This is a genomic window from Mesorhizobium sp. M0018 (genome assembly GCF_040323955.1).
In the GTDB taxonomy this organism is placed as follows: Bacteria; Pseudomonadota; Alphaproteobacteria; order Rhizobiales; family Rhizobiaceae; genus Mesorhizobium.
The window spans coordinates 171,404-282,058 of the sequence record NZ_JAMYVL010000008.1 but is presented as its reverse complement, the minus strand read 5'-3'; the positions used below and the strand labels follow the sequence as shown (position 1 = coordinate 282,058).

At 62.5% G+C, this 110,655-nt stretch carries 113 protein-coding genes and 1 tRNA gene (2 of these 114 only partly in view); 46 read left to right on the top strand and 68 right to left on the bottom strand.

From position 1 onward, the window contains the following. Window positions 1-1,529: the 3' portion of an AMP-binding protein gene (locus NKJ81_RS14355; RefSeq protein ID WP_352540793.1), read on the top strand. Its footprint begins 694 nt before the window's first position; 1,529 of the gene's 2,223 nt are visible here — the last part of the coding sequence; its start codon lies off the left edge, out of view; its stop codon occupies window positions 1,527-1,529. A gap of 121 nt (window positions 1,530-1,650) precedes the next feature. Here the strand turns inward: NKJ81_RS14355 and NKJ81_RS14350 are convergent, their stop codons facing one another. The 3 genes from NKJ81_RS14350 to NKJ81_RS14340 form a co-directional block, all read right to left on the bottom strand. After that, window positions 1,651-1,914, bottom strand: a complete 264-nt coding sequence (locus NKJ81_RS14350) for a hypothetical protein (RefSeq protein WP_352471079.1) — start codon at window positions 1,912-1,914, stop codon at window positions 1,651-1,653. A gap of 224 nt (window positions 1,915-2,138) precedes the next feature. Then, a complete protein-coding gene (locus tag NKJ81_RS14345; protein ID WP_023677728.1) occupies window positions 2,139-2,954 on the bottom strand; it encodes a CDP-alcohol phosphatidyltransferase family protein in 816 nt (271 codons plus the stop codon). A gap of 3 nt (window positions 2,955-2,957) precedes the next feature. Then, entirely contained in the window at window positions 2,958-3,656 is a 699-nt protein-coding gene (locus NKJ81_RS14340; protein WP_352471078.1) for a phosphatidylserine decarboxylase, read from the bottom strand. 263 nt (window positions 3,657-3,919) lie between these two features. Here NKJ81_RS14340 and NKJ81_RS14335 point away from each other — a divergent pair, with 263 nt between their 5' ends. Then, a complete protein-coding gene (locus tag NKJ81_RS14335; RefSeq protein WP_352540792.1) occupies window positions 3,920-4,786 on the top strand; it encodes an SMP-30/gluconolactonase/LRE family protein in 867 nt (288 codons plus the stop codon). A gap of 5 nt (window positions 4,787-4,791) precedes the next feature. Here the strand turns inward: NKJ81_RS14335 and NKJ81_RS14330 are convergent, their stop codons facing one another. The 4 genes from NKJ81_RS14330 to NKJ81_RS14315 all read right to left on the bottom strand — a co-directional run bounded on the left by NKJ81_RS14330 (window position 4,792) and on the right by NKJ81_RS14315 (window position 9,074). Further along, on the bottom strand, window positions 4,792-5,139 hold the full coding sequence (locus NKJ81_RS14330; RefSeq protein WP_352471114.1) for an antibiotic biosynthesis monooxygenase: 348 nt from the start codon (window positions 5,137-5,139) through the stop codon (window positions 4,792-4,794). A gap of 89 nt (window positions 5,140-5,228) precedes the next feature. After that, the gene (locus NKJ81_RS14325; RefSeq protein ID WP_352471076.1) at window positions 5,229-7,115 is read right to left on the bottom strand and encodes an ABCB family ABC transporter ATP-binding protein/permease; all 1,887 of its coding nucleotides are present in this window, start codon (window positions 7,113-7,115) and stop codon (window positions 5,229-5,231) included. A gap of 19 nt (window positions 7,116-7,134) precedes the next feature. Continuing rightward, on the bottom strand, window positions 7,135-7,509 hold the full coding sequence (locus tag NKJ81_RS14320; protein WP_352471075.1) for an ArsR/SmtB family transcription factor: 375 nt from the start codon (window positions 7,507-7,509) through the stop codon (window positions 7,135-7,137). A 59-nt stretch (window positions 7,510-7,568) separates the two neighbouring features. Then, complete coding sequence (locus tag NKJ81_RS14315) at window positions 7,569-9,074, bottom strand: LysM peptidoglycan-binding domain-containing protein (protein ID WP_352540791.1); 1,506 nt, start codon at window positions 9,072-9,074, stop codon at window positions 7,569-7,571. Between the two features lie 114 nt (window positions 9,075-9,188). Here NKJ81_RS14315 and NKJ81_RS14310 point away from each other — a divergent pair, with 114 nt between their 5' ends. Continuing rightward, window positions 9,189-9,800: an LOG family protein gene (locus tag NKJ81_RS14310; protein WP_352471073.1), complete on the top strand. Its 612-nt coding sequence runs from the start codon at window positions 9,189-9,191 to the stop codon at window positions 9,798-9,800. A gap of 94 nt (window positions 9,801-9,894) precedes the next feature. On the opposite strand, the gene NKJ81_RS14305 is transcribed toward NKJ81_RS14310, so the two are convergent. After that, a complete protein-coding gene (locus tag NKJ81_RS14305) occupies window positions 9,895-10,800 on the bottom strand; it encodes a LysR family transcriptional regulator (protein WP_352540790.1) in 906 nt (301 codons plus the stop codon). A gap of 100 nt (window positions 10,801-10,900) precedes the next feature. On the opposite strand from NKJ81_RS14305, the gene NKJ81_RS14300 reads away from it, so the two are divergent. Continuing rightward, window positions 10,901-11,191 (top strand): muconolactone Delta-isomerase family protein, encoded by a 291-nt coding sequence (locus NKJ81_RS14300; protein WP_352540789.1) that lies wholly within the window; start codon window positions 10,901-10,903, stop codon window positions 11,189-11,191. Between the two features lie 56 nt (window positions 11,192-11,247). On the opposite strand, the gene rarD is transcribed toward NKJ81_RS14300, so the two are convergent. From rarD to cysS, 7 genes are all read right to left on the bottom strand, one after another. After that, on the bottom strand, window positions 11,248-12,180 hold the full coding sequence (gene rarD / locus NKJ81_RS14295) for an EamA family transporter RarD (RefSeq protein ID WP_352540788.1): 933 nt from the start codon (window positions 12,178-12,180) through the stop codon (window positions 11,248-11,250). 83 nt (window positions 12,181-12,263) lie between these two features. Further along, on the bottom strand, window positions 12,264-13,886 hold the full coding sequence (gene cimA / locus NKJ81_RS14290; RefSeq protein ID WP_352471068.1) for a citramalate synthase: 1,623 nt from the start codon (window positions 13,884-13,886) through the stop codon (window positions 12,264-12,266). Then, window positions 13,883-14,839: a prolyl aminopeptidase gene (pip, locus tag NKJ81_RS14285; RefSeq protein WP_352540787.1), complete on the bottom strand. Its 957-nt coding sequence runs from the start codon at window positions 14,837-14,839 to the stop codon at window positions 13,883-13,885. The genes cimA and pip overlap by 4 nt, the downstream gene beginning before the upstream one ends. Then, a complete protein-coding gene (locus NKJ81_RS14280) occupies window positions 14,836-15,312 on the bottom strand; it encodes a GFA family protein (RefSeq protein WP_352448982.1) in 477 nt (158 codons plus the stop codon). The genes pip and NKJ81_RS14280 overlap by 4 nt, the downstream gene beginning before the upstream one ends. After that, window positions 15,309-15,800: a GFA family protein gene (locus NKJ81_RS14275; RefSeq protein WP_352471066.1), complete on the bottom strand. Its 492-nt coding sequence runs from the start codon at window positions 15,798-15,800 to the stop codon at window positions 15,309-15,311. Before NKJ81_RS14275 ends, NKJ81_RS14280 begins: the two co-directional genes overlap by 4 nt. 6 nt (window positions 15,801-15,806) lie before the next feature. Further along, window positions 15,807-16,193: a VOC family protein gene (locus tag NKJ81_RS14270; RefSeq protein WP_352540786.1), complete on the bottom strand. Its 387-nt coding sequence runs from the start codon at window positions 16,191-16,193 to the stop codon at window positions 15,807-15,809. Beyond that, window positions 16,190-17,659: a cysteine--tRNA ligase gene (cysS, locus tag NKJ81_RS14265; RefSeq protein WP_352471064.1), complete on the bottom strand. Its 1,470-nt coding sequence runs from the start codon at window positions 17,657-17,659 to the stop codon at window positions 16,190-16,192. The genes NKJ81_RS14270 and cysS overlap by 4 nt, the downstream gene beginning before the upstream one ends. Window positions 17,660-18,071: 412 nt before the next feature. Here cysS and NKJ81_RS14260 point away from each other — a divergent pair, with 412 nt between their 5' ends. After that, window positions 18,072-18,221 carry a hypothetical protein gene (locus NKJ81_RS14260; protein ID WP_023677745.1) on the top strand — a complete coding sequence of 50 codons (150 nt, stop codon included), beginning with the start codon at window positions 18,072-18,074 and terminating at the stop codon, window positions 18,219-18,221. Window positions 18,222-18,277: 56 nt separating this feature from the next. On the opposite strand, the gene NKJ81_RS14255 is transcribed toward NKJ81_RS14260, so the two are convergent. Then, entirely contained in the window at window positions 18,278-19,039 is a 762-nt protein-coding gene (locus NKJ81_RS14255; RefSeq protein ID WP_352540785.1) for an SOS response-associated peptidase, read from the bottom strand. A gap of 123 nt (window positions 19,040-19,162) precedes the next feature. Between NKJ81_RS14255 and NKJ81_RS14250 the strand changes: the two genes are divergently transcribed. The 4 genes from NKJ81_RS14250 to NKJ81_RS14235 all read left to right on the top strand — a co-directional run bounded on the left by NKJ81_RS14250 (window position 19,163) and on the right by NKJ81_RS14235 (window position 21,531). Continuing rightward, window positions 19,163-19,588 (top strand): NUDIX hydrolase, encoded by a 426-nt coding sequence (locus NKJ81_RS14250; RefSeq protein WP_352540784.1) that lies wholly within the window; start codon window positions 19,163-19,165, stop codon window positions 19,586-19,588. A gap of 48 nt (window positions 19,589-19,636) precedes the next feature. Next, entirely contained in the window at window positions 19,637-20,014 is a 378-nt protein-coding gene (locus NKJ81_RS14245; RefSeq protein ID WP_023677748.1) for a TIGR02301 family protein, read from the top strand. A 375-nt stretch (window positions 20,015-20,389) separates the two neighbouring features. After that, window positions 20,390-20,647 (top strand): hypothetical protein, encoded by a 258-nt coding sequence (locus NKJ81_RS14240; RefSeq protein WP_023677749.1) that lies wholly within the window; start codon window positions 20,390-20,392, stop codon window positions 20,645-20,647. An 80-nt stretch (window positions 20,648-20,727) separates the two neighbouring features. After that, window positions 20,728-21,531, top strand: a complete 804-nt coding sequence (locus NKJ81_RS14235; RefSeq protein WP_352540783.1) for a hypothetical protein — start codon at window positions 20,728-20,730, stop codon at window positions 21,529-21,531. On the opposite strand, the gene NKJ81_RS14230 is transcribed toward NKJ81_RS14235, so the two are convergent. Next, a complete protein-coding gene (locus NKJ81_RS14230) occupies window positions 21,528-22,859 on the bottom strand; it encodes a dihydroorotase (RefSeq protein WP_352540781.1) in 1,332 nt (443 codons plus the stop codon). The two genes, NKJ81_RS14235 and NKJ81_RS14230, sit on opposite strands and share 4 nt — an antisense overlap. 83 nt (window positions 22,860-22,942) lie before the next feature. Here NKJ81_RS14230 and ygfZ point away from each other — a divergent pair, with 83 nt between their 5' ends. From ygfZ to NKJ81_RS14215, 3 genes are all read left to right on the top strand, one after another. Then, entirely contained in the window at window positions 22,943-23,803 is an 861-nt protein-coding gene (gene ygfZ / locus NKJ81_RS14225; protein ID WP_352471059.1) for a CAF17-like 4Fe-4S cluster assembly/insertion protein YgfZ, read from the top strand. Further along, window positions 23,803-24,435 carry a YfbR-like 5'-deoxynucleotidase gene (locus NKJ81_RS14220; RefSeq protein WP_023719870.1) on the top strand — a complete coding sequence of 211 codons (633 nt, stop codon included), beginning with the start codon at window positions 23,803-23,805 and terminating at the stop codon, window positions 24,433-24,435. The genes ygfZ and NKJ81_RS14220 overlap by 1 nt, the downstream gene beginning before the upstream one ends. A 64-nt stretch (window positions 24,436-24,499) precedes the next feature. Beyond that, on the top strand, window positions 24,500-26,638 hold the full coding sequence (locus NKJ81_RS14215) for a putative bifunctional diguanylate cyclase/phosphodiesterase (RefSeq protein WP_352540780.1): 2,139 nt from the start codon (window positions 24,500-24,502) through the stop codon (window positions 26,636-26,638). A 129-nt stretch (window positions 26,639-26,767) separates the two neighbouring features. Here the strand turns inward: NKJ81_RS14215 and NKJ81_RS14210 are convergent, their stop codons facing one another. From NKJ81_RS14210 to rpoZ, 19 genes are all read right to left on the bottom strand, one after another. Continuing rightward, entirely contained in the window at window positions 26,768-27,043 is a 276-nt protein-coding gene (locus NKJ81_RS14210; RefSeq protein ID WP_352540779.1) for a DUF3303 domain-containing protein, read from the bottom strand. Window positions 27,044-27,062: 19 nt separating this feature from the next. Then, window positions 27,063-28,526, bottom strand: coding sequence for a RimK family ATP-grasp domain-containing protein (locus tag NKJ81_RS14205; RefSeq protein WP_352471056.1), 1,464 nt, complete (start codon window positions 28,524-28,526; stop codon window positions 27,063-27,065). Continuing rightward, window positions 28,523-29,629 (bottom strand): peptidase C39 family protein, encoded by a 1,107-nt coding sequence (locus NKJ81_RS14200; RefSeq protein WP_352540778.1) that lies wholly within the window; start codon window positions 29,627-29,629, stop codon window positions 28,523-28,525. The genes NKJ81_RS14205 and NKJ81_RS14200 overlap by 4 nt, the downstream gene beginning before the upstream one ends. A 209-nt stretch (window positions 29,630-29,838) precedes the next feature. After that, window positions 29,839-30,630: an anti-sigma factor family protein gene (locus tag NKJ81_RS14195; RefSeq protein ID WP_352540777.1), complete on the bottom strand. Its 792-nt coding sequence runs from the start codon at window positions 30,628-30,630 to the stop codon at window positions 29,839-29,841. Further along, complete coding sequence (locus NKJ81_RS14190) at window positions 30,627-31,145, bottom strand: sigma-70 family RNA polymerase sigma factor (protein WP_023719875.1); 519 nt, start codon at window positions 31,143-31,145, stop codon at window positions 30,627-30,629. Before NKJ81_RS14190 ends, NKJ81_RS14195 begins: the two co-directional genes overlap by 4 nt. A gap of 154 nt (window positions 31,146-31,299) precedes the next feature. After that, window positions 31,300-34,017, bottom strand: a complete 2,718-nt coding sequence (locus tag NKJ81_RS14185; RefSeq protein ID WP_352540776.1) for a DUF2339 domain-containing protein — start codon at window positions 34,015-34,017, stop codon at window positions 31,300-31,302. Between the two features lie 84 nt (window positions 34,018-34,101). Continuing rightward, entirely contained in the window at window positions 34,102-34,377 is a 276-nt protein-coding gene (locus NKJ81_RS14180) for a PaaI family thioesterase (protein ID WP_352540775.1), read from the bottom strand. After that, the gene (gene recO, locus NKJ81_RS14175; protein ID WP_352540774.1) at window positions 34,374-35,162 is read right to left on the bottom strand and encodes a DNA repair protein RecO; all 789 of its coding nucleotides are present in this window, start codon (window positions 35,160-35,162) and stop codon (window positions 34,374-34,376) included. Before recO ends, NKJ81_RS14180 begins: the two co-directional genes overlap by 4 nt. 116 nt (window positions 35,163-35,278) lie before the next feature. Continuing rightward, window positions 35,279-36,367, bottom strand: a complete 1,089-nt coding sequence (locus tag NKJ81_RS14170; RefSeq protein WP_352540773.1) for a porin — start codon at window positions 36,365-36,367, stop codon at window positions 35,279-35,281. Window positions 36,368-36,729: 362 nt separating this feature from the next. After that, a complete protein-coding gene (locus tag NKJ81_RS14165; protein ID WP_352540772.1) occupies window positions 36,730-37,713 on the bottom strand; it encodes an antitoxin Xre/MbcA/ParS-like domain-containing protein in 984 nt (327 codons plus the stop codon). 87 nt (window positions 37,714-37,800) lie between these two features. Then, window positions 37,801-38,727, bottom strand: a complete 927-nt coding sequence (gene era, locus NKJ81_RS14160; RefSeq protein ID WP_352530336.1) for a GTPase Era — start codon at window positions 38,725-38,727, stop codon at window positions 37,801-37,803. Beyond that, the gene (gene rnc, locus NKJ81_RS14155; RefSeq protein WP_352540771.1) at window positions 38,724-39,449 is read right to left on the bottom strand and encodes a ribonuclease III; all 726 of its coding nucleotides are present in this window, start codon (window positions 39,447-39,449) and stop codon (window positions 38,724-38,726) included. The genes era and rnc overlap by 4 nt, the downstream gene beginning before the upstream one ends. A 4-nt stretch (window positions 39,450-39,453) precedes the next feature. Further along, window positions 39,454-40,203, bottom strand: coding sequence for a signal peptidase I (lepB, locus tag NKJ81_RS14150; RefSeq protein WP_352471047.1), 750 nt, complete (start codon window positions 40,201-40,203; stop codon window positions 39,454-39,456). Between the two features lie 77 nt (window positions 40,204-40,280). Then, entirely contained in the window at window positions 40,281-40,694 is a 414-nt protein-coding gene (gene acpS / locus NKJ81_RS14145; protein ID WP_023719885.1) for a holo-ACP synthase, read from the bottom strand. Beyond that, entirely contained in the window at window positions 40,691-41,272 is a 582-nt protein-coding gene (locus NKJ81_RS14140; RefSeq protein ID WP_023677769.1) for a DUF2062 domain-containing protein, read from the bottom strand. Before NKJ81_RS14140 ends, acpS begins: the two co-directional genes overlap by 4 nt. Window positions 41,273-41,502: 230 nt before the next feature. Further along, the gene (locus NKJ81_RS14135; protein WP_352540770.1) at window positions 41,503-41,883 is read right to left on the bottom strand and encodes a VOC family protein; all 381 of its coding nucleotides are present in this window, start codon (window positions 41,881-41,883) and stop codon (window positions 41,503-41,505) included. Window positions 41,884-41,896: 13 nt separating this feature from the next. Continuing rightward, window positions 41,897-42,475, bottom strand: a complete 579-nt coding sequence (gene pyrE, locus NKJ81_RS14130) for an orotate phosphoribosyltransferase (protein WP_352449004.1) — start codon at window positions 42,473-42,475, stop codon at window positions 41,897-41,899. 116 nt (window positions 42,476-42,591) lie between these two features. Beyond that, window positions 42,592-44,820, bottom strand: a complete 2,229-nt coding sequence (locus tag NKJ81_RS14125; RefSeq protein ID WP_352501814.1) for a RelA/SpoT family protein — start codon at window positions 44,818-44,820, stop codon at window positions 42,592-42,594. 111 nt (window positions 44,821-44,931) lie between these two features. Then, window positions 44,932-45,333, bottom strand: coding sequence for a DNA-directed RNA polymerase subunit omega (gene rpoZ, locus NKJ81_RS14120; RefSeq protein ID WP_023677773.1), 402 nt, complete (start codon window positions 45,331-45,333; stop codon window positions 44,932-44,934). Between the two features lie 278 nt (window positions 45,334-45,611). Here rpoZ and NKJ81_RS14115 point away from each other — a divergent pair, with 278 nt between their 5' ends. Beyond that, on the top strand, window positions 45,612-46,193 hold the full coding sequence (locus NKJ81_RS14115; RefSeq protein WP_023677774.1) for a LabA-like NYN domain-containing protein: 582 nt from the start codon (window positions 45,612-45,614) through the stop codon (window positions 46,191-46,193). After that, window positions 46,190-46,867, top strand: a complete 678-nt coding sequence (locus NKJ81_RS14110) for a uracil-DNA glycosylase (protein WP_352540769.1) — start codon at window positions 46,190-46,192, stop codon at window positions 46,865-46,867. Before NKJ81_RS14115 ends, NKJ81_RS14110 begins: the two co-directional genes overlap by 4 nt. A 30-nt stretch (window positions 46,868-46,897) precedes the next feature. Here NKJ81_RS14110 and NKJ81_RS14105 read toward each other — a convergent pair whose 3' ends face one another. The 4 genes from NKJ81_RS14105 to dapA form a co-directional block, all read right to left on the bottom strand. Next, window positions 46,898-47,419, bottom strand: coding sequence for a hypothetical protein (locus NKJ81_RS14105; RefSeq protein ID WP_352471043.1), 522 nt, complete (start codon window positions 47,417-47,419; stop codon window positions 46,898-46,900). Window positions 47,420-47,521: 102 nt separating this feature from the next. Then, window positions 47,522-48,250, bottom strand: coding sequence for a GH25 family lysozyme (locus tag NKJ81_RS14100; protein ID WP_352540768.1), 729 nt, complete (start codon window positions 48,248-48,250; stop codon window positions 47,522-47,524). A 106-nt stretch (window positions 48,251-48,356) separates the two neighbouring features. After that, window positions 48,357-48,836, bottom strand: a complete 480-nt coding sequence (gene smpB / locus NKJ81_RS14095; RefSeq protein WP_023768487.1) for an SsrA-binding protein SmpB — start codon at window positions 48,834-48,836, stop codon at window positions 48,357-48,359. A 25-nt stretch (window positions 48,837-48,861) separates the two neighbouring features. Next, complete coding sequence (gene dapA, locus NKJ81_RS14090) at window positions 48,862-49,743, bottom strand: 4-hydroxy-tetrahydrodipicolinate synthase (protein WP_352540767.1); 882 nt, start codon at window positions 49,741-49,743, stop codon at window positions 48,862-48,864. Window positions 49,744-50,069: 326 nt separating this feature from the next. On the opposite strand from dapA, the gene NKJ81_RS14085 reads away from it, so the two are divergent. Continuing rightward, window positions 50,070-52,109 carry a lytic transglycosylase domain-containing protein gene (locus tag NKJ81_RS14085; protein ID WP_352540804.1) on the top strand — a complete coding sequence of 680 codons (2,040 nt, stop codon included), beginning with the start codon at window positions 50,070-50,072 and terminating at the stop codon, window positions 52,107-52,109. A gap of 663 nt (window positions 52,110-52,772) precedes the next feature. Continuing rightward, window positions 52,773-53,660, top strand: coding sequence for an alpha/beta fold hydrolase (locus tag NKJ81_RS14080; RefSeq protein ID WP_352540766.1), 888 nt, complete (start codon window positions 52,773-52,775; stop codon window positions 53,658-53,660). Window positions 53,661-53,975: 315 nt separating this feature from the next. Here NKJ81_RS14080 and NKJ81_RS14075 read toward each other — a convergent pair whose 3' ends face one another. From NKJ81_RS14075 to NKJ81_RS14060, 4 genes are all read right to left on the bottom strand, one after another. Then, the gene (locus tag NKJ81_RS14075; RefSeq protein WP_352540765.1) at window positions 53,976-55,034 is read right to left on the bottom strand and encodes a tyrosine-type recombinase/integrase; all 1,059 of its coding nucleotides are present in this window, start codon (window positions 55,032-55,034) and stop codon (window positions 53,976-53,978) included. A gap of 238 nt (window positions 55,035-55,272) precedes the next feature. Beyond that, on the bottom strand, window positions 55,273-56,463 hold the full coding sequence (locus tag NKJ81_RS14070) for a porin (RefSeq protein ID WP_352471039.1): 1,191 nt from the start codon (window positions 56,461-56,463) through the stop codon (window positions 55,273-55,275). 97 nt (window positions 56,464-56,560) lie between these two features. Further along, on the bottom strand, window positions 56,561-56,812 hold the full coding sequence (locus tag NKJ81_RS14065; RefSeq protein ID WP_352471038.1) for a GIY-YIG nuclease family protein: 252 nt from the start codon (window positions 56,810-56,812) through the stop codon (window positions 56,561-56,563). Window positions 56,813-56,873: 61 nt separating this feature from the next. After that, window positions 56,874-56,964 (bottom strand) — tRNA-Ser (locus NKJ81_RS14060). A 449-nt stretch (window positions 56,965-57,413) separates the two neighbouring features. Between NKJ81_RS14060 and NKJ81_RS14055 the strand changes: the two genes are divergently transcribed. After that, the gene (locus tag NKJ81_RS14055; RefSeq protein WP_352471037.1) at window positions 57,414-58,565 is read left to right on the top strand and encodes a porin; all 1,152 of its coding nucleotides are present in this window, start codon (window positions 57,414-57,416) and stop codon (window positions 58,563-58,565) included. 263 nt (window positions 58,566-58,828) lie between these two features. Here the strand turns inward: NKJ81_RS14055 and NKJ81_RS14050 are convergent, their stop codons facing one another. Further along, window positions 58,829-60,481, bottom strand: coding sequence for a tetratricopeptide repeat-containing sulfotransferase family protein (locus tag NKJ81_RS14050; protein ID WP_352471036.1), 1,653 nt, complete (start codon window positions 60,479-60,481; stop codon window positions 58,829-58,831). Between the two features lie 122 nt (window positions 60,482-60,603). Here NKJ81_RS14050 and NKJ81_RS14045 point away from each other — a divergent pair, with 122 nt between their 5' ends. The 12 genes from NKJ81_RS14045 to NKJ81_RS13990 all read left to right on the top strand — a co-directional run bounded on the left by NKJ81_RS14045 (window position 60,604) and on the right by NKJ81_RS13990 (window position 70,521). Then, window positions 60,604-61,716 carry a pyridoxal phosphate-dependent aminotransferase gene (locus tag NKJ81_RS14045; protein ID WP_352540764.1) on the top strand — a complete coding sequence of 371 codons (1,113 nt, stop codon included), beginning with the start codon at window positions 60,604-60,606 and terminating at the stop codon, window positions 61,714-61,716. A 90-nt stretch (window positions 61,717-61,806) separates the two neighbouring features. Continuing rightward, window positions 61,807-62,085, top strand: coding sequence for an acylphosphatase (locus tag NKJ81_RS14040; protein ID WP_352471034.1), 279 nt, complete (start codon window positions 61,807-61,809; stop codon window positions 62,083-62,085). Between the two features lie 145 nt (window positions 62,086-62,230). Continuing rightward, window positions 62,231-62,893: a TetR/AcrR family transcriptional regulator gene (locus NKJ81_RS14035; protein WP_352540763.1), complete on the top strand. Its 663-nt coding sequence runs from the start codon at window positions 62,231-62,233 to the stop codon at window positions 62,891-62,893. Window positions 62,894-62,940: 47 nt separating this feature from the next. Further along, window positions 62,941-64,104 carry an isovaleryl-CoA dehydrogenase gene (locus NKJ81_RS14030; RefSeq protein WP_352540762.1) on the top strand — a complete coding sequence of 388 codons (1,164 nt, stop codon included), beginning with the start codon at window positions 62,941-62,943 and terminating at the stop codon, window positions 64,102-64,104. Between the two features lie 82 nt (window positions 64,105-64,186). Further along, a complete protein-coding gene (locus NKJ81_RS14025) occupies window positions 64,187-64,579 on the top strand; it encodes an AbrB/MazE/SpoVT family DNA-binding domain-containing protein (RefSeq protein ID WP_352540761.1) in 393 nt (130 codons plus the stop codon). Further along, entirely contained in the window at window positions 64,576-64,959 is a 384-nt protein-coding gene (locus NKJ81_RS14020) for a type II toxin-antitoxin system VapC family toxin (protein ID WP_023677795.1), read from the top strand. Before NKJ81_RS14025 ends, NKJ81_RS14020 begins: the two co-directional genes overlap by 4 nt. 4 nt (window positions 64,960-64,963) lie before the next feature. Further along, window positions 64,964-66,571 (top strand): carboxyl transferase domain-containing protein, encoded by a 1,608-nt coding sequence (locus tag NKJ81_RS14015; RefSeq protein WP_352540760.1) that lies wholly within the window; start codon window positions 64,964-64,966, stop codon window positions 66,569-66,571. A 1-nt stretch (window position 66,572) separates the two neighbouring features. Beyond that, entirely contained in the window at window positions 66,573-67,103 is a 531-nt protein-coding gene (locus tag NKJ81_RS14010; protein ID WP_352540759.1) for an O-acetyl-ADP-ribose deacetylase, read from the top strand. Between the two features lie 115 nt (window positions 67,104-67,218). Beyond that, window positions 67,219-67,593, top strand: coding sequence for a hypothetical protein (locus NKJ81_RS14005; protein ID WP_352540803.1), 375 nt, complete (start codon window positions 67,219-67,221; stop codon window positions 67,591-67,593). Window positions 67,594-67,622: 29 nt separating this feature from the next. Beyond that, a complete protein-coding gene (locus NKJ81_RS14000) occupies window positions 67,623-68,003 on the top strand; it encodes a hypothetical protein (protein ID WP_352540758.1) in 381 nt (126 codons plus the stop codon). Window positions 68,004-68,046: 43 nt separating this feature from the next. After that, a complete protein-coding gene (locus NKJ81_RS13995; protein ID WP_023677798.1) occupies window positions 68,047-68,421 on the top strand; it encodes a hypothetical protein in 375 nt (124 codons plus the stop codon). A gap of 111 nt (window positions 68,422-68,532) precedes the next feature. Beyond that, on the top strand, window positions 68,533-70,521 hold the full coding sequence (locus NKJ81_RS13990; protein WP_352540757.1) for an acetyl/propionyl/methylcrotonyl-CoA carboxylase subunit alpha: 1,989 nt from the start codon (window positions 68,533-68,535) through the stop codon (window positions 70,519-70,521). Between the two features lie 99 nt (window positions 70,522-70,620). Here the strand turns inward: NKJ81_RS13990 and NKJ81_RS13985 are convergent, their stop codons facing one another. After that, on the bottom strand, window positions 70,621-71,742 hold the full coding sequence (locus NKJ81_RS13985; protein ID WP_352471026.1) for a branched-chain amino acid ABC transporter substrate-binding protein: 1,122 nt from the start codon (window positions 71,740-71,742) through the stop codon (window positions 70,621-70,623). Window positions 71,743-72,132: 390 nt separating this feature from the next. Continuing rightward, complete coding sequence (locus NKJ81_RS13980) at window positions 72,133-72,399, bottom strand: SEL1-like repeat protein (RefSeq protein WP_010915070.1); 267 nt, start codon at window positions 72,397-72,399, stop codon at window positions 72,133-72,135. Window positions 72,400-72,858: 459 nt separating this feature from the next. Between NKJ81_RS13980 and NKJ81_RS13975 the strand changes: the two genes are divergently transcribed. The 5 genes from NKJ81_RS13975 (at window position 72,859) to NKJ81_RS13955 (ending at window position 76,503) form a co-directional block, all read left to right on the top strand. Beyond that, window positions 72,859-73,203 carry a DUF2147 domain-containing protein gene (locus NKJ81_RS13975; RefSeq protein WP_023677801.1) on the top strand — a complete coding sequence of 115 codons (345 nt, stop codon included), beginning with the start codon at window positions 72,859-72,861 and terminating at the stop codon, window positions 73,201-73,203. 210 nt (window positions 73,204-73,413) lie between these two features. Continuing rightward, the gene (locus NKJ81_RS13970; RefSeq protein ID WP_023677802.1) at window positions 73,414-73,566 is read left to right on the top strand and encodes a hypothetical protein; all 153 of its coding nucleotides are present in this window, start codon (window positions 73,414-73,416) and stop codon (window positions 73,564-73,566) included. A 41-nt stretch (window positions 73,567-73,607) separates the two neighbouring features. Further along, a complete protein-coding gene (locus NKJ81_RS13965; protein WP_352454349.1) occupies window positions 73,608-73,802 on the top strand; it encodes a hypothetical protein in 195 nt (64 codons plus the stop codon). A gap of 80 nt (window positions 73,803-73,882) precedes the next feature. Continuing rightward, window positions 73,883-75,385, top strand: a complete 1,503-nt coding sequence (locus NKJ81_RS13960) for an AMP nucleosidase (protein WP_352540756.1) — start codon at window positions 73,883-73,885, stop codon at window positions 75,383-75,385. 98 nt (window positions 75,386-75,483) lie between these two features. Further along, a complete protein-coding gene (locus NKJ81_RS13955; RefSeq protein WP_352540755.1) occupies window positions 75,484-76,503 on the top strand; it encodes an endonuclease/exonuclease/phosphatase family protein in 1,020 nt (339 codons plus the stop codon). Between the two features lie 30 nt (window positions 76,504-76,533). On the opposite strand, the gene NKJ81_RS13950 is transcribed toward NKJ81_RS13955, so the two are convergent. From NKJ81_RS13950 to NKJ81_RS13940, 3 genes are all read right to left on the bottom strand, one after another. Beyond that, window positions 76,534-77,130 (bottom strand): DUF922 domain-containing protein, encoded by a 597-nt coding sequence (locus NKJ81_RS13950; RefSeq protein ID WP_352501795.1) that lies wholly within the window; start codon window positions 77,128-77,130, stop codon window positions 76,534-76,536. Window positions 77,131-77,241: 111 nt separating this feature from the next. Then, window positions 77,242-78,921 carry an electron transfer flavoprotein-ubiquinone oxidoreductase gene (locus tag NKJ81_RS13945; RefSeq protein WP_352540754.1) on the bottom strand — a complete coding sequence of 560 codons (1,680 nt, stop codon included), beginning with the start codon at window positions 78,919-78,921 and terminating at the stop codon, window positions 77,242-77,244. A 105-nt stretch (window positions 78,922-79,026) separates the two neighbouring features. Beyond that, window positions 79,027-79,209 (bottom strand): hypothetical protein, encoded by a 183-nt coding sequence (locus NKJ81_RS13940; protein WP_198023574.1) that lies wholly within the window; start codon window positions 79,207-79,209, stop codon window positions 79,027-79,029. On the opposite strand from NKJ81_RS13940, the gene NKJ81_RS13935 reads away from it, so the two are divergent. The 3 genes from NKJ81_RS13935 to NKJ81_RS13925 all read left to right on the top strand — a co-directional run bounded on the left by NKJ81_RS13935 (window position 79,160) and on the right by NKJ81_RS13925 (window position 81,644). Continuing rightward, on the top strand, window positions 79,160-79,804 hold the full coding sequence (locus NKJ81_RS13935; protein WP_023677808.1) for a hypothetical protein: 645 nt from the start codon (window positions 79,160-79,162) through the stop codon (window positions 79,802-79,804). The genes NKJ81_RS13940 and NKJ81_RS13935 overlap by 50 nt on opposite strands. Window positions 79,805-79,841: 37 nt before the next feature. Beyond that, window positions 79,842-80,723: a uracil-DNA glycosylase gene (locus tag NKJ81_RS13930; protein WP_352501793.1), complete on the top strand. Its 882-nt coding sequence runs from the start codon at window positions 79,842-79,844 to the stop codon at window positions 80,721-80,723. Window positions 80,724-80,828: 105 nt separating this feature from the next. Then, on the top strand, window positions 80,829-81,644 hold the full coding sequence (locus tag NKJ81_RS13925; RefSeq protein ID WP_352540753.1) for a helix-turn-helix domain-containing protein: 816 nt from the start codon (window positions 80,829-80,831) through the stop codon (window positions 81,642-81,644). On the opposite strand, the gene NKJ81_RS13920 is transcribed toward NKJ81_RS13925, so the two are convergent. Together NKJ81_RS13920 and NKJ81_RS13915 are read right to left on the bottom strand one after the other, a co-directional pair. After that, on the bottom strand, window positions 81,645-82,598 hold the full coding sequence (locus NKJ81_RS13920; protein WP_352540752.1) for a DMT family transporter: 954 nt from the start codon (window positions 82,596-82,598) through the stop codon (window positions 81,645-81,647). 20 nt (window positions 82,599-82,618) lie between these two features. Then, window positions 82,619-82,843 (bottom strand): hypothetical protein, encoded by a 225-nt coding sequence (locus tag NKJ81_RS13915; RefSeq protein WP_352540806.1) that lies wholly within the window; start codon window positions 82,841-82,843, stop codon window positions 82,619-82,621. A gap of 154 nt (window positions 82,844-82,997) precedes the next feature. Here NKJ81_RS13915 and pepN point away from each other — a divergent pair, with 154 nt between their 5' ends. Together pepN and NKJ81_RS13905 are read left to right on the top strand one after the other, a co-directional pair. Next, the gene (gene pepN, locus NKJ81_RS13910) at window positions 82,998-85,643 is read left to right on the top strand and encodes an aminopeptidase N (RefSeq protein ID WP_352540751.1); all 2,646 of its coding nucleotides are present in this window, start codon (window positions 82,998-83,000) and stop codon (window positions 85,641-85,643) included. Between the two features lie 188 nt (window positions 85,644-85,831). Further along, window positions 85,832-88,159: a PAS domain-containing sensor histidine kinase gene (locus NKJ81_RS13905; protein WP_352471019.1), complete on the top strand. Its 2,328-nt coding sequence runs from the start codon at window positions 85,832-85,834 to the stop codon at window positions 88,157-88,159. Window positions 88,160-88,209: 50 nt separating this feature from the next. On the opposite strand, the gene NKJ81_RS13900 is transcribed toward NKJ81_RS13905, so the two are convergent. The 14 genes from NKJ81_RS13900 to NKJ81_RS13835 form a co-directional block, all read right to left on the bottom strand. Next, window positions 88,210-88,689 carry an EF-hand domain-containing protein gene (locus tag NKJ81_RS13900; protein ID WP_352540750.1) on the bottom strand — a complete coding sequence of 160 codons (480 nt, stop codon included), beginning with the start codon at window positions 88,687-88,689 and terminating at the stop codon, window positions 88,210-88,212. Window positions 88,690-88,834: 145 nt separating this feature from the next. Continuing rightward, entirely contained in the window at window positions 88,835-91,801 is a 2,967-nt protein-coding gene (locus NKJ81_RS13895; RefSeq protein ID WP_352540749.1) for a bifunctional [glutamine synthetase] adenylyltransferase/[glutamine synthetase]-adenylyl-L-tyrosine phosphorylase, read from the bottom strand. Continuing rightward, window positions 91,801-93,270: a sensor histidine kinase gene (locus NKJ81_RS13890; RefSeq protein ID WP_352471016.1), complete on the bottom strand. Its 1,470-nt coding sequence runs from the start codon at window positions 93,268-93,270 to the stop codon at window positions 91,801-91,803. The genes NKJ81_RS13895 and NKJ81_RS13890 overlap by 1 nt, the downstream gene beginning before the upstream one ends. 6 nt (window positions 93,271-93,276) lie before the next feature. After that, a complete protein-coding gene (locus NKJ81_RS13885) occupies window positions 93,277-93,951 on the bottom strand; it encodes a response regulator transcription factor (RefSeq protein ID WP_254819962.1) in 675 nt (224 codons plus the stop codon). A 399-nt stretch (window positions 93,952-94,350) separates the two neighbouring features. After that, entirely contained in the window at window positions 94,351-95,907 is a 1,557-nt protein-coding gene (locus tag NKJ81_RS13880; protein ID WP_352540748.1) for a Do family serine endopeptidase, read from the bottom strand. A 116-nt stretch (window positions 95,908-96,023) separates the two neighbouring features. Further along, on the bottom strand, window positions 96,024-96,488 hold the full coding sequence (locus NKJ81_RS13875; RefSeq protein ID WP_352471014.1) for a cytochrome c-type biogenesis protein: 465 nt from the start codon (window positions 96,486-96,488) through the stop codon (window positions 96,024-96,026). Beyond that, complete coding sequence (locus NKJ81_RS13870; protein ID WP_352540747.1) at window positions 96,485-98,473, bottom strand: heme lyase CcmF/NrfE family subunit; 1,989 nt, start codon at window positions 98,471-98,473, stop codon at window positions 96,485-96,487. Before NKJ81_RS13870 ends, NKJ81_RS13875 begins: the two co-directional genes overlap by 4 nt. A 14-nt stretch (window positions 98,474-98,487) precedes the next feature. After that, complete coding sequence (gene ccmE / locus NKJ81_RS13865) at window positions 98,488-98,931, bottom strand: cytochrome c maturation protein CcmE (RefSeq protein ID WP_352471012.1); 444 nt, start codon at window positions 98,929-98,931, stop codon at window positions 98,488-98,490. Between the two features lie 3 nt (window positions 98,932-98,934). Beyond that, window positions 98,935-100,071: a c-type cytochrome biogenesis protein CcmI gene (gene ccmI / locus NKJ81_RS13860; protein ID WP_352540746.1), complete on the bottom strand. Its 1,137-nt coding sequence runs from the start codon at window positions 100,069-100,071 to the stop codon at window positions 98,935-98,937. Window positions 100,072-100,347: 276 nt separating this feature from the next. After that, the gene (locus tag NKJ81_RS13855; protein WP_352471010.1) at window positions 100,348-100,782 is read right to left on the bottom strand and encodes an RT0821/Lpp0805 family surface protein; all 435 of its coding nucleotides are present in this window, start codon (window positions 100,780-100,782) and stop codon (window positions 100,348-100,350) included. A 121-nt stretch (window positions 100,783-100,903) separates the two neighbouring features. Next, window positions 100,904-102,331 carry an ATP-binding protein gene (locus NKJ81_RS13850; protein ID WP_352471109.1) on the bottom strand — a complete coding sequence of 476 codons (1,428 nt, stop codon included), beginning with the start codon at window positions 102,329-102,331 and terminating at the stop codon, window positions 100,904-100,906. Between the two features lie 10 nt (window positions 102,332-102,341). Next, window positions 102,342-103,007, bottom strand: a complete 666-nt coding sequence (locus NKJ81_RS13845; RefSeq protein ID WP_023718390.1) for a response regulator transcription factor — start codon at window positions 103,005-103,007, stop codon at window positions 102,342-102,344. Between the two features lie 64 nt (window positions 103,008-103,071). Further along, entirely contained in the window at window positions 103,072-103,371 is a 300-nt protein-coding gene (locus NKJ81_RS13840) for a hypothetical protein (RefSeq protein WP_352471009.1), read from the bottom strand. Window positions 103,372-103,751: 380 nt separating this feature from the next. Continuing rightward, window positions 103,752-104,162 (bottom strand): DUF3168 domain-containing protein, encoded by a 411-nt coding sequence (locus tag NKJ81_RS13835; RefSeq protein WP_352471008.1) that lies wholly within the window; start codon window positions 104,160-104,162, stop codon window positions 103,752-103,754. 276 nt (window positions 104,163-104,438) lie between these two features. On the opposite strand from NKJ81_RS13835, the gene NKJ81_RS13830 reads away from it, so the two are divergent. Continuing rightward, complete coding sequence (locus NKJ81_RS13830; protein WP_352471007.1) at window positions 104,439-104,654, top strand: hypothetical protein; 216 nt, start codon at window positions 104,439-104,441, stop codon at window positions 104,652-104,654. A gap of 43 nt (window positions 104,655-104,697) precedes the next feature. Continuing rightward, on the top strand, window positions 104,698-104,889 hold the full coding sequence (locus NKJ81_RS13825) for a hypothetical protein (protein WP_352471006.1): 192 nt from the start codon (window positions 104,698-104,700) through the stop codon (window positions 104,887-104,889). Between the two features lie 30 nt (window positions 104,890-104,919). On the opposite strand, the gene NKJ81_RS13820 is transcribed toward NKJ81_RS13825, so the two are convergent. Both NKJ81_RS13820 and NKJ81_RS13815 read right to left on the bottom strand, forming a co-directional pair. After that, window positions 104,920-105,186, bottom strand: a complete 267-nt coding sequence (locus NKJ81_RS13820) for a DUF1488 family protein (RefSeq protein ID WP_254819951.1) — start codon at window positions 105,184-105,186, stop codon at window positions 104,920-104,922. Beyond that, on the bottom strand, window positions 105,183-105,455 hold the full coding sequence (locus NKJ81_RS13815) for a hypothetical protein (protein ID WP_352471005.1): 273 nt from the start codon (window positions 105,453-105,455) through the stop codon (window positions 105,183-105,185). Before NKJ81_RS13815 ends, NKJ81_RS13820 begins: the two co-directional genes overlap by 4 nt. 242 nt (window positions 105,456-105,697) lie before the next feature. Here NKJ81_RS13815 and NKJ81_RS13810 point away from each other — a divergent pair, with 242 nt between their 5' ends. The 5 genes from NKJ81_RS13810 to NKJ81_RS13790 all read left to right on the top strand — a co-directional run. Next, window positions 105,698-106,036: a co-chaperone GroES gene (locus tag NKJ81_RS13810; protein WP_352540745.1), complete on the top strand. Its 339-nt coding sequence runs from the start codon at window positions 105,698-105,700 to the stop codon at window positions 106,034-106,036. Between the two features lie 99 nt (window positions 106,037-106,135). Further along, window positions 106,136-107,755, top strand: coding sequence for a chaperonin GroEL (groL, locus tag NKJ81_RS13805; protein WP_352540744.1), 1,620 nt, complete (start codon window positions 106,136-106,138; stop codon window positions 107,753-107,755). Window positions 107,756-107,837: 82 nt separating this feature from the next. Beyond that, window positions 107,838-107,999: a hypothetical protein gene (locus NKJ81_RS13800; protein WP_352501782.1), complete on the top strand. Its 162-nt coding sequence runs from the start codon at window positions 107,838-107,840 to the stop codon at window positions 107,997-107,999. 154 nt (window positions 108,000-108,153) lie between these two features. Further along, window positions 108,154-110,313, top strand: coding sequence for a transglycosylase domain-containing protein (locus NKJ81_RS13795; protein ID WP_352471002.1), 2,160 nt, complete (start codon window positions 108,154-108,156; stop codon window positions 110,311-110,313). Between the two features lie 96 nt (window positions 110,314-110,409). Next, window positions 110,410-110,655: the beginning of a DUF1214 domain-containing protein gene (locus NKJ81_RS13790; protein ID WP_352471001.1), read on the top strand. The gene runs 339 nt beyond the window's last position; only the first 246 of its 585 coding nucleotides appear in the window; the start codon lies at window positions 110,410-110,412; its stop codon lies beyond the right edge, outside the window.

Below are 110,655 nucleotides of genomic sequence, written 5' to 3'. Positions count from 1 at the left end.
TCGACCGAGGGCTGTTCCTCGCCATGCGCGATGCGGCCGATCGTGTTGGCGCTTCGCACCCAATAATCGAGGACGTCATTGGCGGTGCCCTGAGCTACCGGAAAGTGTTCATCGGCGCCAGGGTTTTGGGCCGACGGTTCGAGGCAATAACAGCGCCGGGCGAAGCGGTTGGGCTGCTCCTGCCCAACGCCAATGGCGTCGTGCTGTCGTTCGTCGGACTTCTGTCGGCTGCGCGGGTGGCAGCAATGATCAACTATACCGCCGGCCCGGCCAGCGTCACCGCCGCCGTCCGCACGGCAATGATCCGCACCGTGGTCTCCTCACGCGGCTTTGTCGAAAAGGCCAACCTCGCCGACATCGTCGAGGCGGTGGAAAAGGGCGGGGCGAAACTGCTGTGGCTGGAGGATGTCCGCGCAAGCGTGACCGTGCTGGACAAGGCCGCAGCCGCCTTGCTGTGGCGCCGGCCGTTGCAGCGCCAGGATGCGGCCAAGCCGGCGGTGATCCTGTTCACCTCCGGCTCGGAAGGCACGCCCAAGGCCGTGGTGCTGTCGCACCGGAATCTTCTTGCCAATGCGATGCAGGCGGAAGCCCGCATCACCATCTCGCCGGCCGATATCCTGCTCAACGTGCTGCCGGTGTTCCACTCGTTCGGGCTGACCGGCGGCACCATCCTGCCGCTGGTCACCGGAGTAAAGCTGTTCCTCTACCCGTCACCGCTCCACTACAAACTTATTCCGGAGGTGGCGCGCAAGGTCCGGCCGACGGTGATGTTCGGCACCGACACGTTCCTCGCCAACTATGCCCGCACCGCCAAGGACGGCGATTTTTCCAGCCTGCGCTTCGTCGTGGCCGGTGCCGAGGCGGTGAAGCCGGAGACGCGCCGGGTTTACCGCGAGCGCTTCCAGGCCGAGATCATCGAAGGTTTTGGCTTGACCGAGGCCGCACCAGTGGTTGCCGTCAACACCGCCATCCACGGCCGCGACGGAACGGTCGGGCGGCTGCTGCCGGCCATGCGCATGAAACTCGAACCGGTCGAAGGCATCAGCGACGCCGGCCGGCTGTGGCTCGACGGGCCGAACCTGATGATGGGCTACATGACCGGCGACCGGCCGGGCGAGTTGCAGCCGCTCGAAGGCTGGCACGATACCGGCGATATCGTTTCGGTCGATCGCGAAGGCTTCATCACCATTCGCGGCCGCGCCAAGCGCTTCGCCAAGATAGCCGGCGAGATGGTATCGCTTGGCGCGGTCGAGATGCTGGTGCAGTCGCTGTGGCCGGAAGAGCATCACGCCGTGGTGGCAGTGCCGGACAAGCGGCGCGGCGAGCGCCTCGTTCTGGTCACCACGGCCGACAATGCCGATCCCGACGAATTGCGCGAATTCGGCAAAAAAGCCGGGGCGGCCGAACTGATGGTGCCGAACGACATCGTCAAGGTCGAGGAGATCCCGGTACTGGGCTCCGGCAAGACCGACTATGTCTCGACTAGAAAGCTGGCGCTCGAGAGGCTGGGACTGAGCGCAGCCGCCTGAGGCTTGCTGTCGAAAATTCTAAAGCGCGTCGCGTTCGACCGGCCTTGTGCGACGCGCTTTAGATTCTTGTTTTTATGCATGTCGTTATCGCAAAACCGCTGCACACTTTTGCGCGAATGCATTAGAGGACTACCACCGACAACAGCAGAATGACGCCGACGGCCATCATCAGCAGGCCCGGCCAGTTCTGCGACAGGCCGAGAAAACGGAGCCCGCGTCGTCGCGGCTCCAGAGTCGGACCTGGTGTTGCGAGATTGGGCGTCGGACTGTCCGGCGCGGTGGAGACAGCGGCCGGCTCACTAAGCCGCCCGCGCATGATGGCCGCAATCGCCATATACACGAGGCCGGCGACAGTCAGTAACGCGCCGATGAGGATGACAGCCATTTCTCCTCGTTTTCCGATGGTTCTGCGCCCGATGCGGCAGCTTGCGCTACGTTGACGACGTATCACGAGCAGCCGCTCAGGCGGACCTACCAACACAAACGGTCTAGCCGCCCAGCAAGTTCCGAAAACGGGGTTTTTGAGGTGCGTTCCACAGCGCCGCGTGCTCTGCGAGCCTTTTTGGAATCATGCACTGCCAGGCGCAACGCGAACTGGCACCAAATCCGTCAGCCAATATCCGAGGACGGCACCTTCTCGCCTTCGCGCTTGGCGCGTCTCGAATAGGCCCGCACGCTGAACGGCAAGAAGACCAGATAGCCGGCAACCGAGGCCGTCAGCGTATACCAGGGATAGGTCATCAAAAGCAGGACGTAGAGGACGACTGCGAGGATGATCGGCAGCACCCTGTCGCCCGGTATCCTGACGCTCTTGCCGGAATAGACGGGCAGTCTGCTGACCAGCAGGAACGCCACCAATATTGTAAAGCCGGTGGCAATGAAGGCTGCCAGGCGGCTGGGTTCAAGCCCAAGCCTGAGGAAGAACAGATAGAGCGGCAGCATTACAAGCACCGCACCCGCCGGCGCCGGCACGCCGACGAAATATTCGGTTTGCCACTGCGGACGGTCGAGCTCTTCGTCGAGCACGTTGAAACGGGCAAGCCTCATCCCACAGGCGATGGTGAACAGCAGCGCGGCGATCCAGCCCGGCGAACCTGCCCTGTCGAGCAGAAAGGCATAGAGCACCAGCGCCGGTGCCACGCCGAAATTGACGATATCGGCCAGCGAATCCATCTGGGCGCCGAATTTGGAAGTCGCCTTCAGCATTCGCGCTAGACGGCCGTCGATACCATCGAGGAAGGCGGCGAGCAGCACCATCACCACCGCTGGCTCGAAGCGGCCCTCGAAGCCGAAGCGAATACCGGACAGGCCGGCGCAGATGGCAAGCACCGTGACCAGATTGGGCAGCACCATGCGCATCGGGATTTCGCGAATGCGCGGGCCACCGCCGCCATGCGCCTCGAATTTCTTGAACGGCGGCGCCACCGGTCAGGAGACCCGCACGAGCGGCGTTGCGGCAACGCCGCCGAATTCCGCCAGCACCGTCTCACCGCCAACCGCGGTCTGGCCGACGGCGACACGCGGCGTCGCGGTCGAGGGCAGGAATACATCGACGCGCGAGCCAAAGCGGATCAGCCCGAAGCGCTGGCCGGTGCCGATGGCGCCGCCGGGCTCGGCCCAGCAGACGATGCGCCGCGCCACCAGGCCGGCAATCTGCACCGCGGCGACCGTTCCATTGGGGCTTTCGATGACCAGCCCGTTGCGCTCGTTCTCGGTGCTTGCCTTGTCGAGCTCGGCGTTGAGGAATTTTCCTGGTCGATGCTCGATCCTGGAAATGCGGCCACGCACCGGCGAGCGGTTAACGTGGCAGGAAAAGACGTTCATGAATACCGAGATGCGGGTCATTTCGCCGCCGCCGAGGCCAAGCTCGCGCGGCGGCACGGCCGGGCCAACCGCCGAGACGATGCCGTCGGCCGGGCTGACAACCAGCCGGTCGTCGATCGGCGTGACGCGCTCGGGATCGCGGAAGAAATAGGCGCACCAGGCCGTCAGGATGAGACCGATCCAGAACAGGGTCGAGGAGAAATAGCCAAGAAAGAGCGTCGCCGTGCCGAACGCAGCGATAAAGGGATAACCCTCGCGGTGGATCGGAACGAACGCATTCTTGATCGTGTCAACGAGGCTCATGGGATGAGGGCAACCTTGGTTCCAAGTCCGGCCTCAATAGCGGAAACACCCCGCGGTCGCAACGCGACAATGAGAGCGCTCGGGGGTGGCGGTCACCGCCGTTTCAGGATGCCGTTAGCAGCATCCGGACTGCCGAAGTGATCAACCGGAAATGTTCATTGCGATTGTCGGAACGCAGCACTCTCGCCCGTCCTTGGCAAGACGGCGCCTCTCATCGGCCTTTCGGCCATGACGATTTGCGCAAACCCGGAGGTTCTCGGCCCATGCAGAAATCAGCAGCTAGGCAAGTGCAAGTGGTGATGAACGGCTTGGCCTTCGGCGAGTCACCGCGCTGGCACGACGGCCGGCTGTGGCTCTGCAACTGGGGCACGGGCCAGATCATCGCCGTTGACGCCCTAGGCAACAGCGAGATCGTGCTCACCGTGCCGGCCACCCTGCCCTATTCCATTGACTGGCTGCCGGACGGGCGCCTGCTTGTCGTGTCCGGCCGCGAAGGGCTGATCCTCAGGCAGGAGGCAGACGGGACATTGGTCACCCATGCCGATCTGAGACAACTATCAAAGAGCCCCTGGAACGAGATGGTGGTCGATGGGCGCGGCAACATATACGTCAATGGCGGTGGGCCTGCTCCGGCCCTCGGCCAGCATTTCGGTCCCGGCACCATCGTGCAAGTTGCACCGGATGGCTCGGTTCAGCAGGTGGCTGAGAACCTCGCGTTCGCCAATGGCATGGCGGTGACGCCCGACAACAAGACGCTGGTCGTTGCCGAGTCCCACGCCAACCGGCTGACCGCCTTCGACATCGCTGCCGATGGTGGCCTTTCCAACCGCAGGATCTGGGCCAATCTCGGCAACGGTTTTCCCGACGGCATCTGCCTCGATGCCGAAGGTGCGGCCTGGTATGCCGACGTTCCGAACCGGCATTGCGTGCGGGTGCGCGAGGGCGGCGCGATGCTCGAAAGCGTCGATGTCGACCGCGGCTGCTTTGCCTGCATGCTCGGCGGCAGCGAGGGAAAAACGCTGTTCATCGTCGCCGCCGAATGGCGCGGCTTCGAACATATGATCAGCGATGCCCGTACCGGCCAAGTGCTCAGCGTCGACGCTACTGCGCCGGGCGCCGGCTGGCCGTAGAGAGCTTACATCCCGGGAATCCGCTGATAGTTGGCAATATCGGCCTTGACGCCAAGTCGCGAAATGGTCTCCTGAGGATTGAAGCCGCTGCGCTCATGCGCAGCCTTGATGATCGGCACGACCTTGTCGACGGCGGCCTGCCCTTCCCATTCGACAATGGTCACGAGGTTGAACTCGCCCGGCCCCGAGAATTGCTCGAGCAGGAAATCCTGGACGAACCCTTGCTGCTGGCGCAGCAATTCATGCGTCATCCGGACCTTGGCAAGAATCTCCTCGCGGGCGTTGGCCGGAACGACAAACTTGTCCACCCGGAATACGCTGCCGCCAGTACCTGCCTGATTTATCCCATTCATATCGATTGTCTCCGTTTTTGAACGACGCATTTTGCTGCGATCCAAAACGGCCTACGATCTCAACTTAAGTTGAGGTCAAGCACGAATTTTCAGCTCACCTCCGAGGTGCGGCGGCGGACGACGACGCCGAACTCGTCGCTTTCGCGGGCAATGCGCAGCCGCTCCTCGGCCTCGCTTGCCTCGCGCTGGCGGTCCCACATCGATGCATAAAGGCCGCGCTTGGCTATCAAGGCGACATGGGTGCCGCGCTCGGCGATCTGGCCATCCTGCAGGACGATGATCTCATCGGCCGAAATCACTGTGGACAGCCGATGGGCGATGACGAGGGTGGTGCGGCCCTGGCTGACCAGGTCGAGTGCCGCCTGGATCTCCTGCTCGGTGTGGCTGTCCAGCGCCGAGGTCGCCTCGTCGAGCATCAGGATCGGCGGTGCCTTCAAAATGGTGCGGGCAATCGCCACCCGCTGCTTCTCGCCGCCGGACAGTTTTAATCCGCGCTCGCCGACCATTGAGCGATAGCCGTCGGGCAGCCGCTCGATGAACGGTCCGATCTGGGCCAGTTCTGCCGCCTTGCGCACATCCTCCTCGCTGGCGCCGACGCGGCCGTAGCGGATATTGTAGGCGATGGTGTCGTTAAACAGCACCGTGTCCTGCGGCACCATGCCGATGGCAGCGCGCAAGCTCTCCTGCGTCACGTCGCGAATGTCCTGGCCGTCGATCAGAATCTGGCCGCGCTGGATGTCGTAGAAGCGAAACAAGAGCCGCGAAATGGTCGACTTGCCGGCTCCGGAGGGGCCGACGATGGCCACCGTCTTGCCAGCTGGCACCTCGAAGCTGATGCCCTTCAGGATCTTGCGGTTGGGGTCGTAGGAAAAATGTACGTCGCGGAACTCGACCCTGCCGGCATCGACGACCAGCGGATTGGCGCCCGGCCGATCGACGATCTCACGCTTGACGTCGAGCAGATCGAACATGTTTTCGATGTCGGTCAGGCCCTGGCGAATTTCGCGGTAGATCATGCCGATGAAATTCAGCGGCACCGAAAGCTGCATGAGCATGGCGTTGACGAAGACGAAATCGCCGACGCTCTGTGTGCCCGCCTTCACCTCGAGCGCCGACATCACCATGACGACGGTCATGCCGATACCGAAGATCACACCTTGGCCGAAGTTCAGCCAGCCAAGCGAGGTCCAGGTCCTGGTCGCCGCCAACTCGTAGCGCGCCGTGGACCGGTCGAACCGCTCGGCCTCCATGGTTTCGTTATTGAAATATTTGACTGTTTCGTAGTTGAGCAGCGAGTCGATCGCCTTCGTGCTGGCTTCATTGTCGCTTTCGTTCATCTCACGGCGGATCGAAATACGCCAATCGCTCGCCCTGACGGTGAACCAGACATAGAGCCAGACCGTGACCGCGATCACCAAGACGTATAGCCAGCCATAGGTGACGGCGAAGATGCCGGCGGTGAGCGCGAATTCGACGATTGTCGGCGCCGTCGCCAGCATGGTGAAGCGGACTATCGTCTCGATGCCCTTGGTGCCGCGCTCAATGACGCGCGACAGTCCGCCGGTGCGCCGTTCGAGGTGGAAGCGCAGCGACAGTTCGTGCATGTGCACGAAGGTGCGGAAGGCGAGCCGGCGGACCGCATGCTGGCCGACCCGTGCAAACAGGGCATCGCGTAACTGGTTGAAGCCGAGCTGCACCAGCCGCACCGCATTGTAGGCGACGACCAGCATGACCGGCGCCAGCAGCAGGGCCGGCAGCGGCGGCGGCGATTTGCTATCGCCGGCCAGTGCGTCGGTCGCCCATTTGAAGAAATAGGGTCCGGCCACCAGGGTCAGCTTGGCGACCACCAGCAGTACGGTGGCCCATACCACTCGGGCCCTCAGGTCGGCGCGGTCGGCCGGCCACATATAGGGCCAGAGATTGCGCAACGTTCTGAAGGTCGAGCCGGAATCTGCGGAAACGGTTTTCTCGGCCATTCTTGTTTACCTTATGATTTTAGCGGCCGGAGCAGCAGGAATCGACCAGCGCGGCCAGCGATGCCGAAACATCGGCGAGCGCGGCGCGGTCGAGCTCATAGCGGGAGCGCTGGCGGTCAGGCTCGAAGCGGATCAGCCCGGCCTCGACCAGGATCTTCAAATGCTGGGAAACGGTGGACTGCGCCAGGTCGAGATGCTCGACGACCTCGCGACAGCAGCAGGAACGGCTTGCGGAAAGGTGTTTGAGAATTTCGATCCGCGCTGGATGCGAAAGGGCCGCGAGCCGGACAGCGACAGCGCGGCTATCCGGCATGCAGTTGGCCGGCGTGCAGTTGGCCGGCGGGCGTTCATCTGCCGCGCGGCTTCGGTCCGTTACGAGGGGGGATTCGGTCATCGTCCATCGGCGATAAACGATGACTGGCCCTGCCGCAAGCTATCCTGATGGGCAGAAGGCTATTCGGCCTTGACTGGCGCCGTCGTCATCTGGTCGCCCATTGCCTTGAGATCGGCGGGCTCGCCTTCCTTCGATTTCTCCGGCACCTTGAACACCTGCCCCGGCCAGATGCGGTTCGGATTGCTGATCTGGTCCTGGTTGGCGAGATAGATGGTCGAGTAGCGCATGCCCTGGCCATAGACCCGCCGCGAAATCCGCCACAGCGTGTCATGGCGGCGGATGATGACTGCACCATCGGCATGTTCGAGCTTTGGCGCCACGGTCTCGGGCGTTTCGCCCGGAGGCGTTGCGACAGCCATTTCGGCCGGGGCCTCGGTTGTAGGAGCGGGGGCAGTTGCGGGCGTTTCGGCGGCCGTTGCCGGTGCGGCTTCGGTCGCCGGAGCATTCGGCTCGGCTGGTTTTATCCCGGCAGGCTTCTGCTCGGCCGGCGCCACGGCCGCAACCGCCTCACCAGGCTCGCGCTCGAACGGCACAGCCGCACGGGCAACCACCGTCACGCCGTCGGCATCGAGCGCATCGACGTGGATGGTGTAGGTGCCGACCGGGATGTCGCGTGTCGCTTCGACCAGGAAGTGGCGGTCGGGCGAGGTCTTCGCGTCACCGAGCAGGATATCGTTGGCATACGCACGCACCTTGCGGCCGGGATCGGCGACGCCGGCAACGAAAATCTTGTTGCCGTCGATTTCGACAGCTTCGACGACGATCTTCCGCTCCGCCGCGGAAGTAGCGGGCGCTGCCGGTGTGGCGGGCGCTGCCGGAGCCGGCGCGGCTTCAACAGCGGCCGGCGCGGCAGGAGCAGACGCTGCTGGAACATCAGCCGCCGGGGCGGCTGGCGCCGGCGCTGCGGCAGCCGGCAATTCGGTGCCCGTGGCGGGTGGCTGAACGGCCGCCTGTTCGCCGACAGGCGGCGAGGCGTCAGATTTCGCCTGAGGGGCCGGAACAGTGAGCAGTTCGGACGGCTTGCCCGGCTCCTCGACCATTGCCAGCACCTGGCCGGTGGAATTCTGGGGGATCGAAACGACCGCGGTCTGCGCCGAGGCGGTCACGACATTGCCAGCCGTCGAGCGCAGCGTGATCGTGTAGTCGCCGGGCTTCAGCGGATCGTCGAGAATAATGGCAAAGGCGCCGTCGGGACCGGCGACCGTCGAGCCGAGCACAGCCGAACCGTTGAGAATCTCGACCTTGGCGTTGGGCGCCGCATTGCCGGCGACGACGATCGAGCCGTTGCTTTCGACGCGCACGATGTCGAAGGTCGGCACGATTGCACCTGCTGTGGCCGGCGCGGCGGGCGCTGCCGCATCGGTGGACGCGGCAGACGCAGGCGGCAGCCGGTCCTCGGTCGCCGGAGCGGCCGGTTTCGAAGCCGGCGGCGTCAGCGCCGCGACCTCCGCAGGCCGGGTAGAATTGAGATACGGGTCGAGTGCGCCCGATACATAGGCGGTTCCCGCTGCTGCGACAGAGCCGCCAGCCGCGAACAAAAACGCCTTCAATGGATTAATTGCCATGTTTCCCTGCCCCTTAGCCACCTAATTTCGGTCTAGCCTGTTTTGCCAAAGCCGACAAGAAAAAGCCCGCCCCGGGGCTTGACCATGCCTATAGTCCCTATCACCAATCATAACATGAATACGATTCGATCTGTCTGCGTCTATTGCGGCTCGTCCCCGGGCCGAGATGAGACCTATATCAAGGCCGGACACCTGCTTGGCCGCTCGATCGGCAAGTCCGGCCTGCGTCTGATTTATGGCGGCGGCACTAAAGGGATCATGGGTGCCGTCGCTGAAGGGGCATTAAAGGCCGGTGGCAAGGTAACCGGCATAATTCCACGCTTTCTGATCAACCGGGAGGCGACCGAAACCGCGCTTAACCGGCTCGACGAGCTCGTCATCACCGACAACATGCACGAGCGCAAGCACAGGATGTTTGAGAAATCCGACGCCTTTGTGGCGTTGCCCGGCGGCATCGGCACGGTCGAGGAGATCGTCGAGATCATGACTTGGGCGCAGCTCGGCCATCACCGCAAGCCGATCGTCTTCGGCAACGTCGGAGGATTCTGGGATCCGATGCTGGCGTTGCTCGACCACATGGCAACGGAGGGCTTCATCCACACGGCGCAACGGGTCAAGCCGCTGGTGGTCGAGGATCCGGAAGCAATCGTCGCCGCTATCATGGTGGCGGGATCCTCCGTCGATGCACCGACGGAGGGCGTGCAGTCGGTGATTGATAAGATGTAAAGTGAATGGTGAATGGTGAATGGTGAATGGTGAATGGTGAATGGTGAAGTAGAAGACTTTCCAAACCGGCGCCTGTCTATTCACTATTCACTATTCACTCCTTCCCTACTGCCTTCCTCAAGTCTCCGATGACCGCGCGCTTGTCCCGACGCCGCCAGGCGAGATGGATCGAGACGGTGCGTTCGAACCACGGCAGATCGCGAAACACGGTCTGAGGCGGCGCGGCACTCCGCAGGCTGGCCTGCACCGTCGCCAGCCCAAGCCCGGCGCTGACCAGGCCCAACGACGTCAACGGATCGGTCGTCTCATAGGCAATGTCGGGCAGGAAGCCCGCCTTCGCGCAGGCGGCGAGAAATTGGCTGCGGTTGGTGTCGTCAGGCTGGCGCACCACCGTGATCCAGGTGCGTCCGTCCAGTTGCTGCGGCAGTATCTCCGCGATTTCTGCCAATGGATCGCCTTCCGGCATCGCCAGAACCAGCGGCTCGCGCATAATGAGCATGGCGGCGATGTCGGGATCGTCGGCAGGAGGAGGCGTGTAGACGAGGCCCAGATCGAGCGATCGTTCGCGCAGCGCTTCGATCTGGGCGGCGGAACGCTGACCCTTCAGTTGAAGATGAAATTCGGGCCGGTCGCGGCGAAACTGGCGCAGCATCCGAGCGACAAGCCCGGCATGGACCGCACCTTCCACATAACCGATGGCGAGACGGCCGACCGTACCGCTGGCGAGATTGCGGCCGAGCTCCTCCAGCCGTCTTGCATGGGCCAGCAGCGCACGCGCCTCGGCAAGAAAAGCGCGGCCCTCGGCATTGAGATGAACACGCTGCCTCGCCCTCTCGAACAGTGCGACGCCCAGCTGCTCCTCCAGCTGAATGATCTGACGGCTGAGCGGCGACTGCGAGATGTGCAGCAATTCGGCGGCACGCCCGACGTTGCCGGTTTCGGCCACCGTGATGAAATAGCGAAGCTGGCGCAGGTCGAACATTGTTGCTTCGATGCTCAAGTCCCGTGAGGTCTCAAATTTAGCCTAATCAGTCTTGGACTGTCTGGCCAGCAGAAGCGAATATTTCCGCCATTCCAACGGCCAACATCAGGAGATTCCGATGCAGTTCTTTGCCCTTCTTGCACGCAACACCGAAAAGTTCACCGACCCCGATTTCGCGCCGCTGCTGCCTGGCGAGGCCGAGCAGCGCCGCACGCTCTATGCCGAAGGCGCCGTGCGTCAGGTGTGGAATCGGGGCGACATACCCGGCAGCGGCATGATGTTCGAAGCCGGCAGCGATGCCGACGTGCGCCACCATCTTGCAACTTTGCCGCTGGTCAAGGCCGGCATGATGGATATTGCCGCCGTCGTGCCGCTGCAGCCATATCCCGGCTTCGGGCCGAAGCGCTGAGCGCTCGTGAAAGACGCGGCTGCCGGCATTAAGACCGGGCCAGCCGCCTTTCTTCGTTACGCGGCTCGAACTGATGCGGAAACGGTCTTGCGCGCCGAAGAAAACATCGACCAGGAGTACATCGCCAGTGCCGCCCAGATCAGCCCGAAGGCTATGGCCTGAACACTGCCGAAAGGTTCGCCGAAAATCAGCACCGCGATCAAAAAGACGATCGTCGGCGCGATATATTGCATGATGCCAATGGTGGAGAGGCGCAGCAGCCTGGCGCCGAACGCAAACAATAGCAGCGGCACGGCGGTGACCGGACCGCAGCCGATCAGCAAGGCGGTGTCGTTCAGCGAGCTCGAGACGAAATGATCCTGTCCTGTGGCGATCAGGAAGATGATGTAGCCGAGTGCCGGCACCGACAGCAGCAGCACTTCAAGCAGGAAGCCCTGGCTCGGGCCGATTGGCAGCGTCTTGCGGAAGAAGCCATAGGCGGCAAAGGAAAAGGCTAGCACCAGCGACACCCAGGGCAGTTTGCCGGCGTCGATGGTCAGCACCGCGACCGCGATTGCCGCCAGCACCACCGCCGCGATCTGCAGGCGGTCGAGCCGCTCGCCGAGGAGCAGCGCGCCGACAACGACGCTGACCAGCGGGTTGATGTAGTAGCCGAGCGCGGTCTCGATGGTGCGGTCGACCGCGATCGCCCAGACATAAATACCCCAGTTGACCGAGATCAGCGCCGCCGTCAGCACCGCCATCGAAATGATGCGCGGCGAACGAACTGCCGCTTTGAAATCGGCAGTGCGACCGGCCCAGACCAGGACAGCGGCCGCGATCGGCACTGACCAGACGATGCGGTGGGCGATAACTTCGGCCAGCGGCAGATGCGCGACAGCCTTCATGTAGAAGGGCAGCAGCCCCCAAAGCAGGTAGGCGCCGAGCGCCAGCAGGAAGCCGCGACGAGCTTTGGTGTCGGCCCCGATGTGAAGTGCTTGGGTAGTCATGGCCCAAGGCTATGCGCCAGCGGCTTGCCCAAAACCATCGCAAATTGCTGATGGATCAATGGAGTCTCGCTGATGGTTCAACGCTACTCCGCCGCCGCCAAGCCCGCCATGTCGCGGTTCTTCATCAGCTTATAGACGATCGAATCCATCAGCGCCTGGAAGGAAGCATCGATGATGTTTTCGGAGACGCCGACCGTCCACCAGCGCGCACCGGTGCCGTCATGCGATTCAATCAGCACGCGGGTGATCGCCTCGGTGCCGCCGTTGAGGATACGCACCTTGAAGTCGGCCAGTTCGAGATCGGCGATCTCGCTCTGGAATTTGCCGAGATCCTTGCGCAGCGCAATGTCGAGCGCGTTGACCGGGCCGTGGCCTTCGGCCACCGACATCTTCTCCTCGCCCTCGACCAGCACTTTCACGATCGCCTCCGAGACCGTCTTCAGCTGGCCGTTGGCGTCGAACCGGCGCTCGACCATGCAGCGGAAAGAAGTGACGCGGAAGAATTCCGGCAGGCCGTGCAGCATCTTGCGCGCCAAAAGCTCAAAGCTGGCGTCGGCACCTTCGTAGGCATAGCCCTCGGCCTCGCGCTCCTTGACCACGGCGATCAGCGCGTCGAGGCGATGGTCGTCCCGGGGCATGTCGATGCCACGCCGTTTCAGCTCAGCCAGGAAATTGGCCTTGCCGCCCTGGTCCGAAACCATGACGCGGCGGCGGTTGCCGACGGTCTCTGGCGGCACATGCTCGTAGGTCGCCGGCTCCTTTGCCAGCGCCGAGGCATGGATGCCGGCCTTGGTAGCAAAAGCGGAGGCGCCGACATAGGGCGCCTGCGCTTCGGGCGCACGGTTCAGCAACTCGTCGAAGGCGCGGGACAGGCGCGATATACCGGTCAACGCCTCTGCCGAAATGCCTGTAGCAAAGCGGCCCGAAAAGGCCGGCTTTAACGCCAATGTCGGCACGATCGAGATCAGGTTGGCGTTGCCGCAGCGCTCGCCGATGCCATTCAGCGTGCCCTGGATCTGGCGGACGCCGGCATCCACGGCGGCAAGCGAATTCGCCACCGCCTGGCCGGTGTCATCATGGGCGTGGATGCCGAGATGGTCGCCCGGTATGCCAGCGGCGATCACCTTTTCGACGATGGCGCGCACCTCGGAGGGCTGCGTGCCGCCATTGGTGTCGCACAGCACCACCCAGCGCGCGCCGGCATCGTAGGCCGTCCTGGCGCAGGCCAGCGCATAATCGGGGTTGGCCTTGAAGCCGTCGAAGAAATGCTCGCAGTCGACCATCGCCTCCTTGCCAGCAGTGAGCGCCGCCTCGACCGAGGCCTTGATCGCCTCGAGGTTCTCCTCATTGGTGCAGCCGAGCGCGACGCGGACATGGTAGTCCCAACTCTTGGCGACGAAGCAGATGGCGTCCGACTTCGACTGGACCAGCGCGGCAAGCCCAGGATCGTTCGAGATCGACACTCCTGCCCGTTTGGTCATGCCAAAGGCAACGAACTTGGCATCGGCCGTGCGACGCTCGGCAAAGAAGGCGGTGTCGGTTGGATTGGCGCCGGGGTAGCCACCCTCGACGTAGTCGATGCCGAACTCGTCGAGCAGCTTGGCGATGGCGATCTTGTCCTCGACGGAGAAGTCGATACCCGGCGTCTGCTGGCCATCGCGCAGCGTGGTGTCGAACAGATAAAGGCGCTCGCGAGCCATGGTCATTTCCCGGCAAACATGTCCGTTGCGCGGATCAGCCTGTCGAGGATACCCGGCTCCGAATAAGCGTGGCCGGCGCCTTCGATCAGATGGAAATCCGCTTTCGGCCACGCCTTGTGCAGCGCCCAGGCGTAGCGCGCCGGGCACGGCATGTCGTAGCGGCCGTGAACGATGGTACCCGGGATATCCTTAAGCTTCCATGCATCGCGCAGCAGCTGTCCCTCTTCCAGCCAGCCGGCATGGACGAAATAGTGGTTCTCGATGCGGGCGAAAGCCAGGGCATAATCATCCTGGCCGAAGGGACCGCTGGTTTCCGGTTCCGGCAGCAGCGTGATCGTCTCGCCCTCCCACAGGCTCCAGGCGCGGGCTGCCTCGACCTGCGCCACAGGATCGCTGCCGACCAGCCGTTTGCGGTAGGCGGCCATCATGTCGCCGCGCTCGGCCTCCGGGATCGGCGCCAGAAACCGCTCCCACTTGTCGGGGAACATCTCCGACACGCCGAACTGGTAGTACCATTCGAGTTCGGCGCGGGTCAGCGTGTAGATGCCGCGCACGACCAGTTCGCTGACCCGCTCGGGGTGGGTCTCGGCATAGGCCAGCGCCAGCGTCGAACCCCACGAACCGCCGAACACCAGCCATTTGTCGAAGCCGCACATTTTTCGCAGGCGCTCGATGTCGGCGACCAGGTGCCAGGTGGTGTTGGCTTCAAGCGAGGCATTAGGGGTCGATTTTCCGCAGCCGCGCTGGTCGAACAGGATGACATCGTACAGCTTCGGATCGAACAGCCGCCGGTGCTTTGGCGAAATGGTGCCGCCCGGCCCGCCATGCAGGAAGACAGCCGGCTTGGCCCCTCTGGTGCCGGAGCGCTCCCAATAGACCTGATGGCCATCGCCAACGTCGAGCATGCCGGACTCGAAAGCCTCGATCTCGGGATAGAGGGTACGGAATTCGCTGCTCATAATTTCAGGCCCTGCTGCGGCCAGTTGGCCGTCTCGTGATCGGGATGCTGGAAGGAGATGATGGATTCCTGTCGCGCGTAGAAATCCGGGTCGTCATGGATCGGCGCGTCGAAGATCGTCTCGACCCAAGGCAGCCTGGCGGCGTAGTTAACCTGGATCTGCGGCGCCAGATCGGAACGGTCGTCGAAGGCGCCGATGGCGATCTCCAGCGCGCCGGGCTGGCGGTAGGTCAGCGGTGTGCCGCAACGGGCGCAGAAGCCGCGATCGATGTTGACCGACGACTGAAAGTAACTCGGCTCCTCGCGCACCCATTCGACGCCGTCGCTCGGCACTGTCACCAGCGCGCCGAAAAACGACCCGAACTGTTTCTGGCACATGCGGCAATGACAAATGGACGGGCGGCCGAGCGCCCCGTGGATGCGGAAGCGCACGGCGCCGCACTGGCAGCCGCCGGTACGAACGGTTTCGGTCATGATTTTTCCTCCGGCGGCCATTGTTCGGTGTCGTGGTCGGGATGTTGGTAGGAGACGAGATCGGCGAGATAGGAGGCCGGCGAGACGTCGGCCATCGTTTCCTCACCTGGCAATTCGTGGACGTGATCCACGTACGGGAGCTTGGCTTCGACACCCCATTGGATGGTCGGCGCAATCTCCTCGGGGTGGTCGAATGTGGCGATGGCGAGGGCCACCCCGTCGGGCGCTTCGAAGGTCAGCGGCGTGCCGCATTCGGCACAGAAACCGCGCAAAGCCGCGTTGGACGAGCGGAAGCGTTTGGGCTCACCGCGCGTCCAGTCCAGCCTTGCGCCGCGCACCGAGACCAGCGGCAGGTAGAAATTGCCGCTCGCCTTCTGGCACATACGGCAATGGCATACGGAAGCATCGCCGAGAGCTCCTTCGACGCGGAAGCGCACCGCGCCGCACTGGCAGCCGCCTGTATAGACCGGTCTGTTGTCGAGGCTCATCGCGCACTACTCCGGGGCATGGCAAACCGCCTCGACATTGTTGCCGTCGGGATCGAAAACAAAAGCGCCATAATAGTTCGGATGGTAGTGCGGGCGCAGGCCCGGCCGGCCATTGTCCTTGCCGCCGGCGGCAATCGCCGCGGCGTGAAAGGCATCGACCTCGGCGCGGCTGCGAGCCGTGAAGGCGACATGCTGATGATCCTTCGGCTTGTCCTTGTCGGCATGCAGCCAAAACACTGGCCGGTCGCGGCCGTAGCCGCCGACCTTGGCGCCGCCGGTATATTCCTGCGGCACCATGTAGAGCAGCGAGGCGCCGAGCGGCGCCATCGCCTTGTCGTAAAAAGCCTTCGACGCGTCGAAATCCGAAACGGTGATGCCGAGATGATCGATCATCTTTTTACCTCCCAGGTGGTGATGCGTTCGCCGGTGACGGGGTCCTTGCCGTCCTTCAACTGGATGCCTTGCGTCAGCAACTCGTCGCGGATGCGGTCGGCCTCGGCCCAGTTCTTGGCGGCGATCAACGCGAGGCGTTTGGCGATCGCCTTGGCAATGGCGTCTTCATCCACCTTGGCTGTTGCGATGTCGAAGCCGAGGAACAGAAGCGATGCCTTCAGTGAAGCGGCAGCATCGTTGTCTTCGGCGGCTGCGTTGCCGCTACCTGCGTTGAAATCAACAGCATCACCAGCCAACTGCGTCAGCAACTGGAATGCGGCGTAGGTGGCAAGGTCATCCGACAGCGCTTCGATCACATCCGCCGGCACCGGCTTTGCCGTCGGCGGCGCCAGATCGGCCGCCCGCTTCCATTTGCGCAGCGTATTCTCCGCCTCTTCCAGCTTGCGCACGGAAAAGTCGATCGGCTCGCGATAGTGCGTCATCAGCATCGCCAGCCTGAGCACCTCGCCCGGCCATTTGCGGCCGCCAAAGGTATCCGTCTCCAGCAATTCGGTGATCGAATAGAAATTGCCCAGGCTCTTGGACATCTTCTGGCCCTCGACCTGCAGGAATCCGTTGTGCATCCAAACCTTGGCCATCGTTTCGGTGCCGTGGGCGCAACGCGATTGCGCGATCTCGTTCTCGTGGTGCGGAAAGATCAGGTCGAGACCACCGCCATGGATATCGAACACCTCGCCGAGATAGGCGGCCGACATCGCCGAGCACTCGATGTGCCAGCCCGGCCGACCCCTGCCCCACGGGCTGTCCCAGCCCGGCTCCTCGGGCGAAGACAATTTCCACAGCACGAAATCCTGCGGGTTCTTCTTGTGCTCATCGACGGCGACGCGGGCGCCGGCCTGCTGCTCATCGAGATTGCGCTTCGACAACTGCCCATAATCCGGCATGGAAGCGGTGTCGAACAAGACTTCTCCAGCCGCGACATAGGCATGGCCGCGTTCGATCAAGCGTTGAATCAAGAAGATCATGTCGACCTTGCCGTCGGGCCTGGGCTCGACGAACTCGGTGGCGCGCGGCTCGACCGTCGGTTCCAGGCAACCGAGCGCCGCAACGTCCTTGTGGAACTGACCGGCGGTCTTTTCGGTGACCCGCCTGATCGCTTCGTTCAGCGACAGCTTGCCCGATGCAATTTCGCCGCCGAAATCGCGCAGCGCGCGAGCGTTGATCTTGTCGTCGACGTCCGTAATGTTGCGGACGTAAGTGACGTGCGCTTGCCCGTAGAGATGGCGCAGCAAGCGGAACAGCACGTCGAAGACGATCACCGGCCGCGCATTGCCGATATGGGCGAAGTCATAGACCGTCGGGCCGCAGACATACATGCGCACGTTGCGCGGATCGATCGGGAAGAAATCCTCCTTGCTCCGCGTTAGCGTGTTGTAGAGGCGCAGGCTCTTCGATGCGTCAGACATACGTGCGTTCCCGGTGTGTTACTTTGGCATGACCTTTTGGGATCGTGCCTGGATGGAGTCGGTTACGCCGAGGCGCGAATCGGCTCCAGCCTGCTGGCCGGGGCGTTTGTCCAATCTGGGAGGAGATGAGGCGAAAACGTCCAGGACCAGCGCGAGGCTAGCCAATAATGCAAATGCCACAAATGGCGAAAGACGTTCTCATGGCCGGCTTTATCGCCTTGCCCGGTGTTGCCGTCAAGTCGCTACCTTCGCCAAAAATATCGTTGGCTCACAGGAATTGAGCCACTGAAACATTTTATTAAACAGGTCGGCACTGTGATGAAACATTCGCCGGCTAGATCAGCAAGCGTCACGATTTGGTCGGATTCGGCCAGCAAACGCAGACACGAAGACGTTACCAGGGAAGAGAACAATGCCTAAGCAAGAATCCAACCGCGCCAAGCAACCGGCGCTCGCCAGCCATTACCGGGCGATCGGCCCGGCAGCAATCGTCGCAGCTCTTCTGCACACCGCGAAGAAGAAGAAGCCGGCGCAAAAAATCGTTTCGCCGCGCGCTGCCTGAGAATGCCGTCGGGAAAGATTGAGGCGCTCACGGCGAACCAGTAATAGTAGCTTTTGCTAAAATAAACTCATCTGACTGTCGTTCGCGCCGGACTTCCGGCGCTTGACCTTGTCGGGCTCAAGCTCGACGACGCCCTTCTCCTGAATCTCCGGCCCGGTATTGGCGACCTTGTTGACGAGGTCGGAAATCGGGATCGCTTCGAAGAAATCGAGCTGGGCGGGTCTCAGCAGATCGGCCACGTCGCGCGGCTCGAGCGTGCGGCAATCCAGCCAGCGCGCGAAATCTTCGGGATGGATCACCACCGGCATGCGGTCGTGGATATGGGCAGTGTCGGCATTGGCGTGGGCGGTCAGAATGGCGCCGGTGTCCATTTCCGAGCCGCCCGGCTCAGCATAGGTCTCAATCAGCCCGGCGAAGGCGACAAGCCCGCCATGCCTTGGCCGCACCCAATAGGGCTGCCCTCTTCTGCCACCGGTTTGGTGCCATTCGTAGAATCCCGAAGCCGGTACCAGGGCGCGGCGATGGCGCATGGCAGCGCGAAACGACGCCTTTTCCGAAACCCCCTCAGAACGCGCGTTGAACAGCAGCGGGAAGTTACGCGTATCCTTGACCCAGGCCGGGATCAGGCCCCAGCGCACCAGCATCGAGCGGCGGTCGGGCAGGTTCGAGCCCGGCGCCTGTGGCAATCCGGCGAACGCCATCAGCACCGGCTGCGTCGGCGCGATGTTGTAGCGGGCCGGAAACTCCTCAAGTTCCGCTAGGCTGAGAAAGGCGGCGGTCTGGTCCGGAGTGGCCGTCAAAGCAAAGCGTCCGCACATGAATTCAGCTCTCGAATTGGTGGCATGTGAAAGTGGCCATGGAATCCGCCTTTCGCAACCGCTAAAGCTGTTCGCCGGCGGCCGGTCCACAACGGGCTATGCCAATCGAGCGATCCGAAGCCCATGGAAGCACGCAAGATCATTCCGGCAGTCTCGGTCTGCGTCGTGCGCGAGAACACGGTGCTGCTGGTCAAGCGGGCCAGGCCGCCCTCGCAAGGTCTCCATGCCTTTCCCGGCGGCAAGGTCGAAGCCGGCGAGACGCTGGAACAGGCAGCACGGCGCGAATTGCTGGAAGAGACCGGATTGCAGGCGCGCAGCTACCGGCCGCTGCGGGAAATCCACATCGACGGCAGCGGCGACGGGCATCCGGTCGACTACTGGCTGACGGTGTTTGGGGCCGAGTATGCTGGCGGCGAGGCGGTGGCCAGCGACGATGCCGAGACCGCGGCTTTCTATACGCTGGCCGAAATGACAGCGATGCCGCTCGCCGATGCAGTGTTTGAAATTGCCGACGATCTACTCGGTCCCGACAAAGACGGCGAGATCTGAGCCAAAGAATCGCCTTGCAGGCGACAAATTGTTTCAGCACAAGGACCCATGAGCCGCACGTCTTCGTTTCTCGCCGCATGCCTCGCCGTCAGTGTGGTTGTCGGTGCGCGCCCGGCGATTGCCGCCGAAGCACCGTTCGAGCCCGGGCTGATGCGGCTGGCGGAAGTGCTCGGCTCGCTGCATTTCCTGCGTAATCTGTGTGGCGAGAAGGGCGATCGGTGGCGAGCCGAGATGGAAAAACTGATCGCATCGGAAAATCCGAACCCGGAGCGGCGCGCCCGCTTCATCGCCAGCTTCAACCGCGGTTACCGGTCGTTCGGCGGCACTTATACGCAATGCACCGCCTCGGCGACGGAAGCCATCAGCCGCTACATGAAGGAAGGCGAGACGCTGTCTCGCGACATCGCCTCGCGCTACGGAAACTGACGGCGGCAGCCGCTTTGCGGAAAAGCCGCCGCATCAAGGGTCGGCGCCGTTGCGGCGGACGCGCTCGACGCTTCTCCGCTTGCCTCGAGTGAGGTCTTGGTGCAAACCTGATGTTGCACTTTTGCAACTATGTTAACGAAACGTTAGCGCGCAGATGTGAAATTAACTCAAACTGAAGGTTTCCGTCCCCTTGGCCTGCCTAATCGGCTAAGTTTGAAACGGATCGGACGCAGGTTTGCTGGACGCGACGGAATTTGTAGACGACGACCAAAAAAATGTCGCATTTACAAATACTTACTGCGCCTGCGTGTAAAAGGGACAACTCAAGCTTGATCCCTGTCCAACGGATCACCGCTTGAAAGGGTGGACATCGCAATGGAACATGGCGTCAACGACATCGACGCGCTGGTCAGGGAAGAAAAGCGCCTGACCGCCGTGGAAAGCCACAGCGAAGCCTGGGCAGAAGGATTGTCGGCCGGGATCGAGCCGGAAATCATCGCCGAGGCAGCCCTCGAAACGGCATTCGGCGAAATGCTGCGCACCAATGGCGAGACCTCGGCGCTTGCCCTGCTCGATCGTATGCGTGAAAAGGTGATTGCCGGGGCCTTCGAGCCCGAAAGACTGCGGCACTGACCCCGGTTCTTTGACGACGGCGCGCCGCCGGACATCATGTCCGGGCACATGGATGGGCTGGAACCAGGGAGTAGCAGGCGGTGAATTTTTTGATATCAGGCAAGCCGCGCGGCCTGGTCCTCAGCATTTGGTTCACCGCTTCCTGCGCCATGATTCCTTCTGCACTGTTTCTGGCGAGCAGTCCCTCTCAAGCCCTCAGCGAGATCAAGCGCGAAGACCTTCCCTCACCGGTCACGCCGCCGCCCGACGCTGACATGTCGCCGCCCGGAAGTACCGTGCCGATGCCCGGCCCGCTCGGCACGACGCCACCACCGGCCAGCCAGCCGACGCCATCCGACGAGCCGGAACAAACCGAACCGAAAGGGCCGGCCAACGATGGCGGCATGGCCAATCCGCATGTCGATCCGGACGCGCCCGTGCCCGAAGTCGTCTACGACCTGGCCAAGTTGCCGGAACCGGTCAGGCGCATGCACGATCTGATAGTCGAGGCCTGCAAAAGCGGCGACATCGAAAAACTTCGACCGCTGATCGGCAAGGGCGACATGATGACCCAGTTGTCGCTGGGTGACATCGAGGGCGACCCGATCGCCTTCCTGAAGGGCCTTTCGGGCGATACGGAAGGCCAGGAGATTCTCGCCATCCTGGAAGAAGTGCTCAGTGCCGGTTTTGTCCATGTCGATGCCGGCACGCCGCAGGATCTCTATGTCTGGCCCTATTTCTTCGCCCTGCCGCTGGACAAGCTCGATGCCAGGCAGCGGGTCGAGCTGTTCAAGATCGTCACCGCCAGCGACTATGACGACATGAAGCAGTTTGGTGCCTACATTTTCTACCGCGTCGGCATCACGCCGACCGGACAATGGACGTTCTTCGTCGCCGGCGACTAGCGCGCCAGCGCCTCGGAAAATTCCACCGCCCTGCCCTGGCTTGGCGTGACGATCTCGCCTTCCCACATCACGCGCCGGCCGCGCACGATGGTGCCGACGGGCCAGCCGGTCACCTGCCTGCCGTCATAAGGCGTCCAGCCGGCCTTGGAGCCTTGCTGGGCGTTGGCGATGGTGTCGCGGCGCTTCAGATCGACGATGGTCAGATCGGCATCGTAGCCGGCGGCAATACGGCCTTTCCTGGCGATGCCGAATATGCGTTGCGGGCCGTGGCTGGTCAGGTCGACAAAGCGCTGCAACGTCAGCCGGCCGGCGTTGACATGATCCAACATGATCGGCACCAACGTCTGCACCCCGGTCATGCCGGACGGCGACGCCGGATAAGGCTTTGCCTTCTCGGCCAGCGTGTGCGGCGCATGGTCGGAGCCGAGCACATCAACGATGCCTTGCGCAACGCCGTACCAGACCCCGTCGCGATGGCGCGTGGCGCGCACCGGCGGGTTCATCTGAATCAGGGTGCCCAACTGCGCATAATCATCGGCGCTCAGCGTCAGATGATGCGGCGTCGCCTCGCAGGTCGCGACATCCTTGTGCTGCTCGAGGAAGCCTACCTCCTCGGCGGTCGAGATGTGCAGCACATGGATCCGGGCGCGGACCTGGCGCGCGATGCGCACAAGGCGCTCCGTGCAGCGCAACGCAGCGATCTCGTCGCGCCACACCGGATGTGAGGACGGATCGCCCGCGATGCGCTCGCCAAGCCGCTCGCGCAGCCGGAACTCGTCCTCGGAGTGAAAGGCGGCGCGGCGGCGTGTGTTCCTCAGGATCGAGGCAACGCCTTCGTCGTCCTCGACCAGCAGGTCGCCGGTGGACGAGCCCATGAAAACTTTTATGCCGGCCGCACCAGGCAGCCGCTCGAGATCGCCAGCGTCTTTTGCATTGTCGCGGGTCCCGCCAACCCAGAAGGCAAAGTCGCAATGCATGCGGCCGGTGGCACGCCGCACCTTGTCGGCAAGGGTTGCCTCACTGGTGGTCAGCGGATTGGTGTTCGGCATCTCGAAGACGGCGGTGACGCCGCCGAGCACCGCTGCCCGCGAGCCCGTCTCCAGATCTTCCTTGTGCTCCAGGCCCGGCTCGCGGAAATGCACCTGGCTGTCGACGACGCCCGGCAGGATGTGCAGCCCACGGCAGTCGATCGTCTCACCGGCCGACGCCTGGCGGAGGTCGCCGATGGCAGCGATGCGCCCACCATTGATGCCGACGTCGCGAAAACCCTGGCCGTCGTGATTGACCACGGTGCCGCCTGTCAGGATGAGATCGTAGATGGGGGCCATACGGATCCGGTCTCTTGCGGGGGAAGTGCCAGCGGCTTACGTAATGGCCGATAGTTTTGCAAGATCAGGCTCGTTTTCCCACCATGCCCTTTGCCCCGCTCAGAGATCGCGCACTCGTTTCCGTGTCCGGGCCGGATGCCGAGCACTTTTTACAGAACATCCTGACCACCGACCTCGACGTGCTCGGCAGCAGCGAAGCAAAGCCCGGCGCGCTGCTAACGCCGCAAGGCAAGATCCTTTTCGACTTCCTGATCTCGCGCGCCGGCGAAAATGCTTTCCGACTTGAATGCCGTACCGAGACCGCCGATGATTTCATGCGCCGGCTGACGCTCTATAAATTGCGCGCTAAAGTCGAAATTGCCAAGCTGGATCAGCCGGTTGTGGCCGTCGCATGGGGAAGCGATTCAACCACTTCGCAATTTGAATCAGCACCGTTTGCTGATGCGCGGTTTGTCGATACTGCCGTCAAGCGCTTCTACGATGACACCGCAGATGGCGGCGACCTTGCCGCATGGCAAGCCTTTCGCATCGCCCATGGCATTGCCGAAAGCGGTGCGGACTACCAGCTCGGCGACGCTTTTCCGCATGACGTGTTGCTCGACGAGATCGGCGGTGTCGGCTTCAAGAAAGGCTGCTACGTCGGCCAGGAGGTCGTCTCGCGCATGCAGCATCGAGGCACTGCCAGGCGTCGGGTGTTGATTGTCTCGGCCGAACGCACCCTGCCCACTTCGCGCGCAGAGTTGACCGTGGAGGGGCGACCGGTCGGCACGCTTGGCTCGACCGCGGCCAGGACAGGCCTTGCCATTGCCCGCATCGACCGGGTCAAGGCAGCGCTCGACGCCGGCCTGCCGATCCTGGCGGAGGATGTCGCCGTGTCGCTCGCTATCCCGTCCTGGGCGAAATTCAGCTTTCCGCGGGAAGCCATCGGCGCGGAGGATGCCTGATGGCTGCCGATCGCGCCGGGGCGCCGCCGCGCGCCTGGCAGCGCATGCTGTCCGGCCGACGGCTCGATCTGCTCGATCCCTCGCCGCTCGACATCGAGATCTCCGATATTGCCCATGGCCTTGCCCGCGTCGCACGCTGGAACGGCCAGACCAGAGGCGAGCACGCCTTTTCTGTCGCCCAGCATTCGCTGCTGGTCGAAACGCTTGTCGGCGAGCTGATGCCGGATGCCGACGCCGACGCGCGGTTGGCGGCGCTGCTGCACGACGCGCCGGAATATGTCATCGGCGACATGATCTCGCCGTTCAAATCCGTGATGGGCGGCAGCTACAGGGATTGCGAGATCAGGCTGCAGCGCGCCATCCATCTGCGCTTTTCACTGCCGGCCGAACTCGACGCGGGACTGCGCAAGGAGATCAAGCGAGCGGATCAGATCGCCGCTTATTTCGAAGCAACGCTGCTTGCGGGTTTTTCGACGGCAGAGGCGACGGAGTTCTTCGGCAGGCCGCGCGGCTTCAACGCCGAGCGCTTCGACGTCACGCCGCGCTCGGTGACTTGGGCGCAGAATGCCTTTCTCAAACGCTTTGCGGCGATCGAAAAGTCGCGACGCCAGACTGCCGTTCCAGCCGGCTGAAAACGGTAAATTAACCGGCAGGGACAACAGTGCCATGGTTAACCATGGTCCATAGGCTTGCCTCATGCCCGTTGCCGGTATCAAGGCTGGTTCGTCCGTCCGCCGACGGAGGGCCAAAGGCGTTGGTCAGCCGCAACCTATTGAAGACGAGCTGCGCGAACAGAACGAGCGTTTTTCGGCAGCGGTCGAGAACATGTCGCATGGCCTGTGCATGTTCGATGCCGATGAACGGATGATCATCTGCAACGGGAACTACATCAGCATCTTTCGCCTCGACGCCGAAGTGGTGCGCCCCGGCATCCGGTTTTTCGACATCCTCCAGCACAGCGTGGATATCGGCATCGCCTCGCAAAGCGCTGAGCAACTCTATGCCATCCGCAAGCCCTATATCGACCAGGCAAAGCCTTCCACCTATGAGGAAACGCTTGCAGACGGGCGTATCGTCAACATTTCGCACCGGCCGCTGGCGTCAGGCGGTTGGGTATCGATCTACGAGGACATCACCGAGCAACGGCGCGCCGAGCAGGAGTTGAAGGAGCAGCACCGCCGTTTCGACGCGGCACTTGCCAACATGTCGCAAGGCCTTTTGATGTACGATGCGGATGGCAAGCTGATCGTGCGCAACGAACGTTTCCTGGAACTTTATCATGTCAGGCCGGCCGACTTCCCGCTTGGCATGAGTCACCATGATGCGTTCAAGCGGCTGTTGGAACTGGGCATTTATACAAAGCTCGACCCCGACAGCGAAATCTCGCAAATCGAAGCCTGCCTGCGGGCGGGGAAAACACACGTAACGCATCGCCATCTCGCTGACGGCAGGACGCTGCTGGTTGCGCGGCGGCCGATGAGCGGCGGCGGCTGGGTCGCGACGTTCGACGACGTCACCGAGCGCAGGCGCGTGGAAGAGCGCATGACCCATCTTGCGCACCACGACACACTGACCAACCTGCCCAATCGCTCGATGCTTCGCGAACGGCTCGACCAAGCCCTGAGTGAGACGAGAGACGGATCGCTGGCGATATTCTCGCTCGACCTCGATCATTTCAAGGCGGTCAACGACAGCTGGGGCCACCCCGCCGGCGACTGGCTGCTGAAATGCGTGGCCGAACGGCTGCAACGGTGCCTGCGCAATGAAACGGACGTTGTCGCCCGCTTCGGCGGCGACGAATTCGTTATCATCCAGTTCAATCTCAAAAGCCCGGGCGACGCGGAAAAGCTGGCCAAACGCATCGTCGAGATCATCGGAAAGCCGTTTCGCGACAAAAGACACGACATGCGTGTCGGCATCAGTCTCGGCATCGCGCTGTTTCCGAATGACGGCAAGGACGCCGACACTTTGCTGAAAAATGCCGATATGGCGCTCTATCGGGCAAAGAGCGAAGGGCGCAACCTGTACCGCTTCTTCGAACCAGCCATGGACGCGATGGTGCGGGCACGCCGGGCGCTCGAAATCGATCTCAGGGCAGCGCTGTCGCGCCGGGAATTCGAGCTGGATTTCCAGCCGATCATGAACATCGCCTCCGGCGAAATCGTCGGTGCCGAAGCCTTGATGCGCTGGCGTTCGCCGGTGCGCGGCCTGGTACGGCCGGACGACTTCATTCCGGCCGCCGAGGAGACCGGGCTGATCGTGCCGCTTGGAGAATGGGCGCTGCGAAAAGCCTGCACGACCGCGGCAGGCTGGGCGGGTTGGCGCATCGCCGTCAATGTCTCCGCCGTGCAGATCAAAAGCGGTACCTTTGCCCGCAGCGTTATCTCGGCACTGGCGTTCTCGGGCGTGCCGGCCAACCGGCTTGAACTGGAAATCACCGAAACGGTGCTGATGGACGAGAGCGATCTGGTGCTCAAGACACTCAGGCAGCTACGCGATCTGGGCGTCCGCATCGCGCTGGACGATTTCGGCACCGGCTATTCGTCGCTGGGCTACCTCAGGCGCTTTCCCGTCGACAAGATCAAGATCGATCGCTCTTTCACCCGTGACATCGACAGTCGCGATACCGCGGCGATCGTGCGCACCATCATCGGGCTTGGCGCACAGCTGGGCATCACCGTCACCGCCGAAGGTGTCGAGACCGAAGCGCAGCTTGAATTCCTGCAAAAGGAGGGTTGTGTCGAGGCCCAGGGCTATTTGATCGGGGTGCCGTCAAAGGCGTCGGACATTAATCGGCTGCTGAAGTCGAGCGCGACGATCCGGCAGTCCGGCTAAGTGCGACAGTCGCGCGGAAGCGCGGGCAACCGGCTTAGATCTCCTTGGGATGACGCCCGATCCGCGTGTTAATTCCTTGATAGAAGAAGGCGGCATTCAGCTGTGGCGAACCAGGAGGTTCCCAACGGGTCAGAGATGTCCGCTCAATGCCTCCACCATATCCTTGTTCGTCGCCACGGGAACGATCTCGAATTCGACCAGATCCGCCCATTCGATGACCCACCGCTGCAGGAGTGTGACGTCATCGGCCTCCACCAGCAGGAAGCAGCGGCTCATATCCGCTGCGATCCAGCTGTGGTGCACGAGAAGCGCGTCCGGCTTCAGGCGGCCCTGGTCGCGGAAACGGCGGTAGATCTCCTTGCGGTCGCAGCCGCGAAAATCCTCGGTTACGAAGAACAGCATCATTTTCCCCTCAGTTCGGATATTATCGCCCCGGCCGGTCCAGCCGCTCCAGGAACCACTGCGTCAGCCGCACCCAGACCTCGTCTTTTTCGCCGGAGTCTTCCCAGCCGTGGTCGAGGTTGGGGTTGTCGTTGACCTCGATGACGAAGACGCCGTCCCTGGTTTCCTTGAGGTCGACGCCGTAGAGGCCGTCGCCAATGCAGCGCGCCGCGCTCACCGCCGTCTCTACGACATGGGCCGGTGCTTCCTTCAGGGTGAACGTCTTGATGCCGCCCTGGTCGGGCTTGCCGTTGGCCTTATGATTGACGATCTGCCAATGTTTCTTGGCCATCAGATAATGGACGGCGAACAAGGGCTGGCCGCCGAGGACACCGACGCGCCAGTCATATTCCGTCGGAATGAATTTTTGCGCGATCAGGAGGTCGGAATCCTCCAGCCATTCGGTTGCGAGCGTCTTCAACTCTTCAAAGGTGCCGCATTTCTTGACACCGCGCGAAAACGAGGAGTCCGGGATCTTCAGCACCAGCGGGAAGCCCAGCGTCTGTGCCGCAACTTCCAGGTCCGAAGTGCCAGCAATCATCACCGTCGGCGGCACCGGTACCTTGTTGTAGGTCATCAGCTCGTTGAGATAGACCTTGTTGGTGCAGCGGATCATCGACAGCGGATCGTCGATGACCGGCATGCCTTCCTGCTGGGCGCGGCGGGCAAAGCGGTAGGTGTGGTTGGAGATCGAAGTGGTCTCGCGGATGAACAGCGCGTCGTAGTTGGCGAGCTTGGCCAGATCCCGCTTGGTGATCGGCTCGATTTCGACGCCCATCTTTTCAGCGATCTTGGCCCAGTGGCGCAGCGACGAAATCTCCGACGGCGGCAGTTCCTCATGCGGATCGACCAGCGTTGCGAAAGTGTAGCGCGCCGGCGTGCGGCCCTTGGTGTCGCGCCACTCGCGGTTGGTGTAGGTCTCCAGGCACTGGAGAAAGTGCGTTTCCTCGTCCTCGGTCATCCTGGCCAGGGGATGGAAGCCAATCTTGCGGATCGAGGCCCATTCGGCGCTGTCCCTGATGTGAACCTCAAGCGCCGGGGCACGGAACCAGTCGAACAGAAGTTTTGCGAAGCGGTCCCAGATCCTGGATGGTCCGATGCCGAAGAAGATGCAAACCTTCTGCGGAAAAGCGCCGCCCAGGTCCTTGCGGCACTTGTTGAGTGCGAGTTCGAGTTCCGGCAACGCGTGCTCATAGAGCTTGCGTTCTGACAGGTCGATCATCGTTTCGACCGTCGGGATGACCTTATGGCCGCGCGAACCGGCAAGCAGCGACGCGTAATAGCCGCGGCTCTGGTAGCCGTAATTGTTCGACAGGTTGATGACCTTCGGCCGCTGACCGCGAAACAGTGCCGGATGGGCAAGGTAGTCGCGATTGGTGATGATCTTGTGCGGCGTCGCCACTTGGTCGAGATCGTTCTGTCGGCCGGTAAGGATGACCCAGGTCATTGGCTGTCGCGCTTTCCGAAAGTGATGGCGGCGCGCAATCCGTCGCGGCCGAATTGCGCCATGTTCATGAAGATGCCGTAAGGCACGGGAATGTTGGCAGCATCGAGGATCGTCTCCTGCCGCTCGTCCTCGACCCAAGGGTCGTGGATCAGGATATGATCGCCGTCGTCACCGATGGCCAATACCCAGTGCGGAACCTTCTTGCCGAACATCAGGAAGCCGCTGATCAGGACCAGTACCAGTTTTCCCTCTGCGATCGCGGTGCGAATGTCGTCAAGCCCGAATGAACGGTAATTCACCGGGATGCCGTAAAGTTCCGCGCGGCGGCGAAAGTCGACCTGCGCCAGCTCCATCACCCGGCGCTTGTCCTCGCTGCGCACCGACTGCAGGAACAGCGCGCCGTAGAAGGAGACATAGATCTCAGCAGCAAGCCCGCTCTCATAGCCGGCGACGGCCAGCCCGAACGGTTCGCAGCCGCCCGGCCCCGACATCATGAAAACGGTCGTCGCCTCACGCCACAGCCTGATTTCCATAACCGGATCCGGCACGAATCCGGGGTCGAAGTTAGCCATCGCCATCATCAGGCAGCATGGTCCGCAGGTGAATTCGCAAGTCTGCTGATAAAACGGCACTTCGGTGGCGACCGGAATGTCGCCGCGCAAGGTCTTTTCATAGCGCAGCGCAGTGGCGCCATCCTCATAGTAGTCCGGTTCACGACCGATCTTGCGGTAGCCGCTCTGCTCGTAGATCTGGATGGCGCGCGGGTTGTCCTCGCGGACTTCCAAACGAAGCATCATGCGGCCATGCTCGAAAGCGGCGGCTTCAGCCTGTTCCAGCAGCAGGCGGCCAACGCCACGGCCGCCGAAAAATGGACCGACGGCGATCGAATAAAGCCGCGCGACGCCGCTGCCCTTGCGAAACAGCACGACCGCATAGCCGGCGACGTGGCCATCGTTCTCCCCAACCAGCAGTTCGGCGGTGTCGCGTTCGATCAGTTGGCGAAAAGAGCGGCGAGAAATGCGGTCGCTCGAGAAAACAGCTTTTTCGATGGCGGCGAGGTCATCGACGTCGGACGCGCGGGCCTTGCGAATCTCGGCAGGCATGCGGGCTCAGAAAACCTCGATTGGGTTGTGGAAACTGCCCTAGTCTAAACATCGGTCACACCAGCCGAAGTGCCAGCATTCAGCAAGCGCTATCGCACCTCGATTAGGGCCGAATTGTGACAGTTTTCAAGGCAGGCAGGTCGCGCAAAGGCTTTGAAACGACCTTCGTGTTTCGGCATCGGCGCGGCTCCGGAAAAACGAGATCCTGCTCAGCTTTTCAAGCCCGCCAGAAGCTGGCCATAGGCGCTCTTGGCCACTGCGGCCAGCTGCTCGCGCGGCAGCGATCCGACGACGGCGCAGCCATAACCCTTGTCCAGCCAGTAGACGGCCTCAGGACCATCTTCTTCCCCATAAGTGCCCTTGGCCTTGGCTGCCGATTCGGCGATGACGAAGAGCGAAATGCGCTCGCCCTTGTCGTCCTCGTAAAGCAGCATCGCGGCCTTGCCCTGGCCGGCAGGCAGCAGCCGGCCACCGACCAGTTGGAAACCTTGCGCCGCCAGATCCGGTGCGACGAGCTTCAAACCCACCTGGTTCGACAACCAGCTCTGCAAATGATCCTTATCGCTTGCCGGCACTTCCACCGCATGCCGCTTTTCGGCGGCATAGATGACATGGGCGGCGATCGCCTCTTCTGCAAGCTGGTCTTCGGCCGTGTTTTCCAGGCCGAGGCGGCCGATGCCGGCAAGGTAGCCGCCAGCGCCGCCAATCACCAGGATGGCAGCAGCGGCGGCCGCAAGCCACCAACGCGAGCGCGATGGCGACATTCTGACCACCGGCGCCTCGCCAAGCACCACCTTGGTCAGCCGCACCGGGACGGGCTCGTCCAGCACGCCGTTAAAGGCTGCGCGCAACGCTGCCCGGTCGGCGGCGTAGCGTGCGCTCCTGGCCTTCATCTCGGCATTGGCCTCGAGCCATGCCTCATAGGCCGTCCGCTCATCGCCCGGCAACTCGCCATCGAGAGCCATGTGGATGTCGCGTTCGGAGAAATCGCGTCGGCTCATTTCTCGACGATCCTTATCGACCGGCGGCGCGCGGTATCATCAAGCAGCGCGCGCAGTTCCTCGCGCCCGCGCGCGATGCGCGACATCAAGGTGCCGGCGGGAACCCCAAGGATGTTGGCGGCTTCGGCGTAGGAAAACCCTTCGATGGCGACCATCACAAGTGCCGCGCGCCGGTCAGGGCTGATCGCCTGCAGCGCGTCGACGATCTCGCGCGAGGCGATGCTCTCGACCTGCTCGGCGGGTGCTGCCTGCGCCTCGCTCGCCTCGAGCGGCAGCATCGCTGCCTCGCCGCGCCGGTTCACCTTGCGCATCTGGTCGATGAACAAATGATGCATGATCGTAAACAGCCACCTCCTGGGGCTTTCTCCTGTCTGCCAATTGTCGAGCCGCACAAGTGCCCGCTCGAGACAATCCTGGACGAGATCGTCAGCGGAATCGCGGTCGCGCAACAGCGAGCGTGCATAGCGGCGCAGACGCGGTATTTCACCAAGGATTGCTGCCTTCTTTTCGTCCATGACCGCTGGTTCTGGGGGGCCCTGTCCGTGGTGATTGAACGCGCCTTTGCAGCGCGGCGCAAGCGGCCAGCGCGAAGCGGTCCGCCGCCCCGGTCACCCAAGCAACTGAATAACGCTGCCAGTGGCAGGTTTATTCCCGGCCAAATTGAAATCGTCAGCTATTGCTCGTCTCGAGCTTTGCTTTCGCGGCCCTTGTCAGCAGCCGCTGATAGAACAGGCCGATGCCGATGAGCACCGCGCCGAGGCCGATGAAGGACAGCGCCCGCAACACGCCTTCCAGTTCCGACATGTCGAAGATGAAGACTTTGAGCACGGCGATCGAGATCAGCGCCGCCGACGCTATGCGAAGTACCTGCGACTTCAGCCAGACACCGGCGGTGAGCAGCGCCACGCCGATGACCAGCCACAGTGCCGAATAGGTATAGGTCTCGAGCTGGCCGAGACCGCTCCACAGCCCGATGAACTCGCCCTTGAACAGGCGCCTGACCGACAGCGTGGCATAGGCGAAGCCGAGCACCGCCGCCACCATCGCCAGCATCGCTGCATACCATTTCGGTCGTTTGTCGCGGGCATAGAGCGCCAGTGCGCCGGCCGCAACCGCCGGCAAGAGGTAGGCGAGGAACAGAAGGTTGAACACCGGAATGCTGCCGGTCGATTCATCCGTCAGCAGCGGGTTCAGCGCCAGAAAATGCTGGAGGACGATGAACACGACCGAGACCACGCCCGCTGCAATCGAGCCGTAGCGCAGCACCGAACTTGGCGAGCGCATGTCGATGGCGACCAGGATGGCGCCGGCACCGATGGCGATCAGCGTGTAGATCGCCTGTTCGGCAAGCGTCGCAGCAGCCGTATCGATGACGCCGCCATGCATGGCATGGCGCACCAGCATGGCGACGGTGAGCAGGGCAAACAGCGCGGCGCCGGCCTCCATTGCGAGGCGCGGTCGGCCGTTGGTGGTTCGGGCAAGCTGCCAGGCGGCAAAACCGAAAGCGAGCGCCGGCACGCCATATCCAAGCAGCAGCCAGTTGAACACCGGCGTCTTCGACAGGAACTCGGCACCGACGATGGTCGGGTCGAAGGCAGCGCGACCAAGCACTGCAATCACCGCACCAACGGAAATCCAGCCAAGCACCGGATAGCTACGCCAGCGCGTCGCCAGCGCCGGCACGGCGGCGGCTGCTCCGAGCAGGATGGTTGTCCAGCCGGAACCAAAGGCCATGTGCAGCATCAGCAGGCCGGCAATCGCCGCCCCGCCGAGCGCAAAGGAGACAGCAGCGTCGCCGGTTAGCGGCGGCGCTTCGCCGCGCGCTATCCACTCGCCGCCGGCGACGAAGACTCCGACCAAAATGGCTGCTGCGGCCGCATAAGCGAGATCGCGGTCGAGCTTGCCGAAGGTGAACCAGAGCGCCAGCAGGATGACCAGTGGCGCGACAGCGCTCCAGGCCGCCCATGCGGCGGCGCGCAGCCAGCCAGAGGCCGCAAAACGGCGCGCCGCCCAAAAGCCGGCGCCGATGAAGACTAGTCCGAGAGCGATGCCGACCCTGAGCATCAAGGCATCGGACGCCACGACCGGCATGCCGTCGACGCCGAGAGCGCCACCCGAAAAATCTGAAGCGATCGTGGTCGGCGGAATGACGCCGAGATAGACCAGTACCGTCGCCAGCCCGGCGGCGTGCAGCAGTGCAAGCGCCCGCGGCCGGTAGAGAGCCACCGCCACCAGGGCTGCGATAAGGGCGGCCCCCGGCAATGCACCGCGGATGGCGAGGAAGGCCGGATCGACAAACAGGGCCAGCGCCGAAAGGCCGACGAAGAAGCCCGGCGCGATTGACGGCCAGTCGAAGCCGCTGCCGGCGCCCGCTTCGTCGCGGCGGCCAAGCCAGACGAAGGCGAGCACGGCCAGTGTCACCCCGTCGATAAAGAGGATGACGGCAAGGTTCGCCCCCGGCGCGTCGGTCATATAGAAGATGGTCCAGACGCCCGTGGCGACGAAGGCTGCGGCCATCAAAAGCCTCCAGTCGCGGATGCGAGCAATGACGCAGGTGGCGGCGAGCACGATCGCCAGATAGCCGAACAGCGCCCACGGATTGGGCGCCTGCGAGGCGACCAGCAGCGGCGTCACCATGGCACCGAGCAGGCCGACGCCGGCCAGCGCCTGACCGTGGACCAGGCTTGCCGCGATCGTCGCCACCCCGATGGCGCCGAGCAGCGTGAAAGCGAGCGTCGGGCCGATGAAGCCGTAAATGCTGTATGCGGCGTAGACGGTACCGAACAGGATGAAAGCGCCGGCCGCCGTCAGGATCGCCGGGATATAGGCACCGGCAGCACCTTGCACCGGCACCCTGAAGCCGGTGCGCCGGATGAACTCGCCGCCGGCGACCAGCACCAGCCCGAGTGCCGCCGCCATGACAAGCCGCACGCGTGGCCCGAAAATGCCGGCCTCGATGGTGTAGCGGATCAGAAACAAGCCACCCAGCGCCAGCGCGATGCCGCCGACCCAGACCGCCCAGCGGGTACCGAGCGCCGTTTCGACGTCGGACTGGCGAGCTGCCTTCGCCGCTGCCGCCGGTTGCGCCGACTCCGGCGCGGACGGCGCCGTTGTATCGGCATCGGCCTCTGTAGCTGACACGACCGCTGCGGGCCGTGGCGATACGGCCATGTCTGCTGCGGCCGCAAGCGGGATTGCGGCATCCGCCGGTTTGCTGTCGTTTGCAGCCGGTTCCTTGGCTTGCGGCGGCAGCGCAGGCGTGCCCGAAAGCACAAGGCTGCGCAAGGCGCCAAGCTCGCGCTCGATCAGGCCGATGCGGCTCTGCTGGCGTGAAATGATGACGAACAGCACGATGATGGCGACGAGGCCAATCAGGCTTTCAAACATGGCGGTTCCCCCAAACCAGGCCAGTTGTCACTGACATTCAATGTTCAGTGACATTCAAATGCGGCGGCCAAACGGCCGGTCCATTCAACGTGCCGCCGGATTGGCCGGAAAGATCGAGCATGTTTCGGTGCCGACAGCCAGCAGCTTGCCGTTGGCGTCCTTCAGCGCCGCTTCCGAAACCGTCAGCGTGCGGCCCTTGTGCACCACTTTGCCCTCGCACACCACCTCGCCCGTCCTTGGCGTGATCGGCCGCGTCAAATTCACTTTGAACTCGGCCGTCGCATGGGCCTCGCTCACCTGCGAAATGGTGCCAAGGCCGAGCGGCGAAACGTTTTCGGGATCAGGTTCAACTTCGCTCATCTGGTGGTTTCCCCGGTGGCGGTTTTCCCGGCGCTTGCCTTGCCGGATTCATGGCCGGGTGAATGATGCCTGCGCAAGGCGGCGAGAAACCCGGCGCGGGCGCCGGGAGGCTCGATGCCGCGCGGTTCGTAGACATGGCGGGTCAAAAAGAAGCCGGTCAGCCGGAAGGCGTCCTCGATCGCCGCCGGATCGGCGCGCAGCCCGGAGCCGCGCTGCAGGAAGGCAGGCAGCGCCAGCATCTTGTCGCGCCACGGCGCGCCCGCCGCCCGCGACACGGCGCGGCCGGATTTCGGCGAGACATAGGCAAGGTCCTGCCTGGTGCCGGTCGCCGCACACTGGCTGAGATCGAGGCCGAAACCGAGTTCGTCGAGTACCAGCAGCTCGAAGCGGGCCACCAGCTCGCCGGCGGCATCGGCATCGTCGAGATGAGCGATCATCACCGCAAGCGTCTCGTAAAGGCCGCCATGGGCGTCACGCTCAGGCAGAAGACGCAAATGCGCGGCCATCGTCTGCAGGCCGTAGACGGCAACGGCGCTGTCCATCAGCCGGGCGGCGTTCATCTCGATAGCCTCGACCTGGAAGGTGCCGAGATGCTCGTCGAGCCGCGCCCGCCACAACAGGTCGACGCGATTGCCGGGCTGCAAGACAGGCTGCTGTTTGCGCGAACGGCCGCCGCGCACGAGACCGAGATGGCGGCCATGCGCGCGCGTCATCACCTCGAGAATGGCGCTGGTTTCGCCATGCTTGCGGGTGCCGAGAATGATTCCCTCGTCGTGCCATTCCATGACGAGAGCTTGTCACCGGTTGGATGGCGAAATCAAGATGAGCGACTATCCGCCGCCAAACCAAAACGGCCCGTAGCGTATCGCTACGGGCCGTTTTTTACGAGATCGTCGTTTGATCAGAACGAGCGCTGGAAGCGGAAGATGCCGCCGATTGCGTCGGCATCGTCGGCATCGAAATTGTCGTAATAATCGACTTCGGCGGTGATCGTGTAACCAGGAACGATGGTGTAGGCGACGTTGGCCGCAACGGCGAAGTCTTGGTCGTCGGTATAGGAGACCTGGGCGTTCAAAGAGGTCTTCTTGTTGACGGCATAGCTGCCGCCGCCCCAGACGGCAAAGTTGCCAGTCCACGGCTTGTAGAAGTTCTTCGCGACGTTGTCGTCGCTGCCGTAGCCCGCCATCACGAACAGGGTCAGGTCAGTAATCGGCTTGACGTCGAGGCGAGCTTTGCCGGCCCATTCTTCCGACGTGCTGTTATAGGCGCCGACCGCGGTGATCGCACCCCAGTCGCCCTTGTATTTCACGCCGCCGACGACAAACGGAACGTAGCTGTCGATCGACTGGTCAGCGCCGGAGCCCGTTTCGACCGAGGCGACTGCCGTAAAGCCATTACCGCCGTCGAAATAGTAACTGATCAGGTTGGTGTCCTTGGTGCCGTAAGGAATGATAGTGTCCTGGACGACGTTGCCGGCGTAACCGATGAACGAATCATAGACAGTTTCATCCTTACCGACGCGGAAACCTCCAAGCTGGATCCAGGCGAAGTTCAGGGTAACCGCCTTGTTGTCCTGCACGCTGAAATCAACACCGCTCACGGTGCGTTTGGTATTGCCGAAGTTGAAACGGGTCTCGGTATAGGTCTTCAACGTGCCGAGCTCGGTTTCCTGGCCGGTCCACGTCTTCAAATTGAAGCGGGCATTCTTGTTCCAGGTCTGCTGCTCGTCACCGTCCAAAAGGTCGTGTGTCGTCGCGCCATCGAAAACGCGGCCGGCGTCGCCGAAGCTTGCGTCATAGCGGACATAGCCGCCGATGCGCAGGCAGGTCTCGGTGCCGGGAATGTAGAAGTAGCCGGCGCCGTAGACGTCGCAAATCTTGACGTATTCGGCGGGTTCCGGCTCGGCGACCACAACAGCGTCGGCGGCGCGCGCACCGGAGACCGCGACGAATGCCGCGGCTGAGCCGAGAAGAAGGCTCTTGATATTCATTTTCTGACCTCTCCAGTCAAAGTTAAAAATGGCTTTGGATTCATGGGTTGAACGGCTGAACGCCTCACCCACGTCGAAAAAGGCGCGCACCGCACCCCCTCTTCAGGCGGCGAACATACTCATCCGCATTCCAGTCTCAATGACGATTCCAAAAATAATCAATGTTTGCATAACAGAATAAATCCATGTTGCACAAATATCACTTCACATCTTCTTCACACTTGCCCCCGGCACAAACGAGACACTGTCACAATTGTACAAAAATATACTTATGCCATTAGCCGGCAAACCGATCGGAATCCGACATACATTCCTTGTGCGTGTTCTTTTTTTAGAATAGACTTCTAGCGTTGGCAGCGAGATCAAGTCGACTTCGCCATCGCTGCGTTCTGTGCGGCAAGAACGACTTCCGCCACCAGATCCCGTTTGAGCAGTTCAATGGGAATACGTCCGGCGAGGCCGGGCGCGGGGCCGATCAGCCACGACCAGGCATGCCGTGGATCGGGCATCGCGGGTAGCACTTCCTTGATACCCGGCGCCGGCCTGCCGTCGATGAACTGGGCCAGGGGAAATAAATGTTTGCGGCCACCGGTGCGCAACGCAACGACCGTGCCGCTGCGCTGCCAGCGATGCAGAGTCGAGCGCGATATGCCGAGATTGTGCTGCAGGAACGTCGACCCGGCGACCCGACCGGCCCAGTCCTCGACCCGCATCGAGTCGAGGTCGCCCGTTCCGGCCAGGCGTTGGATGTCTGCCCCTTGGCCGTCGTGCGCCGTCGACAGAGGCCTCCTGGCACGGCGTTCCGCAGCTTCGGCTGCCAATATCCGCACGAAACGCGACGCCATGCCGGGTAATCTTTCCCGCATGGTGTCGATCGCACTGATGTCGGTCGGCGCAAGCAACGCGACGGCGGTGGCAACGGCGCCGGCGACCCTGCCCGCTGCAACGACCGCATCGCTGTTCGTCACCTTGCCTTGCCGCGCCAGCACGCGCTCGATCTCAACAGCGACGGCGTCTGCAAACTCGGTCTGACGGATGGGGTCGATGCGATTCCAAGTCCCGGTCATGTCCTGATCTGGCTGTTTGCCTGCCGGTTCCGGTTTGCTCGGAAGCGGGTCTTTCGCACAGCCTATAGGCAGGGTGTATGACGGAGAGACGACAAACGGGAACCACGCGAGGTCGCAGTATCGGCAGGAGTTCCATTCGATCCACTGGCCGATTTTGCATGAATATCGCAAATTTTTCAGAACCCGCTCAGGATTTCGGGCCGCGCCGGTGCCAATAAGAAACGGCTCGACCGACGTGGTCGGCGCATGGCCTCCCGGAATGATTCGGCGGCTGTTCAAGATGCAAGTCGACCGATCGGGCACCCCGGCGACCGCTCAGAATCCTGAGGCGGCCAACAGGCCGCTCTGCGGATCGCCCAAACAGGCTCAGTGCGGAAATTCGAGCCCCATTTCGCGGTAGCGCTCGGGGTCGTCACCCCAGTTCTCACGCACCTTGACGAACAGGAAGAGGTGCACCTTCTGTTCGAGTATGCCTGCTATTTCCATGCGTGCCGCCTGGCCGATGGCGCGGATCGTCTCGCCCTTATGGCCGAGCACGATTTTCTTCTGGCTGTCGCGCTCGACATAGATGGTCTGGTCGATGCGCACCGAGCCGTCCTTCTTCTCTTCCCATTTCTCCGTCTCGACATGGGAGGAATAGGGCAGTTCCTGATGCAGCCTGAGATAGAGCTTTTCGCGGGTGATCTCGGCGGCGAGCTGGCGCATCGGCAGGTCGGAGATCTGGTCTTCCGGGTAGTACCAGGGTCCGGCCGGCAGGGTCTCGGCGAGATAGTCGAGCAGGTCCTTGCAGCCGGACCCGGTCAGCGCCGAAACCATGAAGGTGCGCTTGAACGGCACCCTTTCGTTGGCTGCCGCCGACAATGCCAGCAACGTCTCGTGCTTGACCCGATCGACCTTGTTGAGGATCAACACCATCGGCTGCCGAACATCCTTCAGCCGCTCGAGGATGGCGTCGGCATCGCCCCGGATGCCGCGCTCGGCATCGATCAAGAGCAGCACGATATCGGCGTCCTTGGCACCGCCCCACGCGGTCGTCACCATCGCCGTGTCCAGCCGGCGCTTCGGCTTGAATATGCCCGGCGTGTCGACGAAGACGATCTGCGCGTTGTTGTGGGTGGCAATGCCGCGCACGATAGCGCGCGTGGTCTGCACCTTGTGCGTCACGATCGACACCTTGGCGCCGACCAATTGGTTGACCAGCGTCGATTTCCCCGCATTGGGCGCGCCGATCAGCGCGACGAAGCCGGAGCGGGTAGCGGGAGCTTCTGTTGCCGGAGCTTCGGTGGCGGTCATGCGGCACTCCCTTGATCGAGCCAGACGCCTTCCCGCTGCAGAAGTGCCGCGGCTGCAGCCTGCTCCGCCTCGCGCTTGGAGCGCCCGCTGCCGGTCGCCGGCGGATAGGCGCCAACCTTGACACTGACGGTGAACAGCGGATCGTGGTCCGGTCCCTCGCGGCTGTCGATTATGTAAACCGGCACTGCGCCTGCCGCCTGATGCGCCCATTCCTGGAGTTCGGTTTTCGCATCGCGACGGGCGGCGTCAATGGCTTGCGAGCGCGGCTGCCAGTATTTGTGGATGAAGGCACGGGCCGCTTCCAACCCTCCGTCGAGATAGAGCACGGCGATCAGCGATTCCAATGCATCGGCGCGCAGATTGACGCGCTTGCGCCCGTCGAGGCCGCGTACGTCCGAACCGGCGCGAACAAGTTCCGGCAGGCCGATCTCCTCGGCAATTTCCGCCAAGGCTTCAGCGTTGACCAGAGCGTTCAATCTCAGCGACAGCTCACCCTCGGCGGCGTCGGGAAATGCCGCCAGCAGCATATCGGCAACGACAAGGCCGAGAACGCGGTCGCCCAGGAATTCGAAACGTTCGTAGTCGATGCCGGCGTGACTGCCGCGAGCGCTGGCATGGGTCAGCGCCCGCTGCAGGCGCTGATGGTCGCCAAAACTGTGGCCGGTGCGCTCCCTGAGCGCCTCGGCGAGCGCATCGGCGGTCAGCCGTTTCGTCGCCGCCATGGCCCTAATTGACGAAATGGAACAGGCGCGAGGCGCGCATCAGCGACGGCCATTTCCAGATTTCGAGCGGGCTGGCGCTGCCGCCGATCGAGAAGAAAATGAGGTTGGCGCGGCCGACCAAATTCTCGTCCGGCACGAAGCCGACGGTGAAGCGGCTGTCCGACGAGTTGTCGCGATTGTCGCCCATCATGAAATAGTGACCGGGCGGCACCTTGAACTCTTTGGTATTGTCGCCGATCGAGGCCTGCGTCAGGTCGAGCGTGTCGTAGCTGACGCCGTTCGGCAGCGTCTCGCGATAGACATCGACCGGCCCGTTCTCCTCGGTGATGTCTCGGTTGTCGATCTGCCCGACCTTGACGCGCGGCACGCCCACGTCATTGATGAAGAGCTGGCCATCCTTGACCTGGATCTTGTCGCCCGGCAGGCCGACGACGCGCTTGATATAATCGACAGAAGGATCCGGCGGAAACTTGAACACCACCACGTCGCCGCGCTTCGGCTCTGAGCCCCAGATGCGGCCCGAAAAGATGTTCGGCCCGAACGGCAGTGAATAGCGGGAGAAGCCGTAGGACCACTTGGTGACGAAGAGATAGTCGCCTTCGAGCAAAGTCGGCCGCATCGACCCGGACGGGATCGAGAACGGCTGGAACAGGAGCGTGCGGATGACCAGCGCAAGCAGCAGGGCCTGGACGATGACGCTGACGGTTTCGCCAAGTCCGCCGGATTTCTTCTGGGTTTTTTCAGCCACGCTCATGTCGTCCTCGATTGTGCGTTGGATGGTATAGAGTCTCGGCGCGCGCTGGGCAACGTCATGCCGGTGGTCAGATGCAATCAATGTGGCGCTTCTTCGACCGGCAACGCTTCAATGATCACAAAGGCTTGAGCGAGCGGAAAATCATCGGTGATGGTGAGGTGGATCACCGCGCGGTGCCCTTCAGGTAGAATTTCGTCCAGCCGCGCTGCCGCCCCATTGGTCAGCGCCATGGTCGGCTTGCCGCTGGCCAGGTTGACGACCCCCATGTCGCGCCAGAACACACCCTGCGCCAGACCGGTACCCAGTGCCTTGGCGCAGGCTTCCTTGGCAGCGAAACGCTTGGCGTAGGAGGCCGCACGCGCCGCGCGGTTTTCGGACCGCGCCTGTTCGATCTCGGTGTAGATGCGCTGGATGAAGCGTTGGCCATGGCGTTCCAGCGACTTCTCGATGCGTCTGATGTCGATGAGGTCGCTGCCAATACCGATAATCATTCGGCAGGAACTTCCGGCCCGGTTTTTCCAGCCTTTGCCGCTCTTTCGGCCAGCCGCTTGCGGCGCTGCTCGTGGAAAGTGACCATGCCCCAGCGGGTGATGCCGTAAAACAGCAGGCCGAAAACCAGGCCGAGCGGTATTGCGCCGATCGTCATCGGCTTCAGCACCGGTCCCCACAATTGCGCAAAGGAAAGATTATGCAGCATGTCGCCGAGATGCGCGGGCGGGCCATGCGCCGGCAGGTGTTCATGCAGGATCAGCTTGCCGACCTCCCAGGAGGCGGCCCATAGCAGCGGAAAGGTCAGGGGGTTGCCGAAGACCGTGCCGAGTGCTGCCGCGACCAGATTGCCGGCGATCAGCCAGCACAGGATGGCAGCAATGATGAAGTGAAAGCCAAGCGGGAAAAACGACGCGAATACGCCCGCCGCAACACCGGCGGCCACGGCATGCGGCGTGGCCCGAAGCCGCAGGATGCGTTTGGAGAAATACCGCAGCGAGCGCGAGAACGAGCGGCGCGGCCACAAATAAGTACGCACCCGCTCGAAAAAACCATCAGGCTTGCGCCGTCGAAAAAGCACTCTGTTCCTGTTCCTAGTTCCGTCGATGGCTTCACGCCGGCCTTTCCAGCCAGGCGCGACAGCCTATGCTGCGCTCTGCGGTCGCCGAAAAGCAACTACGACTTTGATATAGCGATGCGCTGGCCGAAGAACAACGAGGCCGAGGGCATCCGCTCGGTGGCCGGTCGCGCCAGCCTTGGGTATCGCCGTTCTGAACAGGGCATGATCGCGGCGAATTTAAGGAGCGTCACTTAGGATCGATATTCGCTGACCTCGACGAGGTTGCCGTCCGGATCGCGGAAATAGACCGACATCATCGCGCCCCGAGCGCCGACACGCTCGACCGGGCCGACCTCTATCACCACACCATTGGCGGCGAGGTTGGCACATATCTCGGCGAGCGGCCGGGCAGCAATCAAGCAGAAATCTCCGGAGCCCGGCGTCGGCGCCTTGGCCTTCGGCTCGAAGGTACGCCCGACCTGATGCACATTGATCTTCTGCGTTCCAAACAGCAGCGCCGTTGGTCGGTCCGGCTCGTCGAGGCGCTTGAAGCCAAGCACGCGCTGATAGAAGGCGCAGGTATCGTCCACCGAACGAACTGTCAGCACGAAATGATCGATGCCGGCAATCACGGCAGCGCCTCAGTCATATATTGCGGCTGCCCGGCTTGATCGCCGGTATGGCGGCGAGCTCGGGCGGCAGCATGTCGGCTGGATAGGCCGGAACTTCATATTCGGCGAGCGCGATCAGCGGCACGCCGACATCGGTCTTGCCGGCCGAGCGGTCGATGATGCATGCGGCGGCAACGACTTCGGCGCCAAGGCCGCGCAGGCAGTCGATGGTCTCGCGGATCGACAGACCGGTGGTGACGATGTCCTCGACAATGACAACGCGCGATCCCTTGGCGATCTCGAAGCGGCGCAGCCTGAACTCGCCCCCTTCCCGCTCGACCCAGATCGCCGGCGCACCAAGATGGCGCGAGGTCTCATAGGCCGGGATCAGCCCGCCGATCGCCGGGCCGACGACGTAGTCGATCCTGCCGGGCACGCCAGTGCGGATCTTTTCGGCGAGCGCCTTGCACAAGCGCTCAGTCTTGTCGGCATGCATGAAAACGCGCGCCTTCTGCAGGAAGACCGGGCTGCGCAGGCCCGATGTCAGGATGAAATGCCCTTCGAGAACGGCGCCGGCCTCGCGGAAAATGCCCAGCACTTCATCGGTGTTCATCGTTCACTCCATGTCCATGGTGAATGGTGAATGGTGAATGGTAGTAGGGTAGTAGCGTAGTAGGGTAGTGAGCACCCTCTTTCACTATTCACTATTCACTATTCACTATTCACTATTCACCCATTCACGCGCCTTGCGTCACTGACGCTCGAATTGTCCTTTAGCTGCGACAGCAGCCGGTTCAAGTGCTTGAGGTCCCACACTTCGAGATCGATCAGCATTTCGGTGAAATCGGGCGCGGTGCGCACCATCGACAAAGTGTGGATGTTGGCGTCGTTGGATGCGACGACCTGTGCAATATCGGCCAGCGAACCCGGCGCGTTGATGGCGGTGACCGAGACGCGCGCCGGGAACCGCTCCTTGGTGCGCTCGTCAATGTCCCAGCGCACGTCGATCCAGCGCTCGGGCTGGTCGTCAAAGGCCTGCAGCGCCGGCGACTGGATCGGATAGATGGTGATACCGGTTCCCGGCTGCACGATGCCGACGATGCGATCGCCTGGCACTGCCCCCTCCGGCGCGAAGCGCACCGGCAGATCGCCGCGCACACCGCGGATCGGCACCGCGTCGTCGCGCGGCTGGTTCTTGTCCTTGCGTGCGGCGCGGCCCGGAATCTGGAACAGCATGCCGGCGGCGTTGCGGATCTTCGACCAGCCCTCCTCGCGCTGCTTGGGCGCTACCAGCGTGACACGCTCGTCCTTGTAGTCGGGAAACACCGCCTTCATGACATCGGTGGAGGCAACTTCGCCTCGGCCGACCGCGGCCAACACATCCTCGATGTCCTTGCGCGCCAGCCGGTGCAGCACCGGCTTCAGGCTTTCCTTGGTGAAGGTCTTGCCGGACCGTTCGAAGGCGCGCTCCAGAATGCGGATACCGAGACCTGAATATTGCTTGCGAATGGCGTTCTTGGTGGCGCGGCGGATGGCCGAGCGTGCCTTGCCGGTAACGACCACCGATTCCCACGCCGCCGGCGGGACCTGCGCCTTCGAGCGGATGATCTCGACCTCGTCGCCGTTCTTCAGCTCCGTCATCAGCGGCATGATGCGGCCATTGACCTTGGCACCGACGCAAGTGTCGCCGACGTCGGTGTGGACGGCATAGGCAAAGTCGATCGGCGTGGCGCCGCGCGGCAGCGCGATCAGCATGCCCTTCGGCGTGAAGCAGAATACCTGGTCCTGAAACAGTTCCAGCTTGGTGTTTTCGAGGAAGTCCTCGGGATTGTCGCCTTCGGCAAGCTGCTCGATGGTGCGCCGCAGCCAGGCATAGGCATTGGTTTCCTTCGAGATCGCATGGGCGGCACCATTCATCTTGCCACCGGTATCCTTATAGATCGAATGAGCAGCGACGCCGTATTCGGCGATCTTGTTCATTTGATAGGTGCGGATCTGCAATTCGACGCGCTGGCGCGACGGGCCGACGATGGTAGTGTGGATCGAGCGGTAGTCGTTCTGCTTCGGCGTGGAGATGTAGTCCTTGAAACGGCCGGGCACCATCGACCAAGTGGTGTGGATGGCGCCGAGCGCCCGGTAGCAGTCCTCGACGGTATCGACGACGACGCGAAAGCCGAAGATGTCGGACAGCTGCTCGAAGGACAACGCCTTGGCTTCCATCTTGCGGAACACCGACCACGGCTTCTTCTGCCGGCTCTTGACCTCGGCCTTGATCGAATATTTGTCGAACAGCGCGGAGAGCGCCTTCTCGATCTCCGACAGCACGCCCTTGTTGCGCTCGAAGATTTCGGCCAGCCGTGCGGTGACGGCGCGGTAGGCTTCCGGATTGATGAAGCGGAAGGCAATCTCTTCCAGCTCCTCGCGCATGCCTTGCATGCCCATGCGGCCGGCCAGCGGCGCATAGATGTCCATCGTCTCTTCGGCGATGCGCAGGCGCTTGGCTTCCGGCACATGGTCGAGCGTGCGCATATTGTGCAGGCGGTCGGCGAGCTTGACCAGAAGCACGCGCACGTCTTCCGAGATCGCCAGCAACAGCTTGCGCAGGTTCTCCGCCTGCTCGGCCTTCTTCGAGACGAGGTCGAGCTTCTTCAGCTTGGTCAGGCCCTCGACCAGCTTGCCCATTTCCGGGCCGAACAATTCGTCGATCTCGGCCCTGGTCGCCGTGGTGTCCTCGATCGTGTCGTGCAGCAAGGCAACGGCGATCGTCGCCTCGTCCATGTGCATTTCGGTGAGGATGGCGGCGACTTCGAGCGGATGCGAGAAATACGGGTCGCCGGAGGCGCGTTTCTGGTGGCCATGCTTCTGCATGGCGTAAACATAGGCCTTGTTGAGCAGCGCCTCGTTGACGTCAGGCTTGTAGCGCTGCACGCGCTCGACAAGCTCATACTGACGCATCATGGGCGGGATCTCGCAATGCTGAAATGAATCATGCGCCGCACTGGCGTACGGCGCATGTCATAGATAGCCACGAAACTGCCGACGCGAAAGTGTCGGCAGTTGTCGCTAAGATCAATAATCGTCGCTTTTTTCCGGCGGCACCAGGCCTTCGATGCCGGCCAACAGGTCTTCTTCGGTCATGCGATCGAAGGTGACGTTATCCTCGGCGTCGTCGGCATCGGTGGCTGCAACGGCGCTGCCGGTCTGGTCGGCAATCGCCTCGCCGTCGGCTTCCGGCTCATCGACCTCGACATGCTTCTGCAGCGAATGGATGAGATCTTCCTTGAGATCGTCCGGCGACAGCGTCTCTTCGGCGATTTCGCGGAGCGCAACGACCGGGTTCTTGTCGTTGTCGCGCGGTACGGTGATCTGCGCGCCCTGGCTGATCTGACGGGCGCGGTGGCCGGCCAAGAGCACCAGCTCGAAGCGGTTGTCGACCTTGTCGATGCAATCTTCAACGGTTACGCGGGCCATGAGTTGCCCCTTTCATGCCTGGATTTGATGGAAAACAGGCGCGGTCCATAACCCGAACGCCGCCAAAATACAAGCTTTTATGGCGGTGCGCAGCTCTGACGCGGGCCGCCTGCGGCGACACAGCGCCGATCACAATTGCTTGCGGTGCGGCATGGTGCCTTGGATTGCCGTAAAACTGGCGTTATCTCGAACGATGAAGGCCAACAGGTCTATTATCAGACCGGCCGATAGTCGCCACGCATTTAGACGACCGCTTATTTCGAAAAAGGACATTTTCCATGTTCGATCCTCGTGAAAAAATCGCTCTCTTTATCGACGGTGCCAATCTCTACGCCACCTCGCGCGCGCTGGGCTTTGACATCGATTACCGCAAACTTCTGGCGAGCTTCCAGAAACGCGGCTATCTGCTGCGCGCTTATTACTACACCGCGCTGGTCGAGGATCAGGAATACTCCTCGATACGGCCGCTGATCGACTGGCTCGACTATAACGGCTTCAAGGTGGTGACCAAACCGGCCAAGGAATTCACCGACTCGACCGGCCGGCGCAAGATTAAGGGCAATATGGATATCGAGCTGACCGTCGATGCGCTCGAGCTTGCCGATGTCGTCGACCATTATGTCATCTTTTCGGGCGACGGCGATTTCCGCACGCTGGTCGAGGCGCTGCAGCGGCGCGGGCGCAAGGTGTCGATCGTCTCGACCATGGCTTCGCAGCCGCCGATGATCTCCGACGATCTGCGCCGCCAGGCCGACCATTTCATCGACTTGATGACGCTTAAGAATGAAGTCGGCCGCGATCCGTCGGAGCGGCCGGTGCGCCGGCCCGAACCGGCCGAAGTCGACGAGGAAGACTATTGACGGTCGTTGCCTTGACCGCGCCCCTGGTCGTCTCTCCCGAACCCGATCGCGATTGCCCGCTCTGCCCGCGGTTGCACGACTTCATCGCCGAGTGGCGGCGGCGCGAGCCGTCCTGGTTCAACGCGCCGGTGCCGACCTTTTTGCCGCCGGAAGGCGAGGATGCGGTGCGGTTGCTGATCGTCGGGCTGGCGCCGGGCCTGCGCGGGGCAAACCGGACGGGGCGCCCCTTCACCGGCGATTTTGCCGGCGACCTGCTCTACAACACGCTGATCGCGCACGGCTTTGCGCGCGGCGAATTCAAAGCGCGACCGGATGACGGGCTGGAGCTTGTCGGCACGGCGATTACCAATGCGGTGCGCTGCGTGCCGCCGGACAACAAGCCGGTTGGCGCCGAGATAGCGACCTGCCGGACGTTCCTGGTGCCGACGATCGCGCGATTTCCAAATCTGCGCGCTGTGCTGGCGCTTGGCTCGATCGCCCACCAGTCGACCGTGCGGGCGCTCGGCCAACGCGTTGCCGCCTATCCGTTCCGGCATGGTGGGCAGCAGCAGGCCAATGGCATCACGCTGTTTTCCAGCTATCATTGCTCGCGCTACAACACCAATACCGGCGTGTTGACGGAAGCGATGTTCATCAACGTCTTCAGTCAGATAGACGCTTTTCTGAAGACATAGAGTCGGACGATGCCCGCCAGGGCACGAGCCCTAGATTCGGGCGATCGCGAACAACCAGGCCAGGAGATCCAGCAACCACAGAAACAGTGCAAGCTGCAGCGCGACGCGCAGGCGTTGGATGATCCGCCAATTGCTGGCCATGTCGGATTTGATGCGCAGCGCAAGCGCTCGGTGCATCCCGTCCAGGGTTGCGGGAGGGTGCTGATCGACGAAGTCCTGGAGCAACTTCTCTGGATCGAAACGGAACGTATAGTTATAATACGGCCACACCATAATCGCGACCAGCAGCCCGATAAGAAAAAGCAATATCAGCGCCAGCCAGTCCCAGGGCCCCACGCCATCCAGGAGCGCCCTGCCTCCGAGGAGAGAACTCGCGAACGCGGTTGCGAAGATCAGATTGCCGGCGCGCGTATTGAGACTTTCAACCACGCCCTGCTGGTGCTGGAGGCCACGCACCGCCTCCGCATAGACAAATGCCAGGCGGGGGTCGCCGCCGTCCGTCGCAGCAGGCGGGGCGTTGCTGTCATTGGTTGATGAAGGGCGCTCCGGCATCAAATGTACTTAGCACGGCGCCGCCTGCGATATAGCCAGATGGGGAACCCCTCGTCGCTCTGTCTTCGTGCCATCGAGCGTGTTTTGGTGGACAGGATAGCATCAATCCGACGCTGTCGCTTCAGGCGCTGCGGCAAACAATGCCGCCAGCGTCGCAGGTCCGCCCTGGAGAACATTCAGGTCGACGTCGCCGCTGATGCCGTCGACGCGGCCCCGGTTGTGGTACTGCCAGTAGATCCAGTCGTCATGGCCCGGCCGCAGCGCCAGCGAACGCAGCCAGCGCGGGCGGCCGGCTAGCTGCCCGGCATAGGCTTGTGCCGCCTCGTCGGTCACATAGAGGATCGCCGTCTTGCCGAACGCCGCCTCGACCGGGCCGAGGAAGGCGGAAAGCTCGGAGTTCAGCTGTTCGGGGGTTGGCCGCTGCGGGCAATTGCCGCCGAACTCGATGTCTACCACCGGCGGCAGCAAAGGCTGATCGTGCGGCACCACCGAGATGAAGTTGCGTGCCTGATCCGCACCCGGTCTGCAGAAGGTGAAGAAATGATAGGCACCGACGGCAAGACCGGCGGCGCGGGCCGCGCGCAAATTGGCGGCGAAGGCATCGTCGACATGATCGCCGCCTTCCGTCGCCTTGATCACGGCGAAGGCGACATCGTCGGCGGCAACACGCCGCCAGTCGATCTGCCGCTGATGATGGGAGACGTCGATGCCCCTGACCGGATATTTGTCGCGGTCCGGAGAAAACGTCTGGAAGTAGGTATAGCCGCCGGCCAGAACGAGGCCCGCCACGAGCAGACCGGCCGCGCCCCACAAGACGATCCGGTTTTTCAAACGAGACCTATCCCTTTTGGTCCGCCCTGCCCGCCGCTATGGCTCCGGGCGTTCGTCGCTCGAAAAGCCAAATCGCTGGCTTTTCGTCCGCTTCGCGGACCGCGCCTCACCCTCGCTCCTTCAGCAGCCGGCCCTTCTCGCGCGACCAGTCGCGCTGCTTTTCGGTCTCGCGCTTGTCGTGCAGCTTCTTGCCGCGGCCAACGGCGAGCAGCAGCTTGGCACGGCCTTGGTCGTTGAAGTAGATCTTCAGCGGCACCAGCGTCATGCCTTCGCGGTCGACGCTTTGCGCCAGCTTGGCCATCTCGCGCTTGTTGAGCAGCAGTTTGCGGCGGCGGCGCGGCTCATGGTTGAAGCGGTTGGCCTGCAGATACTCCGGCAAATAGGAGTTGATCAGCCAGATCTCGCCGCCCTCGACCGAGGCGTAGCTGTCCTGGATATTGGCCTGGCCCTGGCGCAGCGATTTCACTTCCGTACCGGTCAGCACCAGGCCGGCCTCGATCGTGTCGAGCACCTCATAGGAAAACCGCGCCTTGCGGTTTTCCGCAACGGTCTTGTTGTTGGGATCGGCTTTTCTGACTTGATTCATGATGCGGAGAGGTGGCGCCTCATCCCTAGTTTATCAAGCCGGCGTGCTTCATCGCCGCGTCGATCTTCTCGGCGGTCGACGGCTCGACCGTCATTAGCGGCGAGCGCAGCACGTTCTCGACCTTGCCCAGCTTCGACAGCGCATATTTCGCGCCGGAAACGCCGGGCTCCATGAAAATCGCCTTGTGCAGCGGCAACAGACGGTCCTGCAGGTCGAGCGCCTTGGCGCTGTCGCCGGAAAGCGTTGCCTCCTGGAATTCAGCGCAAAGCCTGGGCGCGACATTTGCCGTCACCGAGATGCAACCGACGCCGCCATGCGCGTTGAAGCCGAGCGCCGAGGCGTCTTCGCCGGAGAGCTGGATGAAATCCTTGCCACAGGTGGCGCGCTGCTCCGAAACCCGCTCGACCTTTCCGGTGGCATCCTTGACGCCGACGATGTTCTTGAAGTCATGCACCAACTGGCCCATCGTCTCGGGGCTCATGTCGACCACCGAGCGCGGCGGAATGTTGTAGATGATGATCGGCAGGCTGGTTGCCTTGGCGACGGCGGCGAAATGCGCATAGAGGCCGCGCTGTGTCGGTCTGTTGTAATAGGGCGTGACGACAAGAGCCGCGTCGGCGCCCGCCTTCTCGGCATACTGGACTAGGCCGACCGCCTCTTCGGTGTTGTTGGAGCCGGCGCCGGCGACGACCGGAACCCGGCCCTTGGCGACCTCGATGCAAACCTTGACGACTTGGCGGTGCTCGTCATGCGACAGCGTCGGCGACTCGCCGGTGGTGCCGACCGGGACCACGCCCGTCGTGCCTTCGGCGATCTGCCAGGTGATGAACGCGCGAAAGGCTTTCTCGTCGAAACGGCCGCTCTTTTCGAACGGTGTGACGAGCGCGGTCAGCGAGCCTCTTAGCATGTCGTCCAACTCCTTGGGACTAGCGCATGACCCCGAAAATCGCAGTCGATTTCGGAAAGGGTTATGCGCCAAATTTAAATTGCTACAGCGTCCTTTGCGCGTCTGAGAAGACGCGCGGCGCTGTAGGTGTTTGTCGTGCGCGCCTTCTAGCCGAAAGCGAAGCGGCGCACCATAGTCTCGACATTGTTGCGCGGCAAGCATTGCGCGAGCAATTGCAATTCGAACGACCTCGATAAGGTTTTCTTTACGGGCCCTTCATCACAGACGAATAGGCTGCAGTTCATCTGTGCCAGTGGTAGCTCGAAGAATAGGAAATGACCAAATCCATGCCGACCAGGCGGCCTCGTCTTTTCGCGCTTCTCGGCGCGATCGTTGTGCTGGTCCCCGGCGCGGCGATCGGCGGCAGCGTCGATGGGCAGGTCACGTCGGCGATCCCGATCACGGAGCCGCAGAACGATGCATTGCAGCAGTCCCCTTCGCCATCCGCCAGCGTCGCGGTGCTGAAGAGCGGTCTCGATGCGCTGGCGGCAAACGACATTCAGCGCGCGCGCCAGGTGCGCGAAGCGCTGCCGGCCAAATCGCTCGATCGGCACATCCTTGCCTGGGCGATTGCGCTCTATGGCGGCGACCAGGTGCCGAGCGGCGACATCGCCGATGCCGCGAAGATGCTGCCGAACTGGCCGGGCACGATCGCCTTGCGCAAGAACAGCGAGCGCGCGCTCTATCGCGAGAACCCCGCGCCACAGGTCGTGGTGCGGGCGTTCGACGGCAGCCAGCCGCTGACCTTCGAGGGCGTGGTGATCCTTGCGCGCTCCTATGTAGCGCTAGGCAATACCAAGGCGGCGCGCTCGGTGCTGTCGCCATTCTGGCGCACCGAAAAGCTCGAAGCCGGGGACGAGGCGGCGGTCATCCGCGAGTTCGGCGCGCTGATCCCGGCCGCCGACCATCGCTTCCGCATGGAGCGCATGTTTTATGCCGACCGGGTCGCTTCGGCGCTACGCGTCGCCGGTCTCGCCGGCGCCCAGCAATTGGCCGATGCCTGGGCGGCAGTCACCAAAGGCGACAAGAACGCGGCCAAGCTGCTGAAGGCGGTGCCGGCAGCGCAGCGGGCGGCCGGCTATCTCTTTGCCGAAGCCGAATATCTGCGCAAGCAACAGAAATTTTCCGATGCCGCCGCGCTGGTGCTGAAGGCGCCGGGCGACCGCGACGCTCTGGTCGATCCGGACGCCTGGTGGGTCGAACGCCGGGTGCTGTCGCGCGAGCTGGTCGACCAGGGCGACATGAAGACCGCCTACAGAATAGTCGCCGCGCATGCCGCCGAAAGTCCCGCCAATGCTGCCGAGGCGGAATTCCATGCGGGCTGGTACGCGCTGCGCGGCCTCAACGACCCGAGCACCGCCGCCAAGCATTTTGCGCAAATCGCGGAGCTCGCCCAAGGGCCGATGTCGCTGTCGCGCGCCTATTACTGGCTCGGCCGTGCCGCCGAGGTCGGCGGGCTCGGCAGTGCCAAGGATTATTTCAGCCGCGCCGCCAGCTACGGCACGACCTTTTACGGCCAGCTCGCCGGCGAGCGCGTCGGCCGGCAGATCCTCAACATCGTCTACCCGCAGCCAAGTGCCGCCGACCGCCGGAATTTTGCCACCCGCGAGGCGGTCAGCGCCATCGAGCGGCTGCAGCAGGCAGGCTATGACCGCTATGCCGAAACCCTCTACCGCGACCTTGCCGGGCAGCTGAACAGCCCCGGCGAACTGGCGCTGCTTGCGGTGTTGGCGGAAAGACAAGGCAACCATTTCATGGCGCTGAAGGTCGGCAAGATCGCCGGCGCCCGCGGCATCGACGTAGGCGCGCTGTCGCATCCGCTCGGCGTCATTCCCGACACCGCCAACGTCTCCGGCTCGGGCAAGGCGCTGGCCTATGCGATTGCCCGGCAGGAAAGCGAGTTCAACATCGGCGCCGTCTCCAGCGCCGGCGCGCGCGGACTGCTGCAGCTGATGCCAGGCACGGCCAAGCAATTGGCGAAGAAGGCCGGCATGACTTTCTCGCAGGCGCGGCTGACCACCGATGCCGGCTACAATGCAACGCTGGGCGCCGCCTTTCTGGGCGAGCAGCTCGGCCGTTTCGACGGCTCCTACGTGCTGACCTTCGCCGGCTACAATGCCGGCCCCGCCCGCGCCGCCCAGTGGGTGGCGAAATACGGCGACCCGCGCGGCGAGGACGTCGATGCAGTCGTCGACTGGATCGAGCGGATTCCCTATACGGAAACAAGAAGTTACGTTCAGCGCGTGATGGAGAATTACGAGGTTTACAAGATGCGTATCTCCGGCAAATACGACATTGTCGGGGACTTGGTGAACGGCCGGGGGTGACGACCGGGCTCCAAACCGAGTCAGGCTACGAAGGAACGCGAATTTGTCGGTCACGGCGTATTTTGTTCTTGCTTTGTGCCGGCAGCTATGCTACTAATTTCGGTATGGTGCTAATTGGCTCCAACGACCCGCCCACCGAGGCGGGTTTTTTGTTTCTGGCTATGAAGGTTCCGGACGTGGAGTTGGCGGGACAGCGGCCCGCTCTGTCCTGCCCTCCTTGCCAATCACCAGACATCCCCCAAGCGCAGGGCAATCGCATTTGGATTCTTACGAAGATGGACCCCCACCCTAACCCTCCCCACAAGGGGGAGGGAACGCTGCCGCATGCCCTTACTTCCCCTTTTGGCGCCGAAAGGCAGGCAATTTGCCGAGGTCAGCGCCAACGGAAGTCTCCCTCCCCCTTGTGGGGAGGGGTTAGGGGTGGGGGTCCGTCGTAGAGCGAAAGCCTCGACTTTCCATCTGCAATAGCCCTGCCCCCAAGTGGGAGATCGGCAGCTTCGGGGACAGTGCCTTTCTGCATCCTACGAAACCTGGCGAAAGCGACTATGGCAGCCAATCTTCCCGTTGAGGGACCTCCAACGCCGGCGCCTTCCCTATTTGACCTTACCTGCCCCTCGCCTGTAGCAATCGAAGCGATCCGGCGGTGAGAGGAACGGAGTCTACATGCCAATCGAGCAGGGTTTTTCCGATTTCTTCTACGCCGCGCCGGACGGGCTGTGCCTGCACGCCCGCATCTACGGCGAAGCGAATTCCGGCGGTTGGCCAGTCGTTTGCCTTCCCGGCCTGACCCGCAATTGCCGTGATTTTCACGATTTGGCGCTTTATCTGTCGACGCAGGCGAGGCGTAAGGTTGTCGCCTTCGACTATCGCGGACGCGGCCAGTCCGCCTACGATGCCGATATCGGCCATTACAATATCGGCATCGAAGCGGGCGATATTCTCGCCGGACTGGCAGCACTTGGCATCCACGAGGCTGCCTTCATCGGCACATCGCGCGGCGGACTGATCATCCATGTGCTCGGGGCGATGCGGCCGCCCGTGCTGAAGGCCATCGTCCTCAACGACATCGGCCCGGTGATCGAATCGCAAGGTCTCGCCCATATCCGCTCCTACCTCGACCCCGCGCCAAGGCCGAAGACGTACGCGGAGGTGGTCCGCGGCCTGCGCGGCACCCATGGCGCGGATTTTGCGGCGCTGACCGATGCGGATTGGGAGCGGATGGTATCAGCCCTCTACCGCGAGACCGAGGAGGGATTTCTGCCCGATTTCGATCCGACACTGGTCGAGACACTGGCGGGGCTCGATCCCAGCCGGCCGCTGCCAGATCTGTGGCCACAGTTCGACGCACTGGCGGCCATCCCGATGCTCGTCATACGCGGCGCCAATTCGAAGCTGCTGTCCGCTGAAACGCTCGAGCAGATGCGGACGCGCCATACCGATATCGAGACGATCACCGCCGACGGCCAGGGGCATGCACCGTTTTTGGAGTCCGGGATCCTGCCGGGCAGGATCGCTGGTTTTTTCGATCGGGCGGAGCAGCGGGGTGGTTAGAAGTAAAGCTCGACCGAGCGAAGTAATTCACGCGCAGGTTTTGCGTCGGTCAAAGCATTCCGGCGGCCGTTGACAGTTCCGTTGGAATTAGCGGTGAAATAATTTTATCGATGTCGGCGCTGCCCCTCATCCGCCTGCCGGCACCTTCTCCCCGTATGGCGACGGGGAGAAGGGAGGTATCTGCAACGCTGGGGATTAGCGAAATCTTTCGCATGAGCGCCTTTCTCCCCGTCGCCATACGGGGAGAAATGCCCGGCAGGGCAATGAGGGGCAGCGCGACCCTGAGCGGCTGGCTGATATCTCACGTCAGATCCGTCAGGATTTGGCGCTTCTCTTCGCTGGCTTTGGGGCCTTGCTTGCGGTCGGCTCGCTTTTTGGCCCTCGCCTTGCCGGAGGTGGAGCAGACAAAGCACTTGCGCCGCCACTGTCCGCGCCACTGCACCGCGGCGTCTCCAGCACAGTGACGCAGCCATCGAGGTCGTTGGTGGCCAGATGCGCGTAGCGCATGGTCATCGACAGCGTCTGATGGCCGAGCCACATCTGCACACGCCTGATATCGATGCCGCCCTGGACGAGACGCGAGGCACAAGTATGGCGCAATATATGCGGCACGACCTGATCGTCGGCGCCAAGCCCGACTTCGGCCTTGGCATCGTTCCAGATGGCGCGAAACTGCGCCTGGCTGAGCTTGGTGAACGGGCCTTTGGGCCGGCGGCCCTCGGTGGCCGGCAGCTTGATCACCTCTTTTACCCGCTCGGTCATCGGGATGGTACGGCTGCGGCCGGATTTGGTGATCCAGAAACTGACGCGGTGCTCCTGGATATCGTTCCAGATCAAGCCCAGCGCTTCGCCGAGGCGGCAACCGGTGTCGACGAGAAAGACGGAAAGCCGATAAGCGTCCTCGCTGCGGCTCTTGATGGCGGCGAACAGCCTGGCCTCCTCGTCTCTTTCGAGGAAACGAATCCGTCCCGCCCGCTCCTTCTGGCGGCGGAACTCGGGCAGGCTGTGGATATCTCCCATCTTGTGAGCCTTGCGCAGCAGTTTGCTGAGGGCAGCCATCTTCCGATTGATGGTTGCGTTGCTGTTGCCGCGCTGGCGCAAGGTGCCGATAAGATTGTCGAGGGTGCTTTGGTCAAAGGCGCTGAAACGCTCCCCAAGGAGGATCTCGTCTATTTCGCCGATGAAGGAGCTGACATTGTATTTATGCCGCCCGTCATCCCAAAGTATGTCCCGGTATGCTGAAAAAAGTTCTCCGATCCTGTGCGACTTTACTTCTCGTATCTTGTTGTAACTGTATTTTATTTTTGCAGTTTGAGAAGAAAACATCGAAAAATGATCAGAGGTTCCTCCCTCTTGAATCGCATCGTTCGTCATTATTCGCCACACCCCCGAGTGGATAGGCCTAGACCTACCTGCTTGGCGGTGCCCTTTCAAGAGTTTTAAGCGTTGCGGCCGATTTCATCCACCAGCGGCGGATCCCAACGACATCGTTCCACAACCCTGTTCAGCTACCGAACCCCCTTTTCCTTCTGTTTGCGACCAGTCGCGAAAACAAAAACAGCCCGGGCGTTAAGGCGCCCGGGCTGGATTTCACTTGCCTTAAGTCCAGCCCTTAGAACGAGCGCTGGAAGCGGAGGAAGCCGCCAACGGCGTTTTTCTTGTCGCCCGGGATGCCGGTCCAGTTGTATTCATAACCGGGCAGCGAGTCGCTATCGATGTGGTGGCTGTTATGAGCCCAGTCCACTTCGGCCGTGATCGTCATGCCGGGAACGATGTCGTAGGCGATATTGGCCGCGACGCCAGCTTCCTTGGCTTCGTCATACGACGCCTGGAGATTGAACGAGGTCTTCTCGTTGATGGTGTAGGTGCCACCACCCCAGACTGCCCAGTTACCGCCCCACTGCTTGTAGAAGTTGCGCGGGAGATTGTCGTCAGAGCCGTAGCCGGCCATCAAGAACAGCGACAGGTTCTGCATCGGCGTCACGTCGAGGCGAACCTTGCCGGCCCATTCTTCCAGGCTGCTGTCATAGGCAACAACACCGCTGATGGATCCCCAGCCCTGCGTGTACTTCACGCCGCCGACGACATACGGGACGTAGCTGTCGATCGAGTCGTGACCGAGATTGAGGACAAGTGGAGGCCCAACGTCAGCAACGACAAAGCCTTCACCGGTTTCCAACGAAACCACCGCCGAGAAGCCGTTTCCGGCATCGAAGTAATACTGGACGACGTTGGTGTCGAAGCCGCCGTAGGGAACGATCGTATCCTGGATGACGTTGCCGGCGTAGCCGGTGAACGTATTGAAGGCTGTTTCGTCCTTACCAACGCGGAGACCACCAAGCTGGATCCAGGCGAAGTTCAGCGAAACGCCTCTGCTGCCAAAGTTGGAAAAGGCGGTGTCGTCATAGTGACCCGTTCCCCAGTTGAAGCGGGTCTCGGTGTAGGTCTTCAAGGTGCCCATCTCGGTTTCCTGGCCGGTGTAGGTCCTCAACGTGAAGCGAGCCTGCTTGTAATAGCCGTCGTTGACGTTGTCTTCACCATCCAAGGCATCCGACAGGTCCTGGTACCTGGCGCCGTCGAACGAGCCAGCCTGGCCCACGGAGATGTCATAGCGGACATAGCCGCCGATGCGCAGGCAGATTTCGGTGCCGGGGATGTAGTAGTAGCCAGCGCCGTAGACGTCGCAGATCTTGACGTATTCAGCGGGTTCCGGCTCGGCGACGACGACGGCGTCGGCGGCGCGCGCACCGGAAACTGCGATCAGTGCCGCAGCGGAGCCGAGAAGAAGGCTCTTGATGTTCATTTTCTGACCTCCAGTCAGAATCGGGACGGAGGTCGGCGAAAAGCAGCTCGTTGGGTTTGTTTTTATTTATATTTCAAATAGATAGGTCCTAAGGCCGTCAATGAGGCCGTGTCGGCCAAAAACGTTTACTCGCAAAGGCCTTGCCAGAACCGGTCTTGAAATATCGCTCGAGTTGCCGTGCGTTGGCCTCGGTTTCAACCCCGACGTAGGACTTCAAAGTTACAGGCAGATAGGCCTTGGTCGAAGTCACATAGCCTGATCGGTGCGAATCAAAACGGCGTCGAAGATCGTTGGTCGATCCGACATAGACATCGCCGTTACCGAGTTGCAGAAAATAGACGTACCACATGGTCCCCCTGCGCTACTTCGTAGCTTCGGGCGACACCCTACGCCCAAAATGCGGCTTCGGGTGGCGGAGAGGATGGGATTCGAACCCACGAGAAGCTTTTGACCTCTACTCCCTTAGCAGGGGAGCGCCTTCGACCACTCGGCCACCTCTCCGTTGCGCCGGTGGATAAAGAAAAGCGCCGGCACAATCAACAAGCTGACGCTATTATCCTTGAAAAATCGACCCTTCGCCAAAGCGCCGCGCGGCGATGTGGCGATTCTACGGCAATTCCCTGGTTCGCGACTCGGGCCATGGTCACATTTCGGGCCGACCATCGCCGGAATCCGCGGTTTGCAACGGCTTGCGAAGGGCCGTTGGTTAACGGGAGCTTTCGGAGTGAGGCCAAATCGTGTCATTTGTGCAACAACGCCGGGGTATAGCGCCAACACAAACCTTTTGCCGGTACGATCGTGGTTGAACGCCGCCGTCTCATGGGTAATGTCGGGTTTGAAGGAGCGGCGCGGTGCGCATCTTTTTCGGTAGTGGGGATGGGGCAGGGAACGCTGTCCTTCAGCAAAGAATACCCAGACCCGTTTTTTAACTTTTGACTGGAGGTCAGAAAATGAACATCAAGAGCCTTCTTCTCGGCTCCGCTGCGGCACTGATCGCAGTTTCCGGTGCGCGCGCCGCCGATGCCGTCGTCGTCGCCGAGCCGGAACCCGCTGAATACGTCAAGATCTGTGACGTCTACGGCGCTGGTTACTTCTACATCCCCGGCACCGAAACCTGTCTGCGTATCGGCGGCTATGTTCGCTATGACATCGGCATCGGTGACGTCGGCTCATTCGACGGTGCAAAGACTACCGATCAGCAGGACGGCGACTCTCAGGATACCTACTACAAGCACGCCCGCTTCACGCTGAAGACCTGGACCGGTCAGGAAACCGAGCTCGGTACCTTGAAGACCTACACCGAGACCCGCTTCAACTGGGGTAACCACAACGATTATCTTGATGACAACTTCAATGGCGGTACGAGCGTTTCGCTGAACTTTGCCTGGGTCCAGCTCGGTGGTTTGCGCGTCGGTAAGGACGAATCGGCCTTCGACACCTTCATCGGCTACGCCGGCAACGTCATCCAGGATACGCTGGTCCCCTACGGCGGCTTCGACACCAACGTCGTCCAGTATTACTTCGATGCCGGAAACGGCTTCTCGGCCGTGGCTTCGTTGGAAACCGGTTCGGGCAGTGCCGCTGCGGATCCTGGCATTTTCCAAGACAGCAACAGCGGCAATGATTCCATCGACAGCTATGTCCCGTATGTCGTCGGCGGCATCAAATACACGCAGGGCTGGGGCTCGATCACCGGTGTCGCCGCCTATGACAGCACCTGGGAAGAGTGGGCCGGCAAGGTTCGCGTCGACGTTACGCCGATACAGAACCTGACACTGTTCATCATGGCCGGCTACGGCTCTGACGACAACATCGACCGCAACTTCTACAAGCAGTGGGGCGGCAACTGGGCAGTCTGGGGTGGTGGCACCTACACCATCAACGAGAAGACCTCGTTCAATCTCCAGGCCTCGGCTGACGATGACAAAAACTACGGCGTCGCCGCGAACATTGCCTACGATATCGTTCCCGGTCTCACGATCACTGCCGAAGTCGATTGGGCCCGCGACGGCCAGTTTGACAAAGCCTACGATCGCAACTGGACCAATGCCGACGACAAGGACAGCGTCGGCGGGATGCTCCGCTTCCAGCGCTCATTCTAGCAGTCCGAGCTAGTTTGAGATTGAACCCGGCGGGCAACCGCCGGGTTTTTCATATCGGCGCGAGGCAGCTGTCAACTCTCGATGCATAATGCAGGCTGCTGCTGAGCAGCCGATCGCAGGGCTGGTCGAATGCAATGCTCGCTCCGCACGCTTGTTCGTGCAAAAGAAAAACTTGGGCCGATCTGAAGAGCTGGCCTACCGGATCAATGTATCTCGACAGCAAGTCACGATCGACCTCGGCCGATCGGGCGCATCCTACTTGTTCAAATTTCAGCCAGATCGCCCAAGGCGTCAATCAGCGGCTGAATTGCGCTCTCATACTTTTTCCAGCGCTTGACCGATGATGCATAGATCGGCTGCCGCACCTGCCAGCGGCTGGGGGTATTGACCGACCCGCTCGTCTCGAAAAAGCGCAAGCAGGCATCGTCCCAGGTCAATCCAAGATGATCGATGAGACGGCGGGATTGTGCTTCTTGATCGACAACCAGCGTCTCGTAGCGACTTTCGAAGATACGTCGCGGAAAAATCTTATTCCAATGTCGCATCAGGCGATCATATTCACGGTAGTACAGCCCGAGAGTCTTAAGATCGGCGTTGTAGCCATGCTCCTTGTTGAACCTCAAGACGAAGCAGGAGACGCAATTGTCGATGGCATCGCGCCGGCAATGAATGATGCGTGCGTTGGGAAAGAGAATTCCGATCAAGCCGATAACCTCGAAATTATGAGGCATCTTGTCGACGATGCGTAACGCGCCAGGCGCGTGTTGACGCAGATAGGACAGGTATTCTTCGGCCAGCGCCCTAGACTGGTCCCTCGTCATTGACATGATCGAACTGCGCAAGGCCTCATCCGACTGCGTTCCGAAACCCATCAAGCCCGCCATTCGCCGTAGTTTAGAAAGCTCCCCGGCGCCATGGACATCCGGATGGCTCGCGCAGATTTGCTCCGTCAGCGTCGTCCCCGACCGGGGCATGCCCAGCACAAACACAGGCACTTCGGACGGACTGCCGTGGCCAGCCTTGGCTTCCAACAGTGACGGGCTGAATATCTCGATCATGGAATCGATGCTGCGCCGGAAGGACTCCAGATCGAAACCATGGCCAGCGGCCTTTTTTGCCTTCTGGAAGTGATCCATCGCCTCTTCATAACGCTGAAGATCGTTCAGCACTTTGCCTGCGGCGTGATGGAGCTGCGATGCAACATCCGGGTCAAGCTTGGGATTGGAGAGTTCGCTCAGGATAAAGTCGAGCTCGGCAGGTTTTTCGGTGAACTTGCGCGTGTCGACCAGGCTATTGTAGGCCTCTCCAACATCGACGCGACGTTCGATTGCCTGCTTCAGATACGCTCCGGCTTCGTCCATGCGACCGACGCTGGTGAGTGCACCAGCCAGACCTGTCCGGACCATGGGATGATCGCTGTTGATCTTTAGCGCCTTCTCGTAAAGGGGCAAAGCCATCTCGGCCTTGTCGAAGTTGACGTAGGCACGCGCCAGTCCGCAAAGCGCTTCCACCAGATCGGGCTTCAATTCACAGGCGCGCTGCAGGTGTTTGATAGCAAGCAAGCTGTCGCCGAGCTTTAGACCGATCTCTCCCAGGCTGAGGTGGAAATAAGGATTTTGAGGCGCCTGGCTTGCTGCCCGCGCAAAATATTGGAGAGCCAACTCATCGTCGACACCGAGCCCCAACGTGCCGAGTATATAGAGCGAAAGCGGGTGGTTGGGCGTGCGGGCGAGAACGCGATGGCATAATTCCTCCGCCTCCGGGAGCCGCTTGGCTTGCTGAAGTTCGAGCGCCTGTCGCAGCAGCATGTCGTCAGCTTGCGCGCGCGACGGCGGTTTCACTTTCGGCGGTTGCACGTTCGGCGCCGAACGGGACTTTATGTGCTTGGACCAAGCGGGTGGCAGTCGGTTGCTCATCATGTCTCGCTAGCAAAATGATCCGGGAGAATCCAGCCTGACGTTCCCGCCTGCCGCGGAACTTGCGCAGGCCAAGCCGGCAGGCTAGCAAGAAGAAGGCCCCCTTTCGAACGAGCCCTATCATGCGCCTGCGCCCTCCCCTTACGCCGCTCATCGACGCGCTTCCCTCCACGGTGCCGTTTGTCGGCCCGGAGGCGCAGGAGCGTGATCGCGGCCGCGCCTTTCGCGCCCGCATCGGCGCCAATGAGAGCAGTTTTGGCCCTTCCCCGCGCGTCATTGCCCGCATGGCTGAGATTGCCGGCGACATGTGGATGTATTGCGACCCTGACAATCACGATTTGAAGGTAGCTGCCGCCGGGCATCTCGGCGTCGGCGCCGAAAACGTCGTCATCGGCGAAGGCATAGACGGGCTGCTCAGCCTGGTGGCGCGCATGTATGTGGCGCCCGGCGACGCGGTGGTGACCTCGCGCGGCGCCTATCCGACCTTCAACTTTCATGTTGCCGGCGTCGGCGGCCGGCTGGTCGCAGTGCCCTACGAGAACGATCGGGAAAACCTCGACGGCCTGCTGGCGGCAGTGGCCAAGGAAAAGGCGCCACTGGTCTACCTGTCCAATCCGGACAATCCGATGGGCAGTTGGTGGGAAGCCGCCGAGCTCAGCCGCTTCATCGAAGCCTTGCCGGAGACCACGATGCTGGTACTCGACGAAGCCTATGGCGAATTAGGGCCAGCCTCAGCGCTGCCGCCGATCGATATGGCGCGCCCGAACGTCATCCGCATGCGCACCTTCTCCAAGGCCTATGGGCTGGCCGGCATACGCTGCGGCTATGCGGTGGCCGAGGCCCAGGTGATTCGGGACTTCGAGAAGATCCGCAACCACTATGGCGTCAGCCGCATGGCGCAGATCGCCGGTGTCGAGGCGCTTGCCGATCAGGCCTGGCTGGAGAGCGTGGTGGCGCGGGTCGCCGCCGGCCGTCGACGCATTGCCGCAATAGCCGAAGCGAACGGGCTGAAGCCGCTGGCTTCGGCCACAAATTTCGTCACCATCGACTGCGGCCGCGACGGCGCTTTCGCACTAAAAGTGCTGCAGGCGCTGTTGTCACGCGACGTCTTCATCCGCAAGCCGATGGTGCCGGTTCTCGACCGCTGCATCCGGGTCAGTGTCGGCCTCGACCACGAACTCGACATCTTTGCCGAGGAACTGCCTGGCGCGCTGGCGGCAGCGCGGGGGAACTGAAGAGCCTTCGCCCTATGTGGCTGACCGGCGGCAACGCGGTTGAATTTGCACGGCGATGCGCCAGACTCGACTCAGAGGATGGAGAGCGTGATGACCGACCGGACTGTGCAGGTACGCATTTACGGCAAGGTGCAAGGCGTCAGCTACCGGGTCTGGGCGCGGCGCGAGGCGTCGGCGCTTGGCCTTGCCGGGTGGGTGCGCAACGAAGTTGACGGCTCGGTGACAGCCTTGATTGCAGGGACCGATGCGGCGGTCTCGACAATGATCGAACGGCTTCGGCAAGGGCCCCCAGAGGCAGCGGTTTCGAAGGTCGATGTCGAGGAGATCGAGGCTCGCGACATGTCGGCCGATTTCAGGATTGTTGCCTAGCAAGGCATGGTCCTGCTCATTCGCTTCCATCGCACAAAGTTCTCGAGGGTGCAGATAGAGCAAATCTGAAGCCATTGCCCTGCCCGGACGCGCCTCTTGAATTAATTGAACGTTTGTTTTATTTTCCGCGAAAAGGCGGCTTGTCATGGCGCGTACGACCGGTTCCGACGGAGAGAAGACCGAAGCTGCGGTCCGCGAGGCGGCAGTCAGCCTGATTGCGCGTCTCGGCTACGAGGCGATGTCGATGCGCCAGTTGGCGGCCGAGGTCGGCGTCCAGGCAGCGGCGCTGTACCGCTACTTCCCGACCAAGCAGGACCTTCTGTTCATGCTGATGCGTGAGCATATGGAAGGCTTGATCGAGGCGTGGCGCGCAACACGCCCTGTCGGCGCTGATCCGGCAGCGCGGCTTGCCGCTTATGTCGAAAACCACATCGCTTTCCATATCGAACGCCGCCACTCCACCCATGTCTCGAACATGGAGCTGCGCAGCCTGTCGCATGAAAAACTCACGCAGATCCTGCGCATGCGCACGGCCTACGAGAAGGAGCTGCGCGCCATCCTGCGCGACGGCGTCGAAGCGGGGTTATTCAGCATCGAAGACACCGGGCTCACCGCCATGGCGCTGATCCAGATGATGACCGGCGTCATCGTCTGGTTCCGGCCGGGCGAACGGCTGTCGATCGCCGAAGTCACCGCTACATATCTAGCAATGACAATGCGCCTTGTTGGAGCAAAGAGCGATGGCGCGTCAACGAGCTACGACGCCGCGCCTCTATTCGGGCGCGCAAAGGACGCTCTAGCAACTTGATTTCGCGCATGATCCCGATTTCGGGATCGTGCGCCGGGAGGAACGGCATGTACACGCATACGCTCAACTTCGGGCTTGACGAAGACATCGAGGCGCTGCGCGACCTGGTGCGGCGCTTCGCCCAGGAAAAGATCGCACCGATCGCCGCCGAGATCGACCGCTCGAACGAATTCCCGGCACATCTGTGGGCGGAGCTCGGCGGGCTCGGCCTGCTCGGCATCACCGCCGATCCCGATTTCGGCGGCACCGGCATGGGCTACCTCGCCCATGTCGTGGCGATGGAGGAGATTTCGCGCGCCTCGGCCTCGGTCGGCCTCTCCTACGGCGCCCATTCCAACCTCTGCGTCAACCAGATCAACCGCTGGGCGACGCAGGCGCAGAAGGAAAGGTATCTGCCTTCGCTCTGCAGCGGCGAAAAAGTCGGCGCACTGGCGATGTCGGAATCGGGTGCCGGCTCTGATGTGATGTCGCTGCGCCTGCGCGCCGAAAAGCGCAACGACCGCTATGTGCTCAACGGCACCAAGATGTGGATCACCAACGGGCCGGATGCCGAGACGCTGGTCGTCTACGCCAAGACCGATCCGGAACTCAATTCGCGCGGCATCACCGCCTTCATCGTCGAAAAAGCCTTTGCCGGTTTTTCCGTGGCGCAAAAGCTCGACAAGCTCGGCATGCGCGGCTCGAACACCGGCGAGCTGGTGTTCGAGGATGTCGAAGTGCCGTTCGACAATGTGCTGCACGAGGAAGGGCGCGGCGTCGAGGTGCTGATGTCGGGCCTCGACTACGAACGCGCCGTGCTGGCCGGCGGGCCGGTCGGGCTGATGGCAGCGTGCCTCGACGTGGCGATCCCTTACGTGCATGAACGCAGGCAGTTCGGTCAGCCGATCGGCGAATTCCAGCTGGTGCAAGGCAAGCTCGCCGACATGTATGCGACGATGAACGCGGCGCGCGCCTACGTCTATGCCGTGGCCGCCGCTTGCGATCGCGGTGAGACGGCCCGCAAGGATGCTGCCGGCTGTATTCTCTTCGCCGCCGAAAAGGCAACGCTGATGGCGCTCGACGCCATCCAGCTTTTGGGCGGCAACGGCTACATCAACGACTACCCGACCGGCCGGCTTTTGCGCGACGCCAAACTCTACGAGATCGGTGCCGGCACCAGCGAAATCCGTCGCTGGCTGATCGGGCGGGAAATCATGGTGGAGGGCGCCTGATGGCGTCTTTTTGAGATTTTGCCAGAAGCCGCACGATGTGGCACACTTCGGAATATGTGCCACAACACAGGCGAGACGGACCATGGCTGGCAGAACGGGAAAGTCCGGATTTGACGAAGACCCGCAAGCACGGTTCGATGCCGGCGCTCGCAAAGCGCCGTTTCGGCTTCCGGCGAAACGCGAGCGTGTCAAGCTTGGCGAGGGCGGGCGCTTCGTCATCCCTGCCGCGATGCGCGAGCAGATGGGCGTGAAGCCTGGCGAGGATATGATCCTGCATGTCGAGAACGGCGAGCTGCGGGTAAGATCGTGGCTGCAGAATCTGCGACGCGTCCAGGCCGAATTGTCAGCGTTGAAACAGCCCGGTGAAAGCGTCGTCGACGAATTTCTGAAAGAGCGACGGGAAGAGCAGCGTCGAAGCGACAAGCGTCTCGACCGTCTTCACGCCGAAGGGACGACGGGAAAGCGGACGAAATGAAGCCCTATGTCATGGACAGTTCGGCGGCGCTCGCAATCCTGCTCAACGAGCAAGGCACCGATAATGCTTTGGGGTTCGCGCCGGATGCACAATGCAGTTCGGTCAATGCGGCCGAAATCATCGCCAAACTGATCGACAAGGGACGCAGCATGGAACAGGCTGCGGACGACCTCGCCAGTCTCGGCATGCCGATCGCCGTTTTCGACGACGCGATGGGCATCGCCGCTGGGCAGCTTCGCCAATTGACGCGGCATCGCGGCTTGTCGCTGGGCGATCGGGCTTGCCTGGCGCTGGCAATTCGCGAGAATGCCATTGCCGTCACCGCTGATCGCGATTGGGGCGACCTCGATGTCGGCTGCAAGATCGAGTTGATCCGGTAGCGCCATGGCCCCCCTCACCTCGCAGATGTCGCCCGCCTCCGATATTTTCCGCGCCAATGCCGAGCGCATGCGGGCGCTGGTCGCCGATATTGCTGAAAAAGCCGCCGCCATCGAGGGCGGTGGCGCGGAAGAGGCGCGTGAGCGGCACGTCTCCCGCGGCAAGCTCCTGCCGCGGCAACGCCTAGCCCAATTGCTCGATACAGGTTCGCCCTTCCTCGAAATCGGCCAGTTCGCGGCATGGTCGATGTATGGCGAGGACATCCCTTCGGCCGGCCTCATCGCCGGCATCGGCCGCGTCGAAGGCACCGAAGTGATGGTCGTCGTCAATGACGCCACGGTGAAGGGCGGTACCTATTATCCACTGACGGTGAAGAAGCATCTGCGTGCACAGGAGATCGCATTGCAGAACAATCTGCCTTGCGTCTATCTGGTCGACAGCGGCGGCGCCAATCTGCCCAACCAGGACGAGGTGTTTCCCGACCGCGATCATTTCGGCCGCATCTTCTACAACCAGGCCAACATGTCGGCCGCCGGCATTCCGCAGATCGCCTGCGTCATGGGTTCGTGCACGGCCGGCGGCGCTTATGTGCCTGCGATGTCGGACGAGACAATCATGGTGCGCAACCAGGCAACCATCTTTCTCGGCGGGCCGCCGCTGGTGAAGGCGGCCACCGGCGAGGACGTCACCGCCGAGGACCTCGGTGGCGCCGACGTGCACACAAGGCTTTCCGGCGTTGCCGACCACTATGCGCTCGACGACGAGCATGCGCTGGCCATATGCCGGCGTATCGTCAAAAACCTGAATCGGAACAAAAATGTAAGCCTGGCCTTGCAGAAATCGATTCCGCCGCTTCACGATCCACATGAACTCTACGGCATCGTGCCGACGGATCTGCGCCAGCCCTATGACGTGCGCGAGGTAATCGCCCGCACCGTCGACGGCTCCGAGTTCGATGAGTTCAAGCAGAATTATGGCACCACGCTGGTCACCGGTTTCGCCCATCTCAGCGGCATGCCGGTCGGCATCGTCGCCAACAATGGCGTGCTGTTTTCGGAAAGCGCGCTGAAGGGCGCGCACTTCATCGAGCTGTGCTGCCAGCGCAAGATCCCGCTGATTTTCCTGCAGAACATCACCGGCTTCATGGTCGGGCGAAAATACGAGGCCGGCGGCATCGCCAAGGACGGCGCCAAGCTGGTCATGGCGGTCGCAACGGCCAAGGTGCCGAAGGTGACCGTGATCATCGGCGGCTCGTTCGGTGCCGGCAATTACGGCATGTGCGGACGCGCCTATTCGCCACGCTTCCTGTGGATGTGGCCGAATGCCCGCATTTCGGTGATGGGCGGCGAGCAGGCGGCAACGGTGCTGGCCGTGGTCAAGCGCGAAGGCATCGAGCGCAAGGGCGGGGAATGGAGCGCTGAGGAGGAAGCGAAATTCAAGAAGCCGATCCTGATGAAGTACGAGCACGAGGGACACCCGCTCTATTCGTCGGCAAGGCTCTGGGACGACGGCATCATCGACCCGGCCAAGACCCGCGAGGTGCTGGCGCTCAGCCTTTCGGCCGCGCTCAACGCCGAGATCGAGGAGACAAAATTCGGCGTGTTCAGGATGTGAGATGAGCGAAATCGGCCAGAGGATTCGCATTCAAACCGGCGACATCACGAAGCTGGCGGTCGATGCCATCGTCAACGCCGCCAATACCTCTCTTCTCGGCGGCGGCGGCGTCGACGGCGCTATCCACCGCGCGGCCGGCCCCGAGCTTGTGGCAGAATGCCGGACCTTGCATGGCTGCAAGGTCGGAGACGCAAAAATCACCAAGGGCTACAGGCTGCCCGCGCGCTACGTCATTCATACGGTCGGGCCGGTCTGGCAAGGTGGTAGCAAAGGAGAAGCCGAACTGCTCGCCTCCTGCTATCGCCGGTCGCTCGAAATCGCCGCCGCAAAGGACTGCCGGACGGTGGCGTTTCCTGCGATCTCGACCGGGGCCTACCGCTATCCGAAGGATCAGGCGACGCAAATTGCTGTCGGGACCGTGAGTGCCTTCATCGGCCAGAACATCGTTCCGGAAACCGTCATTTTCTGCTGCTTCGACGAGCCGACGGCCGAATTGTATCAGCGGGTAGTTGCTGCACTCGGCAGGGTGTGACCCTGCGCGGGAGACAACCCACCACATCTCCAGACTATTTTTTGCTTCTCGATCTGGCCAGACGAAAGAATCACGGCTATTGATCATCGCAAATACCAATGGGGATTGGGCGAAGATGAGGTGGCGCGTTTTTCAGAGAACAACTGTGCATTTACTTGCAGGGTTGCTTATATTAGGCATGCCTGGCATCGGCGCAGCGGAGTCGCTGGCGGGAAGCAAGGGCGAGACCCGTTTCTATCCCTATTTGCCGCAGAGCCCGAAGGATCCGTGTACCAGGGCCTACAAGGCCTATGTAGCGGCCGGCGGCCATTCAGCCTATGCAACCACTCCGTATTCCCGGGTGCGTTTTCTGTACATCATCTGCGGCTCGCGCTTGAATGCACCGTCACAGCAAGCTGCCGAAGAATTGGCGTTGAAATCCTGTCAGGCCGCCCGCAACAGTTACAGAGTTACAACAGGCGGCGGCTGCGAAATCGCTGCCTCCAAGTAGGCGAATATATTTCAGTGTTTGGGGTTCAAATGGGTTTGGCAATGAAATCTTTATCAATCAAGCGAGCAACCATGTCGGTACTTGCACTGCTTGTGGCCTCTGCACCGAATGTCGGCGCCGCCGAATCGCTGGCGGGAAGCAAGGGCGACAGCCGCTTTCCGGTCTATTTTGCACCGGGTACAATCGGAGGCTGCGGCAAGAATTACAAGGACTATGTGGCGGCTGGCGGTCACTCGGCCTATGCGATGACGCCATTCAACTGGGCAACCGAATTCACTATTTGCGGTGCTTATCTGAATGCAACATCCCAGAAGGCTGCGGGGGCGCTGGCGTTGAAATCCTGCCAGTCCGCGCGCAGCAAGTACAAGGTCACGACTGCAGGGGCCTGCGCCATAGCTGCCTCCAAATAGACCGACACCCGTCGGCCTTCGACGTATTCAATGGGTGGGAAAAATGAAATCTATAAGCGTCAAACAAGCAGTCTTCTCGCTGATAACCGGGTTGCTTCTAATCTCGAGCCCCAATGTCGGCGCGGCGGAATCGCTGGCTGGAAGCAAGGGCGACGTCCGCTTCTACCCGTATTTTCCGGCGACCGCGGATCGGCCATGCACCAAGGCATATAAGGCCTATGTGGCGGCCAGCGGCCATTCAGCTTATGCGACCACTCCGTATTCCCGGGTGCGTTCGTTGTACATCCTGTGCGGCTCGCGCTTGAATGCGCCCTCGCAAAAGGCTGCCGAGGATATGGCGATGAAATCCTGCCAGGTCACCCGCGACCGTTACAGGGTCACGACCGGGGGAGCTTGCGAAATCGCGGCCTCAAAGTAGGCAGGCCTCGCTTGCCTACCCTTTGACCGCCAGACTACAAAGCAGGGCATTGCCGCAGTTCGCGTGACGAGAATTCGCGCCGTTGGCGGCAGCTCTGCCTGTGGAGGCCCGATGTTCGCCAAGATCCTGATCGCCAACCGTGGCGAGATCGCCTGCCGGGTGATCCGCACGGCACGCAGGATGGGTGTGCGCAGCGTCGCCGTCTATTCCGACGCCGACGATCGCGCCTTGCATGTCGAAATGGCCGACGAAGCGGTGCATATCGGCGCCTCTACCGCCAACGAAAGCTATCTGCGCGGCGACAAGATCATCGCGGCGGCCTTGGCCACAGGTGCCGAGGCCATCCATCCGGGCTACGGCTTTCTTTCGGAAAACCCTGATTTCGTCGACCAGGTGGTCGCGGCGGGGCTGATCTTCATTGGGCCGTCGGCGGCCTCGATCCGTGCCATGGGACTGAAGGACGCGGCCAAGCGGCTGATGGAAAAGGCCGGCGTGCCTGTCGTTCCGGGCTATCACGGCGAAGCGCAGGAGATCGTGTTGCTCGCCTCCAAGGCGCGCGAGATAGGCTACCCCGTACTGATCAAGGCGCGCGCCGGCGGCGGCGGCAAAGGCATGCGGCGCGTCGAGTATCCCGATGATTTTTCGGAAGCACTGTCGGGCGCGCGGCGCGAGGCGAAAGCCGCGTTCGGTGACGACCGCGTCTTGGTGGAAAAATATGTCGACAAGCCGCGCCACATCGAAGTGCAGGTGTTTGGTGACAATTTCGGCAACGCCGTGCATCTTCACGAACGCGACTGCTCGGCGCAGCGCCGCCACCAGAAGGTGATCGAGGAGGCGCCTGCCCCGGGCATGACGCCGGCACTGCGCAAGGCGATGACCGAGGCGGCGGTGAAAGCCGCCAAGGCAATCCACTATTCCGGCGCCGGTACCATCGAGTTCATCGTCGATGCCTCGCAAGGTCTGAAGGCCGACCGTTTCTGGTTCATGGAAATGAACACCCGTCTGCAGGTCGAGCACCCCGTCACCGAAATGGTTACCGGCATCGACCTGGTCGAGTGGCAGTTGCGGGTAGCCGCCGGCGAAAAACTGCCGAAGACGCAGAGCGAGATCGCGCTCTCCGGCCACGCCTTCGAGGCGCGCATCTATGCCGAGGACGCGGCAAGAGGGTTTTTGCCGGCGACCGGCACCTTGCACCATTTGAAATTTCCGCAGCCGGCACCGGAGGGTGCGACCATGCGCGTCGAAACCGGTGTACGCGCTGGCGATGCGATTTCGCCGTTCTACGATCCGATGATCGCCAAGCTGATCGTTCATGGCAAGGACAGACGGACGGCGCTCATCGCGCTTGGCACGGCACTGTCGCAGACCGAAATCGCCGGCTCGACGGTCAACACTGGCTTTCTTGCCGCGCTGGCCGCTGATGCGGATTTTGCGGCGGGCGATGTCGATACCGGCCTGATCGCCAGGCACCAGCAGGCGTTGACGGCGGTTCCGCCGCCGAGCGGTGAGACGATTGCCGCCGCGGCACTTGCCGCGTCCGGTGCGCGCGACTTGCCGTCCTCGGACGATCCCTGGTCGTCACTGGCCGGCTATGCGCATTTCCACGCTGTAGCGCGGAGCACCCTGCTGAAGTTTGGCGAGCAGGAGATCGGCGCGCGCGTGTCGGTGCGGCCGGACGGGCGGTTCGAGGTGGCGCTGGATGCGCCCTATGACAGCGTCAATTCGCGGGATCTCCGCGCGGCGCCTCGCCTCGCCCGCTGGCCGGGCCACGTCACGGTCTTCGATGGCGCCATCGGCTACGGTTTTGCCGTGCCGGATCCGCTGGCCCGAGCCGACGAAGCCGCCGCCGCTTCCGTCAGCCTGCGCGCTCCAATGCCCGGCCTGGTCAAATTGGTGCGTGCAGGCAAAGGCGAGTCCGTGATCAAGGGCCAGCCGCTGCTGATCCTGGAGGCGATGAAGATGGAGCACACCATTGCCGCGCCCCATGACGGGGTTATCGCCGAGATTGCTGCCGAAGGCGCGCAGGTAACCGACGGCACCGTGCTGGTTCGCTTTGTCGAGGAACCTCAGTTGACTGCTGTTTCCCTATCCACGAAGTGATCTCGAACGCGTGACAAAGGCGTCGCCAAAAAAAATGTGGCCGGGTTTGACCCCCGGCCATGTTCGATTACAGCAGCGCGTCTTGCGGCGCCGCGGCCATCACGGTTGGATCGGCGCGTATTTGCCGTCATGCCACTGGTTGATGTCGTAGCTCGCGTTCTTGAGGTCGCCCTTCTCGTCGAAGGTGACCGAGCCGACAACCGTGCTGATCGGCTGGCCGTTCTTTAACGCTTCGGCGACTTTTGCCGGATCGTCGCTGCCGGCGCGTTTGATGCCTTCGGCGAAGGCCTGGATCACCGCATAGGAAAACAGCGTGAAGCCCTCAGGCACGAAGCCGCCGGCCTTGATCTTGGCGATGGCCTCCTTGGCTTCGGGCTTCGCCTGCGGATTCGATGGGAAGACGAACATGGTGCCTTCGCCGGCCGGACCGGCAACCTGCCAGAATTCCGGCGAAGCGATCGAGTCCGGCATGATCAACTGGAACTTGAGGTTCTGCTCCGCCGACTGGCGCAGGATCAGGCCGGCTTCGGGGTGATAGCCGCCGAAATAGACGACGTCGGCTTTCAGCTCCTTGAGCTTGGTAACAAGAGCGGAATAGTCCTTCTCGCCAGCGTTGATGCCCTCGTAGAGGATTTCATTGAGACCGTTCTGGTTCATCGTTGCCTTCACGGCATCGGCCACTCCCTGCCCATAGGCGCTCTTGTCGTGCAGGATGACGACTTTCTTGCCGGCATATTTCTTGGCGATCCAGGGACCGATGAAAGCGCCCTGCGCATCGTCGCGCGTATAGAGGCGCATGATCGTCGGCCAGCCGGCTTTCGCCGCTGCGTCGGTCAACACCGGGTTCGAGGAAGCCGGACTCATCATCAGCGCACCGGCTTCGGCGTAGACAGCGGAGGCCGGGATGCTGGAGCCCGAGCAGGCGTGGCCATCGATGAACTTGACACCGTTGGCGATGATGCGGTTGGCGACCGAAACCGCCTGCTTCGGATCGCACTGGTCATCCTCGATGTCGAGCTTGATCTGGCGGCCGTCGACGCCGCCCGCCGCGTTGATCGCGTCGGCGGCGGCTTGCGCGCCTTGCTTAAACTGATCGCCGATGTTGGCAAGCTGACCGGTCATCGGTCCGACCACCGAAAAGGTGATGTCATCGGCGAAGGCGACCGGCGCGGTCATCATCAGGCCAAATATGGCTGCGCTGAAAATACTGAATTTCTTCATGGTGACACAACTCCTCCACTCTCGCGCGACCGTCCCGGCCGCGCCTCTTCCAGAATGGCGGGAGAATTTCATCCTTCACCGGAGCTGTCTAGACGCATCGTCGGCGCTCGATTGGGCCTGTAATGCTCTGTCCCAAAGACAAAGCCGCGCCAGCCTTGTTCCGGCCGGTCGCAGCTTTTCTCATCGAGCTTCCCGAGGTATCCCCACCGGGATCTGCTCGCCTTCCCTGTTTGTACGGTTTATGGCGCGGCTCGTCCGCCGTGTTCTTGATCTTGTTGGCCCGGCCGTCTTGCGCGGCCTTGATTTTTCGGGCCCGGCCCTCTGCGCGGCCTTGACCCGAAGCGTCCCTGTCGTGAGGTCAGTACCCTTGTGAAGTCGATGCCGGCGAATTCAGTGCATCGTCATCCATTCGCGAGCTTCGCGCAGCGCCTTGGCGATCTCGACCTTCGACATGGCGGCGGACAATTCGGAGCGCAGTTCCGCGGCGCGGGCCGAACCCTTGATCGCGGCGATGTTGAACCATTTGTGGGCGGCGACGACGTCGGTCTCGCAATCGCGACCAGTCGCATACATCATGCCCAACTCGAAAAGAATATCGGCCTGGGCGGTTGCCCCCATGGCGCCGAAGCCGGCTTCAAGCATTTCAAAACGTGCCATTTCAAATCCCCTGTTCTGGCTCCCGAGAGCTGTCTCCGTATGTCCCTCGGTGTCCTTGATTACCGTCGGGGGCGGCCGCTCTTTCGATGCTTTCGAGAATGCCCCGGAGGCTTGAATCCGTCGTTAAATGGCGTGCTTAATTTGAGGAAAACAAAGCTAAAACAAGAGGTAAACGCGAAAATTCGTTAAGGATACAAATCCAGCAATCGCGCCGGTTTGCACAAGATTTGAAGAAAACTTGCGAGGCGCGGATCAAGACTCCGCTAACCACAGAAGACAAAGACGTGTGCGGCCCGTTTCATTTTTCGCCGGCGCGGCCGTTCGGGAGCGGGCAAAAACCCGCAACCCTTCCGTGGCGGCACCGCTTTTGTTTTTCCGGGAGCTGGACTAGCTTACGTTTGCGTAAGGGGCAGACACCCGGGACGGAGCCCGATTGGACTTACCTGAGGGAGGAAAGACATGTTTCGACAAGTGAGCCTGGCCCTCGCGGCCGCAATAATGATGACCGGCGCGGCATGGGCCGATCCGATCGAAGGCAATTGGAAAACGCAAGCCGGATCGACTGCCGCCATTTCGGGTGGCGGCGGGGCATTTTCGATTACGCTCAAATCCGGCAAATTTGCCGGCAAGAACATCGGTTCACTGAAGGTTGCCGGCGACAACAAATATGCCGGCACGATAACCGACCCGGAAACCGACAAGACCTATTCGGGCAAGGCTTCGCTTTCCGGCAGTTCTCTCAAGATGAGCGGCTGCGTGCTCGGCGGGCTGATCTGCAAGAGCCAGACCTGGCACAAGCTCTGATCGTGCCCTTCCTGCCGGGGTGAGCGGGGCCAGTCGGCCCCGTTTTCATGTTATCGGTCTCGCAGCCATGGTGTCGCCATGGGTCGCTGCACTCACAGCGGACCCTCTCAGAGATCATCAACCATTTTTGAACCGCAGATGAACGCCGGGATCAGAGCCGGTTCAGCCGGGGCAAGGCATTGTCATGCGTGTTGAAGGAGACACCGCGCAATGCTTGCCCGCCGCTTCACCATCGTCTGCCTGCTGATGAGTCTGTTCGGCATGTTGTTCGCCGTCCTTGTCGCCGAAGCCGGCCGGCCGTCCCGCTCCTGGGACGTCGCCAGTTCCTGCCGACTCGGTTGCTTGAACCATCTTCACCACTGAAACGACAAAGAGCTGAACCTTTAGAGAAAAGCAAAACGCCAATGAACCGCCTCGCCGCCAACACCCTCAAGACGCTTCGGCTGCTGCCGCGCGCGGCGCTCATCCTGACTGTTCTTTCGGTACCGGTACTGGCCGTGCCGACGATGCGCACCAATGCCGGCTCGACGATCGAGGCGCCTGCGTTGAGGAAGTCAGGCCTCGGCTTTGTGCTGCTGGTTAGCCTGCAGCGCGGTTAGCAGACCGAAAAACGCCGACAGCGCGTATTGAGGCCGCCTTACCCCCTCCCAACCGCGCGTCCAACTCTCTATATTGGGTCATGGAAAAGCGAATCTATCCCCAAGCCATTGAATCGGTGGTCACGCCGGAGCCGTTTGGCCGGCAGAGCTTCAACGACGCCAAGAAGGCGGTCGCCGCCCTACAGGTGCTTTACGACCGCAACACCAAGTTCCTGCGCGATTCATTTACCGCGCTCGCCGCGGGCGGCGACAACAACAAACGCTACCGGGCTTTCTATCCGGAGATCGGCGTCACCACGAGTTCCTTCACGCAAATCGACTCGCGGCAGGCCTATGGCCACATGCCGACGCCGGGGCATTTCTCAACCACCGTCACCCAGCCTGCTCTTTTCGAAAGCTACCTCACCGAACAGCTTCGGCTGATCATGCGCAACCACGGCGTTCCCGTCACGGTTTCGGAATCGACCACTCCCATCCCGCTGCATTTCGCCTTCCTCGAAGGCACGCATGTCGACGGGACTGCTGCCGAGCGCATCAAACGGCCGATCCGTGACCTGTTCGACGTGCCGGATCTCGACGGCACCGACGACCAGATCGCCAACGGCACGTTCGAAGTGGCATTGGGCGAGGCACGGCCGCTGGCGCCGTTCACCGCGCAACGCATCGACTATTCGCTGCACCGGATGTCGCATTATACGGCGACCAGTCCCCAGCATTTCCAGAACTTCGTGCTGTTCACCAACTACCAATTCTACATCGACGAATTCGTCGCCCGTGCACGCGAATTGATGGCCAATGGCGGTGATGGATATGTCGAGTTCGTCGAGCCGGGCAACATCGTGACCAAAGCAGGGGACGGCGCGCCCGGTGAGGGTGCTGCGCCGCCTCGCCTGCCGCAGATGCCGGCCTATCATCTGAAGAAGCCGAATCATGGCGGCATCACCATGGTCAATATCGGCGTTGGGCCTTCCAACGCCAAGACGATCACCGACCATATTGCGGTGCTCCGGCCGCATGCCTGGGTGATGCTCGGCCATTGCGCCGGCCTGCGCAACACGCAGGCGCTCGGGGATTATGTGCTGGCCCATGCCTATGTACGAGAAGACCATGTCCTCGACGACGATCTTCCGGTCTGGGTGCCGATCCCGCCGCTAGCCGAAATCCAGGTGGCTCTGCAGGAAGCGGTCGCCGAGGTCACCGGGCTTTCCGGATATGATCTCAAGCGCATCATGCGCACTGGCACCGTCGCCACTATCGACAACCGCAATTGGGAGCTGCGCGACCAGCGCGGGCCGGTCCAGCGGCTGTCGCAGTCGCGGGCGATCGCGCTCGACATGGAATCGGCGACGATCGCCGCCAACGGCTTCCGCTTCCGGGTGCCCTATGGCACGCTGCTTTGCGTATCCGACAAGCCGCTGCATGGCGAATTGAAGTTGCCGGGCATGGCGACCGAGTTCTACAAGCGGCAAGTAGCGCAGCACCTGACCATCGGCATCAGGGCGATGGAGAAGCTGGCTGAAATGCCGATGGACCGACTGCATTCGCGCAAACTCAGGAGCTTTTCGGAAACTGCCTTCCAGTAAATGCCGAATCGCATGTGTCGGTCCAGGTCAGGACATTTCGTCATCTTGATTGAGCCGCACTTCTGCCGATAGACAAAGCGATTGCACGTGTTCGGGACATGACGGTTGCGCTGGCATTCGTCGCAATGCTTGCACTCTCGGCCGCGCTGGTGGCCGGGTTCTTCGGATCGCTGCATCCGGCCCTCGATTCCTTTGCTCATTTCCGCGTCCATTTTTCGGTGCTGATGGCGCTTTGCGCGCTGCCGCTGCTCGCCACCTCGTTTCGCCTGCAGGCCGCGGTCGCATTGCTGTTTGCGATAGCCTCCTTTGCCACCACGCAGAATGCCTTGCCGCTTTCGCGGCTATGGCAGGTGCAGGCCGCCTACGAAGCCAAACTCGGTGACGAGCCAGTCTACCGCCTGCTGCAGATGAACCTCAGGTTCAACAATCCAACGCCTGAGAAGGTGCTGTCGCTGATCGGCCGGACCCAGCCTGATGTTATCACCCTCGACGAGGTGTCCGAAACGTGGAAGGCAAAGCTTGGGCTGCTATCCGGCGGCTATCCCTACCGGATCCTCTGCCCATATCCCAATGGCGTGTTCGGCGTTGCGCTGCTGTCCAGACGACCGTTTGGCATAGGCACGGAGCCGCACTGCGACAGCCGCGGCGCGATGGCGATCGCCACGGTCGATTTCGGCGGAACCGACGTCGATGTCGCCGCCATCCACCTCACCTGGCCATGGCCGCACAACCAATCACGGCAGATTGGAGGGTTGTCTGACGAAATCGCCTCGCTTGGCGAGACGTCGATCCTGGCAGGCGACTGCAACGCAGCGCCATGGAGCGCCGCCGTCCGGCGCGTCGCATCGCTTGGCAAGCTGACTGTAATGCCGTCGGTCGGGCCGACCTGGCTCTACAGAAGGCTGCCGGATTTCCTGCGCTTCGCCGGACTGCCGATCGACCAGGTCTTCAGCAAGGGCGCCATTGTTATCCATTCGGCGTCGACCCTTGAGGACACCGGCTCAGACCATCTGCCGGTGCTGGTGGAGTTTTCGCTTCGGTCGGATGAACAAAAGCCGCTCGACGAGCACCAGACGGCGACCGCGCTTGCGGCGCTGCCTGGCGGGACGCGAAGCTGAAAATCCGCAGTCCAATCTCGACCTGGCTTATTACTGGCCCACAAAAGCGCGGATGAGGTGCTCGACAGGGCCGCCGTCGCGATGCTCGTGCGCATCGAAGGCGATCTGCTTTGCCTCGTATTCGGCATAGATGGCATTGATCCGGCGCTTTGCCTCGCGACGTGCCTCGAAACAGTGCGGGTCATCACCGACTGTCAGCCCTCGAACCGACTTTTCGGTGGCCCGCATCATCTGTCTGGCGATGCGGCCATGGGTCTCTTCATGGGCGCGAACGCCAGCGAAGAACCGCTTCCAGCGCTTCTGCAGCGCAGGCGACGTGGCTGAGACTAGTTTGGGATAGGTATAGAAGAGATTGAGCGTCCCGTTGGCCTGGCGCAGGCGGCAGACGCCGTTTTCCCGTTGGGCGTCGAAGGTCCAATCATCGACGCTGTAGCCGGTCTGCGCGATGGCGTGGGTCATGAAGCCGTGCTTCGGCCCACTGCGATCCATGGCCTCGATCAGGGCCGCGCCGGTGGTTCCGGCAATGTTGTAAGTTCGTGTCTTGACCAGCACCTTAGTGCCGGCCAAGGCTGCAGGGGCGCACAATGCCCCGATCGCCACAACGCTCGTCAGAACTGCCAGGCGCATTTTTCCTTCCTCCCTGTCGCCGCAGAAAGGAAACACAGGCAGGCGGTTTATTCAACAATCCTACGGTTGCGCTGCTCCTCATCTTGTCTAGTCCGGAGCAAACCTTGTGACTTACATGTTCTGGTAGACCGGGCCCTCGCCGCCCTGTGGCGGCACCCAATTTATGTTCTGGTTCGGATCCTTGATATCGCAAGTCTTGCAGTGCACGCAGTTCTGCGCGTTGATGACGAAGCGCACATCCTTGGCCGCAGGATCGGCGGCGGCATTGCCATCCTTGTCGACCCATTCGTAGACGCTGGCCGGGCAGTAACGCGTCGAGGGTCCCGCATAGACGTCATGCTCAGAGCGCTTCTGCAGGTCCATGTCGGCGACGAGCAGATGCACCGGCTCGTTCTCCTCGTGGTTGGTGTTGGACAGGAACACCGACGACAGCCGGTCGAAGGTCAGCACCCCGTCCGGCTTCGGGTAGGCGATCTTCTGGTGCGCGGCGGCCGGTTCCAGCGTCGCATAGTCGGCCCTGCCGTGCTTCATCGTGCCGAAGGGCGAGAAGCCGAACAGCGTGTTCAGCCACATGTCGAGGCCGCCAAGGCCGACGCCGACAATGGTGCCGAAGCGCGACCATAGCGGCTTGACGTTGCGCACTTTCTTCAGGTCCTTGCCGATATCGGTGGCGCGCCAGGCGGCCTCGTAGGCGGCCAGCTCGTCATTGGTGCGGCCGGCGGCTATCGCATCACAGACATGCTCGGCCGCCAGCATTCCGGAGAGCACGGCATTGTGCGAGCCCTTGATGCGCGGCACGTTGACGAAGCCGGCTGCGCAGCCGATCAGCGCACCGCCAGGGAAGGACAGTTTCGGCACCGATTGCCAGCCGCCTTCGGTGATGGCGCGGGCACCATAGCCCAGCCGCTTGGCACCCTCGAAGGTGCCGCGGATCGCCGGATGGGTCTTGAAGCGCTGAAACTCGTCAAAGGGTGACAGATAGGGATTCTTGTAGTTCAGGTGAACGACGAAGCCGACTGCCACCTGGTTGTCCTCGAGATGGTAGAGGAAGGAGCCGCCGCCGGTCTTCAAATCGAGCGGCCAGCCGAAGGAATGCTGGACAAGGCCCGGCCGGTGGTTTTCCGGTTTGATCTGCCAGAGTTCCTTGAGGCCGATGCCGTATTTTCCGGGCTCACGACCGTCGGAAAGGTGGTATTTGGCGATCAGTTGCTTGGCCAGCGAGCCGCGCGCGCCCTCGCCGATCAAGACATATTTGCCCATCAGCGCCATGCCCGGCGCAAAGCCCGGACCGTGCGTGCCGTCCTTCTCGACGCCCATGTCGCCGGTGACGACGCCAGTGACCGCACCGGCCTCGTTGTAGAGCAGGCCGACCGCGGCAAAGCCCGGATAGATCTCGACGCCCAGCGCGTCGGCCTTGGTCGCCAGCCAGCGGCAGACATTGCCGAGCGAGACGATATAGTTGCCGTGATTGTTCATCAGCGGCGGCATCAGGATATTGGGCAGACGGAACGAACCGGCGGGGCCGAGAACCAGGAAATGGTCGTCGGTGACCGGTGTCCTGAAGGGATGACCCTCCTCTTCGCGCCAGCCGGGCAGCAGCCGGTCGATGCCGATCGGATCGACGACGGCGCCGGACAGGATGTGCGCGCCGACTTCGCCGCCCTTTTCCAGCACGACGACGGAAAGCTCGGGATTGACCTGCTTGAGACGGATCGCGGCGGCGAGGCCGGCCGGGCCGGCGCCGACGATGACCACGTCGAATTCCATGCTTTCGCGTTCGATATCGCTCATCGATCCCTCACTGGCTCGCAATTCCGGCATCTTGCTGGCTCACGCGCTGCATAGCGCATCAAATAGCGACGGGAAACCGGCGCGGACGTGACAATACCGATTTCATCAAAAAGTCGCGTCCTGCCGCACAGATTCGCGGTGACGAGCATCAATCTTCAATCCTATTCCGTTTGCACAGATATGTCGCACTGATGTTTTTAATTGTTCGACGGCTTGCTTATCGGCCATACTTCCCGCCATGCGCATATTCGGGCCGGCTGGCTTTTCATCGACGCGCTTTTTTTTCACGCCCGGCCGGTTTTGCCGTGCGGCGCTCTTGGCGCTTCTGCCACTGACGGCCCTCGATGCCCGTGCCGAGCAGCAACTGGTCTGGGCGACCGGCGCCTATTCCTTTTCCGACGAGCGCGGCGGTTTCCGCATCACCGGGGCTTCCGGCATCGGCACGAAAGAGGATCCGCTGGTCATCACCGAAGAGCTGAATTCAGCGACGCCGGTAACGCTGGCCATTCGCACGACAAGGCCGATCCAGCCGTTCGGCAAGGCGGGAGACTTCGCCAATGGTCTGATGTATATGCGCATCGACGTGCTCAACAATAGCGGCCAAGCCTGGGTCGAGTTCCAGTTCGAACTCCAGGAGATCCTCGACCAGCCGAGCGTGTTCGGCGACGGCCTGTCGTTCGACCAGCGCAACAAAACGCCCGAAAATATCTGGTCGAGCAGCTACGCCGATTTCGACCGCAATTTCGAACCGTATGACCGCCTGCTGTTCAAGAACGGCAAGATCGACCCGCTGAAGACCGCCAGCTTCTATTTCCTGATCACCGACTACACGCCGCGCTGGACGTTCTATCTGGTGCAGGATCCGCGCATACCGTCGAGCTGAACTTGCAAATTCAAGCTCCGCGGCCGAATGTGAAACCATGACTGCCGCCCCCCACACTAGCCGAGCCGATCTCGCCGAGCTGCTGGCCTTCTACGCCAGCGCCGGCGTCGACGAGGCACTTGAAGAACAGCCGGTAAACAGGTTTGCAGAAGCCAGGCCGCCGGAGCGGGTGCCTGCGGCGGCCGCTCTGCCGGCCGGTGAAAATGCATCGCCTCATCGCTCGACGAGCGTGTCGCGCGGCGAAATGGGCGAGAGACCGAATACGGCACCGGCAGTGCGAACGTCCCCGGCCATGTCAACGGTGCCCGACGAGGCGCAGGCGGCATTGGCGCGGCAACTGGCGAGATCGGCGGCAAACCTCGACGAGCTTCGCCAGCACATGGCGGCATTCGACGGCTGCAATCTTAAATTCACCGCCAAGAACCTGGTGTTCGCCGACGGCAATCCGACTGCCGCGGTGATGCTGGTCGGCGAAGCGCCGGGCCGCGACGAGGACATAGAGGGCTTGCCGTTCGTCGGCCGCTCGGGCCGGCTGCTCGACCGCATGCTGGCCGCGATCGGTCTTGACCGGACATCTGCCTACATCGCCAACGTGATTCCCTGGCGGCCGCCGGGCAACCGCACGCCGACGCCGCACGAGACCGAGATCTGCCGGCCGTTCATCGAGCGGCAGATCGAACTGGTCAATCCGAAGGTGCTGGTCAATCTCGGCGGCCCGTCGGCAAAGACCCTGCTCAACACCTCCGAAGGCATATTGCGGCTGCGCGGCAACTGGCGCGTCCACACGACCCCGTCTGGCGTCGCCATTCCCGCCATGCCGACCCTGCATCCGGCCTATTTGTTGAGAACGCCTGCGCACAAGAAGCTGGCGTGGCGGGATTTCCTCGAAGTGAAGGCGAAGTTGCGGGCACTTGGGTAACGGTGCAGAACGCGTCTTCCGTCCTCCCCTTGCGAGGAAGGAAGGGCGGCATCATGATCTCGCAGGTAATTGAAATGCGCCCACTGCCGGCCTAGTCATCTCGTTATGACAGCAGCCCAGATTTCCGCCGGCAGTCTCATTCGCGAATGGCGTACACGCCGGCGCATGAGCCAGCTCGACCTCGCCATGGAGGCCGAGATCTCGCAGCGGCATCTGAGTTTCGTTGAAAGCGGCCGCGCCGCACCCTCGCGTGACATGGTGCTGCATCTGGCGGAGCAGCTTTCGATCCCGCTCAGGCAGCGCAACCAGCTGCTGCTGGCCGCCGGCTTTGCCCCGAGCTTCAGCGAACGACCACTTGACGATGCCTCGATGGCACCGGCGATGGCGGCGGTCGAGACCGTGCTCAAGGCGCACGAGCCGTTCCCGGCGCTTGCCGTCGACCGGCATTGGAACCTGGTGTCGGCGAACGCCGCCATCGGCCCGTTCCTCGCCAATGTCGCCGACGCCTCACTGCTGAAGCCGCCGGTCAACGTTTTGCGTCTCAGCCTGCATCCCGGCGGCATCGCGCCGCGCATCGTCGATCTTGCGGAATGGCGGACGCATCTTCTGGAGCGCCTGAAGCGGCAGAACGACGCTGCCGCCGATCCGGTTCTGGTCGAGCTCGAGCGCGAGCTTCGGGCCTATCCGTCCGGCCTTAAAAGCAGCCGGCCGGCGCCGGTCGAACCGAACGCGATTGTCCATCCGCTCAAGCTTGCCCATGGCGACGCGGTGCTGTCGTTCATCAGCACCATCACCGTGTTCGGCACGCCGCTCGACGTGACGCTGGCGGAGCTGGCGATCGAATCTTTTTTCCCCGCCGACGAGCAGACGCGGGCGGTGCTGATGCGGCTGGCGAAAGAGCGGACCGACGCAGCGGGTTGATCACCCTTCCGGCGCAACGGCCTTGCGGGTGCGGGTGCGTTCGAGACCCAGCTGGCGCTCGCGCCAGATGATGAAAATCCCCGCCGCAACCACGATCATGCCGCCGACCAGCATGTTGATCGTGGCGATATCGCCAAAGACCAGATAGCCGACGACGACCCCGAGGATCATCGAAGTGTATTCGAAAGGTGCTACGACGGAAGCCTCGGCATGGCGATAGGCCGAGGTCATCAGAATCTGGCCAAGCCCGCCGCAAAAACCCGCGGCAATCAGAAGCCCCGCCTGCGCTGGCGTCAGCGCCTGCCAGCCGAATGGCAGCGAAAGCAGCGCCATGACGCTCGCGGTTACCGAAAACCACAGCACGATGGTCGCCGTCCGCTCGCTCTGGACGAGGTTGCGAACCAGGAGCATGGCGATGGCCGAGATCGCCGCGGCTATCAGGGCGGCGATGACGCCAAGCACCTCCTGATCGCCGAGGGCAGCGCCCGAACTGAGCAGCGTCAGTTCCGGCCACGAGATGATCAGCACCCCGACCAGGCCGACGGCAACCGCACTCCAGCGATAGATGCGGATGGCTTCGCCGAGGAAGATCGAGCTGAACACCACGACCAGCAGCGGCTGCGCGTAGTTCAGTGTGATCGCCTCCGGCAGCGGCAGCCGCGTCAGCGCGAAGAAGCCGAGCCCCATGGCACAGACACCGACGACGCCGCGCGCAATGTGGTTGAGCGGGCGCTTTGTCGAAAAGGCGGTTCCGAGTTTTCCCTGGAAGGCGAGGAAGGCGATGATCGGAAAAATGGCAAAGAAGGAGCGGAAGAAGACGATCTGGCCCGCCGGCACGGTGCCTGCCGCCTTGATGCAGGACGACATGCCGACGAAGACCGCCACCGATACGATCTTGAGCAAGATCCCGGTCAGCGTGCTGTGCTCGCCGGCAAGGTCGCCAGCTGCAAGCACTGGCAAATCCGGTCTGGCTGTCACGCCCCTTTTGCTTCCTCGATCGCCGCCCAGATGCACGCCGGCGTTGCCGGCATGTCGATATGCCTGATGCCGTAGGTGCGGTAGTGCGCGTCGGTCACCGCATTGAGCGCGGCAGGCGTCGACCCGATCGTACCCGCCTCCCGCGCGCCCTTGATGAAGGCCACATCCTCGCGACGCAACACAGAGGCGCTCGTTCCGAATTTCGGCGTGACGACGGTCATGGAAGCCTCGCGATGATGCTTGGGAAATGATCGCCTGAAATAGACGTCGCTGCAGTTTTGTCGAGGGAGCGTTTCGTGTAAAGAGCGCAGACTTCAAATTATTTGGACCAGCGGACCCGCCCGCCGCACCCGGATCGACAGGAAAAATCAAGGAATGCGCACAGATACCGGCCAGGTCTTCAAGCTCGAAGACTATCGCCCCAGTGATTATCTCATTCCGGAAACCAGCCTGACTTTCCGCCTTTCGCCTGAAGCAACGCATGTGACCGCCGTGCTGACGGTCGAACGCCGCGACGGGATTGCGGCGTCGGTGCCACTGGTGCTGGATGGCGACGGGCTGACGCTCCGCGGCATCGCCATCGACGGCCAGGAGCCGAGCCCTGCGGATTTTCTCGTCACGCCCGATCAACTGACAATCATCAGCCCCCCTGCGACAAGGCGCTTCCAGCTGAGAATTGAAACCGTGTTGGCGCCGGCGCAGAACGAAGCGCTGATGGGCCTCTATCGCTCGAGCGACGTCTATTGCACGCAATGCGAGGCCGAAGGCTTTCGCCGCATCACTTATTTCCTCGACCGTCCCGACATCCTGTCGGTCTATACGGTGCGTATCGAAGCTGAGCGCAATGAGGCGCCGCTGCTTTTGTCCAACGGCAACCCGGCCGGCAGCGGCGAGCTTGCCGGCGGCTGGCACTATGCGGTCTGGCACGACCCCTTCCCCAAGCCGTCCTATTTGTTTGCGCTGGTGGCGGGCGACCTCGGCAAGATCTCGGACAGTTTTGTCACCCTGTCTTGCCGCAGGGTCGAGCTCGGAATCTATGTCGAACCGGGCAAGGAGAGGCTCGCCGGCTACGCCATGGACGCTTTGAAACGGTCGATGAAATGGGACGAGGAGGCATTCGGCCGCGAATACGACCTCGATGTCTTCAACATCGTCGCCGTGTCCGACTTCAATATGGGCGCAATGGAGAACAAGGGTCTCAACATCTTCAACGACAAATATGTGCTGGCCGACCAGGAAACCGCGACCGACGCCGATTTCGCCAATATCGAGGCCATCATTGCCCATGAGTATTTCCACAATTGGACAGGTAACAGAATCACTTGCCGCGACTGGTTCCAGCTTTGCCTGAAGGAAGGCCTGACGGTTTTCCGCGACCACGAATTCTCCGCCGATCAGCGCTCGCGCGCCGTCAAGCGCATCGCCGAGGTTCGTACGCTGCGCGCCCATCAGTTTCCCGAGGACCAAGGGCCGCTGGCGCATCCGGTCCGGCCTCGCCGCTACCGCGAGATCAACAATTTCTACACGGCGACGGTCTACGAAAAAGGCTCGGAAGTCGTGCGCATGATCCATACCATCCTCGGCGCCGAGACGTTCCGCGCCGGCATGGACCTCTACTTCGAACGTCACGACGGCCAGGCGGCGACGATCGAAGACTTCATCAAAGTGTTCGAAGACGTCTCGGGTCGCGACCTGTCGCAGTTTTCGCTGTGGTATCATCAGGCCGGTACGCCGAACCTGACCGTCAGTTCGGCGTATAATCCGGCAGCGCGGGAATTCACGCTCGAAATCGAGCAGTCGGTGCCGCCAACGCCGTCGGAAAGCCGCAAGCGGCTGATGCACATTCCGCTTGCCTTTGGCCTGGTTGGCGCCGGTGGCGAGGCGATAGCCCACAGCGGCGCCGAAGGGGCGACCGTCGAGGACGGTGTCATCCATATCCGCAAACGCCGCCATGTCGTCAGGTTTTCCGGGATTGCCGAGCGTCCAGCCATGTCGCTCAACCGCGGCTTTTCGGCGCCGGTGACGCTTTCGGTCGAGCAGCGGCCCGACGACCAGTTTTTTCTGGCTGGCCACGACAGCGACGCCTTCTCGCGCTGGCAGTCGTTCAACACGCTTTTGACCGATGCGCTGATTGCAGCCTTCCGCCAGATCCTGGACCACAAGCAACCCGAGTTCAGCGCCCGGCTGACCGGGCTTGCCGGCAAGACAGCCGGCGACGAAGCGCTCGAACCCCCCTATCGGGCACTGGCCCTGGCGCTGCCCGGCGAGGCCGATATCGCCCGCGACATCGGCAAGAACATCGACCCCGACGCCATTTTCGCGGCGCGCGAGGCGCTGGCGGTTGCGATCGCCGAGACCAACCGCGAGATATTCTCCAAACTTTACGATCGGCTCGCCGACAACGGTCCGTTCAGCCCGGATGCGGCCAGTGCCGGGCGGCGGGCGCTGCGCAATGTCCTGCTGGATTATCTGTGCTTGCTGCCGGGAGGTGCGGAACTCGCTGCCCGGCACTTCCAGTCGGCGACCAACATGACCGACCGGGCCGCGGCGTTGACCGTGCTTGCGCACCGTCACCACGGCTCACCGGAGGCAACCAAGGCGCTGGCCGATTTCGAGGCGAAATATGCAACCGATGCGCTGGTCATGGACAAATGGTTCCAGACCCAGGCCAGCGTGCCCGGCCCGCAAACCGTGGACGCGGTGCGCGCCTTGACCAGCCACCCAGCGTTCTCGATGGCCAACCCGAACCGGGTACGGGCACTCATCGGTACGTTTTCCAGCGCCAACCAGACCGGCTTCCATCGCGCCGACGGCCAAGGCTACCGGCTTTTCGTCGAAACGGTGCTGCAGGTCGAAAAACGCAACCCGCAGGTGGCCGCCAGGCTGGCGACGGCGCTCAGGTCGTGGCGCTCGCTCGAACCGGTGCGGCAGGCCAAGGCAAGGGAGGCGTTGCTTTCGATCGCCAATACCGAGAAGCTGTCGGCCGATTTGCGAGACATCGTCGAGCGCACCCTGGCGTAAGCGACCTCCGTTGTCCCCTTGTGGGAAAAAGGGAAGACCTCCCGAAAACCCAGTTATTTTAGTCGATTTTTAATCTTTTTTCGCCGCGCCTCTGGACAAGGCGAATCACCTTTGATTCTTTAGTGACGATTCGGAAGTGCGGCGTTGCCGGATCGTCAAGCGGGACAGAAAATCGGGGAGTGCCATTTATGGCGAAGGCGGACGCGTGGGGCGCGCCCGGTGGGACGGCTTTTGGGCGGCGCGAGGCGCGAAGCGACGGTCTCGCGGGCAATACGCGGCTCATCGCCGAACCTGCCTACCGACGGCTGCTGGCAGCCGAGCCGCTGTTGCGGCGATCGATACCGGCCCTCATTATCATGTTTCTGTTGATCATCGCAGTACTGCGCTTTCTGTCACTGATGAACGAGCGCGACGAGATCGAGCGCGACGCCAAGGCGATCCTTGCGCTGGCCGCCGGCCAACTGGCCAGTTCGATCGCTGCCGATGCGACCATGGGTTCCACGCCCGGCGCGATCCAGGACCTGCTGGAGAGCACCGGTCGTCAGGGCGCGATGGGCCGAAGCCACGTACTGGCGATCACCGATAGCGCCTTCAAGATCATTGCCGTATCGCCGCAGTCGATGCACTGGGAGGGCCGGTCGCTCGATGGCGTCGTACAGGGCGGGCAGCCGCTGTTCATGTTCGGCGACCGCGCCGGGGTGATGGAGGTCAGCATCGGCGGACAGGACTGGTACGCGGCAGTGAGCCTGGCGAACGGCCGAAAGGGTGCCGCGGCAGCGTTCGTGCCGCGGGAGGCAGTTTTTGACGCCTGGCGCAAGACGGTCTCACTCAACGTCACGCTGTTCGTGCTGACGGCCGGTGTGCTGATCATCATCCTCTACGCCTATTTCGGCCAGGCGGCGCGCGCCCAGGCCGCCGATCGCATCTATCTCGAAGCCCACCAGCGCATCGACATGGCGCTGGTGCGCGGCCGCTGCGGCCTGTGGGATTGGGACATGGTGCGCGGCAAGATGTACTGGTCGCGCTCGATGTACGACATGCTGGGCTACGAGCCTTGTGACACGATGCTGTCGTTCGGCGAAGTCGATGAAATCATTCATCCCGAGGACGGCGATTTGTTCGAACTCGCCAACAGGATCGTCGCACGCGAGATCGACCATATCGACCAGGTGTTCCGGATGCGCCATGCCGACGGGCAATGGGTTTGGATGCGCGCAAGAGCACACGTTATCGACCCGGAAGCGCCGGAGATCCAGCTGATCGGCATCGCCGTCGACGTCACCGAGCAGCGGCATCTGGCGCTGCGCTCCGAAGCGGCGGACCTGCGCCTGAGGACGGCCATCGAAAACATCAACGAATCTTTCGTGCTGTGGGATTCGTCCGAGCGCCTGATCATGTGCAATTCCAAATACCAGCAGGACAACGGCCTGTTGGATCGCGACGTGATGCCGGGCGCTCCGCGCGCCGTTCTGGAGGAACGCATGCTGGCCTTCGCCTCGGAGCGGCGGCTTGCCAACACCAACGGACCGCAGGGAGGCGTTACCTTCGAGCGCCAGCTTGCCGACGGCCGCTGGCTGCAGGTGAACGAGTTGCGGACAAGGGACGGCGGTACCGTCTCTGTCGGCTCCGACATCACCCAGATCAAGCTGCACCAGGAGAAGCTGGTCGACAGCGAGCGCCGGCTGATGGCGACAATCCATGACCTCAGCCTTGCCCGCCGCGCGGAAGAAGAACGGGCGCGCGAGCTCGTCGAACTCAATCGCAAATACATGAAGGAAACCGAGCGCGCCGAAGCGGCAAACCGGGCCAAATCCGAATTCCTGGCCAACATGTCGCACGAGTTGCGCACCCCGCTCAACGCGATCATCGGCTTCTCGGAACTGATGGAGCGGCGGCTGTTCGGGCCGCTGGGCTCGCCGCGCTACGAAGAGTATGCCACCGACATCAACGGCAGCGGCAAATATCTTCTCGGTGTGATCAATGACATCCTCGACATGTCGAAGATCGAGGCCGGCCAGTTCGCCTTGGATCAGGAAGAAATCGATCTCTGCCCGCTCATCAGGGAGACGGTTCGCGTCGTTTCTCTGCAGGCGGCGGAAAAGTCGATCACCGTCGAAACCCGCATCGCCGATTCGCTGACGCTGTTCGCCGACCGCAGGGCGATCAAGCAGATCCTCATCAACCTTCTGTCCAATGCGGTGAAGTTCACCGGGCAAGGCGGCCACATCTCGGTCAGAGCCCGCAGCATTTCCAGCGCGCTGATCCTGACGATCGAGGACAATGGCTGCGGCATCCCGAAGGCGGCGCTGAGCAAGCTCGGGCGGCCATTCGAACAGGTGCAAAACCAGTTCTCCAAGAGCCATGCCGGCTCCGGCCTCGGCCTCGCCATCTCGCGCTCGCTGGCCGAACTTCAGGGTGGCGCCTTGAAGATCCGCTCGACCGAAGGCACCGGCACGATCGTCTCGGTACGCATCCCGATCAAGAAAGCCGCGCAGGCGGTCAAGGCCGCCGCCTGAATGACAAAATAAGTCTCCGGCGGCTCGCACCGCCGGAGCGTTATCACTTCTCACTGCATGCCGTCAGTGCCATCATTGCCCTCGCCGTCCCATTGGCGGTGACCGCCGGGACCCTTCGGCAGTTCGTTCTTCTCGATTTTCCCGTCATTGTCACGGTCGAGCATGGCGAAGACCTTCTTCTGCCGGCTGGTGATGTCATCGGCGGTCAGCGTGCCGTTGCCCTTGGTGTCGTAACGGGCGATGATGCGCCTGGCCATCTGCTCGAAGCGTGCTTTCTCGAGCGCGTCGGCGAGCTGTGCCACGGTCAGCTTGCCGCCATTGTCGGCGACCATCTTCTTCAGCCGCGCGTTCATGGCGTCGGAGAACTGGTCGAAGGTGATGGTGCCGTCATTGTCCTTCATGACCTTGCCGAGGCGCATCATCATGCCGTCGCGCGGCCCGGCCGCGGAGTGCTCGTCTGCATAGGCAGCGGTGCCGACGGCGCCGGCCAGGGCTGCGAAAACGAGTGCAAGTCTGGTTGTCTTTCTCATGGTCTTCTCCTGTTGCATCGTCACCCCCGATGCTAGAGCGGCGGACCTTCAATCCCCCGCTCTATCTCTTTGATTGAACATCGGAACCTCCCAAAGCAGGTCGCAATTTTGGGCCCGATGCTCTCGCCCGTACGGCTGGTTGCCGTCACGGTTGTTTCGCACGAAGCAGAAGGTCGAAATCCTTTCTGACCTTCTGCGACGTCTCCTTGAGGTGCGCTTCAAGCACCCCGAAATCCGGCAGGTCGGTGACCGCAAGAAGCAGATCGGAAAGCCCTGGCGGAACGTCGTCGCGTTCGAACGCGCCGGTGAGGCAAAGCCGTATCATCTGGGTCAGCGCCAGATAGAGCGAATAGGCATCCACCAGTTCCTGCCTGACCTGGGCCTTGGCGAAATCCGGCGCCAGGCGCGACAGGACCTCAGCCGTGCCGGTGGCCCTGCGGCCTGCCTCGATCTTTCCGGTGATCAGCGCAACCTGGGCAATGAATTCGAGATCGATGAGGCCGCCCGGGATCAGCTTGATGTCCCAGGGATCGCGCGGCGGCTTCTCCTTGTCGACCATGGCGCGCATCTCGGATGCCTCGGCCATCACCTTGGCTGGATCGCGCGGCAGAGCGAGTACTGCGGCAACGTCCCCTTCGATCTCGCGGCAGAGCTCGGCATCGCCGCCGATCGTGCGGGCCCGCGCCAGCGCCATGTGCTCCCATGTCCAGGCGTCCTGGCGCTGATACTTCTTGAAGGCGTCGACATGAGTGGCCACCGGCCCCTTGTTGCCGGACGGCCGCAGGCGAAGGTCGAGCTCGTAGAGCACGCCCTCGGCGGTCGGCGCGGAAACGGCGGCGATCAGCCGCTGTGTCAGCCGGCTGTAGTAATGCGACGGGGCAAGCGGCTTGTCGCCGTCGGACTCCTCCGCATCGGCGTCGTGATCGTAGAGCAGGATGAGGTCGACGTCGGAGCCCGCCGTCAGTTCGCGGCTGCCGAGCTTGCCCATGCCGAGCAGCGCGACCCGGCCGCCGGCAATATAGCCATGACGCAAAGCGAATTCCGCCATCACCGCCTGCAATGCCGCCTCGATGGTCAGGTCGGCGAGATCGGAAAAAGTGCGGCCGGCGCGCGGCGGGTCGATCGACCCGGCAAGCAGCCTGACGCCGATCAGGAATTTTTGCTCCGAAGCAAAGATGCGCAGCCGGTCGAGCACGTCTTCATAGGCTCTGTCGCCTTCGAGGAAGGCGGCAAGGCGCGCCGACAGATAGGCGCGGTTTGGCAGTTCGCTCAGCAGCGCCGGATCGAGCAGCCCATCGAAGACATGCGGCCGGCGCGTGATGATGGCGGCCAGCCGCGGTGCCGCGCCCATGATAGTCGCCATCAGCTTCAGCAAAGCCGGATTCGACTGCAGCAGCGAAAACAGCTGGATGCCGGCAGGCAGGCCGGCAAGGAATTCGTCGAAGCGGATCACTGCCTCGTCCGCCCGCCGCGTCTGGCCGAAGGCTTGCAGCAGCGCCGGCGTCAGTTCGGTCAGCCGCTCGCGCGCCTCCGCCGACCGGGTGACGCGGTAGCGGCCGAAGTGCCAGCCGCGGATAACCCGGCAGATGTCGCTCGGCCGCTGGAAGCCGAGCCGCTGCAAGGTCTGCAAGGTATCGGGATCGTCGACGTCCCCGGTAAAGACCAGATTGCCGATGCCGGCCGAAAGCTCCGGCGCGGTTTCGAACAGCGCTGCGTAGTGGCGCTCGACCTGGTGCAGCGCCGCGCGGAACGTTTCGGCAAAGCCTGCCGCATCGGCAAAGCCCAGCATGCGGGCGACGCGCTCCAGCCCCTCTTCGTCCTCCGGCAGGATATGCGTCTGCTGGTCGGCAATCATCTGGATGGCATGTTCGACGCGGCGCAGGAACCAGTATTGCCTGGTGAGCGCATCGCGCGCGTCGGCGGTGATCCAGCCGCGCGCGGCGAGCTCGCCGAGCATCGGCACGGTCTCGCGGCCGCGCAGTTCGGGAAAGCGGCCGCCAGCGATAAGCTGCTGGGTCTGGACGAAGAACTCGATCTCGCGGATGCCGCCGCGACCGAGCTTGACATTGTGGCCTTTGACCGCGACCTCGCCATGGCCTTTGTGGGCATGGATCTGGCGCTTGATCGAATGGACGTCGGCAATCGCCGCATAGTCCATGTATTTGCGCCAGATATAGGGCTGCAGTTCCTTCAGGAACGCGGCGCCGGCGGCAAGATCGCCAGCCACCGGGCGGGCCTTGATCATGGCGGCGCGCTCCCAGTTCTGGCCGCGCGCCTCATAGTAGCGCAGCGCCGCCTCGACCGGGATCGCCAGCGGCGTCGAGCCGGGGTCGGGACGAAGCCTGAGATCGGTGCGGAAGACGTAACCGTGCTCGGTGCGGTCCTGGAGGATACGAACAAGCCGGCGGGTCAGGCGCGAAAACAGCTCTGTGGCATCGAGCGGATCGACGACGGCAGGCGCATCGGGGTCGAAGAAGACGACGAGGTCGATGTCGGAGGAGAAGTTCAGCTCATGCGCGCCGAGCTTGCCCATGCCAAGCAGAATCCAGCCCGAGCGTCGCGCCGGATTTTTGGCATCCGGCAATCGGAGCTTGCCTTGCTCATGCGCGTCGCGGAGCAGGAAATCGACAGCCGCACGCGTGCAGGCGTCGGCAAGGTCGCTCAGTCGCCGCACCGTCAGCGAGGTCTCGGCCTCGCCGGCGAGATCGGCCAAGGCGATCAGGAAATGCGCCTCCGCCTTACATTGGCGCAGCTCCATCATCAGGCTGCTTTCGGAGACGGCCTCTACGCGTGCTGCCGTGTCGACCGCGGCGCCGATCGATGACAGCCGCGCCTCGACGCTCCCGTCGAAAAGCGCATCGAGTATCCGTGGCCGGCGGCGCGCGGTATCGCGCAGGAACGGCGACAGGTCGAACACGGCGGCGAGGAAATCCTGGACGACCCCCTTGCCGGCGAGAAATTTCGCCAGTCGCGGCAGTTCCTTTTGCCGCGCGGCGTCGGCGATCTCCGACAATTCCTGCCTGGCGCGGCTTGCATCCAGCGGAACGAGCTCTACCGCCGGCTTCAACAGCCAGTCCGTTTCGAGGCGTCGCACTGCTATCCTTGCAACCATCAGCGATCGTCCCGCCCGGGAAAACTCATGACGACCGACAATCCGGGATTGCCGGGCAGAAGCTCAAGCCGTCCATTGTGGAATGTCATGATCGCCTTGGCGAGGCTCAAGCCAAGGCCGGAACCCGGCTGCGAGCGGCTCTTTTCCAGCCGCACGAAACGCTCGGTCACCCTGGCGCGGTCGACATCGTCGGGAATGCCCTGGCCGTTGTCGGAGACGGCGAGTCTGATCTCGCTACCAACACGCTCCAGCGTCACGCGAACCGTAGGCCTGGAGGTCGAGTCGGTCGAATATTTGATCGCGTTGTCGACGATGTTGGACAGCGCCTGGCCAATCAGCTCGCGATTGCCGTTGACGGCGAAGGAACCTTGCACCGAAGTTTCGAGCGTCACGCCCGCCTGCTCCGCTACCGGCTCGTAGAGTTCGACGACGTCGTGCACGGCAGCGGCCAGATCAACCCTGGTGGTGCTTTCCGAGGAATAGCCGGCTTCCAGTCGCGAGATCATCAGGATGGCGTTGAAGGTCTTTATCAGCTGATCGGATTCGGCGATCGTTCCTTCCAGCGCCTGCCGGTAGTCGCTGGTGTTGTGCTTGCCGGAAAGCGTCGCCTCGGCGCGATTGCGCAGCCTGGTGAGCGGCGTTTTCAGGTCGTGGGCGATGTTGTCGGAGACCTGCTTCAGGCCCTCGTTCAGTGTGGCGATCCTGGCCAGCATGGAATTGAGGTTTTCCGACAGCCGGTCGAACTCGTCGCCGGCGCCGGTGACCGGCAGCCGGCCGGAAAGATCGCCGCCCATGATGCGGCGGCTCGCCTCCGACACGCTGTCGATGCGCTTCAGCGCCGCGCGCCCGACAAAAAACCAGATCAGCAGCCCGCCGACGCCCATCATGCCGAGCGCCAGCATCAGAGCGCGGCGAATGACGGCGCGGAAGCGCTCCGGCTCGCCGAGGTCGCGGCCGACCAGCATGATCATCTGGTTGGGCAGGCGCAGCACCAGGGCAATGGCGTTATGGCCCTTCTCGCCTTCGGCCTGTACTTCGCTCTGGGCGGGCTCGTTCGGGTCGGAGACCGGGTTGCGCTGCCGCTCGAGCTCGCCCTCGCCGAAGCGGCGGTAGGAGAACGGCTCGGTAGTCCAGCCCTCGGCCTCGATCACGCCCGGCTCCAGACTCTGCACGTTGCCGGTCAGGATCTGGCCGTTGGCATCGGCGATCAGATAGAGATTGGCGCCGGGCTGGCGGGAGCGCTGCTCGACGACGCGGACCAGCAGCGGGAGGCCGCCGCGCTGATAGGCGCGGGCGAGGCCGAGCACCTCGTCGTTGATCGTGTCCTGGGTCTGGCCGGTCAGCATGCGCGCCGACAGCGAGGTCATGTAGAACACGAGCAGCACCGCGCAGATGGCGAACAGCAGGAGGTAGAGCGCCGAAAGCCGCGCTGCCGTCGTCTTCATGATGGCCGGCACGGAAAGAGCCATGGGGTTCTAGCCGCTTTTCAGCATATAGCCGGCGCCGCGAACCGTGTGCAGGATCGGCTTGTCGAAGCCCTTCTCGATCTTGCCCCGCAGCCGCGAGATATGAACGTCGATGACATTGGTCTGCGGATCGAAATGGTAGTCCCAGACATTCTCGAGCAGCATGGTCCGCGTCACCACCTGGCCGGCATGGCGCATCAGATATTCGAGCAGGCGGAACTCGCGCGGCTGCAGCGTTATCTCGCGCCCGGCGCGGCGCACCGAGTGCGACAGCCGGTCGAGTTCGAGATCACCGACCCGGTAGACGGTTTCGGCTTCCCTGGCGCTAGCGCGGCGGTTCAGCACCTCGACGCGGGCGAGCAGTTCGGAAAAGGCGTAGGGTTTGGTCAGATAGTCGTCGCCGCCGGCGCGCAGACCGGTGACCCGGTCGTCGACTTCGCCGAGCGCCGACAGGATCAGCACGGGCGTCGTATTGCCCCGGGACCTGAGCCCGGCAATGACGGACAGGCCGTCGCGGCGCGGCATCATGCGATCAACGACCATGACGTCATAGTCGCCGGAATCGGCGAGCGCGAAGCCGGTTTCGCCGTCGCCGGCGACATGGGCGGTATGGCCGGCCTCGGCGAACGCCTTCTGCAGGTAGTCGGCTGCCTCGCGATCGTCTTCTATGACGAGAATCTTCATAGAACCGTTATACGCGATTTCGCTGGAAGATTGAGTGGCCGGCATATGCATCGTGGCCTTCTCCATGGCGTATCGCGAACAAAGTGATTCAGGGATACGCGGTAAGTCTTTGTTTTAGCATGTCGTAGCCTAAAACCGCTTCACGCCTTGAGCGGCATGTTCGAGCGGCAGCGGGCGATGGGAAGCCCGCTGCCGCTGGGGCGGAACACGATGACTGACGAACGTATTCAGGCCCCGTGCTTTCCCGTGCGGCGGCTCGGGGGTGTTGAAAACCGCCGCACCGGAAAAGTCGACCACTAGAGCGCCGCGCGTCCTCTTGAACGCGCAAAGGGCGCTCTAGCACCTTGAATCGGCGCATGAGCCTTTCCGAAAACGGAATACGTGTTCGGGGTCATGCGCTCAGCCCTTGGCGACAGGCAGTGCGACGAAGCGGTTGCTGTCGTCGCGGGTGATCTGCATCAGCACCGCCTTGCGGCCGGACTTCACCGCGTCGGCCATCGCCTTGTCGACGTCGCCGGCGCCGTTCACTTCCGCCGAATTGACGGAGGTGATGACGTCGCCGGGCTGGATGCCGCGATCGGCGGCATCGCTGTCGGGGTCGACATCGGTCACCACAAGGCCCTTGCCATTGTCAGACTTGGTGACGGTCAGGCCGAGATCGGCGAGCGTGTCGGTCTTCGGCGCTGGGGCAGGCTGCTGGTCGGCCGAGGCCTGCTTGTCGCTCGACGGCAGCTTGCCGAGATCGACCTTAACCGCCTCGCTCTTGCCGTTGCGCCACACCGTGACATCGACAGATTTGCCGGGCGGATAAGCGCCGATCAGGCGGGCGAGTTCCTTCGGCGAAGCAACGTCCTTGCCGTCCACCTGGGTGATCACGTCACCGGCGGTGATGCCGGCCTTCTTGCCGGGACCGGTGTCCTGCGCGCTGGCAACGAGCGCGCCCTTGCCGGACCCAAGGCCAAGCGACTCGGCGATTTCGGGGGTGACCGGCTGGATCTCGACACCGAGCCAGCCGCGCTGCACGGTGCCGTTCTTCATCAGATCCTGCACGACCTGCTTGGCGGTCGAAGCGGGAATATCGAAGGCAATGCCGACGCTGCCGCCCGAGGGCGAGAAGATCGCGGTGTTGATGCCGACAACCTGGCCGTTGAGGTTAAAGGTCGGGCCGCCCGAATTGCCGCGGTTCACCGAGGCGTCGATCTGGATGAAGTCGTCATAGGGACCGGCGCCGATATCGCGGCCGCGGGCCGAAACGATGCCTGCGGTAACCGTGCCGCCGAGGCCGAACGGATTGCCGACAGCCACCACCCAGTCGCCGACGCGAACCTTGGAATCGTCGGCGAAGTCGACATAGGTGAACTTGTTGCCGTCATCGACCTTGAGCACGGCAAGATCGGTGCGCGGGTCCGTGCCGATCAGCTTGGCGTCGAGTTCCTTGCCGTCATTGGTCACCACGGTGAAGGCGGTGCCCTCCTCGACGACATGGTTGTTGGTGACGAGATAGCCGTCATCGGAGATGAAGAAACCGGATCCCTGCGCCACCGGCCGCGGCTGGTCGTTGTTGCGGTCACGGTGTCCAAAACGGCGCATTCCGTTCGGGCCTTGATCGCCGCCTTGATCGCCAAAGCCGCGGAATTCGCGGAAGAACCGGCGCAGCTGCGGGTTGTCGGGAAGATTGCCTAAGCCGTCCTCGTCGTCCATCTGGCCGGAACCGTCATCGGCCGTCGACTGGATCTTGGCCTTGACGCGCACGCTGACGACCGCCGGCGAAACGCGCTCGACCACATCGGCGAAGCTCGGGACCTGCGGTGCCTCGACACGCACGGCGTCGGCCAGCACCGGGGCTGTCCCGGTGGCAACAGCACCAAAGCCGATCGCGCCGGCAATGGCCAGGGATGCGGCTGCGGCCAAAAGGCGTTTGCGGGTGCGTAGATATGAATTGGGGGCAACATTCATGGTTCTCGTATCCTCTTTTCAAGGGACGCCCCTTGATTGGCATCCTCGACAACGGAAATAGAGAGCCGCACATTACGGCGCCATTTCCGGTACATGAAACTTTCGTAATGTATCGATCAATCGCGGCGGAGCATCTTGTCCAGCGCCGTCTGTTCCTCGGCAGTTAATGCAGCGGTCACCGTCGAACGACGCGAGCGGGCGGCCACCAGGATGAATGTCCCGCCAACGAGCAGCAGAAGAACTGGCGTCCCCCAGAGCAAAACATTGCGCAGATTGAAGCGTGGCTTCAGCAGCACGAATTCGCCGTAGCGCGAAACGACATAGTCCATCACCTGCCGGTCGGTATCGCCGGCGACGAGGCGCTGGCGCACAAGGATGCGCAGGTCGCGGGCGAGGTCGGCATCGGACTCGTCGATCGACTGGTTCTGGCAGACCATGCAGCGCAGGCCTTCCGACAAAGCGCGCGCCCTCGCCTCGAGTGCCGGGTCGGCGAGCACCTCGTCGGGCTTGACCGCCTGCGCGGCGCCGGCGAACAACAGCGCCAGCAGCAGGACCAGCGAGGCCAGCGTGACCCTTTTCATTGCGGGCTCGCCGATGGCACGCCGGCCGCAGCCTTGCGGCGCGACGGTGCGCCGACGCGCAGGCGGCGGTCGAGCAGCGACATCGCCGCGCCCGCCATCATCACCAGTGCGCCGCCCCAGATCAGCGTCACCAGCGGCTTCCACCACAGACGAACGACCACAGAGCCATCGCTGCCCTCGTCGCCAAGCGAAAGATAGAGCTGGCTGAAGCCGATCGTCCTGATGCCGGATTCGGTTGTGGTCATCTGGCGCACCGGATATGAGCGCTTGGCCGAGGTGATCTCGCCTGCGACGCTACCGTCGGCGCCAAGCAGGGCGAAGCGGCCGCGATCCTCACTGTAGTTCGGCCCCTGGGCCGGGTAGAGCCCCTCGAAGCGCAGCTTGTGGCCGGACAGTTCGACGGTCTCGCCGGCATGCATCGACAGGATTTTTTCGGTCCCGAAGCAAAGCGTGCCGACAATGCCGAGCGTTGTCAGCCCGAGGCCGAGATGCGCAAGCGCTGTGCCGAAGACCGAGCGCGGCAGGCCGGCGAAGCGCCTGAGCATGGTGGCGGGCGCGACGGTGCCGAAGCCGGATTTGACGGCGAGATCGGTGAGCGCGCCGCAGATCAGCCAGAAGGCAAGGCCGACACCGAGTGCCGCCAACACCGAAGCGCCATCGATGAACAGGGCCGTCACCAGCACCGCGAGCAGCGCCGCCGCGAAAGCCGCCATCAGGCGCTGGGCGACCGCGAAAATGTCGCCGCGCTTCCAGGCGAGTAGCGGCCCGAACGGCACGACGACCAAGAGCGGCACCATCAGCGGGCCGAATGTCAGGTTGAAGAACGGCGCGCCGACCGAAATCTTGTCGGCAGATAGGGCTTCGACGACGAGCGGGTAGAGCGTGCCGACCAGCACGGTGGCGGTGGCGGTGGTCAGGAACAGATTGTTCAGGACCAGCGCGCCTTCGCGCGAGATCGGGTGAAACAGGCCGCCGGCCGTCAGCCGGGAGGCGCGCAAGGCAAACAGCGCCAGCGAGCCGCCGATGAACAGCGTCAGGATGCAGAGAATGAACACGCCACGCGTCGGATCGGTGGCGAATGCGTGCACCGAGGTCAGCACGCCGGAACGCACCAGGAAGGTGCCGAGCAGCGACAGCGAGAAGGTCAGGATCGCCAGAAGCAGCGTCCAGATCTTCAGCGCCGAGCGCTTTTCCATGACGATCGCCGAATGCAGCAGCGCCGTGCCCGCCAGCCACGGCATGAAGGATGCGTTCTCGACCGGATCCCAGAACCAGAAGCCGCCCCAGCCGAGCTCGTAATAGGCCCAGTAGGAGCCCATGGCGATGCCGCCGGTGAGAAACATCCAGGCAACCAATGTCCACGGCCTTACCCAGCGCGCCCACGAAGCGTCAATGCGGCCCTCGATGAGGGCAGCGACAGAGAAGGAAAAGCAGATCGAGAAACCGACATAGCCGAGATAAAGCAGCGGCGGATGGATGGCGAGGCCGAGGTCCTGCAGGATCGGGTTGAGATCGCGGCCCTCGATAGGCGCCGGATTGAGCCTGACGAACGGGTTCGACGTCGTCAGGATGAACAGGAAGAAAGTGGCGCCGATCGCTCCCTGCACGGCAAGCACATTGGCCCGGAGCGTCGCCGGAAGATTGCCGCCGAAGACGGCGACGAGCGCGCCGAAGAAGGTCAGGATCAGCACCCAGAGCAGCATCGAACCTTCGTGATTGCCCCAGGTTCCGGTGATCTTGTAGATCAGCGGCTGCAGCGAATGCGAGTTCTCCCAGACGCTCTCAACCGAGAAGTCGGAGCCGGCGTAGGCGGTTGCCAGCGCCACGAAAGACAGCGCCGTCAAGGCAAAGCCGGTCAGCGCGGCCGGTGCGCCGACGGCCATCATCTTGTGGTTGCCGGTGCGCGCACCGAACAGCGGCACCATCGTCTGCACCAAGGCCAGCGCAAACGCCAGGATCAGGGCGAAATGTCCGGTTTCAACCATTGTCACCGCACCCGCTAGTCACTCTTGCTCTCCTGCCATACGCCCTTGGCCTTGAGGCCGTCGGCCACTTCCTTGGGCATATAGGTCTCGTCATGCTTGGCCAGCACGCTGTCGGCGACAAAGATTCCGTCAGGGCCAAACGAGCCTTCGGTGATCACGCCCTGTCCTTCCCGGAAGAGGTCGGGAAGAATGCCGGTATAGGTGACCTTGACGTCCTTCTGGTTGTCGGTCACCGAAAAGGCGACGGTGGCGCCTTGGCCACGCTCGACCGTGCCTTTTTCGACAAGACCGCCGAGCCTTATGCGCTGGCCCGGCTGAAGGCTGGCGGTGGCCAGATCGGCCGGCATGTAGAAATAGGAGGCCTTCTGGCCAAGCGCATAGAAGGTCAGCCCCGTGGCAACACCGAGAAACCCCAGCCCCGCTGCGATCACCGACAGTCGTTTCTGCTTGCGCGTCATCGTCTACTCCGTCGCCGTCACGCCAAGCGAGGCGGCAAAGGCGGTGAATTTCCTGGCCTGGTCACTGTCCGCGCCAAAGACGGCGATACCGCGATTGAGCGCGTCACGCGCCTGATCTGTCTTGCCCAGCACGGCATAGGAACGAACGAGCTGCATCCACCCTTCCTCGTCGCGCGGATTTTGCCGAAGCCTTTCGTCGAGGCCGGCAACCATGGTGCTGATCATGGCTTGCCGGTCCTGCGGCGACATCGAGGAGGCAGCATCGATATCCTCGGCGCTCGGCCCTTTCGCGGGCGCCTCAGAAGCGACGCTGCGGGCGGCGGATTCGGCCAGCGCCTGCTCGACGGCGCCGCGCCACGGCGAGCCCTGCGGCAAGGCGGCAAGCATCTTTTGCCAGGCCGCCGTGGCTTCAGCTATGCGGCCTTCCTGTGCCATGCCCATGGCGAGATAGAACGAGGCCTTCGGATTGGCCGGATCGAGCTTCAACGCCGCCTCGAAAGCCGCCTGCGCTTCGGCGGAGACAATGCCGCCGGCCGCATTGGCGATCGCCTCGCCAAGACCCGCCTGGCGGGCGGCGCTGTCGCCGTCGAGGCGGAGGGCGTTGCGATAGGCGGTCACCGCATCGGCGTATCGCTGCATGCGCAGATAGACCGGCGCCAGCACGTCCCAGCCGCGGCCATCGGATGGGTTGGCCGCCAGGTGCGCCTCGGCGCGGGCTATCAGCTCGTCGACCGAGCTGTCGGCGGGGTTCTTGGCCAGGCGTTCGCTGAGCGGCTGCGACGGCAGGTCGGGTGAGCCGAGCTGGCCATAGAGGCCCCAGCTGACCAGCGGAACCAGCAGCACGGCCGCCGTCGCCACCAGCCTTGTCGACCGCGACGGCTGCGTCGCCGTCTCGTCGGCGTGGCCGGCATTGCTCAGGCGAAGGATGCGGCGGGCGATTTCGGCGCGTGCCTCTTCGGCCTCCATTGGCCGGATCAGGCCACGCGCCATATCGCGGTCAAGCTCGGCCAGCTGGTCGCGATAGACTTCAAGGTCGTGATCGCCGGCAGCGGACGCGTTCTTCGATCCGCCGGCCAACGGCAGCAGCACCGCCAAGCTTGCGCCCAGCGTCAGGAGTGCGGCTATGACCCAAAACAGCATGGCTCTTCCAATAGAACGAGACCCTTGCCCTGCCAACACAAGCGTGCTGCGACGCTTTGGCGGGGCCGCTCCGATCGATAATGCATGTCGCGCAAAAGTGTGCAGCGGTTTTGCGATAACGACCATGCATCAAAACAAGAACCTATAGCGCGTCGCATGACGACGGTCGAACGCGACGCGCTTTAGTGCCGGATCGGTATCGGCGGATCGACGGCCGGGCGTCTTTGTTGCGCAATTCCGGACGGAAAACCGTTTCACACTTTTCCTGGAATTGCTCTACGTCAGCGGCGTCCAGCTGCCGTCGGCATTGCGGCAGGCGGTTCCGCGCGCGGTGGCGCCGGCGGTGCCGGTAAACACCGTATGGGTGTATTGCCGGCAGTCCTGCGAGCCGACGCGATAGGGCTGGGCGGCGACCACTTCGCCGCGATGGGCCGAACTGTCGCTCTTCCAAGCCACTTTCTGGCCGCTCGCCGTGTATTCAAGCGCCTTGTATTCCGCCTCGAGCGCGCTGCGCTTCTCGGTCTCGCTCAGGCCGGCGCCGATAGAGCCGCCGACGAGGCCGCCGCCCATGGCGGAGATGATCGTCGTCGCCACCTTGGCGCCGCTGGGGGGCGTCAAGGCCGGCGTCACCGTAACGGCCGGGCCCTTGCCGAGCGTCGTGCAGCCGGAGACGGCGAGCAGGGCGGAAACGAGCGCGACGCGAATCTTCATGCCAATACCGGCTTTCTTGAGCTGGACCGCCGCGCTGTCAGCAGCTGGCGCGGCCATAATGTCGATGTTTGTCGGAAATTTGGCCGCAGCCAGCCACCTGGAAAAGCAATCTGGAAAAGCATTACTGAAGGCTCCGCAATCGAACCATCGCCTTCAATCCACCCATGATGGATCGTTCCAGCGCCAGAGAGCCTCCATACTCGTTGACAAGGTCGGCGACAATGGCAAGTCCGAGCCCGCTGCCCGGTTTTGTCTCGTCGAGCCGCCGGCCGCGCTGCAACACCTCGCGCGCCTTGTCGTCGGGAATGCCGGGGCCGTCATCCTCGATGCTGATCTCGAACAGGTTGGCTGCGCCTTCCGTGCCAGCGCCACCTTTGCTGGAGATTGGCTTGACCGAAACGGCGACCGCGCTCCTTGCCCATTTCATCGCATTGTCGAGCAGATTGCCGAGCAGCTCCTCCAGGTCCTCGCGTTCGCCGGCAAAGACGATGTCGGTGGCCGGCAGCGACAGCGACAGTGCCGTCTGCGGGTTGAGCTTTTGCAGCACCCGAACCATGCGCTGGACCAGCGGCGCCACCGGCGTACGGTAGACGACGCTGTCGCGCTGCGCGGCGACGCGAGCACGTTGCAGATAATGGTCCACTTGCTTTTGCATGGAAGCGGCCTGCTCGGCGATCAGCTGGCCCTTGGCGCCACCCAGCGCCCGTCCCTCGTTGAGCAGCACGGCAAGCGGCGTCTTCAGCGAGTGCGCGAGGTTGCCGACCTGCGTGCGCGACCGCTCGACGATACGCCTGTTGTTCTCGATCAGCGCATTGGTCTCGTTGGCGAGCGGCTCGATCTCGGCCGGGAAACGGCCATCTAGGCGCTGCGCGGTTCCTTCGCGCACCATGGCAAGCGCATTCCTGACCCGGCGCAGCGGCTGCAGGCCGAGCAGGATGGCAATCGCATTGATGGCGATCATGCCGACGCCGAACAGCGACAGATAGGTCAAAAGGCGCCGCTGGAAGGTGGCGATTTCCTGCTCGAGCTCGGTCTGGTTGCCCATGACGCGGAAGCGCGCGGCGCGGTTTTTCGCATCGAGCACGAACTCGCTCTCGAACACCTCCAACTGCTCGCCTTCGATGCCGTCCGCTGAATAGCTGCGCTGGAAGCTGGCATTGAAGGGCACCTCGGCAACGCTTGGCGACGGGATCGCCTTGGTCATCGACGACGAATGGAGATCGCCGTGCACGCCTTCCGAGGCAGGCTCGACCGACCAGTACCAGCCGGAATTCGGTTCCGAGAACCTCAAATCACCAAGGTCGGGGGCGCCGGTCAATTGGCCGCTTTCAGAAACGCCGACCGAGCCGATCAGGTTGAACAGATGCGCCGAAAGCAGGCTGTCGAAACCGCGCTCGCTGGCCTGGCGATAGAGCGTGGTGATCAAGGTGAAGATGACGACCAGAGTGAGGATCGCCCAGACCGTGGAAAAGGCGATGACGCGAAACGCCACCGAACGCGGCCATGACCGCAGCGACGGCGTGTTCGAGACGGCGGGTTTTGTAGGCAGCGGTTCCGCGTTACGCCTCCGGCTTACGCATGCGGTAGCCCATGCCGCGAACAGTTTCGATCATGTCGATGCCCATCTTCTTGCGAAGCCGTCCGACAAAGACCTCGATCGTGTTGGAATCGCGGTCGAAATCCTGGTCGTAGAGATGCTCGACCAGCTCGGTCCGGGACACCACCTCGCCCATGTGGTGCATCAAATAGGCAAGCAAGCGAAATTCGTGCGAGGTCAGCTTCAGCGGCACGCCGTCGACGTCGGCCTTGGAGGCCTTGGTGTCGAGGCGGAGCGGCCCGCAGGTCAGTTCGGACGAAGCGTGCCCGGCAGCACGCCGGATCAAGGCCCGCACCCTGGCCAGGATTTCCTCGATGTGGAAGGGTTTGGTGACGTAGTCGTCGGCGCCGGCGTCGATGCCGGCAACCTTGTCGCTCCAGCGGTCGCGTGCCGTCAGGATCAGCACCGGCATCTTGCGGCCGCCGCGCCGCCATCGCTCGACCACGCTGATGCCGTCCATCTGCGGCAGGCCGATGTCGAGCACCACGGCATCGTAGGGCTCGGTGTCGCCGAGAAAGTGCCCTTCCTCGCCGTCGAAAGCGCGGTCGACGACATAGCCGGCATCGACCAGCGCGTCGCCGATCTGCCGGTTGAGATCCTTGTCATCTTCGACGACGAGTACGCGCATGCGGAAGGCCTGTTGAAGCTGTTCAGATATAGGCCGATTCCGGCAGTCTGGGAAACGGCACGGTTCAGTTCAGCGGAACGACGATCTCCGAGCGACGCGGACGCTGCCCTTCCTTGCCCGGAACCAGCACGACGATGACGCAGACGGGCTGGCCGCCGCGTGTCGACTGCGAGGCCTTGGCCAAGGTGCCGCCATTCTGCTCGGCCACCTGCTGGCCGATCGCATAGCAGTCGGAGGCGGCGAGGACGACCGGTTGGGGCTGCTCGGGCACGACAACGGGGATCGCCATCGCCTGCGACGCAAGCAGACCGGCGGCTGACAGCGCCAGTGCCGCGGTCCGGAAGTGGGAGCGAAGGGTTTTCATGGTCAGCGTTCTAACGCGCCGGTGCTGAACGTGATATGAACGGTGAACGCTCGAATGCATGCCCGCCACACCCCTGAAGCGCGAGATTACCGGATTGCCATTTCGCCGCCCATCCCGCGAAATTGCCAAGTTTAACCTAGCCCTCCGATCCTTCGCCGACAACCGGGCATCGTTTGGCAGTGAAAGGCAATCGCTTCAGGTTTGCCCCGACTTCGATAATCGATCCGGCAACCGAAGGCAGATTCAGGCGAACCGACCGGAAATAAAAACCCGCCTCTGCGGCGGGTCGCTGGCGCCATCAGCACCATAGGCGAATTAGTAGCATAGCTGCCGGCACAAAGCAAGAACAAAATTGCCGGATTGTAAAAAATGCCCGGTGGTCAGCCCTCGTCCTTGATCACGGCGCGGAAGCGCAGCAGCCCGTGATGGGCCGAAAGGTCCTCGTCGTAGCGGGCTTCGGCGAATTCGAGCTTGAGGTAGGCGCGGCGATGTTCGCCGAGCGAGAGAGCCGTATCGCGCAGGCGGGTGCTAACAAGGTCCATGATGTCATTGGTTTCCTTGCTGGCCTCTGATTTCGACCAGACATGCAACGTCAGCAACTGTTCTGCGTCGTTCTCCATTCCCGTTGCCCAATCGTAGACGCTGGTGCGGCCGAAGGTCATGTGGGGGAACGCAACATTTTCCGGCGCACGGTCGAACAATCGTGCGTCGCCCAGTGCCGCCGATAAATCGGGATCGTCATTCACTGCCTCGAATATGGCCTTCTGCAATTCGACGGCCGGCGCGGTCATCGTCTTTCCCTTCGTCCGTCGCGTCGACCTCCCGGCTGCGTAGCTGCGTTGCATGAAGGCATCCCGCCAAAGAGCGAATCAGCGCGTCTCATGCGGATTATGAACCTTCATGATCTCGGCAATAAGCCCTGCTCCTGGAATGCGCGACGCCCCGGCCGTCCGCGCCACGGACCCTTGAGGGTGATGCCAACCTGCGCGAAGTCATTTGGCATGCAGGAGTTCGAAAAAAGGATGCTATGACGATGTCTGGTTTCCAGACATTCGAGGTCGTTTTTCGTGCGCGAGCCGTCGCTGCTGCCTGTCTTCGGAAAGCTTGGGGCCAAGGCGCCGCCGGTCGCGATTGCGGCGTCGACCATGTCGATGACCGTCAAGAGTCTGGTCAACCACACTCGGGAGGTGCTCTCGGCGTACGGTAGCCTGGCCCTGAAGCTGTCCGTCGTTTTGTGGACGGTGCTTGTCGTGGCGGCAGTATTCTTCATCGCCCAGGCCTGATCGAGCGACATTCATTGATTGGGCGGAAACGAAAGGACCCAAGATGGCAAAGCGCTACGCGCTCCGTATGGAACATCCTCACAGCTGGACCGTCTTCGACGTCTTCACCGGCCAGCCGGCCGAGCTCAAGCAGCAACTCACGGCCAGTTTGAACACGCGCGATGCGGACGCGATGGTCGACCGGCTGAACGGTCGCGACGTCAAGCGGCGAGCGAAGGCGGACCGGAAGCCCTGACAAAGCGTCTTGTGGACGGATCGCGACGGACTAGCGAAAATCGGCCGCAGTCAGCACATATATGCTCCTGCGGGTGCGGGCATAGGCATTCCTGGCGACATCGTGGATCGAGTTGGAAGCCGTGTCGAAGGCTGCCAGGTAGGTAGCTTCTGAGGCCGCCGTTCCCGGCTGCATCTTGGAGATGGCATCGGTTGCGACAGAGAAGGAAATCTGGAACATCCCGTCATGGCCGACGAAGCGGATGCGTTTGCTTGCCTCGTCGTAGCTGCGGCTGGGATTGGGAAATGTCAGGCTCATGATTTCGCCTCCGTCGATGCAGATACGGCCTTCTTGACTGCCCGTGACGCCCGCTTCTTCTTTGGTGCGACCGGATTCAGAGCTTCCGCCGCGCGGTCCGCCTCTTCCTTGGCCAGTCGCAATTCCCTCAGCCTTGCCGTTTTGATGCTCCTCGCCTTGGCTTCCGAGAGATATTCGGCAGTTGCTTTGTTCCGCTCCGCCGTCTTCTTTTGATTTTCCATGAAGCGGGCCTGAGCTTTTTCCATGATGTTCTGATTGCCTTCGGCCATCGGTAAAATCTCCCTTGCAGCGAAAGTCGTGAATGTGAATTCACCATAAAATAGGTGTTCAAAGATAGAAATTCAATTTCATTAATATTCGGCAAGGCCCGAACACCAGGGGATAACCAGGCAAGATAATACGTTCAATATTTCATGTGCCCTATGAATATTTTTTGGCGCTCCTATCAATCGAGTGCCAGGGCGCCTATAGAGAGGGGCGGCCGCCTAAGCTGGCCCCAGAAAGAGTCCCCATGAAATTCCGGCCACTCCACGATCGCGTCGTCATTCGGCGCGCCGAAAGCGACACCAAATCCAAGGGCGGCATCATCATCCCCGACAATGCCAAAGAAAAACCGCAGGAAGGCGAAGTGATCGCTGTCGGGCCGGGCGCGCGGGACGAAAGCGGCGCGCTGATCCCGCTCGAAGTCAAGGCCGGCGACCTCATTCTGTTCGGCAAATGGTCCGGCACCGAGGTCAAGATAGACGGCGAGGACCTTCTGATCATGAAGGAGGCCGACATAATGGGCATCATCGAAAAAAGCGAGACGGGCATCATCGACAAGACCGTGGCTGCCAAGAAGGCCGCCTGATTGGAAGGCCGCGCGCGCTCCCGCGCGCGCAAAGGACGCTCCGAGCTTTGATTCAGGCGCTGCAAGCGCCTTGCCACGACAACCGAACTGGAAAAGATCATGTCTGCCAAGGAAATCAAATTCTCCACCGACGCGCGTGACCGCATGCTGCGCGGCGTCGAAATCCTCAACAACGCCGTCAAGGTGACGCTCGGCCCCAAAGGCCGCAACGTCATCATCGACAAGGCCTACGGCGCGCCGCGCGTCACCAAGGACGGGGTGGCCGTGGCAAAGGAAATCGAGCTTTCCGACAAGTTCGAAAACATGGGCGCGCAGATGGTGCGCGAAGTGGCCTCGAAGACCAACGACCTTGCCGGCGACGGCACCACCACCGCCACGGTGCTTGCCGCTTCCATCCTGCGCGAGGGCGCCAAATTCGTTGCCGCCGGCATGAACCCGATGGACCTCAAGCGCGGCATCGATCTTGCCGTCAGCGCCGTCGTCAAGGAAATTCAGGCGCGCGCCAAGAAGGTCAAGTCCTCAGGTGAAATCGCGCAGGTCGGCACCATTGCCGCCAATGGCGACACCAGCGTAGGCGCCATGATCGCCAAGGCGATGGACAAGGTCGGCAATGACGGCGTCATCACCGTCGAGGAGGCCAAGACCGCCGAAACGGAGCTCGACGTCGTCGAAGGCATGCAGTTCGACCGCGGCTATCTCTCGCCCTATTTCGTCACCAATGCCGAGAAGATGCGTGCCGAGCTGGAAGACCCTTACGTCCTCATCCACGAAAAGAAGCTCGGCAATCTGCAGGCACTGCTGCCAATCCTCGAAGCCGTGGTGCAAAGCGGCAGGCCGCTGCTGATCATCTCCGAGGACGTCGAGGGCGAAGCGCTGGCAACGCTGGTCGTCAACAAGCTGCGCGGCGGACTCAAGGTAGCGGCCGTCAAGGCGCCTGGCTTCGGTGACCGCCGCAAGGCGATGCTGGAAGACATCGCCGTGCTCACCGCCGGACAGATGATTTCCGAGGATCTCGGCATCAAGCTGGAGAACATCACCATAGACATGCTCGGCCGCGCCAAGCGCGTGCTGATCGAGAAGGACACCACCACGATCATCGACGGCGCCGGCGAGAAGACCACCATCCAGGCGCGCGTCCAGCAGATCAAGGGGCAGATCGAGGAAACCACGTCCGACTATGACAAGGAGAAGCTGCAGGAACGTCTCGCCAAGCTGGCGGGCGGCGTTGCCGTCATCCGCGTCGGCGGCGCGACCGAATCCGAGGTCAAGGAAAAGAAGGACCGCATCGACGATGCGCTGAACGCCACGCGCGCGGCCGTCGAAGAAGGCATCGTTCCCGGCGGCGGCGTCGCGTTGCTGCGCGCCAAGGCTGTGCTGAAGGGGCTGACCGGAGCCAATGCCGATGTGACGGCAGGCATCTCGATCGTGCTCAGGGCCCTTGAAGCGCCAATCCGGCAGATCGCCGAGAATTCCGGCGTCGAAGGTTCGATCGTCGTCGGCAAGCTCGCCGAGGGCAAGGATCACAATCAGGGCTTCGATGCCCAGAACGAGGTCTATGTCGACATGATCAAGGCCGGCATCGTCGACCCGGCGAAGGTGGTACGGACGGCGCTGCAGGACGCGGGCTCCATTGCGGCGCTTCTGATCACGGCGGAAGCCATGATCACCGACGTTCCGGCGAAGGAAGCCGCTGCTTCGCCCGGCGGCATCGGCTATTGACCAGCCACTGCCGGAAACAAGCCTGAAAGACAGCCGCCGGGGTATCTTCCCCGGCGCGCACCATCGGCAAGGAGATCGATCAATGATCGCATTCGTCCCGAAGCCAAAGGCAGCGGCGAAAATCGAAGTGGCCGAGGAAAGCCGCTTCGATCGCATTCGCAGGCTTGCCGACAAGCACAGGAAAGCCAACGCCGGCATGATAGGCCGCGACCCGAAAAAGATCGCGGACAAGCGTCCCATGTGACGACTGCCAATGCTCGGCACCTCGCGCAAGCGCGGAACCTTCATCGCCCTTGTAGGCATCGCCAAAATGGACGAATAGTCATAGCGGCGCGCCGCCGTGAAATTGCCGGCATGCGGTTTCTCAGTTGGCGGCATCGCCGCAGCCGGATCCTGGAATGGCCAGTCCTTTGGAACCACGCAAGAGAAGAGGTCCGATCGCCGCAAGGCTGCTGGCGGTGGATGCGTGGATTGATTCCTCGGTCTACGAAATCGGCTTCAGGGCGCGCCAGTTCTGGGAAGCGGCGACCATCTTCTCGCGGCGTTTCCGTGTCGACGGCTGGCGCCGCGGCCTGATCGAACTGTTGAGTGAAGGCTTTACGCTCGGTGCCGGCGGCATCGTCGTCCTTTTGGCGCTGGCCTTGCCGGCCTTCCAGATAACCGCCGGCGACTGGCGCACGCAAGGCGACTTCGCCGTCACCTTCCTCGACCGCTACGGCAACGAGATCGGCCAGCGCGGCATCATCCAGCGGGATTCGGTGCCGGTCGACGAGATGCCCGACCATGTCATCAAGGCGGTGCTGGCGACCGAAGACCGCCGTTTCTTCGACCATTACGGCATCGATGTGCTCGGCCTGTCGCGCGCCATATTCGAGAATGTGCGGGCAAATTCCGTCGTCCAGGGCGGCTCGAGCATCACCCAGCAGCTGGCCAAGAACCTGTTCCTGACCAATGAGCGGACATTCGAGCGCAAGATCAAGGAAGCCTTCCTGTCGCTGTGGCTCGAAGCCAATCTGTCGAAGAAGGAAATCCTGCAACTTTACCTCGACCGCGCCTATATGGGCGGCGGCACCTTCGGCATCGAGGCGGCAGCCGATTTCTATTTCGGCAAGAGCGTCAAGGACCTGAACCTTGCCGAGGCGGCGATGCTGGCCGGCCTGTTCAAGGCGCCGACCAAATATGCGCCGCACATAAACCTGCCCGCCGCCCGGGCGCGGGCCAATGTGGTGCTGTCCAACCTGGTCGATTCCGGCTTCATGACCGAAGGCCAGGTGCTGCAGGCAAGATTACACCCGGCCGAAATCGTCGACCGCGGCGAGCAGAAGAGCCCCGACTACTACCTCGACTGGGCCTTCGACGAGGTCAAGAAGATCGCCGCCAAAGGCGGCCCGCACTCGCTTGTCGCCCACACCACCTTCGACGCCAACATCCAGAAGGCGGCCGAAGAATCGATGGAGTTCCACCTCCGCCAGTTCGGCAAGGAATACAACGTCACCGAGGGCGCCATCGTCGTCATCGAGACCAATGGCGCGGTCAGGGCGATCGTCGGCGGCCGCGACTACGGCGCCAGCCAGTTCAACCGCGCCACCAAAGCGCTTCGCCAGACCGGCTCCTCGTTCAAGCCCTATGTCTATGCGACGGCGATGGAGCATGGCTTCACGCCGGATTCGGTGGTTTCCGGCGGACCCATCTCCTGGGGCAGCTGGTCGCCCCACAATTACAATGGCGGGTCGGCCGGCAACGTCACGCTGATCACGGCGATGGCCAAATCGATCAACACGGTGCCGGTGCGGCTGGCCAAGGATTATCTCGGCATCAAGCCGATCAAGGCCATGGCCGAGGCGATGGGCGTCGAGTCGCCGCTGGAATCGCACAAGACCATGGTGCTCGGCACGTCGGGCATGACCGTGATGGACCAGGCGACGGGTTACAGCGTATTTGCCCAGAACGGCCTTGCCGGAACCCGGCACGGCGTCAGCCAACTCTTCACCCGTACCGGCGAGGTGGTCTACGACTTCGCCAAGGATGCGCCGCCGCCGCATCGGGTGCTGTCGGAGCAGGCGCTCAAATACATGAACACCATGCTGGCGGCGGTGCCGGTGATCGGCACTGCCCGGCGCGCGGCCCTTCCAAACATCGTCGTCGCCGGCAAGACCGGCACGACCCAGTCCTACCGCGATGCCTGGTTTGTCGGCTTTACCGGCAACTACACGGCCGCCGTCTGGCTCGGCAATGACGACTTCACCGCGACCAACAAGATGACCGGCGGCACGCTGCCGGCCATGGTGTGGCAGCGGCTGATGGTCTATGCGCACCAGAATATCGACCTCAGACCGATTCCCGGCCTCGATCACCCCTTCGTCGATGCCGAAATTGCCGCCAAGGCCGAGGAAGCGGAAAAGAAGAACGCCGAACAGGCAGCTGCCGATGCCGCCGCCGAGCGTCCGCCGGTGCTGTCCAGCCGGACCACCCAGACCCTGAAGGAACTGACCAGGCTGTTCCAGGCGGCACCCGTGCTCGACGCGCCCGCTGCACCGGAAACCCTCTCGGCGCTGTGACGCCCAATTGCGCGGGGCCGCTTGCCACAAGGCCCTGCGCCGCGATATCCCCGAGCGGCAATCTTTCAGTCCCGGCCTTCGGTTCCCTGCCTCCTCATGCTCAAGAACGCCTTCCTGACACTGCTTTCGCTTGCCATCGCCGTCGTCGGCGGTGGCGGCAGCGTCTGGTATGCACTGAAGCTGCAGGATGGCGTCGGCGCCATCAGGATCGGCCAATGGACCGCCTTCCCCGATATCGGCACGCCGACGGCAGATCCCTATTCGAAGGCCCGCGTGGCTCGCGAAGGCGTGCTGGCGCTCGGACAGGCGGAAGGACTGTCCTTCATAGCCGAGCGCGATTCC

Coding starts and splice junctions, on each gene's coding strand:
- NKJ81_RS14350 (WP_352471079.1), bottom strand. CDS start 1,914: ATGGCTGTCATCCTCATCGGCGCGTTACTGACTGTCGCCGGCCTCGTG.
- NKJ81_RS14340 (WP_352471078.1), bottom strand. CDS start 3,656: ATGAGCCTCGTTGACACGATCAAGAATGCGTTCGTTCCGATCCACCGC.
- NKJ81_RS14335 (WP_352540792.1), top strand. CDS start 3,920: ATGCAGAAATCAGCAGCTAGGCAAGTGCAAGTGGTGATGAACGGCTTG.
- NKJ81_RS14330 (WP_352471114.1), bottom strand. CDS start 5,139: ATGAATGGGATAAATCAGGCAGGTACTGGCGGCAGCGTATTCCGGGTG.
- NKJ81_RS14325 (WP_352471076.1), bottom strand. CDS start 7,115: ATGGCCGAGAAAACCGTTTCCGCAGATTCCGGCTCGACCTTCAGAACG.
- NKJ81_RS14320 (WP_352471075.1), bottom strand. CDS start 7,509: ATGACCGAATCCCCCCTCGTAACGGACCGAAGCCGCGCGGCAGATGAA.
- NKJ81_RS14315 (WP_352540791.1), bottom strand. CDS start 9,074: ATGGCAATTAATCCATTGAAGGCGTTTTTGTTCGCGGCTGGCGGCTCT.
- NKJ81_RS14310 (WP_352471073.1), top strand. CDS start 9,189: ATGAATACGATTCGATCTGTCTGCGTCTATTGCGGCTCGTCCCCGGGC.
- NKJ81_RS14300 (WP_352540789.1), top strand. CDS start 10,901: ATGCAGTTCTTTGCCCTTCTTGCACGCAACACCGAAAAGTTCACCGAC.
- rarD (WP_352540788.1), bottom strand. CDS start 12,180: ATGACTACCCAAGCACTTCACATCGGGGCCGACACCAAAGCTCGTCGC.
- cimA (WP_352471068.1), bottom strand. CDS start 13,886: ATGACCATGGCTCGCGAGCGCCTTTATCTGTTCGACACCACGCTGCGC.
- pip (WP_352540787.1), bottom strand. CDS start 14,839: ATGAGCAGCGAATTCCGTACCCTCTATCCCGAGATCGAGGCTTTCGAG.
- NKJ81_RS14280 (WP_352448982.1), bottom strand. CDS start 15,312: ATGACCGAAACCGTTCGTACCGGCGGCTGCCAGTGCGGCGCCGTGCGC.
- NKJ81_RS14275 (WP_352471066.1), bottom strand. CDS start 15,800: ATGAGCCTCGACAACAGACCGGTCTATACAGGCGGCTGCCAGTGCGGC.
- NKJ81_RS14270 (WP_352540786.1), bottom strand. CDS start 16,193: ATGATCGATCATCTCGGCATCACCGTTTCGGATTTCGACGCGTCGAAG.
- cysS (WP_352471064.1), bottom strand. CDS start 17,659: ATGTCTGACGCATCGAAGAGCCTGCGCCTCTACAACACGCTAACGCGG.
- NKJ81_RS14260 (WP_023677745.1), top strand. CDS start 18,072: ATGCCTAAGCAAGAATCCAACCGCGCCAAGCAACCGGCGCTCGCCAGC.
- NKJ81_RS14255 (WP_352540785.1), bottom strand. CDS start 19,039: ATGTGCGGACGCTTTGCTTTGACGGCCACTCCGGACCAGACCGCCGCC.
- NKJ81_RS14250 (WP_352540784.1), top strand. CDS start 19,163: ATGGAAGCACGCAAGATCATTCCGGCAGTCTCGGTCTGCGTCGTGCGC.
- NKJ81_RS14245 (WP_023677748.1), top strand. CDS start 19,637: ATGAGCCGCACGTCTTCGTTTCTCGCCGCATGCCTCGCCGTCAGTGTG.
- NKJ81_RS14240 (WP_023677749.1), top strand. CDS start 20,390: ATGGAACATGGCGTCAACGACATCGACGCGCTGGTCAGGGAAGAAAAG.
- NKJ81_RS14230 (WP_352540781.1), bottom strand. CDS start 22,859: ATGGCCCCCATCTACGATCTCATCCTGACAGGCGGCACCGTGGTCAAT.
- ygfZ (WP_352471059.1), top strand. CDS start 22,943: ATGCCCTTTGCCCCGCTCAGAGATCGCGCACTCGTTTCCGTGTCCGGG.
- NKJ81_RS14220 (WP_023719870.1), top strand. CDS start 23,803: ATGGCTGCCGATCGCGCCGGGGCGCCGCCGCGCGCCTGGCAGCGCATG.
- NKJ81_RS14215 (WP_352540780.1), top strand. CDS start 24,500: ATGCCCGTTGCCGGTATCAAGGCTGGTTCGTCCGTCCGCCGACGGAGG.
- NKJ81_RS14210 (WP_352540779.1), bottom strand. CDS start 27,043: ATGATGCTGTTCTTCGTAACCGAGGATTTTCGCGGCTGCGACCGCAAG.
- NKJ81_RS14205 (WP_352471056.1), bottom strand. CDS start 28,526: ATGACCTGGGTCATCCTTACCGGCCGACAGAACGATCTCGACCAAGTG.
- NKJ81_RS14200 (WP_352540778.1), bottom strand. CDS start 29,629: ATGCCTGCCGAGATTCGCAAGGCCCGCGCGTCCGACGTCGATGACCTC.
- NKJ81_RS14195 (WP_352540777.1), bottom strand. CDS start 30,630: ATGAGCCGACGCGATTTCTCCGAACGCGACATCCACATGGCTCTCGAT.
- NKJ81_RS14190 (WP_023719875.1), bottom strand. CDS start 31,145: ATGGACGAAAAGAAGGCAGCAATCCTTGGTGAAATACCGCGTCTGCGC.
- NKJ81_RS14185 (WP_352540776.1), bottom strand. CDS start 34,017: ATGTTTGAAAGCCTGATTGGCCTCGTCGCCATCATCGTGCTGTTCGTC.
- NKJ81_RS14180 (WP_352540775.1), bottom strand. CDS start 34,377: ATGAGCGAAGTTGAACCTGATCCCGAAAACGTTTCGCCGCTCGGCCTT.
- recO (WP_352540774.1), bottom strand. CDS start 35,162: ATGGAATGGCACGACGAGGGAATCATTCTCGGCACCCGCAAGCATGGC.
- NKJ81_RS14170 (WP_352540773.1), bottom strand. CDS start 36,367: ATGAATATCAAGAGCCTTCTTCTCGGCTCAGCCGCGGCATTCGTCGCG.
- era (WP_352530336.1), bottom strand. CDS start 38,727: ATGACCGCCACCGAAGCTCCGGCAACAGAAGCTCCCGCTACCCGCTCC.
- rnc (WP_352540771.1), bottom strand. CDS start 39,449: ATGGCGGCGACGAAACGGCTGACCGCCGATGCGCTCGCCGAGGCGCTC.
- lepB (WP_352471047.1), bottom strand. CDS start 40,203: ATGAGCGTGGCTGAAAAAACCCAGAAGAAATCCGGCGGACTTGGCGAA.
- acpS (WP_023719885.1), bottom strand. CDS start 40,694: ATGATTATCGGTATTGGCAGCGACCTCATCGACATCAGACGCATCGAG.
- pyrE (WP_352449004.1), bottom strand. CDS start 42,475: ATGAACACCGATGAAGTGCTGGGCATTTTCCGCGAGGCCGGCGCCGTT.
- NKJ81_RS14125 (WP_352501814.1), bottom strand. CDS start 44,820: ATGATGCGTCAGTATGAGCTTGTCGAGCGCGTGCAGCGCTACAAGCCT.
- rpoZ (WP_023677773.1), bottom strand. CDS start 45,333: ATGGCCCGCGTAACCGTTGAAGATTGCATCGACAAGGTCGACAACCGC.
- NKJ81_RS14115 (WP_023677774.1), top strand. CDS start 45,612: ATGTTCGATCCTCGTGAAAAAATCGCTCTCTTTATCGACGGTGCCAAT.
- NKJ81_RS14105 (WP_352471043.1), bottom strand. CDS start 47,419: ATGCCGGAGCGCCCTTCATCAACCAATGACAGCAACGCCCCGCCTGCT.
- smpB (WP_023768487.1), bottom strand. CDS start 48,836: ATGAATCAAGTCAGAAAAGCCGATCCCAACAACAAGACCGTTGCGGAA.
- dapA (WP_352540767.1), bottom strand. CDS start 49,743: ATGCTAAGAGGCTCGCTGACCGCGCTCGTCACACCGTTCGAAAAGAGC.
- NKJ81_RS14085 (WP_352540804.1), top strand. CDS start 50,070: ATGCCGACCAGGCGGCCTCGTCTTTTCGCGCTTCTCGGCGCGATCGTT.
- NKJ81_RS14080 (WP_352540766.1), top strand. CDS start 52,773: ATGCCAATCGAGCAGGGTTTTTCCGATTTCTTCTACGCCGCGCCGGAC.
- NKJ81_RS14075 (WP_352540765.1), bottom strand. CDS start 55,034: ATGACGAACGATGCGATTCAAGAGGGAGGAACCTCTGATCATTTTTCG.
- NKJ81_RS14070 (WP_352471039.1), bottom strand. CDS start 56,463: ATGAACATCAAGAGCCTTCTTCTCGGCTCCGCTGCGGCACTGATCGCA.
- NKJ81_RS14065 (WP_352471038.1), bottom strand. CDS start 56,812: ATGTGGTACGTCTATTTTCTGCAACTCGGTAACGGCGATGTCTATGTC.
- NKJ81_RS14055 (WP_352471037.1), top strand. CDS start 57,414: ATGAACATCAAGAGCCTTCTTCTCGGCTCCGCTGCGGCACTGATCGCA.
- NKJ81_RS14050 (WP_352471036.1), bottom strand. CDS start 60,481: ATGAGCAACCGACTGCCACCCGCTTGGTCCAAGCACATAAAGTCCCGT.
- NKJ81_RS14045 (WP_352540764.1), top strand. CDS start 60,604: ATGCGCCTGCGCCCTCCCCTTACGCCGCTCATCGACGCGCTTCCCTCC.
- NKJ81_RS14040 (WP_352471034.1), top strand. CDS start 61,807: ATGACCGACCGGACTGTGCAGGTACGCATTTACGGCAAGGTGCAAGGC.
- NKJ81_RS14035 (WP_352540763.1), top strand. CDS start 62,231: ATGGCGCGTACGACCGGTTCCGACGGAGAGAAGACCGAAGCTGCGGTC.
- NKJ81_RS14030 (WP_352540762.1), top strand. CDS start 62,941: ATGTACACGCATACGCTCAACTTCGGGCTTGACGAAGACATCGAGGCG.
- NKJ81_RS14025 (WP_352540761.1), top strand. CDS start 64,187: ATGGCTGGCAGAACGGGAAAGTCCGGATTTGACGAAGACCCGCAAGCA.
- NKJ81_RS14020 (WP_023677795.1), top strand. CDS start 64,576: ATGAAGCCCTATGTCATGGACAGTTCGGCGGCGCTCGCAATCCTGCTC.
- NKJ81_RS14015 (WP_352540760.1), top strand. CDS start 64,964: ATGGCCCCCCTCACCTCGCAGATGTCGCCCGCCTCCGATATTTTCCGC.
- NKJ81_RS14010 (WP_352540759.1), top strand. CDS start 66,573: ATGAGCGAAATCGGCCAGAGGATTCGCATTCAAACCGGCGACATCACG.
- NKJ81_RS14005 (WP_352540803.1), top strand. CDS start 67,219: ATGAGGTGGCGCGTTTTTCAGAGAACAACTGTGCATTTACTTGCAGGG.
- NKJ81_RS14000 (WP_352540758.1), top strand. CDS start 67,623: ATGGGTTTGGCAATGAAATCTTTATCAATCAAGCGAGCAACCATGTCG.
- NKJ81_RS13995 (WP_023677798.1), top strand. CDS start 68,047: ATGAAATCTATAAGCGTCAAACAAGCAGTCTTCTCGCTGATAACCGGG.
- NKJ81_RS13990 (WP_352540757.1), top strand. CDS start 68,533: ATGTTCGCCAAGATCCTGATCGCCAACCGTGGCGAGATCGCCTGCCGG.
- NKJ81_RS13985 (WP_352471026.1), bottom strand. CDS start 71,742: ATGAAGAAATTCAGTATTTTCAGCGCAGCCATATTTGGCCTGATGATG.
- NKJ81_RS13980 (WP_010915070.1), bottom strand. CDS start 72,399: ATGGCACGTTTTGAAATGCTTGAAGCCGGCTTCGGCGCCATGGGGGCA.
- NKJ81_RS13975 (WP_023677801.1), top strand. CDS start 72,859: ATGTTTCGACAAGTGAGCCTGGCCCTCGCGGCCGCAATAATGATGACC.
- NKJ81_RS13970 (WP_023677802.1), top strand. CDS start 73,414: ATGCTTGCCCGCCGCTTCACCATCGTCTGCCTGCTGATGAGTCTGTTC.
- NKJ81_RS13965 (WP_352454349.1), top strand. CDS start 73,608: ATGAACCGCCTCGCCGCCAACACCCTCAAGACGCTTCGGCTGCTGCCG.
- NKJ81_RS13960 (WP_352540756.1), top strand. CDS start 73,883: ATGGAAAAGCGAATCTATCCCCAAGCCATTGAATCGGTGGTCACGCCG.
- NKJ81_RS13955 (WP_352540755.1), top strand. CDS start 75,484: ATGACGGTTGCGCTGGCATTCGTCGCAATGCTTGCACTCTCGGCCGCG.
- NKJ81_RS13950 (WP_352501795.1), bottom strand. CDS start 77,130: ATGCGCCTGGCAGTTCTGACGAGCGTTGTGGCGATCGGGGCATTGTGC.
- NKJ81_RS13945 (WP_352540754.1), bottom strand. CDS start 78,921: ATGAGCGATATCGAACGCGAAAGCATGGAATTCGACGTGGTCATCGTC.
- NKJ81_RS13935 (WP_023677808.1), top strand. CDS start 79,160: ATGCGCATATTCGGGCCGGCTGGCTTTTCATCGACGCGCTTTTTTTTC.
- NKJ81_RS13930 (WP_352501793.1), top strand. CDS start 79,842: ATGACTGCCGCCCCCCACACTAGCCGAGCCGATCTCGCCGAGCTGCTG.
- NKJ81_RS13925 (WP_352540753.1), top strand. CDS start 80,829: ATGACAGCAGCCCAGATTTCCGCCGGCAGTCTCATTCGCGAATGGCGT.
- NKJ81_RS13915 (WP_352540806.1), bottom strand. CDS start 82,843: ATGACCGTCGTCACGCCGAAATTCGGAACGAGCGCCTCTGTGTTGCGT.
- pepN (WP_352540751.1), top strand. CDS start 82,998: ATGCGCACAGATACCGGCCAGGTCTTCAAGCTCGAAGACTATCGCCCC.
- NKJ81_RS13905 (WP_352471019.1), top strand. CDS start 85,832: ATGGCGAAGGCGGACGCGTGGGGCGCGCCCGGTGGGACGGCTTTTGGG.
- NKJ81_RS13900 (WP_352540750.1), bottom strand. CDS start 88,689: ATGAGAAAGACAACCAGACTTGCACTCGTTTTCGCAGCCCTGGCCGGC.
- NKJ81_RS13895 (WP_352540749.1), bottom strand. CDS start 91,801: ATGGTTGCAAGGATAGCAGTGCGACGCCTCGAAACGGACTGGCTGTTG.
- NKJ81_RS13890 (WP_352471016.1), bottom strand. CDS start 93,270: ATGGCTCTTTCCGTGCCGGCCATCATGAAGACGACGGCAGCGCGGCTT.
- NKJ81_RS13885 (WP_254819962.1), bottom strand. CDS start 93,951: ATGAAGATTCTCGTCATAGAAGACGATCGCGAGGCAGCCGACTACCTG.
- NKJ81_RS13880 (WP_352540748.1), bottom strand. CDS start 95,907: ATGAATGTTGCCCCCAATTCATATCTACGCACCCGCAAACGCCTTTTG.
- NKJ81_RS13875 (WP_352471014.1), bottom strand. CDS start 96,488: ATGAAAAGGGTCACGCTGGCCTCGCTGGTCCTGCTGCTGGCGCTGTTG.
- NKJ81_RS13870 (WP_352540747.1), bottom strand. CDS start 98,473: ATGGTTGAAACCGGACATTTCGCCCTGATCCTGGCGTTTGCGCTGGCC.
- ccmE (WP_352471012.1), bottom strand. CDS start 98,931: ATGACGCGCAAGCAGAAACGACTGTCGGTGATCGCAGCGGGGCTGGGG.
- ccmI (WP_352540746.1), bottom strand. CDS start 100,071: ATGCTGTTTTGGGTCATAGCCGCACTCCTGACGCTGGGCGCAAGCTTG.
- NKJ81_RS13855 (WP_352471010.1), bottom strand. CDS start 100,782: ATGAAGATTCGCGTCGCGCTCGTTTCCGCCCTGCTCGCCGTCTCCGGC.
- NKJ81_RS13845 (WP_023718390.1), bottom strand. CDS start 103,007: ATGCGCGTACTCGTCGTCGAAGATGACAAGGATCTCAACCGGCAGATC.
- NKJ81_RS13840 (WP_352471009.1), bottom strand. CDS start 103,371: ATGAAAACCCTTCGCTCCCACTTCCGGACCGCGGCACTGGCGCTGTCA.
- NKJ81_RS13835 (WP_352471008.1), bottom strand. CDS start 104,162: ATGACCGCGCCGGCCGTCGAATTGCAGAAGGCCATATTCGAGGCAGTG.
- NKJ81_RS13825 (WP_352471006.1), top strand. CDS start 104,698: ATGGCAAAGCGCTACGCGCTCCGTATGGAACATCCTCACAGCTGGACC.
- NKJ81_RS13820 (WP_254819951.1), bottom strand. CDS start 105,186: ATGAGCCTGACATTTCCCAATCCCAGCCGCAGCTACGACGAGGCAAGC.
- NKJ81_RS13815 (WP_352471005.1), bottom strand. CDS start 105,455: ATGGCCGAAGGCAATCAGAACATCATGGAAAAAGCTCAGGCCCGCTTC.
- NKJ81_RS13810 (WP_352540745.1), top strand. CDS start 105,698: ATGAAATTCCGGCCACTCCACGATCGCGTCGTCATTCGGCGCGCCGAA.
- groL (WP_352540744.1), top strand. CDS start 106,136: ATGTCTGCCAAGGAAATCAAATTCTCCACCGACGCGCGTGACCGCATG.
- NKJ81_RS13800 (WP_352501782.1), top strand. CDS start 107,838: ATGATCGCATTCGTCCCGAAGCCAAAGGCAGCGGCGAAAATCGAAGTG.
- NKJ81_RS13795 (WP_352471002.1), top strand. CDS start 108,154: ATGGCCAGTCCTTTGGAACCACGCAAGAGAAGAGGTCCGATCGCCGCA.